The sequence below is a fragment of the Bacteroides sp. HF-4919 genome, from assembly GCF_018860125.1.
In genome coordinates this window covers 57,672-173,014 of the sequence record NZ_JAHKNF010000003.1, presented here as the reverse complement: position 1 = coordinate 173,014, position 115,343 = coordinate 57,672, and the positions used below count along the sequence as shown (strand labels likewise).

95 protein-coding genes and 1 riboswitch (2 of these 96 cut by a window edge) are annotated in these 115,343 nt (G+C 45.0%); of the genes, 48 read left to right on the top strand and 47 right to left on the bottom strand.

Features of this window, described 5'->3' with window-relative positions:
• From galE to KO473_RS06760, 10 genes are all read right to left on the bottom strand, one after another.
• On the bottom strand, nt 1–21 hold the start of the coding sequence (gene galE, locus KO473_RS06805) for a UDP-glucose 4-epimerase GalE (RefSeq protein WP_005778195.1). Its footprint begins 1,014 nt before the window's first position; only the first 21 of its 1,035 coding nucleotides appear in the window; the start codon lies at nt 19–21; its stop codon lies off the left edge, out of view.
• 203 nt (nt 22–224) lie between these two features.
• The gene (gene rsxA, locus KO473_RS06800) at nt 225–797 is read right to left on the bottom strand and encodes an electron transport complex subunit RsxA (RefSeq protein WP_005778198.1); all 573 of its coding nucleotides are present in this window, start codon (nt 795–797) and stop codon (nt 225–227) included.
• Between the two features lie 11 nt (nt 798–808).
• On the bottom strand, nt 809–1,396 hold the full coding sequence (rsxE, locus tag KO473_RS06795) for an RnfABCDGE type electron transport complex subunit E (RefSeq protein ID WP_005778200.1): 588 nt from the start codon (nt 1,394–1,396) through the stop codon (nt 809–811).
• 17 nt (nt 1,397–1,413) lie between these two features.
• Entirely contained in the window at nt 1,414–2,088 is a 675-nt protein-coding gene (locus KO473_RS06790; RefSeq protein ID WP_005806529.1) for an RnfABCDGE type electron transport complex subunit G, read from the bottom strand.
• Complete coding sequence (locus KO473_RS06785; protein WP_005778205.1) at nt 2,085–3,077, bottom strand: RnfABCDGE type electron transport complex subunit D; 993 nt, start codon at nt 3,075–3,077, stop codon at nt 2,085–2,087. The genes KO473_RS06790 and KO473_RS06785 overlap by 4 nt, the downstream gene beginning before the upstream one ends.
• Before the next feature lie 5 nt (nt 3,078–3,082).
• Nucleotides 3,083–4,420, bottom strand: coding sequence for an electron transport complex subunit RsxC (rsxC, locus tag KO473_RS06780; protein WP_005806533.1), 1,338 nt, complete (start codon nt 4,418–4,420; stop codon nt 3,083–3,085).
• Nucleotides 4,421–4,456: 36 nt separating this feature from the next.
• On the bottom strand, nt 4,457–5,329 hold the full coding sequence (locus KO473_RS06775; protein ID WP_005778209.1) for a Fe-S cluster domain-containing protein: 873 nt from the start codon (nt 5,327–5,329) through the stop codon (nt 4,457–4,459).
• 5 nt (nt 5,330–5,334) lie between these two features.
• Entirely contained in the window at nt 5,335–5,754 is a 420-nt protein-coding gene (locus tag KO473_RS06770) for a SoxR reducing system RseC family protein (RefSeq protein ID WP_005778211.1), read from the bottom strand.
• Between the two features lie 252 nt (nt 5,755–6,006).
• Nucleotides 6,007–6,411, bottom strand: coding sequence for a hypothetical protein (locus KO473_RS06765; protein ID WP_005778212.1), 405 nt, complete (start codon nt 6,409–6,411; stop codon nt 6,007–6,009).
• A gap of 120 nt (nt 6,412–6,531) precedes the next feature.
• Nucleotides 6,532–7,962: a DUF3078 domain-containing protein gene (locus tag KO473_RS06760; RefSeq protein WP_122130449.1), complete on the bottom strand. Its 1,431-nt coding sequence runs from the start codon at nt 7,960–7,962 to the stop codon at nt 6,532–6,534.
• 382 nt (nt 7,963–8,344) lie between these two features.
• Here KO473_RS06760 and KO473_RS06755 point away from each other — a divergent pair, with 382 nt between their 5' ends.
• The 4 genes from KO473_RS06755 (at nt 8,345) to KO473_RS06740 (ending at nt 15,429) form a co-directional block, all read left to right on the top strand.
• Nucleotides 8,345–9,946: a CTP synthase gene (locus tag KO473_RS06755; protein ID WP_005806541.1), complete on the top strand. Its 1,602-nt coding sequence runs from the start codon at nt 8,345–8,347 to the stop codon at nt 9,944–9,946.
• 47 nt (nt 9,947–9,993) lie between these two features.
• Nucleotides 9,994–11,850: a membrane protein insertase YidC gene (gene yidC, locus KO473_RS06750; protein ID WP_005806542.1), complete on the top strand. Its 1,857-nt coding sequence runs from the start codon at nt 9,994–9,996 to the stop codon at nt 11,848–11,850.
• A gap of 88 nt (nt 11,851–11,938) precedes the next feature.
• On the top strand, nt 11,939–13,270 hold the full coding sequence (locus KO473_RS06745; protein ID WP_005820523.1) for an MATE family efflux transporter: 1,332 nt from the start codon (nt 11,939–11,941) through the stop codon (nt 13,268–13,270).
• Nucleotides 13,271–13,320: 50 nt separating this feature from the next.
• Nucleotides 13,321–15,429, top strand: coding sequence for a S9 family peptidase (locus KO473_RS06740; protein ID WP_122130448.1), 2,109 nt, complete (start codon nt 13,321–13,323; stop codon nt 15,427–15,429).
• Nucleotides 15,430–15,521: 92 nt separating this feature from the next.
• Here KO473_RS06740 and KO473_RS06735 read toward each other — a convergent pair whose 3' ends face one another.
• The 5 genes from KO473_RS06735 to KO473_RS06715 form a co-directional block, all read right to left on the bottom strand.
• On the bottom strand, nt 15,522–16,517 hold the full coding sequence (locus tag KO473_RS06735; RefSeq protein ID WP_122130447.1) for an MBL fold metallo-hydrolase: 996 nt from the start codon (nt 16,515–16,517) through the stop codon (nt 15,522–15,524).
• A gap of 243 nt (nt 16,518–16,760) precedes the next feature.
• Complete coding sequence (locus KO473_RS06730) at nt 16,761–17,285, bottom strand: flavodoxin (RefSeq protein ID WP_250716539.1); 525 nt, start codon at nt 17,283–17,285, stop codon at nt 16,761–16,763.
• 221 nt (nt 17,286–17,506) lie between these two features.
• Nucleotides 17,507–18,076 (bottom strand): sugar O-acetyltransferase, encoded by a 570-nt coding sequence (locus KO473_RS06725; protein ID WP_005820529.1) that lies wholly within the window; start codon nt 18,074–18,076, stop codon nt 17,507–17,509.
• A gap of 244 nt (nt 18,077–18,320) precedes the next feature.
• A complete protein-coding gene (locus tag KO473_RS06720) occupies nt 18,321–19,400 on the bottom strand; it encodes a PspC domain-containing protein (protein WP_005820531.1) in 1,080 nt (359 codons plus the stop codon).
• Between the two features lie 12 nt (nt 19,401–19,412).
• On the bottom strand, nt 19,413–19,748 hold the full coding sequence (locus tag KO473_RS06715; protein ID WP_005820533.1) for a PadR family transcriptional regulator: 336 nt from the start codon (nt 19,746–19,748) through the stop codon (nt 19,413–19,415).
• 161 nt (nt 19,749–19,909) lie between these two features.
• Between KO473_RS06715 and KO473_RS06710 the strand changes: the two genes are divergently transcribed.
• On the top strand, nt 19,910–20,407 hold the full coding sequence (locus tag KO473_RS06710) for a GNAT family N-acetyltransferase (protein WP_005778232.1): 498 nt from the start codon (nt 19,910–19,912) through the stop codon (nt 20,405–20,407).
• 108 nt (nt 20,408–20,515) lie between these two features.
• Here KO473_RS06710 and KO473_RS06705 read toward each other — a convergent pair whose 3' ends face one another.
• The 3 genes from KO473_RS06705 to uvrA form a co-directional block, all read right to left on the bottom strand.
• On the bottom strand, nt 20,516–22,174 hold the full coding sequence (locus KO473_RS06705; RefSeq protein WP_005778234.1) for a peptide MFS transporter: 1,659 nt from the start codon (nt 22,172–22,174) through the stop codon (nt 20,516–20,518).
• A gap of 61 nt (nt 22,175–22,235) precedes the next feature.
• Nucleotides 22,236–22,715: a Cys-tRNA(Pro) deacylase gene (gene ybaK, locus KO473_RS06700; RefSeq protein WP_005778236.1), complete on the bottom strand. Its 480-nt coding sequence runs from the start codon at nt 22,713–22,715 to the stop codon at nt 22,236–22,238.
• 160 nt (nt 22,716–22,875) lie between these two features.
• On the bottom strand, nt 22,876–25,704 hold the full coding sequence (gene uvrA / locus KO473_RS06695; protein WP_005820535.1) for an excinuclease ABC subunit UvrA: 2,829 nt from the start codon (nt 25,702–25,704) through the stop codon (nt 22,876–22,878).
• Between the two features lie 176 nt (nt 25,705–25,880).
• On the opposite strand from uvrA, the gene KO473_RS06690 reads away from it, so the two are divergent.
• Entirely contained in the window at nt 25,881–27,650 is a 1,770-nt protein-coding gene (locus KO473_RS06690; RefSeq protein WP_005820538.1) for a LysM peptidoglycan-binding domain-containing protein, read from the top strand.
• On the top strand, nt 27,647–28,354 hold the full coding sequence (locus KO473_RS06685) for a porin family protein (RefSeq protein ID WP_005778242.1): 708 nt from the start codon (nt 27,647–27,649) through the stop codon (nt 28,352–28,354). The genes KO473_RS06690 and KO473_RS06685 overlap by 4 nt, the downstream gene beginning before the upstream one ends.
• Before the next feature lie 75 nt (nt 28,355–28,429).
• On the opposite strand, the gene KO473_RS06680 is transcribed toward KO473_RS06685, so the two are convergent.
• From KO473_RS06680 to KO473_RS06660, 5 genes are all read right to left on the bottom strand, one after another.
• Complete coding sequence (locus KO473_RS06680; RefSeq protein WP_005778244.1) at nt 28,430–28,879, bottom strand: DUF4293 domain-containing protein; 450 nt, start codon at nt 28,877–28,879, stop codon at nt 28,430–28,432.
• Between the two features lie 109 nt (nt 28,880–28,988).
• Entirely contained in the window at nt 28,989–29,324 is a 336-nt protein-coding gene (locus KO473_RS06675; RefSeq protein ID WP_005778246.1) for a DNA-directed RNA polymerase subunit omega, read from the bottom strand.
• A 15-nt stretch (nt 29,325–29,339) separates the two neighbouring features.
• Nucleotides 29,340–30,143 carry an outer membrane protein assembly factor BamD gene (locus KO473_RS06670; RefSeq protein WP_005778248.1) on the bottom strand — a complete coding sequence of 268 codons (804 nt, stop codon included), beginning with the start codon at nt 30,141–30,143 and terminating at the stop codon, nt 29,340–29,342.
• Between the two features lie 186 nt (nt 30,144–30,329).
• Nucleotides 30,330–30,755 (bottom strand): hypothetical protein, encoded by a 426-nt coding sequence (locus tag KO473_RS06665; protein WP_005778250.1) that lies wholly within the window; start codon nt 30,753–30,755, stop codon nt 30,330–30,332.
• A gap of 26 nt (nt 30,756–30,781) precedes the next feature.
• Nucleotides 30,782–32,080, bottom strand: a complete 1,299-nt coding sequence (locus KO473_RS06660) for a phenylacetate--CoA ligase family protein (protein WP_005778252.1) — start codon at nt 32,078–32,080, stop codon at nt 30,782–30,784.
• Between the two features lie 115 nt (nt 32,081–32,195).
• Here KO473_RS06660 and uvrB point away from each other — a divergent pair, with 115 nt between their 5' ends.
• The 7 genes from uvrB to KO473_RS06625 all read left to right on the top strand — a co-directional run bounded on the left by uvrB (nt 32,196) and on the right by KO473_RS06625 (nt 38,475).
• Nucleotides 32,196–34,229, top strand: a complete 2,034-nt coding sequence (gene uvrB, locus KO473_RS06655) for an excinuclease ABC subunit UvrB (RefSeq protein ID WP_005778254.1) — start codon at nt 32,196–32,198, stop codon at nt 34,227–34,229.
• Between the two features lie 294 nt (nt 34,230–34,523).
• The gene (locus KO473_RS06650) at nt 34,524–35,162 is read left to right on the top strand and encodes a vancomycin high temperature exclusion protein (RefSeq protein WP_005820542.1); all 639 of its coding nucleotides are present in this window, start codon (nt 34,524–34,526) and stop codon (nt 35,160–35,162) included.
• Between the two features lie 42 nt (nt 35,163–35,204).
• Nucleotides 35,205–35,981: a transglutaminase-like domain-containing protein gene (locus KO473_RS06645; RefSeq protein WP_032537417.1), complete on the top strand. Its 777-nt coding sequence runs from the start codon at nt 35,205–35,207 to the stop codon at nt 35,979–35,981.
• Nucleotides 35,982–36,142: 161 nt separating this feature from the next.
• Entirely contained in the window at nt 36,143–36,520 is a 378-nt protein-coding gene (locus KO473_RS06640) for a GxxExxY protein (RefSeq protein WP_005820548.1), read from the top strand.
• Nucleotides 36,521–36,584: 64 nt separating this feature from the next.
• A complete protein-coding gene (locus KO473_RS06635; protein WP_005820550.1) occupies nt 36,585–37,049 on the top strand; it encodes a hypothetical protein in 465 nt (154 codons plus the stop codon).
• Between the two features lie 244 nt (nt 37,050–37,293).
• On the top strand, nt 37,294–37,722 hold the full coding sequence (locus tag KO473_RS06630) for an Hsp20/alpha crystallin family protein (RefSeq protein WP_005778266.1): 429 nt from the start codon (nt 37,294–37,296) through the stop codon (nt 37,720–37,722).
• A 297-nt stretch (nt 37,723–38,019) separates the two neighbouring features.
• The gene (locus KO473_RS06625) at nt 38,020–38,475 is read left to right on the top strand and encodes a DUF6078 family protein (protein WP_122130445.1); all 456 of its coding nucleotides are present in this window, start codon (nt 38,020–38,022) and stop codon (nt 38,473–38,475) included.
• 207 nt (nt 38,476–38,682) lie between these two features.
• Here KO473_RS06625 and KO473_RS06620 read toward each other — a convergent pair whose 3' ends face one another.
• The 7 genes from KO473_RS06620 to KO473_RS06590 form a co-directional block, all read right to left on the bottom strand.
• Nucleotides 38,683–41,754 (bottom strand): response regulator, encoded by a 3,072-nt coding sequence (locus tag KO473_RS06620; protein WP_216035093.1) that lies wholly within the window; start codon nt 41,752–41,754, stop codon nt 38,683–38,685.
• A 132-nt stretch (nt 41,755–41,886) separates the two neighbouring features.
• Nucleotides 41,887–43,005, bottom strand: coding sequence for an ABC transporter permease (locus KO473_RS06615; RefSeq protein ID WP_005778274.1), 1,119 nt, complete (start codon nt 43,003–43,005; stop codon nt 41,887–41,889).
• Nucleotides 43,002–44,102 carry an ABC transporter permease gene (locus tag KO473_RS06610; protein ID WP_122130443.1) on the bottom strand — a complete coding sequence of 367 codons (1,101 nt, stop codon included), beginning with the start codon at nt 44,100–44,102 and terminating at the stop codon, nt 43,002–43,004. The genes KO473_RS06615 and KO473_RS06610 overlap by 4 nt, the downstream gene beginning before the upstream one ends.
• Before the next feature lie 3 nt (nt 44,103–44,105).
• Nucleotides 44,106–45,566, bottom strand: a complete 1,461-nt coding sequence (locus KO473_RS06605) for an ATP-binding cassette domain-containing protein (protein WP_122130442.1) — start codon at nt 45,564–45,566, stop codon at nt 44,106–44,108.
• Between the two features lie 13 nt (nt 45,567–45,579).
• On the bottom strand, nt 45,580–46,476 hold the full coding sequence (locus KO473_RS06600; RefSeq protein ID WP_005778279.1) for an HlyD family secretion protein: 897 nt from the start codon (nt 46,474–46,476) through the stop codon (nt 45,580–45,582).
• A 13-nt stretch (nt 46,477–46,489) separates the two neighbouring features.
• A complete protein-coding gene (locus tag KO473_RS06595; protein ID WP_005820558.1) occupies nt 46,490–47,746 on the bottom strand; it encodes a TolC family protein in 1,257 nt (418 codons plus the stop codon).
• Nucleotides 47,747–48,063: 317 nt separating this feature from the next.
• Nucleotides 48,064–49,224: a 6-bladed beta-propeller gene (locus KO473_RS06590; protein ID WP_005820561.1), complete on the bottom strand. Its 1,161-nt coding sequence runs from the start codon at nt 49,222–49,224 to the stop codon at nt 48,064–48,066.
• A gap of 308 nt (nt 49,225–49,532) precedes the next feature.
• Between KO473_RS06590 and KO473_RS06585 the strand changes: the two genes are divergently transcribed.
• The gene (locus KO473_RS06585; protein WP_005820563.1) at nt 49,533–50,420 is read left to right on the top strand and encodes an AraC family transcriptional regulator; all 888 of its coding nucleotides are present in this window, start codon (nt 49,533–49,535) and stop codon (nt 50,418–50,420) included.
• A 561-nt stretch (nt 50,421–50,981) separates the two neighbouring features.
• On the opposite strand, the gene KO473_RS06580 is transcribed toward KO473_RS06585, so the two are convergent.
• The 4 genes from KO473_RS06580 to KO473_RS06565 all read right to left on the bottom strand — a co-directional run bounded on the left by KO473_RS06580 (nt 50,982) and on the right by KO473_RS06565 (nt 57,857).
• On the bottom strand, nt 50,982–51,278 hold the full coding sequence (locus KO473_RS06580; RefSeq protein WP_005778289.1) for a thioredoxin family protein: 297 nt from the start codon (nt 51,276–51,278) through the stop codon (nt 50,982–50,984).
• A gap of 104 nt (nt 51,279–51,382) precedes the next feature.
• The gene (gene carB, locus KO473_RS06575) at nt 51,383–54,613 is read right to left on the bottom strand and encodes a carbamoyl-phosphate synthase (glutamine-hydrolyzing) large subunit (RefSeq protein WP_005778290.1); all 3,231 of its coding nucleotides are present in this window, start codon (nt 54,611–54,613) and stop codon (nt 51,383–51,385) included.
• Nucleotides 54,614–54,765: 152 nt separating this feature from the next.
• Nucleotides 54,766–55,842 carry a glutamine-hydrolyzing carbamoyl-phosphate synthase small subunit gene (carA, locus tag KO473_RS06570; protein ID WP_032530061.1) on the bottom strand — a complete coding sequence of 359 codons (1,077 nt, stop codon included), beginning with the start codon at nt 55,840–55,842 and terminating at the stop codon, nt 54,766–54,768.
• A gap of 131 nt (nt 55,843–55,973) precedes the next feature.
• Nucleotides 55,974–57,857 (bottom strand): amidophosphoribosyltransferase, encoded by a 1,884-nt coding sequence (locus KO473_RS06565; RefSeq protein ID WP_005778294.1) that lies wholly within the window; start codon nt 57,855–57,857, stop codon nt 55,974–55,976.
• A 753-nt stretch (nt 57,858–58,610) separates the two neighbouring features.
• Between KO473_RS06565 and gltB the strand changes: the two genes are divergently transcribed.
• The 10 genes from gltB to KO473_RS06515 all read left to right on the top strand — a co-directional run bounded on the left by gltB (nt 58,611) and on the right by KO473_RS06515 (nt 75,136).
• The gene (gene gltB / locus KO473_RS06560; protein WP_122130441.1) at nt 58,611–63,155 is read left to right on the top strand and encodes a glutamate synthase large subunit; all 4,545 of its coding nucleotides are present in this window, start codon (nt 58,611–58,613) and stop codon (nt 63,153–63,155) included.
• Nucleotides 63,156–63,220: 65 nt separating this feature from the next.
• Complete coding sequence (locus KO473_RS06555; protein ID WP_005778302.1) at nt 63,221–64,582, top strand: glutamate synthase subunit beta; 1,362 nt, start codon at nt 63,221–63,223, stop codon at nt 64,580–64,582.
• Nucleotides 64,583–64,636: 54 nt separating this feature from the next.
• Nucleotides 64,637–66,307, top strand: coding sequence for an asparagine synthase B (gene asnB, locus KO473_RS06550; RefSeq protein WP_065739725.1), 1,671 nt, complete (start codon nt 64,637–64,639; stop codon nt 66,305–66,307).
• Nucleotides 66,308–66,556: 249 nt separating this feature from the next.
• Nucleotides 66,557–67,318: a glycerophosphodiester phosphodiesterase family protein gene (locus KO473_RS06545; protein ID WP_065739726.1), complete on the top strand. Its 762-nt coding sequence runs from the start codon at nt 66,557–66,559 to the stop codon at nt 67,316–67,318.
• Nucleotides 67,319–67,579: 261 nt separating this feature from the next.
• On the top strand, nt 67,580–68,134 hold the full coding sequence (locus KO473_RS06540) for a DUF4251 domain-containing protein (protein ID WP_005820573.1): 555 nt from the start codon (nt 67,580–67,582) through the stop codon (nt 68,132–68,134).
• A gap of 236 nt (nt 68,135–68,370) precedes the next feature.
• The gene (locus KO473_RS06535; protein WP_005778311.1) at nt 68,371–69,408 is read left to right on the top strand and encodes a sensor histidine kinase; all 1,038 of its coding nucleotides are present in this window, start codon (nt 68,371–68,373) and stop codon (nt 69,406–69,408) included.
• Nucleotides 69,401–70,180: a LytTR family DNA-binding domain-containing protein gene (locus tag KO473_RS06530; RefSeq protein ID WP_022012618.1), complete on the top strand. Its 780-nt coding sequence runs from the start codon at nt 69,401–69,403 to the stop codon at nt 70,178–70,180. The genes KO473_RS06535 and KO473_RS06530 overlap by 8 nt, the downstream gene beginning before the upstream one ends.
• A gap of 461 nt (nt 70,181–70,641) precedes the next feature.
• Nucleotides 70,642–71,451, top strand: coding sequence for a diaminopimelate epimerase (dapF, locus tag KO473_RS06525; protein WP_005820577.1), 810 nt, complete (start codon nt 70,642–70,644; stop codon nt 71,449–71,451).
• A gap of 87 nt (nt 71,452–71,538) precedes the next feature.
• Nucleotides 71,539–72,771, top strand: a complete 1,233-nt coding sequence (locus tag KO473_RS06520; protein WP_005778316.1) for an LL-diaminopimelate aminotransferase — start codon at nt 71,539–71,541, stop codon at nt 72,769–72,771.
• A gap of 175 nt (nt 72,772–72,946) precedes the next feature.
• A complete protein-coding gene (locus KO473_RS06515) occupies nt 72,947–75,136 on the top strand; it encodes a glutamine synthetase III (RefSeq protein ID WP_005778318.1) in 2,190 nt (729 codons plus the stop codon).
• 216 nt (nt 75,137–75,352) lie between these two features.
• Here the strand turns inward: KO473_RS06515 and KO473_RS06510 are convergent, their stop codons facing one another.
• Nucleotides 75,353–75,919: an HdeD family acid-resistance protein gene (locus tag KO473_RS06510; protein ID WP_005778321.1), complete on the bottom strand. Its 567-nt coding sequence runs from the start codon at nt 75,917–75,919 to the stop codon at nt 75,353–75,355.
• A 170-nt stretch (nt 75,920–76,089) separates the two neighbouring features.
• Between KO473_RS06510 and KO473_RS06505 the strand changes: the two genes are divergently transcribed.
• Both KO473_RS06505 and KO473_RS06500 read left to right on the top strand, forming a co-directional pair.
• Complete coding sequence (locus KO473_RS06505) at nt 76,090–78,156, top strand: RNA degradosome polyphosphate kinase (protein WP_122130440.1); 2,067 nt, start codon at nt 76,090–76,092, stop codon at nt 78,154–78,156.
• Nucleotides 78,153–79,067, top strand: a complete 915-nt coding sequence (locus tag KO473_RS06500) for a Ppx/GppA family phosphatase (protein ID WP_005806613.1) — start codon at nt 78,153–78,155, stop codon at nt 79,065–79,067. The genes KO473_RS06505 and KO473_RS06500 overlap by 4 nt, the downstream gene beginning before the upstream one ends.
• A gap of 154 nt (nt 79,068–79,221) precedes the next feature.
• On the opposite strand, the gene KO473_RS06495 is transcribed toward KO473_RS06500, so the two are convergent.
• Nucleotides 79,222–80,367: an iron-containing alcohol dehydrogenase gene (locus tag KO473_RS06495; protein WP_005778327.1), complete on the bottom strand. Its 1,146-nt coding sequence runs from the start codon at nt 80,365–80,367 to the stop codon at nt 79,222–79,224.
• Nucleotides 80,368–80,499: 132 nt separating this feature from the next.
• A complete protein-coding gene (locus KO473_RS06490) occupies nt 80,500–80,793 on the bottom strand; it encodes a hypothetical protein (RefSeq protein ID WP_165015058.1) in 294 nt (97 codons plus the stop codon).
• 819 nt (nt 80,794–81,612) lie between these two features.
• Between KO473_RS06490 and trpB the strand changes: the two genes are divergently transcribed.
• From trpB to KO473_RS06425, 13 genes are all read left to right on the top strand, one after another.
• The gene (trpB, locus tag KO473_RS06485; RefSeq protein WP_005778331.1) at nt 81,613–82,785 is read left to right on the top strand and encodes a tryptophan synthase subunit beta; all 1,173 of its coding nucleotides are present in this window, start codon (nt 81,613–81,615) and stop codon (nt 82,783–82,785) included.
• Nucleotides 82,786–82,915: 130 nt separating this feature from the next.
• On the top strand, nt 82,916–84,322 hold the full coding sequence (locus tag KO473_RS06480; protein WP_005778333.1) for an anthranilate synthase component I family protein: 1,407 nt from the start codon (nt 82,916–82,918) through the stop codon (nt 84,320–84,322).
• Nucleotides 84,323–84,499: 177 nt separating this feature from the next.
• Entirely contained in the window at nt 84,500–85,102 is a 603-nt protein-coding gene (locus tag KO473_RS06475) for an aminodeoxychorismate/anthranilate synthase component II (RefSeq protein WP_122130439.1), read from the top strand.
• A 5-nt stretch (nt 85,103–85,107) separates the two neighbouring features.
• Nucleotides 85,108–86,103: an anthranilate phosphoribosyltransferase gene (gene trpD / locus KO473_RS06470; protein ID WP_005778337.1), complete on the top strand. Its 996-nt coding sequence runs from the start codon at nt 85,108–85,110 to the stop codon at nt 86,101–86,103.
• A 24-nt stretch (nt 86,104–86,127) separates the two neighbouring features.
• Nucleotides 86,128–86,949, top strand: a complete 822-nt coding sequence (trpC, locus tag KO473_RS06465; protein WP_022012613.1) for an indole-3-glycerol phosphate synthase TrpC — start codon at nt 86,128–86,130, stop codon at nt 86,947–86,949.
• A gap of 126 nt (nt 86,950–87,075) precedes the next feature.
• A complete protein-coding gene (locus KO473_RS06460) occupies nt 87,076–87,696 on the top strand; it encodes a phosphoribosylanthranilate isomerase (protein ID WP_032540493.1) in 621 nt (206 codons plus the stop codon).
• 51 nt (nt 87,697–87,747) lie between these two features.
• On the top strand, nt 87,748–88,518 hold the full coding sequence (gene trpA / locus KO473_RS06455; RefSeq protein ID WP_122130438.1) for a tryptophan synthase subunit alpha: 771 nt from the start codon (nt 87,748–87,750) through the stop codon (nt 88,516–88,518).
• Nucleotides 88,519–88,707: 189 nt separating this feature from the next.
• Complete coding sequence (locus tag KO473_RS06450) at nt 88,708–89,754, top strand: asparaginase (RefSeq protein WP_005778344.1); 1,047 nt, start codon at nt 88,708–88,710, stop codon at nt 89,752–89,754.
• A gap of 166 nt (nt 89,755–89,920) precedes the next feature.
• A complete protein-coding gene (locus KO473_RS06445; protein WP_122130437.1) occupies nt 89,921–92,353 on the top strand; it encodes an LruC domain-containing protein in 2,433 nt (810 codons plus the stop codon).
• Nucleotides 92,354–92,658: 305 nt separating this feature from the next.
• Nucleotides 92,659–93,024 (top strand): PleD family two-component system response regulator, encoded by a 366-nt coding sequence (locus tag KO473_RS06440; RefSeq protein ID WP_032530046.1) that lies wholly within the window; start codon nt 92,659–92,661, stop codon nt 93,022–93,024.
• Nucleotides 93,025–94,188, top strand: coding sequence for a sugar transferase (locus KO473_RS06435; protein WP_005778348.1), 1,164 nt, complete (start codon nt 93,025–93,027; stop codon nt 94,186–94,188). It abuts the gene before it with no gap.
• A 16-nt stretch (nt 94,189–94,204) separates the two neighbouring features.
• A complete protein-coding gene (locus KO473_RS06430) occupies nt 94,205–95,098 on the top strand; it encodes a hypothetical protein (protein WP_032530045.1) in 894 nt (297 codons plus the stop codon).
• Between the two features lie 16 nt (nt 95,099–95,114).
• Entirely contained in the window at nt 95,115–95,723 is a 609-nt protein-coding gene (locus tag KO473_RS06425) for a DapH/DapD/GlmU-related protein (RefSeq protein ID WP_044300258.1), read from the top strand.
• 578 nt (nt 95,724–96,301) lie between these two features.
• Here the strand turns inward: KO473_RS06425 and KO473_RS06420 are convergent.
• Both KO473_RS06420 and KO473_RS06415 read right to left on the bottom strand, forming a co-directional pair.
• Nucleotides 96,302–96,910 carry a response regulator transcription factor gene (locus KO473_RS06420; protein ID WP_005806654.1) on the bottom strand — a complete coding sequence of 203 codons (609 nt, stop codon included), beginning with the start codon at nt 96,908–96,910 and terminating at the stop codon, nt 96,302–96,304.
• Nucleotides 96,900–97,604, bottom strand: a complete 705-nt coding sequence (locus tag KO473_RS06415) for a hemerythrin domain-containing protein (RefSeq protein WP_005778355.1) — start codon at nt 97,602–97,604, stop codon at nt 96,900–96,902. The genes KO473_RS06420 and KO473_RS06415 overlap by 11 nt, the downstream gene beginning before the upstream one ends.
• Nucleotides 97,605–97,811: 207 nt before the next feature.
• On the opposite strand from KO473_RS06415, the gene KO473_RS06410 reads away from it, so the two are divergent.
• The 6 genes from KO473_RS06410 to trxA all read left to right on the top strand — a co-directional run bounded on the left by KO473_RS06410 (nt 97,812) and on the right by trxA (nt 102,075).
• Nucleotides 97,812–98,987, top strand: a complete 1,176-nt coding sequence (locus tag KO473_RS06410) for a phosphoribosylaminoimidazolecarboxamide formyltransferase (RefSeq protein ID WP_032537055.1) — start codon at nt 97,812–97,814, stop codon at nt 98,985–98,987.
• A gap of 127 nt (nt 98,988–99,114) precedes the next feature.
• Entirely contained in the window at nt 99,115–99,624 is a 510-nt protein-coding gene (gene fldA, locus KO473_RS06405) for a flavodoxin FldA (RefSeq protein WP_022012605.1), read from the top strand.
• Between the two features lie 21 nt (nt 99,625–99,645).
• The gene (locus tag KO473_RS06400; RefSeq protein WP_005778362.1) at nt 99,646–100,008 is read left to right on the top strand and encodes a DUF2023 family protein; all 363 of its coding nucleotides are present in this window, start codon (nt 99,646–99,648) and stop codon (nt 100,006–100,008) included.
• Between the two features lie 297 nt (nt 100,009–100,305).
• Nucleotides 100,306–100,521, top strand: a complete 216-nt coding sequence (locus KO473_RS06395) for a DUF6132 family protein (protein ID WP_005778363.1) — start codon at nt 100,306–100,308, stop codon at nt 100,519–100,521.
• Between the two features lie 12 nt (nt 100,522–100,533).
• Nucleotides 100,534–101,568 (top strand): TQO small subunit DoxD, encoded by a 1,035-nt coding sequence (locus tag KO473_RS06390; protein WP_005806662.1) that lies wholly within the window; start codon nt 100,534–100,536, stop codon nt 101,566–101,568.
• A gap of 21 nt (nt 101,569–101,589) precedes the next feature.
• Nucleotides 101,590–102,075 carry a thioredoxin gene (trxA, locus tag KO473_RS06385; RefSeq protein ID WP_122130436.1) on the top strand — a complete coding sequence of 162 codons (486 nt, stop codon included), beginning with the start codon at nt 101,590–101,592 and terminating at the stop codon, nt 102,073–102,075.
• A gap of 53 nt (nt 102,076–102,128) precedes the next feature.
• On the opposite strand, the gene KO473_RS06380 is transcribed toward trxA, so the two are convergent.
• The 4 genes from KO473_RS06380 to KO473_RS06365 all read right to left on the bottom strand — a co-directional run bounded on the left by KO473_RS06380 (nt 102,129) and on the right by KO473_RS06365 (nt 107,511).
• Nucleotides 102,129–103,238, bottom strand: coding sequence for a cytochrome-c peroxidase (locus tag KO473_RS06380; RefSeq protein WP_032541471.1), 1,110 nt, complete (start codon nt 103,236–103,238; stop codon nt 102,129–102,131).
• Between the two features lie 159 nt (nt 103,239–103,397).
• Nucleotides 103,398–104,375 carry a methionine synthase gene (locus KO473_RS06375; RefSeq protein WP_005778371.1) on the bottom strand — a complete coding sequence of 326 codons (978 nt, stop codon included), beginning with the start codon at nt 104,373–104,375 and terminating at the stop codon, nt 103,398–103,400.
• Nucleotides 104,376–104,438: 63 nt separating this feature from the next.
• A riboswitch (cobalamin riboswitch) is annotated at nt 104,439–104,647 on the bottom strand.
• A 169-nt stretch (nt 104,648–104,816) separates the two neighbouring features.
• Entirely contained in the window at nt 104,817–107,120 is a 2,304-nt protein-coding gene (locus KO473_RS06370) for a TonB-dependent receptor (protein WP_005778375.1), read from the bottom strand.
• 70 nt (nt 107,121–107,190) lie between these two features.
• The gene (locus KO473_RS06365) at nt 107,191–107,511 is read right to left on the bottom strand and encodes a hypothetical protein (protein WP_005820610.1); all 321 of its coding nucleotides are present in this window, start codon (nt 107,509–107,511) and stop codon (nt 107,191–107,193) included.
• Nucleotides 107,512–107,732: 221 nt separating this feature from the next.
• Here KO473_RS06365 and KO473_RS06360 point away from each other — a divergent pair, with 221 nt between their 5' ends.
• A complete protein-coding gene (locus tag KO473_RS06360) occupies nt 107,733–109,535 on the top strand; it encodes an ABC transporter ATP-binding protein (protein WP_122130435.1) in 1,803 nt (600 codons plus the stop codon).
• Nucleotides 109,536–109,566: 31 nt separating this feature from the next.
• A complete protein-coding gene (locus KO473_RS06355; protein WP_005806679.1) occupies nt 109,567–111,297 on the top strand; it encodes an ABC transporter ATP-binding protein in 1,731 nt (576 codons plus the stop codon).
• A gap of 90 nt (nt 111,298–111,387) precedes the next feature.
• Here the strand turns inward: KO473_RS06355 and KO473_RS06350 are convergent, their stop codons facing one another.
• The 4 genes from KO473_RS06350 to KO473_RS06335 all read right to left on the bottom strand — a co-directional run.
• Entirely contained in the window at nt 111,388–112,575 is a 1,188-nt protein-coding gene (locus KO473_RS06350; protein WP_122130434.1) for a DUF418 domain-containing protein, read from the bottom strand.
• 108 nt (nt 112,576–112,683) lie between these two features.
• Nucleotides 112,684–114,213: a DHA2 family efflux MFS transporter permease subunit gene (locus KO473_RS06345; RefSeq protein WP_005778382.1), complete on the bottom strand. Its 1,530-nt coding sequence runs from the start codon at nt 114,211–114,213 to the stop codon at nt 112,684–112,686.
• Entirely contained in the window at nt 114,210–114,890 is a 681-nt protein-coding gene (locus KO473_RS06340; RefSeq protein WP_005820619.1) for an HlyD family secretion protein, read from the bottom strand. The genes KO473_RS06345 and KO473_RS06340 overlap by 4 nt, the downstream gene beginning before the upstream one ends.
• A 280-nt stretch (nt 114,891–115,170) precedes the next feature.
• Nucleotides 115,171–115,343 carry the 3' portion of an aspartate:alanine exchanger family transporter gene (locus KO473_RS06335; protein WP_005778385.1) on the bottom strand. The gene runs 1,426 nt beyond the window's last position, so 173 of the gene's 1,599 nt are visible here — the last part of the coding sequence; its start codon lies off the right edge, out of view; the stop codon is at nt 115,171–115,173.

The following is a 115,343-nucleotide window of genomic DNA, read 5'->3' as shown; positions in this document are numbered from 1 at the left end:
TACTAAAATTCTTTCTTTCATAACGTGTATAATGGTTAGTTTTTTCGGTTTTCTTGTAAAGTGTTTGCAAATGTAACAAAATAAATTTAGATAAATGCACAAAAAACGAATATTATTTCATGATGGAAATGTGCATTAAGACAAAATAACAGAAAAAGCGACGGAAGAACTACCTCAACGATAGCCTGTCCGCCGCTCATCCTTCAGTTGTTTGTCGTCAGGATTTATACCACTCCGGAGAATCCCATAAATGCCATAGCCAGCAATCCGGCTGTAATTAAAGCAATCGGAGTTCCTTTCATACCCTCGGGAATTTTCACAAGGCTCATTTGCTCACGGAGTCCGGCAAAAAGCACCAAGGCCAAGCCAAAACCGATAGCAGTAGAGAATGCATAGACAACTCCCGTCAATAAATCATAATCTTTCTGGATAACAAGAATAGCCACACCCAAAATACAACAGTTTGTCGTAATTAAGGGAAGGAATACGCCCAGTGCCTGATAAAGTGCAGGGGAAACCTTTTTTAGAATAATTTCCACCATCTGGACCAGTGCCGCAATGACCAATATAAACGTAATAGTCTGCAAGTACTGCAATCCGAAAGCATCGAGCACAAACTTCTGGATCAGGAACGTTACGATTGTGGCAATGGTAAGCACAAAAGCCACCGCTGCACTCATACCCAACGCTGTATCCACTTTCTTGGAAACACCCAGAAACGGACAGATTCCCAGAAATTGCGACAACACAATGTTATTAACAAAGATTGCCGAGATAAATATCAATATATATTCCATAATCGTTTATTTTAATTTGCTTTCTTAAGGCTGTTAATCAGCGCAATCAGATATCCTAATGCAATAAACGCACCCGGAGCAAGAACAAAGACAAGCATACCATATTCTTCAGGGATGATTGACAAGTTGAATATCTTACCTGTACCCAGAAACTCGCGGACAGCTCCCAACAATGTAAGAGCAATCGTAAAGCCCAGTCCCATACCAATTCCGTCGAACATGGACGAAAGAGCATTATTCTTAGCTGCAAATGCTTCTGCACGTCCCAACACAATACAATTCACAACAATCAACGGAATAAAAAGCCCTAATGTAGCATACAATCCAGGGACATAAGCCTGCATCACCATCTGAAGCAAAGTCACAAAAGACGCGATTACCACAATGAATGACGGAATGCGTACCATGTCCGGAATCAAGTTCTTTATCAACGAGATCACCACATTAGAGCAAATCAAAACAAACATAGTGGCAAGTCCCATACCCATACCGTTAATGGCCGAAGAAGTCGTACCCAATGTAGGACACATACCAAGCAGGAGCACAAATGTCGGATTCTCTTTAACAATCCCATTCATCAATACTTTAAAGTTATTCATATCTTTATACTCCTTTCTTATTTAATAACTACTGAATCGACAATCGCAGTTTCGGACTCCTGTACCGGAGCGGCTTTCTGAGAAGCACCGGTTGTCCCGTTAGTATCGCCATTGCCTTTATAAGCACCATACGCAGCGTTCACGGCATTCAAGAAAGCGCGTGAAGTGATTGTAGAAGCGGTAATAGCATCTACCTGTCCCCCATCCTTACTTACCGTTAACGGTTGCTCACCCGGATTCATTCCTTTAATACTACCTTTATTGCCTTCCTTAAACCAATCGGCCGCTTTTGAACCAAGCCCGGGAGTCTCGGCATGTGACAACAATGAATAGTTATAGATTTTGCCTTCGGCATCAAAACCAACCAGTACTTTCAGTTCTCCGCCAAATCCCATCGATTTAGCTTCAACCGCCGTCCCGACCCATTGATCTCCGTTTTTAGCCGGATAAATAATAAAGTCAACAATCTTCTTACCGTCTTTCTCACTAAACATAGTATCACACTCTGCAACCGGATTATTCGTGAATTCGGGTAAGACTTCTTTTAAAGCCTCATTCAGTGTTTTTGCATTTGCTTCTGCAATAGGCCCTTTGGTCAACTCATTCACATAAGCCAGCAGAGCTACCGAAATAGCTGTTACTCCCGTGAGTACCAGCAACATATTTTTCAATGATGATTCTAACTTTTTCATTTCTTCTTCGCTACCTCCCCAAAGCGTTTTGGTTTACAATATGTATTGATTAGCGGAGTGAATGCATTCATAATCAGAATAGCAAATGACATACCTTCCGGATATGCACCGAATAAACGGATAACAACTGTCAGCAAACCGATGCAAACACCATAAATCAGCATACCTTTTTTACTCATCGGAGAAGTCACATAATCAGTCGCCATAAAAATGGCACCCAGCATCAGACCTCCCGAAAGCAACTGGATTACCGGAGAAGCATAAGCTTCCGGATTGGCCAGGTACATAATGCCTGAGAATACAAATACAGTGGCCAGAATAGATACCGGAATATGCCATGTAATGATTCTCTTCCATAACATATAGAGGAGGCCAAAAATCAAAGCTGCTGCACTCACCTCGCCCAAACATCCGCCATTATTGCCAATGAACAAATTCCAGGCATCAGGAAGTTGGCTAAAAGCTGAGGCATCACCATGAACGGCTTGTTTCATCAAGGCTAACGGAGTAGCAGCGGTAGTAGCATCAGTATAGGCAGTCAACTGACCAACCACCGGCCACGAAGTCATTTGCACAGGGAATGATAACAACAGAAACACACGTCCTGCCAATGCCGGGTTAAACGGATTATTTCCCAATCCGCCAAATGACATCTTACCGACACCAATAGCGAATAAAGCACCTAAAATAATGATCCAAATAGGCAGATTCGACGGAAGATTGAATGCCAGCAACACCCCCGTGATGATAGCAGACCCATCACAAATAGTAGTGGTTTCTTTCTTCAGCAAGAACTTACCGATTGCCCATTCAAAAAACAGACAGGCTATCACAGAAGTCGCTGTGACAATCAACGCACCCAGTCCGAAATATACGAGCGAAACGATGAAGGCAGGAATCAGTGCGATCAACACACCGTACATGTTTTTCTGTACACTGTCTCCACCATGAACGTGAGGTGATAATGATACGATTAATTTATTTTCCATACTTATTATTTTTTAGCTTGACGTGCACGAATCATGGCACCAACTTTTCCTTTACCCAAACGACAATAGTCGAGTAACGGACGATTGGCAGGACAAGTGAATTGGCAAGAACCGCACTCGATACAATCCATGATTCTTTCTGATTCCATTCTTTCAAATTCTGTGTTCTCGGCCAAAGCGGAAAGCAGATACGGTTCCAGTCCCATCGGACAGGCACTTACACACTTCGCACAACGGATGCAATTTTGTATTTCTCCGCGTTTAGCCTCTTTCCGGTTCATAATCAAAATTCCGGAACTTCCCTTAGCAGTAGGAACATCGGTATTAACCAATGCTTTACCCATCATCGGGCCGCCTCCAATTACCTTTCCGGTGTCTTCGGGCAAACCGCCACAGGCATCAATCAGTTGTTGCATCGGAGTTCCGATACGTGCCAGGAAGTTGGAAGGTTTAGCAACCGATTTACCGGTCACCGTAATCACACGTTCAAACAAAGGCTTATTTTTCTGCACAGCCTGGTATACTGCAAATGCTGTACCTACATTCTGAACAACCGCTCCTGTAGAGATGGGTAGTGCACCACTCGCAACCTGACGTTTGGTTATAGCATCGATCAGCTGCTTCTCACCTCCTTGCGGATATTTCACCTTCAAAGGTACAACCTCGATACCGGCATAACTGGATGCAACTTTTGTCATCAACTCAATAGCATCGGGTTTATTGTTTTCAATACCGATAAATGCCTTATTTACCTTTACGGCTTTCATCAGAATGGAAACTCCTACCATTACCTCTTCGGCATGCTCCAACATCAACTGATGGTCGGCGGTTAAATAAGGCTCACACTCTACAGCGTTTATAATAACACATTCTGCTTTAAATGAAGGAGGCGGACAGAGTTTAACCTGAGTGGGAAAACAAGCTCCTCCCAAACCAACAATACCGGCATCGGCTATCTTCTTCACAATCTCTTCCGAAGTCAATTCGCACTCTTTCACCAGTTCAGGGCTGCGATCGATAGATTCTTCCCATTCGTCCCCGTCTACATCTATAAAAATAGCAGGTTTGGCATAACCACTCGCATCGACGATCGAATCAACCTTAGCGACTTTGCCACTGACAGAAGAGTGAATGGCAGCCGAAACAAAGCCATTGGCTTCGGCTATTTTAGTGCCCACCTTCACCACATCACCTTTTGCCACAATAGGCTTAGCAGGTGCACCGATATGCTGTCCCAAAAGTATCACAGCTTTTGCCGGAACTTCCGCCGTAATAATGGGTTGATGTGCTGACAGTTTATTTTCGTGTGGATGAACACCACCAATTGAAAATGTCTTCAACATACAATTCTGTATTTTATCTGTTTATTACTCGTTTTCTTAAGCTTCAGCTGTTTTAGCAGCTTCGGCAACAGGTGCTTCCTCTTTGGGTTTGCGCGGAGGGAAATTCAACTCGATGATAGTGTTCTGGGGACAAACTTCAACACACTTACGACAAGACTTACATTTGTTGTAGTCAATGTAAGCAAGATTGTTCTCAAGTGTGATTGCTTCAAACGGACAAGTCTTGACACACTTACCACAACCGATGCAACTTACCGTACAAGCTTTACGCGCAACAGCCCCCTTGTCTTTATTGACACAAGATACATATACGCGGCGGGATTTTTTGCCCTTAGCACGAAGTTCGATTATCGCTTTCGGACAAGCTTTGACGCAAGCGCCACAGGCTGTACACTTTTCTTCATCCACTTCAGGAAGTCCTGTTTCGGGATTCATGTGAATAGCATCAAACTGGCAAGCAGCCACACAATCGCCACATCCCAGACACCCATAGCTACAGCCGGTTTCTCCACCATAAAGCGAAGCGGCAATAGCACAACTCTTTGCACCGTCATACATATTTGTACGCGGACGGTTCGTGCAGGTTCCGTTACATCTAACCACTGCCACCATCGGTTCTGCAGTTCCGGCGTCCAGCCCGAGGATCGAAGCAACCTGCGACATCACAGGTTGTCCGCCTACCGGACAAAACTTACCTTCCAGCGAACCGGCTTTGACGCAAGCATCAGCAAATCCGCTGCAACCCGGATAACCACATCCACCGCAGTTAGCCTGAGGCAACACTTCGGATACCTGGGCAATTCGTGGGTCTTCGTACACGGCAAATTTCTTGGAAGCAACATACAATATCGCAGCCAGTACAAGCGCAATAGCTCCCAAAGAAATCACTGCAATCAGAATCAAATTCATAATTTTTAGTTATTTATTGGTTTTATAGTAAAAGAAAATTTTTGTTTCAACCGAGTTCTGTTCAGCCATATTATATAATAATAAGGAACAAGCACCGCTAAAGCAGCAAGCGCTCCATATAGTTCACTATGAAGAACTGTCTTGAAAACGAAAAGGCCGAGAATTAAAAGAAAGAGAGGAATAACAAAGGCCAGAAATACAGCCTGCATACCCATGGAAGTAGCACCAATAATTGTCACCTCGTCACCTACCTTCCATACAGATGAAGTGTCGGTAATCTCAATTACCTTCTCTTTGCTATCTGCCGAAGAGCAATGTCCCTTGACACTGCAAGTTGAGCAGGCCGATGTTTGGATGATCCTCACAGAAACCTGAGAACCACTTATGTTTTCCACAATACCTTGATGAGTTATTATATTAGTCATTTTGCAAACTGCACATTACAAATTGCGGCAAATTTAAGCATAAGTTTGAGAACTACGAAGTATTTGAATGTTTTTTATAGCGCAATAAGAGTTCTTTTTGAAGTATTTTTTTACTCCATTAATCAGGAGTAGAAACAGAAAAAGCAGGCTTTTTGCCTGCTTTACTGCTAAATTGTTATCATCCTCCGATATTTTAAAATAAATTAGAAACAGAAACAGATTCTTTTATCACTTTCTGTTCATTTCCTTATTTTACATCTTCAAACATTCATTTATCTCAATCATCCGAATCAAATCTGTCCGTTGAATGGAAAAAGTGCTGCTTTCTTTCTGAACATACTTCAGTAAAGTGAGCCCGTCCTGGCGCAGTTTAGACTTTTGCAAAATATTAGACTCCATCTCATCCGAAATCTTCAGCAGGGTCATGGCAGCCAGTTCTATCTTTCCCATCCGGTTAGGATCTCCTTCATAATGGTCAATCAGTTCATCCGGATTCATACTCTGCAACTGCTCCTGAGGAAGTCCTAAAATCTGTCGTGTAAGACAGTCGTACTCTGTCCATTCATCCTTACGAAACTTCTTTTTATTCAAAATCATATTAACAATTAATGAAATGATTTCCTGAATCATTCGTATCAGATAATCTTGTTTAATCATAAGGCGCTTTCTTTAAGTATAACATTTTAATTACAGCGATGAAATTTGCACTACCGGAAACAACAGAGCCGACTGAAAACTCCAGCCGGCCCCATATTTATCTTTGTGTCAACTATTCCTTTACCATTTATAGTTCAGACCAAAACTGAGCAACTCTTTCAACTGGAAATAACTGCTACCGGTGGTCGGCTTTGCACTGTCATCAAAGCGTGCATGCACAAAAAGCTTAGTAGAAAGATAACGGTTCAATACAAAATTGAAAGTATTTTCCCACTCAATGCGTACCCATTTATAGTTAGTCAGATAGTTCAGACGGGAATCGACTACAATGGACGGAATAATGGTCCATGAAATGGTAGGTTGTACCTGTGCACCAAAGTCATTCTTTGAACATTTACCTTTATCCAGTCCGAACTTGGTTTCGTCCACATTTTTGTTACCAATATAACGAAGGTTATAGGTCAATGGAGACATGAATACGGAAAGGTTGAATTTTTTCTTTTTCAGCTTATAATCCATACCGACACTGACAATCACATCGGCAGGAGCAAGGAAAGCAGCAACCAGTTCTTCACTGTTAGCCTTATAACCTTTGGCAAACTGAGTCTTAAACTCACCGGTGATAGTATAGTACCAATTATGTGCAGCCTGGATACCTAATTTGGAATACAAGCGCAACTGGTCGGTATTGACCAGATACTTATGATATTCATCCGATGGAGAAGAGTTGAATCCTAATTTAGCCTCCAACAGATTCTCAAACTGCACTTTCTCACGGTCATTGTAATTGGCAAACAACTGTAAATTAGCCATTACAGCATTGTTACTCTCACCACCTTTATACCAGTTGTCCGATATATAGTTCTGAGTAATTTGAAGCGAACCGTTACCTCCCGTCACCCACCAGTTAGGTTTCGAAATTAACATTTCTGCTTCACCTACATTCTCTTCTACCTTATCTGCACGGAACAGGCTTTTCACTTCCGTCTTCGGAATTTCAATCTTTTTATTGCCATGATACAATTTACGGCTCATTATATGATCTTCGGTAGTAACAACCAAATTGGGATGGTTCAGGTATAAATCCATCAAAGCAGCATCTACCAGCCGGGCCGATCTCTTGATTTTGGTAAACTGCAAAGTGTCACACGGTGATAACTGCTCATTAAGAGAAGGTGCAGTAAAAGGCTCTTTAAATTTCCAGCGCATAGTAGAATATTCCGCAATAGGCGAATAATAATAAGTTAGCGGAACAAACAGGCGGTAATAATCCGGATCTGTTTTCACATAACGCATAGGTACTGAAGGATCATTGAGGTATTCCAACTCTCCTATATAATTATTATATAAGATGGACACTGTATCCATCTTGGGCTTCGGACCATCCAGATTCAGTTTCAGGAGAAGGTACTGCTGAAGCACCTCGGAAAGTGTATCAGCTTTCACTTCATTTTGCACTGTCTCGGAAACCGGTTTTATCGTCTTCTGCGCCATCACTGACGAAGAAAACAGGATTGCAAATGCTAATGTTGAGATGTGACTAGTCTTCATTTTTATAACAAATTTGAGGGCAAATTTACATTAAATAGTTTAGATTACATAAAATTCGCTCATTTTTAATAGGAATAACCGATCAAACGGATCGATGAAACAACCGATCTGTTTTACCGGAATTTGTATGGCATGCATGAGCTACGCAAATTTATCCTGTAGACAGGTTTATGCTACTTATGCCACCAGACGGATAAAGCCCCATTCATCCGTTAGAGGCATACAACTTTTTGTCGTCCAAACATTTCGGAACCCGGAATTGCATTTTTTAATAAATTTGTTTTGTAGAAAGCATCCGTTCTTCCCCATTTTTTTGTAATTTTGCGGTTTTTAAGATTCAAATCAAACGATTTAGAAACAAATTATTAAAACAGTTATAGCTGTGGGAGAAACAAAGTATATTTTCGTAACCGGTGGTGTTGCCTCTTCTTTAGGAAAAGGTATCATTTCATCTTCCATCGGTAAATTGCTGCAAGCAAGAGGTTATAAAGTAACTATCCAAAAGTTTGACCCGTATATCAACATTGACCCGGGAACATTGAACCCTTATGAACACGGAGAATGCTACGTGACTGTAGACGGCCATGAAGCCGACCTTGACTTAGGACACTACGAACGTTTCCTGGGCATCCAGACTACAAAGGCCAACAATATCACGACAGGCCGTATCTATAAGAGCGTCATTGATAAAGAACGCCGTGGAGACTATCTGGGAAAAACCATTCAAGTCATTCCCCACATCACGGATGAAATCAAGCGTAACGTCAAGTTGCTGGGCAACAAGTATAAGTTCGACTTTGTAATTACAGAAATCGGAGGCACGGTAGGTGACATCGAGTCCTTGCCTTATCTGGAAAGTATCCGTCAGTTGAAATGGGAGTTGGGACAGAATGCGTTGTGCGTGCATTTAACTTATGTACCTTTCCTGTCTGCCGCTCAAGAACTGAAAACCAAACCGACCCAACACTCTGTAAAAGAATTGCAGTCACTCGGAGTGCAACCGGATATTCTGGTGCTTCGTACCGAACATGACCTGAACGCCAACCTGCGTAAGAAAGTGGCATTGTTCTGTAATGTTGCCGAGAATGCGGTCGTTCAGTCAATCGATGCTTCAACTATATATGAAGTACCCCTGTTGATGCAGGAACAAGGCTTGGACGAAACCATACTTCAGAAGATGGGCTTACCTGTGGGCGAACGTCCGCCGTTGGGACCTTGGAAAGACTTCCTGAACCGTCGTGCCAATGCTACCGAAACGGTGACTATTGCAATGGTAGGTAAATACGTTGAACTGCAGGATGCGTATAAGTCTATCCTGGAATCACTGTCACAGGCTGCCACTTATAATGACCGTAAAGTTAAAATAGAATATGTATCATCCGAACACCTCACTCCGGACAATGTGGACGAACAGCTGGGACATGTAGACGGAGTAGTTATCTGTCCGGGATTCGGTTCACGTGGTATCGAAGGTAAGTTCGTAGCTGCCAAGTATACCCGCGAACACAACATTCCGACTTTTGGTATCTGCCTGGGTATGCAATGCATGGCCATCGAATTTGCCCGCAACGTACTGGGTTATGCCGATGCCAATTCTATTGAAATGGACGAAAAGACCAAACATAACGTTATCGACATCATGGAAGAGCAGAAGGCCATCACCAATATGGGAGGTACAATGCGTCTGGGTGCTTACGAATGCGTCTTGAAAAAAGACTCTAAAGTATACGAAGCTTATAAACAAGAACATATTCAGGAGCGTCATCGCCACCGTTACGAATTCAACAACGACTATCGCAAGCAATTCGAAGAGGCCGGCATGAAATGTGTAGGTATCAATCCGGAATCAGACCTGGTAGAGATTGTAGAGATCCCTACATTGAAATGGTACATCGGAACGCAGTTCCATCCGGAATACAGCAGTACGGTGCTACACCCGCATCCGTTGTTCGTATCGTTCATTAAGGCTGCAATCGATAAGTAAAATCACTATCGTATAGATTATTAATCATTAATCACTAAAACAAGAGAATGGATAAAAACACCATCACAGGCCTCGTTTTAATAGGTATATTACTGGTAGGATTCAGTTTTCTGAGCCGTCCCAGCGAGGAGCAAATAGCCGCCCAGAAGCGGTATTATGACTCTATAGCCGTGGTACAGCAGCAAGAAGAAGCACTGAAAGCCAAAACCGAAGCTGCACTGGCTAACGAAAAAGAGGAAACAGCCGCCGATTCGGCATCTCTCTTCTTCAATGCCACCCAAGGTAAAGAGGCGTTTACTACTATCCAGAACAATTTGGTAGAAATCACTCTGGATAACAAAGGCGGCCGCGTTTACTCTGCCCTGTTGAAAAACTACATGGGACAAGATAAGAAACCGGTTGTGTTGTTCAACGGCAGCGATGCTTCCATGAACTTCAACTTCTACAATAAGAAGGGTGCCCTCCAGACAAAAGACTTCTATTTCGAAGCAGTCAATAAAACAGACAGCAGTGTTACGATGCGTCTGGCCGCCGACAGTGCCAGCTATATCGACTTTATTTATACACTGAAACCGGATAATTATCTGATGAGCTTTGTGATTAAAGCAACAGGTATGGAAGGCAAATTGGCTGCTACTACAAACTATGTGGACATCTCGTGGTCACAACGTGCCCGCCAGATCGAGAAAGGATATACTTACGAGAACCGTTTGGCAGACCTCACCTACAAATATACAGGTGATGATGTGGACAACCTTTCGGCAAGTAAAGACGATGAAAAGTCAGTACCGGAGCGTCTGGACTGGATTGCTTTCAAAAACCAGTTCTTCTCTTCTGTATTCATTGCAGAACAGGATTTCGAAAAGACTACGGTCAAATCGAAAATGGAGAAACAGGGAAGTGGCTACATCAAAGACTACTCGGCTGAAATGAGTACGTTCTTCGATCCTACCGGTAAGCAACCGACCGACATGTATTTCTACTTCGGCCCGAACCACTATAAAACACTGACCGCATTGGACAAGGGACGTGAAGAGAAATGGGAACTCAACAACCTGGTATATCTGGGTTGGCCGTTGATTCGATGGATCAACAAATGGATCACCATCAACGTGTTCGACTGGTTGTCAGGTTGGGGATTAGGCATGGGTGTCGTACTGTTGCTATTGACAATTATGGTGAAAGTTGTGGTTTTTCCGGCAACCTGGAAGACTTATATGTCATCGGCCAAGATGCGTGTACTGAAACCAAAAATTGACGAGATCAATAAGAAATATCCCAAGCAGGAAGATGCGATGAAGAAACAGCAAGAGGTAATGGGACTATACAGTCAATACGGTGTAAGCCCGATGGGCGGCTGTTTGCCGATGCTTGTTCAATTCCCTATCCTGATGGCATTGTTCATGTTTGTGCCGAGCGCTATCGAACTCCGCCAGCAGAGTTTCCTTTGGGCGGACGACTTATCGACCTACGACGCATTCATCACTTTCCCGTTCCATATTCCGTTCTTGGGTAATCACCTCAGCTTGTTCTGCCTGCTGATGACCATTACCAATATCCTGAACACGAAGTACACGATGCAGCAGCAGGATACAGGTGCCCAGCCGCAAATGGCAGCAATGAAGTGGATGATGTATCTGATGCCGATTATGTTCCTCTTCGTTTTGAACGACTATCCTTCGGGATTGAACTATTACTACTTCATTTCGACTTTGATCAGTGTGGTAACCATGATCATACTGCGCCGGACAACTGACGAAGACAAGTTGCTCGCCGATCTGGAAGCAAAGAAAAAAGATCCGAAGCAAATGAAGAAGACCGGATTTGCCGCACGTCTGGAAGCCATGCAGAAACAGCAGGAACAGATGGCAAAAGAACGGGCTAATAAGCAGAATAAGCGATAAGAAATAAAAATTAGCTTAAAGACCGAAGAGCCGGGCAAGCAGTATATGTTTGTCCGGCTTTTTTCCCCTTTATAGAATATATAAAAACATGACTACCAAATACACATACAAAGAGATATGGCTCATAGCCTACCCTATCCTGATCAGCCTGATCATGGAACAATTAATAGGTATGACAGACACTGCCTTCCTGGGACGGGTAGGCGAAATCGAACTGGGAGCCTCGGCCATCGCAGGCGTATATTATCTGGCCATTTTCATGATGGCGTTCGGATTCAGCATCGGAGCACAAATCCTGATAGCCCGGCGAAACGGCGAGCAACAATACCGCACCATCGGACCGATATTCTATCAGGGGGTCTATTTTTTGCTGGCATTGGCAATAGTGGCATTTACCCTTTCTTTATGCTTCTCTCCTCATTTGCTGAAACTGGTTATCAGTTCGCAGCACATTTATGACGCGTCCATCAGCTATATCAACTGGAGAGTTTTTGGTTTCTTTTTCTCTTTCGTCGGCGTGATGTTCCGGGCATTTTTTGTAGGTACCACACAGACCAAGACCTTGACATTGAATTCAATCGTAATGGTATTGTCCAACATAGTATTCAACTATATCCTGATATTCGGTAAGTTCGGCTTCCCCGCATTAGGTATTGCCGGAGCTGCTATCGGGTCGTCACTGGCCGAAATGGTATCGGTCATCTTCTTCATCGTCTATACCTGGAAGCGGATAGACTGTAAGAAGTATGCACTGAACCAGCTTCCCAGTTTCCAACCGGAAACATTAAAACGAATATTAAACGTATCTTTTTGGACTATGATCCAAAATTTCTTCTCACTATCCACCTGGTTCATGTTCTTCCTTTTTGTGGAACATCTGGGCGAACGCGCACTGGCCATTACGAACATTATCCGCAACGTATCGGGTATTCCGTTTATGGTTGCGATGGCATTTGCCACCACATGCGGTTCACTGGTGAGCAACCTGATAGGCGCAGGAGAGATTAAAAGCGTACCCGGAACTATCCGGCAGCATGTACGCATCGGCTATGTTTTTGTATTACCTCTGGTACTGTTCTTCGCCCTCTTCCCCGATCTGGTGTTAAGTATCTATACAGATATACCGGATCTGAAAGAGGCTTCCATCCCCTCGTTATGGGTATTATGTTCCGCCTATCTGATATTGGTCCCGGCCAATGTTTATTTCCAGGCGGTATCCGGAACGGGCAATACACGTACGGCACTGGGATTAGAACTCTGCGTGCTGGCTGTCTATCTGGCTTATATCACGTATGTCATCCTCTATCTGAGAGTAGACGTAGCCTTCTGCTGGACTACAGAGCATTTATACGGAATCTGTATCCTGACTCTGTCGTACATCTATATAAAGAAAGGAAACTGGCAAAAAAAGCAGATTTGACCTGATTTTTGCTTATCTTCGCAACTCAAATAATCAATTATTAAAAACTTATGAGACAAGTAAACCTATTTATTATGTCGGCAACAATGATGTTAGCATCCTGTGGCGGAACCAAGGATGCAGGCAAAACGGACCAGGCGCTGATCGGAAAATCCGATATCAAAATCGAGGGGAAGCGGATGACTCCCGAAGCACTCTGGGCAATGGGACGTATCGGCGGACTCTCCGTATCGCCCGATGGAAAACAGATAGCCTATACAGTGGCTTACTACAGTGTACCCGAAAACAAAAGCAACCGGGAAGTTTTTGTGATGAACACAGACGGAACCGACAACCGGCAAATCACTCACACTCCTTTTCAGGAAAATGAAGTGACTTGGGCAACGGACGGAAGCAAACTGCTTTTCCTGAGCAACGACAACGGCAGCAGCCAACTGTACGAAATGAACCCCGACGGTAGCGGACGCAAACAGATTTCCAATTATGACGGAAATATCGAAGGATATTCCATCTCGCCGGACGGCAAGAAGATACTGTTCATCGCCCAAGTAAAGACTGTTAAAAGCACGGCTGACAAATATCCTGACCTGGACAAAGCAACCGGCATCATCATCACCGACCTGATGTACAAACATTGGGATGAATGGGTGACAACTGCCCCCCACCCCTTTATCGCCGATTTCGATGGCAAGTCGGTAACCAACATCGTAGACGTGCTGGAAGGTGAGCCTTACGAAAGTCCGATGAAACCATGGGGAGGTATCGAACAACTCGCATGGAACACTACCTCGGATAAAGTGGCTTATACCTGTCGAAAGAAAACGGGACTGGCTTATGCCATTTCTACCAACTCGGATATCTATGTATACGACCTCAATACCAAGAAAACAATAAATATCACCGAAGGTATGATGGGTTATGATACTAATCCGCAATATTCTCCGGATGGAAAGAGCATCGCCTGGCAAAGTATGGAGCGTGATGGTTACGAAGCAGACCAGAACCGTCTCTTCATCATGAATCTGGAAACCGGAGAAAAACGTTTTGCCAGCAAAGCGTTCGATTCGAATGTAGATGCATTCGTATGGAGCCAGGATGCCAAGACGATCTATTTCACCGGTGTATGGCATGGTGAAACTCAAATCTACTCACTCGATCTGACCAATGATTCTGTACGTCCTGTCACTTCGGGTATGTACGACTACGAAGGCGTTGCCCTCTTCGGTGATAAACTGATTGCCAAACGTCACTCTATGAGCATGGGAGATGAAATTTATGCCGTTTCCCTGGATGGGCAGACGACACAACTGACTCAAGAGAACAAGCAGATCTACGATCAGATAGAGATGGGCAAAGTTGAAGGACGCTGGATGAAAACGACAGATGGTAAAGAAATGCTGACATGGGTCATCTATCCGCCCCAGTTCGATCCGAATAAGAAATATCCGACACTGCTCTTCTGCGAAGGCGGTCCACAGAGCCCGGTAAGCCAATTCTGGAGTTATCGCTGGAACATGCAGATTATGGCTGCCAACGGCTATATCGTTGTAGCACCGAACCGCCGCGGACTTCCTGGTTTCGGAGTGGAATGGAACGAAGCTATCAGCGGAGATTACGGTGGCCAATGCATGAAGGATTATTTCACGGCAATCGACGAAATGGCAAAAGAACCTTTCGTTGACAAAGACCACCTGGGCTGTGTGGGTGCCAGCTTCGGAGGATTCTCCGTCTACTGGCTGGCAGGACATCACGACAAACGTTTCAAAGCCTTCATTGCCCACGATGGTATCTTCAACATGGAGATGCAATACCTGGAGACAGAAGAGAAATGGTTTGCCAATTGGGATATGGGAGGCGCATACTGGGAAAAGCAGAATCCGGTTGCCCAGCGCACTTTTGCGAACTCTCCGCACTTGTTCGTCGAAAAATGGGATACCCCGATTCTTTGCATCCACGGTGAGAAGGATTACCGTATCCTTGCCAATCAGGCCATGGCTGCGTTCGACGCTGCCGTAATGCGTGGCGTACCAGCTGAACTGCTTATTTATCCGGACGAGAACCACTGGGTATTGAAACCGCAAAACGGTGTGTTGTGGCAACGCACTTTCTTCGAATGGCTGGACAAATGGTTGAAACCAAACACTACAGATTCCAAATAAAGGCTCTGTTCTGCTAAAATAAAGGCTCTGTTCCGACGGAACAGAGCCTTTATTTTAGCAGAACAGAGTGTCCGTTTACTCCTTCGGAAAGCTTACATCCGCTTCAACTTGACAATCTCTCCAAGTACCGGAATATACACGTCTATCCTACGTTTCTTTGCTTCGGCAGTAAAAACCTGCGGAGGGTCATGCAGAGGTTCGTCCGACAAGTCGAACGTACCATAATGCATCGGGATGGTAAGAGCTGCTTTCATATCGGTGGACGCTGTCAGTGCATCGTAAGGTGAAATGTGATTGGGCTGCATAAACCAACGCGGCTTATAAGCACCGATACCCACCAAAGCATAATCGGGTGTCCCGAATAGCTCGGGTATCTCACGGAAATGCCTGGAATATCCGGTATCGCCACTGTAATAGATGGAGATGCCGTCACCCTGTACCATAAACGCTCCCCACAGCCTTCGTCCTCCGTCACGCACCGAACGCTTGCTCCAATGCTGGGCAGGAAGAAAAGTAATCTTCAACCTGTCATCTTCTATCTGTTGGTACCATCCGGCCTCCGTTACCTCAAGCTCCGGAAACCAACTCTTTATCAATTCACCGGTACCCAACCCACAGAAAAGTTTCATCCGGGGATTGTTCTTCACCAGCCGGGCTACACTTTGCTTATCCAAATGGTCGAAATGGTCGTGACTGATAAGCAAGTAATCTATATCGGTAAAAATATCGGGGTTTGCCGGAAAATCACTCTGACGTTTGACAAAAGGGATATCTCCAAAAACAGGATCGAACATGACACGTTTTCCTGCCAATTGAAGGAAGAAGGAGTTATGTCCCAGCCATATCAGCGAATTACCGACCACCCCTTCCAATGAACGCAGATAACTCATCCGGGGATTCCACTTCACACTCTTCTTCTCTTTCCGCTGCGGATTGGAAGAAAGGCGCCATTTCAAGACACTTCCCATCCCGGGACGAAAACGATGCTGGCGATTGACAAACTTTCCTCTCACCACAGGATTACCCCGCCAATGCGGGTTTACCGTTGCCAGTCTTTCATTTCTTCTGAAACATATATGCTCGCCCATACACTTATATACTTTTTTCGTTGTGTAACAAACAAAAATAACAAAAGATTTGTGTATAGTCGCAGAATAAGACATTTTTTTTATGTAAAAAGATCACCCTCACGTCAAACAGGATTGTAACGTGAGGGGTAATCTTCGCAAGCGTCATCCGTATGCAGTATGGCGAGTACGACCAGCATCGCTCTCTACAAGCCAATGCTACCGATAAATAAATACGTTATCATTGTTTTTGGTTCCAGACAGTCAGTACCCTAACTTATCGACCCACTCACGAATGGATTTTTCATTGGCACGATTAAGTAATCTTCCCTCTTTCCATTTCAAATTGTGATAGTCTTTTTTCAATGCTGTCACACTACCTGTAATACTGCTTCCTCCCGAAGTGGCAAAAGGTATGATGATCTTATTTTTAAGATCATGACTTTCAATGAAAGTGTTCACAACCCGAGGTGCAAGATTCCACCAGATGGGATAGCCGATAAAGATCACTTCATAATCGGCTATGTTTTCTTTTTTATTCTTAAGGACCGGACATGATTTCAGATCGTTCATCTCCACCGAGCTGCGCGATTGTTTGTTATGCCAGTCAAGATCGGCATTCGTATAAGGTTTTGCAGGAGTGATGGCATACAGTTCACCACCCGTAACCCGAGCCAGTTTCTTTGCAGCTTCCGCCGTAGTACCGGTTGCCGAAAAGTAGGCAACTAAAATTCGTTTACCATTGTGCCCCTGCTTTATGGGATCTTGTGCCGCTGCGTGTAAATTCATAAATAAGATTGCTAAAAGCGTTAGTAAAACAGATTTTGTTCTCATATTATTCAATATTTTAATAAGTTATTTTATTACTTTTCTCATACGTTTACGATTGCTGCAATGCAAGCCGTCGATCGTTGCCTGCCACCATCCTTTGCCAAAGCTCAAACCATACAGGAGTACTGTCAAATATACGGCAGTTATACCCGGAATTTAGCAACTCTCCATCTTCAGCTCTATTCGGGGGCTATCGATTTGATGAATTTCGCCGGAACTCCTCCAACAATGACATTCGGCGGCACATCTTTTGTGACCACCGCTCCCGCCGCAATAACGGCATTGTCACCAATCATCACACCCGGAAGAATTGTGGCATTTGCCCCTACCCAGACATTTTTTCCTAAAACAATCGGAGCAGGATACGTTGTTCCGCGGTCTTCAGGAGCAAGCCCGTGATTAAGAGTGGCAAACACTACATTATGTCCGATTTGGCAACTGTCGCCAATGGTTATGCCACCGTGATCCTGAAAGTGGCAACAGGCATTTATGAATACATCATCACCTATCACTATATTCTTCCCAAAATCAGTATAGAACGGAGGAAATACGCGAAGTGTAGGCGGAACCGGACTTCCAAAAAGCTCGGATAATAAATTTCGCACTTCGGCCGGCGTATGGTAAGAAGCATTCAGCCTGAATGTAAAACGCCTTGCCTCGTTACTCATATCATCCATAAAACAGTGGATTTCTTCTGTGTTGAGAGGCTTACATGACTTTACATACTCTTTAAAACTTTCGATAGTCATATTATTGTCGTTATAATTTTACTCATACATCTTTGGCTACATCCTATGTCGCGATACCAATCCGATAGCCGATATATTTAATTGCAAAATTACCGGAATAAAAAAGAGCGGTTGTATATGATTTACGGATATTCATACCCGAATCCCCGATTTTGAAATAAAACGCATATTATCTACAAAAAAAATACCTTCCGGACACACAACGGAAGGTATTTCTACACATGTCAATCTATTCATGGACAGGTCATCCGACCAAAAGGAAAGGATAAGGCCATCCCAAATAAGACAGGTTAATAACAAAGATTACGGCTGCCAGCACCCACAGTATCAATAAAGACCATTTCAGTCCGGACGCCATAGCCGGCCAATCAAATATCTGTCGGAGAATAGCATAAATGATCCCCACCAAAGGTATGCCCACCAATGCTACTCCTGCAATACTTCCTACAATGGTCATCATCGGCGAAGTGGAGATCAGCGGTGACCAATCGACTGCTGGCAGCATATGATAGAGAGCAGCTCCACCACCAATGGCTACTGCAATGGCAGCAATCACCAGAGCAACAAAAACAATGGCAAGCACAAAAAGCACCGGACTGCATATAATGGCGAGCACCACCAGACAGGCTTTCAGAAAGAAACCCGCTATCGATACCAACGCATCGCCCACCTTCTGCAGAAAACTGCGGGGCTTACCTGAATTTACATAATTGTTCACCCCGTTGGCTACCCTTTCAAACCCATCAGTCACCGTCTTACCGATATTCTCTATGGTGATATCCTCACCGCGCATACTCAACTTCTCGGCTGCCGTACGGGCCTCGGGAATAATCAGCCAACAGATGATGTATATAGGAATCAACACTCCATATCCACAGATCAGCACAACGAACATAATCAGTCGCAACAGCGTTACATCCCAGTTCAGATATGCAGCCAGCCCGCTAATCACCCCTCCCAATATTTTATCATCCGGATTACGGTAAAAACGGCGATGAATGGTTGTGCCGGATTGTGCCCCTGTATGTCCGGCTGTCTTTTGAGGTTCGTCTTCCTCACTCTCCTCACCAAAATCTTCGGGTTTTCCCATCCGGGCAATCACTTCTTCTACGTCGGCAATCGTAATCACTTGCGATCCGGCAGCCAACTTCTCGGCAAATAGTTCGGAGATGCGATTCTCTATATCGTTCACAATCTCCTCTGCTCCTTCTTGTTTGCGAAAGTGAAGTTTTAGGTTGCACAAATAATTATCGAGCAACCGGTAGGCATCCTCGTCGATATGAAAAACGGTTCCACCTAAATTTACGGTTAATGTTTTTTTCATCTTTATTTCTTTTTAAATGGATTCTCTATTAGCAATATGATTCACAGTTTCGTTCAGCTCCCTCCACGAAAGTTCCAGTTCGCCAAGGAACAACTCACCTTTCTCTGTCAGCTTATAATACTTCCGTGGCGGTCCCTGTGTAGATTCCACCCATTCGTAACTAAGTAAATCATCGTTTTTCAATCGGGTCAACAATGGATACAATGTGCCCTCCACCACAATCAGCTTTGCCTCTTTCAACTTCTGGATGATATCCGAAGCGTAAGCCGGCTCTTTATGCAACAGCAGCATGATGCAATATTCCAGCATGCCTTTTCGCATTTGCGACTTTACATTATCTACATTCATAAGCTTTACCTTTTTGATGCGACAAATATATGCATAACTTTAGTACTATGCAATGCAAAGTACTTTAAATTCATACTAATTAACTTATTAAGATACCTCCACCTTATTATAAAAGCAAATTATCACTATATTTGCGACATAAACCGAAAAATACAACAAACATGTTTACTATCCGAAAAGCCACTTCAGATGATTGCATACTGATTAACAAACTGGCGAAACAGGTATTTCCGACTACTTACAAAGAAATACTTTCGCCCGATCAACTTGACTACATGATGGAATGGATGTACGCGCCCCTGAATATCCGCAAACAAATGGAAAAAGAAGGACACGTATACTTCATCGCTTACCAGGAAGATGAACCTTGCGGCTATGTATCAGTACAGCCTCAAGGAGATGATGTGTTTCATCTCCAGAAAATATATGTCCTTCCCTCTTTTCAGGGAGCACACCTGGGAAGCAAACTATTTGACCACGCAGTACAATACATCAAAGAGATTCATCCGTCTCCCTGTCTGATGGAATTAAATGTCAACCGGAATAACAAGGCATTGCACTTTTATGAACATAAAGGGATGAAAAAACTACGTGAAGGTGATTTTCACATCGGAAACGGATATTATATGAATGACTATATCATGGGATTGGAACTCTGATGCGCATGTAAAGAAAATGCCAATATAAGAAACGCCCCGTTACATATATTGTTATCGTAATAACAAATAATGTAACGGGGCGTTTGGTGTATAGATACAACCCGAAGGTTATGCTACTTTTTCAAGTTTCTTCATGATAGAGAAGATGAACAGAGCGGCCAGCAGACAGCATACGATAAGTACACTCCATACCATCCACAACTGCATGCCACCCCACAGATAACCAATGATGGCAACGAGGTAATTACCAATGGCAGTTGCGGCAAACCATCCACCCATCATCATACCTTTGTATTTGGGAGGAGCTACTTTCGAAACAAACGAAATACCCATCGGAGAGAGGAACAACTCGGCGAAAGTAAGCACCAGATAAGTAGAGATCAACCAGTTTGGAGAAACCAGTGCGTCTTTCTCAATGCCACTGGCTGCCAGAGCATCTGGAGTAGGCAACCCGATAGACCCAATGGCCATTATCAAGAAACCGCATACGGCAATCATCATACCGATACCGATTTTACGCGGAGCAGAAGGTTCTTTCCCTTTTCTGGCAAGATATCCAAACACCGCCAGTGAAACCGGAGTCAAGGCAATCACGAAGAACGGATTGAATTGCTGGAAGATCTGAGGCAGAATATTAACAGTAGGATCCATAGAGCTATAGCTCCATCCCAGACAGAGAAGTGCGGCAGCAACTACTATACCGGCAATCATTTTTGATTTGCCGGTCTTTCCCTGGAACAGTGAAAAAAGTCCGTAAATAACAATCAACAAGAAGGTAAGGTTCACGATATTGAAGCCCAAACGGTCGAGTCCGGTCACCTCTTGTGCGGTATAATCACGTGCAAAGAATGTCAGTGTCAGTCCGTTCTGGTGGAAAGCCATCCAGAAGAAAATAACTACGGCAAATACAAGCAACAAAGCCACGATGCGCTGTTTGGTTTGTTCCGGAGTCAACTTCTCCTCAACTACGTTAGCCGGTTTAGCTTGTTTAGAGTTGTAGTCGGCATGTTTAAATGTAGAGCGGAAAGCGACGTAAATCAACATCGAAATAATCAATGATACACATGCCACACCAAATCCATAGTTATATGCTTCAGAAAGCTTATCGATATAAGTAGTACAGAATGTGGCAATGTCGCCGGTAAAGTTCTGTGCAGCCTGCAATGATTCCAAAGTAGCCTGGTTAGCAGGAGTGATTGTACCGTCAAGATATTGATGTGCCAATGAAGGAATCTGAGGAACATACGAAAGCCCTGCCTTGCCCAACATATAGTTGGTTACCTTTGTAGCAGCTGTCGGAGCGTACATCGCACCGATATTGATAGCCATATAGAATATACTGAACGCCGTGTCACGTTTGGAGCTATATTCGGGGGCATCATACAAATTACCCACCATTACCTGCAAATTACCTTTAAAAAGTCCGGTACCGCAAGCAATCAGAGCCAGTGCACCAAACATCATTACTTTGCCGGAATCGTTGGAAGTCGGGATGGCAAGCAGTGCGTAGCCGATAAACATGACTACAATACCCATTGTCACCATTTTGCCATAACCAAACTTATCGGCAAGAATACCACCAAAGAACGGAATAAAATAAACAGCAGCCAAAAAGCATCCGAAAATGGTAGAAGTTTCAGCAGCAGTGTAACCAAACTTTGCTTGTAGAAACAAAGTAAAAATCGCAAGCATGGTATAGTAACCGAATCGCTCGCCTGTGTTGGCAAGTGCCAGAGCATACAAACCCTTAGGTTGTCCTTCAAACATAAAATTAGAATATTAGATTATTAAATAGATATTTTCTGCAAATATATACTTTTTACTGAAATTAAACAGTATATAATACACAAACTTCCGCCCGAACCTCGTTTATTAGCTCTTTAGGATCAATTTTTATCTGTAATCCGCGTTGCCCCGCACTTACATAAATATACGGAAACTCCAGACAGGTTTCATGGATATAGGTGGGAAAATGTTTTTTCATTCCGACAGGCGAACAGGCACCGCGGATATATCCGGTGACGGAAAGAAGCTCTTTCATAGGAATCATATCACAACTCTTATTACCGGACACCTTTGCGGCAAGCTTCAGATTTACCTCTTTGTCTCCGGGAATCACGCAAACGAAGTATCCCGTTTTATCGCCATGAAGCACAAGAGTTTTAAAAACCTGATCAATATTCTCTCCCAAACTGGCCGCTACATGCACAGCACTCAAATCATTTTCGTCTACCTCGTAAGGGATAAGTTCATAGGAAATTTTGGCCTTATCCAACAGACGGGCAGCATTGGTCTTATTGATTTTCATAGATATATGTATATTGGAGCAGCCATAGAAAAAAGCTGCTATTAGTAAGTTAATAACGTAACTCTACAAAGTTAACTTCGTAGTTGCAGGAAGTTAACTTTGTACAAATACGATATTAACTCTTTATTATTTAACAAGTTAATATCGTATATATAAATTATCAATCGATTCTCAGTTCTTCGCGAAGAAACTTCGGGGTATATCCTTTTGTACTCTTCGCAACCTCTTCCGGTGTCCCGAAACTGAGAAGTTCCCCTCCCCCTTTACCGCCTTCGGGGCCCATGTCGATAATGTAATCCGCCATCTTTATCACATCCAGATTATGCTCAATGACGATCACAGTATTACCTTTATCCACCAATTTATTTAATACTCCCATCAGCACACGGATATCTTCAAAATGCAGACCGGTAGTCGGTTCATCAAGAATATACAAAGTCTTTCCCGTATCTCGTTTCGAAAGCTCCGTTGCCAATTTTACGCGCTGGCTTTCACCTCCCGAAAGGGTGGTTGATGATTGCCCTAATTTAATGTATCCCAATCCAACATCCTGGATAGTCTTAATTTTGTTCAGAATCTGAGGAACATTTTCAAAGAACTCTACCGCACGGTTAATGGTCATATCGAGCACATCGGCAATGGATTTTCCCTTGAAACGCACTTCCAGAGTTTCGCGATTATAACGTTTGCCATGACAAACTTCACATGGAACATATACATCGGGCAGGAAATTCATTTCGATTGTCTTGTAGCCATTCCCGGAACATGCCTCACAACGTCCGCCGGAGACATTAAAAGAAAAACGACCGGGTTTATAACCACGAATCTTAGCTTCCGGCAATCCGACAAAAAGACTGCGGATATCTGAAAAGACACCGGTATAAGTGGCAGGATTGGAACGCGGAGTACGCCCCAACGGAGACTGGTCCACATTGACAACCTTATCTATGTTCTCCAATCCTTCAATAGAATCGTATTCCAAAGGATCCTGCAAAGAACGATAGAACTTCTGCGAAAGTATCGGTTGCAAAGTTTCATTTATCAACGTAGACTTACCACTACCGGATACTCCCGTAACACAAATCAGTTTGCCTAACGGAAATTCGACATCTACATTCTTCAGATTATTCCCTTTAGCGCCACGCAACCATAAAGATTTTCCATTACCGGGACGCCGTTTGGAAGGCACTTCGATGGCAGTTTGTCCGTTGAGATACTGTGAAGTAAGTGTACTGGTCCTCAACATCTTTTGTGGAGTTCCGGCAAAAACAACTTCTCCCCCCAGTCGTCCGGCTTTAGGCCCCATGTCAATCACATAGTCGGCAGCCAGCATCATATCTTTATCATGCTCTACCACGATCACAGAGTTACCCATATCACGCAATTCTTTCAAGGAGTTGATTAACCTCAGGTTATCACGTTGGTGCAGCCCGATGCTCGGCTCGTCAAGAATATAAAGCACATTGACCAGTTGAGAACCAATTTGTGTGGCCAGACGGATACGCTGACTCTCCCCACCCGACAGACTGACGGAACTACGGTTTAAAGACAGATAATCCAATCCTACATCCAACAGGAATTTTAAGCGGGTACGTATCTCCTTCAAAATCTCTGCGGCAATCATTTTCTGCTTATCCGTCAGGAATTCGTCCACTTTCATCAACCAGTCATACAACTCATTGATGTCCATATTTGAAAGTTCATTGATGTTTTTATCATGGATACGGAAGTGGAGTGCTTCCTTATTCAGTTTCGCTCCCTTACATTCAGGGCAAACTGTGGTTTTGGCAAATTGTTCCGCCCATTTCTGTGCAGTGGCCGAAGCATCTTTCTCCTGCAACATCTGGATATACTTGACAACACCTTCATACGTCACAAAATAATCGGAAGAAGTACCTATCAAAGAGCTTTTTATCTTGATACGTTCGTCCGAGCCATACAGAATCTCGTCGATTGCATCATTTGGCAAATCTTTTACGGGAGTCTTCAATGACGCATCATATTTCTCCAGCAAAGCACCGATCTGCCAGAAAATCATTGCATTCTTATATTTACCTAAAGGAGCTATCGCCCCTTCATATATAGACAACTCTTTATCAGGAATCACCTTATCTACATCAATCTGACTGACTACCCCCAATCCCTTACAACGCGGACAAGCTCCCTGCGGAGAATTGAACGAAAAGTTGTGCGGAGCCGGTTCACGATACGACAGTCCCGTGACAGGGCACATCAGGCGTTTACTGTAGTGCCGGATACTCTCTGTCTGTGCATCGAGAATCATCAATAATCCGTCGCCCTGCCGCATAGCAGTAGCGACACTCTGTTTCAACCGCTTGTCATCCTTATCTTCCACGATAAGCTTATCCACAACGACTTCGATGTCGTGGTTTTTATAACGATCCAGTTTCAGTCCGTGAGTGATTTCGCGTACTTCTCCGTCTATACGGACATACAAATATCCCTTTTTGCGAATCTGCTCGAAGAGTTCTTTGTAATGTCCCTTACGTGAACGCACCAAAGGTGCCAGCATATAAATTTTCTTTCCTTTATAATCTTTCAGGATCAGTTCCAGTATCTGTTCCTCAGTGTATTTCACCATCTTTTCTCCCGAGAGATAAGAATAGGCTATTCCGGCACGGGCATAAAGCAGACGAAGATAATCGTAAATCTCCGTAGTAGTGCCGACCGTGGAACGGGGATTTTTATTCGTAGTCTTTTGTTCTATGGAAATAACCGGACTCAACCCTGTAATCTTATCTACATCCGGACGCTCCAGATTGCCCAGAAAGTTGCGGGCATAAGCCGAAAAGGTTTCAATATAGCGGCGCTGGCCCTCTGCAAATATTGTATCGAAAGCAAGAGATGATTTCCCGCTTCCACTCAGTCCGGTAATCACAGTCAGGCTGTCACGTGGTATTTCCGCATCAATGTCTTTCAGATTGTGTACGCGCGCACCGTACACATTTATATATTCTGTTTCCTGCATACTCTAACTTTTATTGAGTTGCAAAATTAATGTTTCCGCCCGAAATATAGTTTTAAAAAACACAATATTATTTTCTTAACTCAATATATTATGTGAATCTATGACATTATTCGTACCTTTGCCGTAATCAATTGAGAATTGAATAGTAAAAATTACAAATTAAGATTAATAAATTGATGAAATCAATCAAACGAATCTTCTTTCTCCTGTCTTTTATAAGTGTTTCCTATTTAAGCACATTGGCACAAGAGAACCAATCCTACTTCCTTCACACTATTGAAAAGGGGCAAAGCTTATATTCCATCTCAAGTATGTATGGAGTCAGCAAAGCAGATATTATTCGCCTGAACCCCGGTTGTGAGGACAAAATCTATGCAGGACAAGCCATCAAAATCCCACAGAACAAAACCGCCCAGAAAAGTGAAATGTTCCATACCATTCAACCGGGAGAAACCCTTTATCGGTTGACAACCACCTATAAAGTTTCTGCAAAAGCCATTTGTGACGCCAATCCGGGATTAAGTGCAGAGAACTTCCGTATCGGACAGGTTATCCGTATCCCTTCCGCTGCAGAAGCCATCGACTCTACAGTAGAAGCAGTAGTCACAACTCCCGAACAACCCATTATCCAACCGGCTGTAAAGCCCCGTTGCAGAGACATGCACAAAGTGAAACGCAGAGAGACTATTTTCAGCGTCAGCCGTGAATATGGCATTTCTGAACAGGAACTGATTGCAGCCAATCCGGAGTTGAAGAACGGTATGAAGAAGGGACAATTCCTTTGTATCCCCTATCCGTCAGAGAAATCGGCAGTCACTACTCCCCAGACAGACACCAATATCACACCGCCAAGCAACAGCGAATTGTTCCGTGAAAACAAAGAAACACCCAAAAGCATTTCTACCATCAAAGCGGCTCTCTTGTTACCCTTTGACGACAAAAGAATGGTAGAATATTATGAAGGCTTCCTGATGGCAGTTGACAGTCTGAAACGTACCGGCACTTCAATCGATCTATACGTCTACGATTGCAATAAAGAAAGTTCATCATTGAACAACATTCTGGCAAAAAGTGAGATGAAGAATATGAATGTCATTTTTGGTCCGGCACAGCAACAGCATATTAAACCGTTAGCAGCTTTCGCGAAGAAAAACGATATTCGCCTGGTTGTCCCTTTCTCTTCAAAAGAAGGCGAAGTATTCAGCAACCCGTTTATTTATCAAATCAATACTCCACAGTCTTATCTGTACTCCGAAGTCTACGAGCACTTCACACGTCAATTCCCGAATGCTAACGTGATTCTTTTGGAATCTTCGGTTGTGGATAAAGATAAAGTTGAATTTATCAAAGGCTTAAAACAGGAACTGGGAAGCAAAGGGATTCCGGTGAAAACATTAAAGGAAAACGCCCCGGTGGAAACGCTGAAAGCAGCTTTGCGTAACGACAAAGAGAACTTCTTCATCCCCACCTCCGGTAACGATTTGACGCTTTTGAAAATCATTCCCCAATTGACATTACTTGTAAGAGATAACCCGGAAGCGCGTATTCATCTATTCGGTTATCCTGAATGGCAAACTTATACAAAGGATCATCTGGAAAGTTTCTTTGAGCTGGACACCTATTTCTATTCGTCATTCTACACGAATAATCTGCTACCTGCTGCAATCAACTTCACTCATGCTTATCGCAAATGGTACAGCAAAGAGATGGAAGAACGGTACCCGAAATACGGTATGCTGGGTTTTGACACAGGATACTTCTTCCTCAAAGGACTGTCCAAATACGGTTCCGAACTGGAAAAAAATCTCCCTCTGATGGATTTAACTCCTATCCAAACCGGATTTAAATTCCAACGTGTCAATAACTGGGGGGGATTTGTAAACAAGAAAGTATTCTTTGTCCATTTCACAAAGAACTTTGAATTGATTAAACTTGACTTCGAATGAAAAAGAATCAACTGAAATCAATCCTACTGGGAACTGCTTTGCTGGCAGGAATTGTACTGCCAGCAAATGCCCAGATAGGCGAACAACGACATAATTTTGCCATCGGAATTAATGGAGGTGCAAATTACAGTACCGTTTCTTTCCAACCGACCATTAAGCAAAACGGATTATTAGGAATTACCGGAGGAGTAACAGCACGTTATATTTCCGAAAAATACTTCGCTATGATTTGTGGAGCACAATTGGAACTTAACTTCTCGCAACGGGGATGGGACGAAAAATTCGACCCCGAGCAAGGCTTTTCTTCAGAAGACTCTTATGTCCGTACCCTGAACTACCTTGAAGTACCTTTTCTTGCCCATTTGGCTTTTGGCAAAGACAGAGGAGCACAGTTCTTCATCAACCTGGGACCGCAAATAGGTTTCTTGTTAAGCGAAAACGAAAAAAGAGAAGGTAGTTGGAAAACAGCCAATCGGGCACCCAACGAACAATATGGAAAACGGATAGAAAATAAATTCGACTATGGAATTGCAGGTGGCGGCGGAATCGAAGTCAGGACTAAGGCCGGAAATTTTCTTTTAGAAGGAAGATATTATTTTGGACTGGCCGATTTTTATAACAGCACCAAAAAAGACTATTTTGCACGTTCGGCCAATAGTACCATTACAGCAAAAATCACTTATTTATTTGACATAAAGAAGTAAAAGCGTATAAATGAATTCACCACAAAGGATATGGTGTCCATAGAGACATCCTGTATCCTTTGTGGTGAATCTTTTTTATCGGAGACGGTCGGCAGCCTTTACCATCACTTCATCCCGTCCTATCGCACGAATAGCCAAATAGTTGAGAATAATCGAAATCAACGGCAGGCACAACGCCCATGAAATCTGAAAAGCAGCATTCAGATCTTTCTTCAGGACAAACATAAAAGCAAGAAAGGTAAGATAATAACCAATCAACAAAATGCTATTGAATATCGACATGCGAATCTGCAACATACGGTTCTTGAAAAGAAAGATTGTGGCAAATGCGATGATTGCACTAAGCAACAATATACCAAATACTCCCCAAGTAGAATAAAACATTCCGTTCTGTTCCACCCCCAATGGTTTGAAAGTATACATGGCAGCATCAGCACCTATAAAACTGCCGACAGGCAGACACATACTTGTTATCAGTAATGCAGTAACAAGCAAAAGATAAATCGTTTGAATTCGTTGAATCATAGTTTTTAAAGTTGTGTTTAATCCGGAATAAAAAAGTCAAGCAATAAGAGATAGAAGAATAGACTCCTACTTACTACTTGACTGTTAACTCTTCAACCGGCGAAGAAAATTACTGTAATTTTTCTTTTTCCTTTGCCGGGTTTCTATAATAGATCTTTCCTTCTACATACTCTTGCGCAGCAATCAAATCGGGTTTCGGCAATTTCTCGTAGTAACGTGAAATTTCGATCTGCTCTCTATTTTCAAATACCTCCTCCAAATTATCGTTGTAGGAAGCAAACTCCGCAAGTTTCTTGGAAAGGTCGTTCTTTATTTCCACACTGATCTGATTGGCACGCTTACCAATGATAGCTACTGTTTCATAAACATTACCGGTATCGGCACATAAGTCCATCATATCACGGGTAATGGTATTCGTCGGAGCATTTGTTTTCTTGTAATCCATAAATCTATTTATAATTTAGTCTTTAATTACTTTTTGAGAATCTTTGAATATCTTTTCGGCTTCCTTCAGATATTTACTTTCCGGAAATTCATTCTTGAAAGCATAATATTCGTCTACCGTTTCACGGTAACGATCCATCTTCTTGTCTTCCACACTATTCACCGCCATTTCATACTTGGCCCGGAGAATCAATATAGACAGTTCTTCACGATAATCAGTATAAGGATAGTCCTTTAAAGCATTCTGGGCAGTGATCACACAAGACATGAAGTTATTGCCCAGATAATTACCAAGATTATAATATAATCTGGCAGACAGAAGTTCTTTCAAAACCAACTTGTCCTGCAAAGCAAAAATCATATTTTGTGCCTCCTGTTTTCTACTGCTCTGGGGATAATATTCCAGAAACATCTGCAACTGCTGGATAGCCTGATAAGTACTTGATTGATCCAAACGGGGTTCAGGAGTATCCAAATACAGAGCTTTACCGGCATGGAAGCGGGCCAACTCTGAGAACTGACCGCGCGGATATGTATTGAAGTAAGTGATAAATGACTGGGCCGCAGTAGAATAATCTTTCTGATTATAATAACTCATAGCCAGCATGTATAATGATTCTTCTGCTTTATCCGTACCTTTCAGGATAGTTATCAACTCGTTCAGCAATGTAGCCGATCGATTATACTGACCTTTAGCGAAGTAGTTCTTAGCGGCCTCATACTTGTATTCGTAATCGGTGCTTTTTAGCAACTTATTGTACTCTCCACACGAGGATAAAACAGTAGCTGCAAGCAGCGTTATAATGATGTTCTTCTTCATTCTGTATTTAAATAATGCGCAAAGTTAAAGATTCGCGCTGAATAAACCAATTAATCAATGTTTTTTAAGATAAAAAAGAATGGAAGAATAGAGTTTAGTTACGAATAGTGAACAAGCGATGATGGATGGCTAATTTATAAACAATGCAACAGTCATTCACTAACCACCCATCACTACTCACAGGTTTTACAGTTTATACAGGTCGCTTGCCGCCAGCAAGTCAACTTTCTTCTCTGTTAACACTCGGATACAATTTTCCATATCGTTGGGACGGATAATCACATTTGCAGAATTATTATTGGCAAATGAATACATATATTCAATGAAAACCCCTTCATTGGAAAGATATTGTAATACTTTAGCCAACGCACCGGGCACGTTAGGGCAGTTAATACCTACCACCTCCGTCACATTGACTGCGAAATGGTTATCTTTTAAAGCTTTGTAAGCCTTATCCGGATCGGATACAATTCCGCGGAGAATACCAAAATCGGCGTTCTCAGCAATGCAAAGAGCCGAAAGATTAATACCTTCCTTTGCCAATACTTCAGTCACCTCTGTCAGTCGGCCTGATTTATTTTCCAAAAAAATGGAAAGTTGTTTTGCTACCATAATAAATGACTTTATATTTATATTCGTTATAGTTTTCTATTATCAATCACACGCTTCGCTTTACCCACACTACGCTCGATGCTGCGAGGTTCCACCAACTTCACATCTACTCCCAAACCTAACACACTCTGCAAACGTGCTGTCAGCTTTTTCTTTAAAGCCAGCATCTTATTTATTTCATCCGAATAATAGTCCGGACGAACTTCAACTTTCAGTTCCATAGTATCCGTATTATTCTTACGGTCGATAGTCAGCAGGTAATGCGGCTCAAACTCTACCATTTCCAAAATAACAGATTCAATCTGTGTGGGGAATACATTGACTCCACGGATAATAAGCATATCATCGCTGCGTCCCAGAATACGATCCATACGTACCAAAGTACGTCCACAAGAGCATTTTTCATAATGCAATGCGGTCAGATCTTTCGTCCTGTAACGCAATAGAGGCATACCCTCTTTAGTCAGATGGGTGAAAACCAATTCACCGGTCTGCCCGGGCTCTACAGGCTGTAATGTATGCGGATCTATTATTTCAGGGAAGAAATGATCTTCATTCAAGTGGGTACCGTTTTGACACTCACATTCATATCCGACGCCGGGACCTGCAATTTCACTTAATCCATATATATCATAAGCCTTAATCCCTAATTTTGCCTCGATGTCTTTACGCATGCTTTCTGTCCAGGGTTCCGCACCGAAGGCGCCTGCTTTCAGCTTAAACTCTTCACGCGGGAAACCGGAATCATTAATCGCATCAGCCAGATAAAGGGCATAAGACGGTGTACAACATAGGACGGTTGATCCGAAATCATGCATCAAAGTAATCTGTTTCTCCGTATTACCACTCGACATGGGAATAACTGAAGCCCCGATATTTTCGGCACCGGCATGTGCTCCCAGCCCACCTGTAAACAGACCGTAGCCATATGACACCTGAAATATATCCGAACGGCTTGCCCCATAGGCCGTAAAGGCACGGGACAAACACTCTGCCCAGGACGATAAGTCTTTACGGGTATACCCTACTACAGTCGGTTTGCCGGTAGTACCCGATGATGCATGGATACGTACAATCTGACTCATAGGCACGGCACACAGTCCGAATGGATAATTGTCGCGTAAATCTAATTTAGTGGTAAATGGTAGTTTGGAGATGTCTTCTATTCCGTTGATATCATCAGGAGTGATACCTAATTCTTGCATTTTCCTACGATAGAACGGCGTATTGTGATAAACGTATTCTACTATTTTCTTTAGTCTAATGCTCTGGATTTTACGCAAATTATCGCGTTCCATGCATTCGATGCTCTCATTCCAAATCATGTCTTTCGTTGTATTTTGTTAGTTATGTTGTGCAAAGTAAAGGATTTATTTTAAAAATCTATTTGTTTATCTCAACTATTTTGCCGAATATTGTCTTCTGAAAGAAAAAAGAAACATGAATTTTGAATTAACATCCGCATACAAGCCAACCGGAGATCAGCCGGAAGCAATCGCACAACTGACTGAAGGAGTTCTTGAAGGTATACCGGCACAAACGTTACTGGGTGTAACCGGTTCCGGAAAGACATTCACCATTGCCAATGTTATTGCCAATATCAATAAACCTACGTTGATTCTGAGCCATAACAAAACGCTGGCAGCTCAGCTATATGGTGAATTTAAAGGATTTTTCCCCAATAACGCTGTCGAATATTACGTCTCTTATTATGATTATTACCAGCCGGAAGCCTACCTTCCGAGTTCGGATACATATATAGAAAAGGACCTCGCTATCAATGATGAAATTGACAAGCTCAGATTGGCTGCAACTTCAGCTCTCCTTTCCGGAAGAAAAGATGTGGTGGTGGTATCTTCCGTATCTTGCATCTATGGTATGGGAAATCCATCGGATTTTTATGATAATGTTATTGAAATAGAGAGAGGGCGAACCATCAACCGCAATGTGTTTCTCCGACGATTGGTAGATAGTCTGTATATGCGTAACGACATCGAACTCAATCGTGGAAATTTCCGGGTAAAAGGAGACACGGTAGACATTTATCTGGCCTACTCGGACAATTTACTTCGGGTTACCTTTTGGGGGGATGAAATTGACGGCATCGAAGAAGTAGATCCGGTTTCCGGAGTAACCATCGCACCTTTTGAGGCTTATAAAATATATCCCGCCAACCTGTTTATGACTACCAAAGAAGCAACCTTACGCGCCATCCATGAAATAGAGGATGATCTCACCAAACAGGTTGCCTATTTCGAATCTATCGGCAAAGAATATGAAGCGAAACGCCTTTATGAGCGAGTAACATATGATATGGAAATGATACGGGAACTGGGTCATTGTTCCGGCATCGAAAACTATTCACGATACTTTGACGGTCGTGCAGCAGGTACACGCCCTTACTGTCTGTTGGATTTTTTTCCGGATGATTTCTTGATTGTAATAGATGAAAGTCACGTAAGTGTTCCGCAAATACGTGCTATGTACGGAGGAGACCGGGCCCGCAAAATTAACTTGGTGGAATATGGCTTCCGACTGCCTGCCGCAATGGACAATCGCCCGTTAAAGTTCGAAGAATTCGAATCAATGGCTAAACAGGTTATCTATGTAAGTGCTACCCCCGCCGATTACGAACTGGTGCAATCAGAAGGCATCGTCGTTGAGCAAGTGATCCGCCCTACCGGTCTATTGGATCCTATTATCGAAGTACGCCCCAGTCTAAACCAAATAGACGATTTGATGGAAGAGATCCAACTCCGTATCGAACGGGAAGAGCGCGTACTCGTAACTACTCTGACTAAACGTATGGCTGAAGAATTAACGGAATATCTATTAAATAATAATGTACGTTGTAACTATATCCACAGCGATGTGGATACCTTAGAGCGCGTCAAGATCATGGATGATCTTCGCCAAGGTGTATATGACGTATTGATCGGGGTAAATTTATTACGTGAAGGACTTGATCTTCCGGAAGTATCACTGGTGGCCATCCTCGACGCAGATAAAGAAGGTTTTCTCCGTTCACACCGCTCATTAACCCAAACGGCCGGACGAGCTGCCCGAAACGTAAACGGAATGGTAATTATGTATGCCGACAAGATCACGGACAGCATGCGACTGACCATTGACGAAACTAACCGCCGCCGCGAAAAACAACTCGCATACAATGAAGAGCATGGAATCACTCCACAGCAGATTAAGAAAGCACGCAACCTGGCTGTATTCGGCAATGGTAACGAAATGGAGGAAACGCAAAAAGCAACCCGTGCATACGTGGAACCCTCTTCACCCAATATTGCCGCAGACCCGGTCGTACAGTATATGAGTAAAGCTCAGCTGGAGAAAAGTATGGAACGCACCCGTAAACTGATGCAAGAAGCAGCTAAGAAGCTGGAATTCATTGAAGCTGCCCAATACAGGGACGAATTGCTCAAGATGGAAGACTTAATGAAAGAGAAGTGGCCAGGATAAAAAGCACCTTGGTTTTGATAGAATAACAAGTAGTTAGAATATATCGGAGAAACCATCTTTTTCTTAATTATCCTAACAAATTCAATTAAGAAATAAAATAAATGTTATAAAATCAGGCGTTTCTAATAAAACGCTTGCCAATACTTGAAAAAGCTGTATCTTTGCAATGTGTTTTTCATAGTATTAGATTTAAGGTTAACAAAGGTTGGAGCAAGGCGTTGCTCCTTTTTTTATGCTTTCAAGTCAACTTTCAACCCAAATCCCTATCTTTGCAAAGAACTCTGAATATAAAAAATGAAAAAGATTATCTTTATAGGAGCACCTTTATTGCTGACAGTTCTTGTAATTACCATCTATGTATGTAATCGGACTATTCAGAAAAACAGTGAAGCATATCTTTATTCAACAGTATCCGATATTCCCTATAATAAAGTAGGTCTGTTATTGGGCACCTCGCCCAAATTGAAAAACGGGAAAAACAATCTGTATTTCGACTATCGGATTAAAGCTGCCACAGAATTATACAATGCAGGAAAAATCAAATATATATTGGTGAGCGGTGACAATCGGAGAAATGATTATAATGAACCCGAAGAAATGAAGCAGGCATTAATTGCCACAGGTATTCCCGAACAGCAAATCATATTAGACTATGCCGGTCTGAGAACATTGGACTCTGTTATAAGAGCGCATTTAATTTTTGGTCTGGAGCGTTTCACTCTGATTTCACAAGAATTTCACAATGAACGGGCTATTTTTCTGGCTCAGCAAAACCATCTTCAGGTTATTGGATATAATGCTCAGGACGTGAGTGCATATGCCGGCTTTAAAACCAACCTTCGAGAATTACTGGCAAGAGTAAAAGTCTTTATAGATATCATTACCGATAAAGCTCCCAAACATCTTGGGGAAAAGGTAGAGATACCGGAATAATAATTTTAATATTTCTCTAATAACTCAGTTATCATGAAAAACATGCAAAAGTTGCTATTTCTTTTTTTATTGTCGCTGATGCCATTTTCTTTCCTGTGTCATGCTCAGACGACTTATCGAATGGTGACAAGAAATTACTCTCCGGTCACAGATTCTTATCCACAAGAGGTTTCTGATTTTAAAAAGGCAGACAGTGTCTACCATTTCACCGTAAAAGTATCCAAAGCTTATGACGATACCTTAAAAAGAAAAGTAGCAGAAAAGGCCCTTTATATCCCCAATGACATCTATGACGAAGAGGTTGCTCCTTATCTGAACCCAACCAAACTTATCGACTATTCTTCTCCTGCTATCGAACTCATAACAGACTCTTTATTCAAAGGTGAAGACAGTACAATGATAATTATTAAAAAAGGCTTAGAGTTTGTATCCCATTATATAAGTTTTGACGATTCTTTAGCCATGGCTATTTCAAAAGGTGATTGTAAAACATTGGATGTAAATCATATTCTCCAAAGAAAGAAAGGTACTTGTAGCGAATACACCAATTTGTTCACGGCACTTATGAGAAAGAAAGGAATTCCTTGCCGTTTTGTTGCCGGCTTTATTTTTATACCTGAACAAAAATTCTATGGATGTCATGCCTGGGCCGAATGTTACCTTAAACAATACGGATGGATGGCAGTAGACCCGCAATCTGGAAAAAGCTGGCTACCGACAACTATAATCCGACTCTTTGCCGGAAAAGATTATGCAGACTGCGGACTGAACTCTTTCATGGATTTAGTACCTAAATCTATAGAAATAGTAAAAGAATAAATACATATCAAAAATATAGAAAGGTGAATAACATTCAGATAATTATGGAACAACAACTTCAACTCAACGACCATAACAAACAAGAATATCCCCCTATGCATACGAAAGAGACATATTATTTTGTTTTTTAGACAAAAGAACATAAGAACAAAAGAAGGAATATGGAAATAGAAAGTTTGATAAAAACTATTATTCAGTGTGCATATAATGTAAGAACACATCTTGCTGCGGGTTTTCTTGAAAGTGTTTATCAGAAAGCATTGATGATTGAATTAAAGGAAAAAGGTATTCATGCAGATACAGAAATGCCTATAAATGTATATTACAAAGATGAAATTGTGGGAGAATTTAGAGCGGACATAATTGTAAAAGGAGAAATAATCATTGAGCTTAAAGCTGTACAGCATCTTCTTCCCATACACGAAACCCAATTAGTAAATTACTTAACCGCTACCAATACAGACCACGGCTTATTAATAAACTTTGGCGGTGAACGCATTGAAATAAAAAGAAAATTCAGAGAATATAAACATTTATAATCACCCATAAGAAAAAATATGTTCTTTTGTTCTTATGTCTAAAAACAATAAAAATTTGTCTATTATGGAAATAAACCAAGCAGCCCCCAAGTTTCAGGATGTGTCAATTGCACCTATGCATACAGCAGAGCATTTGCTCAATGCTACTATGGTAAAAACATTCGGATGTCCACGTTCACGTAATGCACATATCGAAAAGAAAAAGAGCAAATGTGATTACGAACTTCCGGTTTGCCCAACCGAGGAGCAGATTCATGCCATTGAAGAAAAAGTAAACGAAGCCATCAATCGCCATTTACCTGTAACCTGTGAGTTCATGACACACGAAAAAGCCAAAAGCATTGTAGACCTGAGTAAGCTTCCGGAAAATGCAAGCGAAATGTTGCGTATTGTTAGAATAGGAGATTACGATGCCTGCGCCTGCATCGGGCAACACGTAGAAAACACATCGGAAATAGGCATCTTTAAAATTATCAGTTACGACTATGCCGACGGAAAATTACGCCTTAGATTCAAACTGATAAAATAGGCATGTAATGATATCGAACGACCAAGGGATTTTTAACAAATATCTTATCAAAGTATAAATAGGAGAACAATTTGACAGCAAGATAGCAAGTTTGACATTACATCTCTGACATTTAGTCAAACAAAGAAAGAATATGGCACTGGCACAGGTTTTGTATCTTCTTTAGTGAACAACGGTTCAAAAGAAAGAGCCGGAGTTCAAAAATTAACCTGAATGTTTAACTAAAAAGATAGGAGACTAAATTATGATGCCTGTTAGAAGATCTCAGAATTGGTTACCAAGTATCTTTAATGATTTCTTTGATAACGAATGGATGGTAAAAGCAAATGCTACTGCACCTGCTATCAACGTAATTGAAACTGAAAAAGCCTACAAAGTAGAGCTGGCTGCACCGGGAATGACCAAGGAAGATTTCAACGTGCGTATTGACGAAGAAAACAACCTGGTAATTTCAATGGAAAAGAAAACTGAAAACAAAGAAGAGAAAAAAGACGGTCGTTATCTGCGCCGTGAGTTTTCGTACTCAAAATTCCAGCAGACAATGATTCTGCCTGAAAATGTAGACAAAGATCACATTTCCGCACAAGTAGAAAATGGAGTTTTGAATATTGAATTGCCCAAATTAAGTGAAGAAGAAGTGAAGAAACCGGACAGAACCATTGAAGTTAAATAAGCTCATTGAATAAGGAAAGGTCCCCTAACACAAAGAGGACTAAGGGCTACACCGGAATTATTCTCCCTAAGGAGATGAAGTTCCGGTGTATTTTTTTATAAAGTGCAACACAATTAGCCCACGCCAAGATGGAATAAAACAAACATTATATCATTATTCCTTCAATAACATCAAGTCTGTCATCCATCTTTTTTTGAATATTCAACCGGCACTTCATCAATTAGATTGCTTTAATTAGGAAATTTGGTAATATATGTTGTACCTTTGTAAAACTATTATTAACCTATTATATATACAATGGAAAAAGAAACGTTCGACTACTCAATGGTTCCCAATAATTTTAGTTTATGTACAGAACAAGATTGTCCAAATGCCGATACTTGCCTGCGTCGCATTGCGTACGATCATGTTCCGGCAAGTATAACTTTTCTGTCTATACTGAATCCGAAAGCAAATAAAGAAGCGACAAGAAAAAGATGTCAACATTACTGTTCAAACGAAAAAGTACGTTATGCTAAAGGATTTGTACGCACTACGAGAATCCTGACGGTAAATGCAGCGAGTACATTCCGCTACAAGCTAATTGCCACTTGGGGAATCAGACGATATTACCAGAAGCGAAAAGGGGAAACTTTACTCTCTCCCGCCGAACAACTACAAGTCATCTCACTTGCCCAAAAGCTGGGCGTTCATCAAGAAGAATACTTTGATAATTATATAGAAGAGTACAAATGGCATAATGAAACTGATTAAAGGATCACTTCATATTACCGGATCTACCTTTTAACAATAGGGCCTAACTCCTCCGGCCCCAAAGGAATATTCCGTTTACATACCGGGGTAAAAGGATTTACGCACGGAGGTAAAAGACGTTACATACCGAGGTAAATGGTTTTACATAGCAATGTAAAACCATGGTAAATATAACATTTTGATAATCAGCGATTATTTAGTAAACCATCATAAAGCAATATCCGGAGAATAGCAGTATTTACGTAATACAGACATCAGTCTTGCCTTATCTACCGGCTTGGCAAGATAATCATTGCAACCGGCTTCTAATGCAGCTGCCTTATCGGAGTCGAAAGCATGTGCCGTAAGCGCTACAATGGGTAATTCCTTATTGAACTTACGAATCTCGACTGTTGCCGTCAGTCCGTCCATTACAGGCATTTTCATATCCATCAGCAAAAGATCAATCCTGTAGTTCTTCGCCATCTCTACAGCTTGCTGTCCATTCATGGCATGAAGCAAATTATAATGCTTACACAGCATGACCGATAATAACAGATAATTACTTGAGATATCTTCTGCTATCAGAATCGTCTTTCTATCCAAAGCCGCATTCAGATTCCGGCCATATGTCATATTCTCTTCATCTATGCTTGGCCCGATATGCCTTTCGGGCTCCCGCCCGGTTTTCACTTCCGGATTGCAAGGAATAATGGCCCAGAACAGAGAGCCTTCATGGTATTTAGATTCAAAACCGACACTTCCTCCCATCGATTCGGTAATTGCCTTACAGATAGAAAGGCCGAGCCCTGTGCCTTGAGCAAACTCATCGAGTTTCTCGAACCGATGGAAAACTTTATTCTTTTTCTCCTCCGGTATGCCGATACCTGTGTCTTTTACATACAGACGGATTCCTGTATCCATTACTTCATACCCCATTTCTATAGATCCTTTCGGAGTATATTTAATGGCATTTGTGACATAATTAGTCATCACTTGTGCCACACGGTTTCTGTCAAGTTTCACCAGACATACATCATAAGGATTAATCGTCACCAACCGGACTTCCGGATTAACTATTCGTTGCTTCATAGAAGATGCCATGCCATTAAAATATTCGGCCAGATCAAAATCTTCATATTTTAGTTCCACCGAACCGGACTCCAATTTCGACAGGTCCAGGATATCATTAATAAGTTTCAGCAACAGTTCGTTATTGGTATTGATAATCTGCATATACTCTTCTCTATCAGCCTGCTCCTCCGAGTTCATCAGTAAATCAGAGAAGCCGACAATCGCATTTAGCGGTGTACGGATTTCATGACTCATATTGGCAAGAAAAGCTGACTTAAGTTTATCCGATTGTTCGGCCAGCAGCTTCGCCTGCCTCAGTTCTTCGATCATTCTCTCTCTGTCAGTAATATCATCCACACGAATCACGATGCCATCTATCTCTTCACCTTCACCAAATACGGGAGTAGCCAATACCTCTACAATCCGGTTGTTTTCCGAATGAAACTTTATCTTTTCCATCTGCCTTGATGCCAATACTTTGCCTAACACACAATTTTCACAGGGAGAAGTCCGGTTATGGGCACTCTTATAACAGCACTCTCTCCGCTTATATGCCTCAAAGGAAAGGCTGGACGAACAGACCGATACATTTTCCCATTGCACAACATAATCTTTAGTGATATAAGCCAATCCGGAATTAGTATTATTCAGTACCAATTCATTCTGCCGGATCAGCCTCTTCAGTTTCTCCTTATTCTTCAGCAAAGTCAATTCTGTCTGTTTATAAGATTCAATGCTGATCGTCATGCCGGAGACATACTGATAAGGAGTATCATTAAGAATAGAGGTCTCAAGCACTCCACGGGTTTGCCACCATTCGTAATTCCCGTTTCCCCGCAAGTCTGCACGATATTCTATGTCCCATTCACCACTATCCTGCTTCAGCACTGCATCCATTGTACCGATGAACTGCCTCCGGTCGTCAGGATGCACACATTCTGCAAACTTTTCAAAAGTATTGATGTCCAAAGCATTCCGCCCTATCTTATCAAATCCCTCACCAAAACTGACTCTTTGCTTCGACGGCTCGTAAAACCAAGTATAAGCATTCATCACCTCCATGGATATGGAAAGAACCTTGGCACGGCGTTCAAGGTCATTCTGCAATTTCTGATCCCAACGAATATTGAGCAACAGACGCTTGCTACCATCATAAATGATATTCTTGCGTACAATGGTATCATAGCTGCGACCATCCTTCAAAATAATTCTTTCTACCCCAAAATAAGGCTTGCCGGTAGTAAAAACTTCCAAATCTGTTTTTTGCATGCGCTCCGCCTGTTCACGATCCAGAATGTCACTTACTGTTTCACCTTCATAGGTGCCAAACATCCGCATACTTTCTTCATTACAGAAAACATAACGAAAATCATCTTCCACATCTTTTATGTGTATAGGCAACGGTATGCTATTCAAAATGTTCTCTTGCAATAACTTCCGTCTTTGTAACTCTGTGTTGTTTTTGCGAAACCCTACGTACTTGACAACTTTTCCATCGACTCCCCTCTCATACGGAGAACAATTCAATTTACAATATTGCCACTCTGATGTATCGGACAGTCTAATCCGGATATCCATTTCATACAGACAATCACAGCCATTAAGCATATCAAGCAAAATGGGTTCCGCTTCTTTCCAATCCTCCGGATGAATATGTTTTTTATAATCTTCAATAGTGAGGGGCTGGGTAGAATCGCAGTTATTAAGTGGTTCATTCTCCGCATAGAACAAATGAGTGCGAACATCAAATTCCCATAAAACCACATCGGCGGCCTGCATGGCCAATGCGGTTTTTTGCTTGCTTTGACGTAATATCTCTTCGGTACGTACCGTTTCGGTCACATCCTGTGCTATAAAAAGGAACTTATCGATCTCCTTATTCTCATCATCCCGGACTACCGATACGGTAATTTCAAAATAACGTATCCCTGATAAAGTTGTCGGATAATAAAATTTGGCTAATTCAAAATCATACTTGACTGTAAAACGAATATTCTCTCCCGCACGCAAGCGGCTCTTCATTTCATCGGGAACATTCGGGTTTTCAAAAATGTTGATACCCAACATATCTTGTTTATCCTTCACCCCCATCATTTTCAGTCCTACACTGTTTATCTCTATCAGGCGGCCTTCACAATCATACAATTCCATCCCTACGGGAAGATTTTCATATATAGTTTGCTGAAGTCTATGGGTTTGAGAAGGGCTTGATGTTTGTTTGCTCATTACGTAATATCTTAGTATATCTGTTTCTTTCTACAAAAATACACATAAGTTGCAAGCAAACACAGGTTTATCCTAAATTTTCCAGTCTGTTAACCACTTTTCGAATGCTTTTTGAAGCTCTCCACTGCCTAATTAGCCACTCTTCCGATAGCTCTTCACCGCCCAAATATTGAAAAACAGCGCAAAGGCCAGCAAAGCTCCCAGCTGCGGCAATAAATCGATAAACCCGCTCCCCTTGAGATATACCATACGCATCACCTGCATAAAATATTTCAGTGGATTGAGCATAGTGATCCATTGTGCCCACTCGGGCATACTGCGGACAGGAGTAAATAGTCCGCTCATTAAGATTAGAATCAGCATACAGAACCACATGACAAACATGGCTTGTTGCATGGTAGCCGAATGATTGGAAATAACCAATCCAAGACCGGATACAGCCAAAACAAAGATGATGGCAAAAAAATAGATCACCAGAAAATGGCCTGCAGGAAAAATTCCGTAAAGTGCCCATGCCAGAATAAAACAAAGTGTCAGAACCACAAAGCCTATCAACCAATAAGGAATCAGTTTGGCAAGGATAAAAGTGAACTTTCCGACAGGAGTCACATTGATCTGCTCAATCGTACCGGCCTCCTTCTCCCCTACTATATTCAACGCAGGCAAGAAGCCGCAAAGCATGGTAAGCAGCATCACCATCAGGGCCGGAATCATAAACAGTTTATAATCCAGATTAGGGTTGAAAAGATTCTGAGTAAGAATATCAATCCGGGGCAGATTCCCGTTGGCAGCAGCCGGAATGTTTCCACTCTCCGCCTGCAATTCCGTACCATAATCGTTGATGATGGCAGACAGATATGAACTGCCCAAACCACCCTTGGTCCCATTTACGGCATTGGCGGCCACAAGTACGTGGGCAGCCTCGCCATTCACCCAGTCCTTCTCGAAATCTCCGGGAATTTGAAGCAGCACATCGGCTGTCCCCGCTTCAATCGCTTCCAACCCTTCTTTATAGGAGTCCGGTAAAGCAGTGGTCCGGAAGTAAGTTGAAGCCGTTATCTTATCGACCAGCCTGCGTGAAAGAGCCGAATGATCATTATCTATAATATTCATCCGGATATTTTTTATTTCAAGATTAGCAGCCCAGGGCATAAGAAGCATAATCATGCAAGGGAAGATAAAAATCAACCTCGGCAGGAAAGAGTTGCGGAGCAACTGCTTGAATTCTTTCTCTATAAGATATTTAATCATAACCTGTTTTTGAATTTCTTGAAGCTAATTGTTATCAACACGACTGCCATAAGAGCCAGAATACTGACCTCAGACAGCACAAAAGAAATATCTACTCCCTCAATCATCAATTTACGTACGGCCTGAATATACCAGCGGGCGGGCAGAATATCGGAAATCAATTGCAATACCAGAGGCATGCTCTCTATCGGAAATATCATGCCGGAAAGCAACATTGTAGGCATCATCAAGATCAACCCCGAAGCGAGCATGGCGGCCACTTGCGTCCGTGTCACCGTGGAAATAAGCAATCCCAACGCCAACGACACAAAGATAAAAAGCAATGATACCATTATCAACCAGAACAGGCTGCCTGCCACGGGTACATCAAGTACATAAACTGAAAGCAGCAGAATCGTCGTAAGATTGACAAACGACAGCACAAAATAAGGAACGGCCTTAGCCAGAATAACGAACAAAGGTTTCACCGGAGAAACCAGCAATATCTCCATCGTACCTGTCTCCTTCTCGCGGACAATGGATATGGAAGTCATCATGGCACAGATCAGCATCAGGATAAGTCCCATCACACCGGGCACAAAATTGTAGGCACTCTTCATCTGTGGATTATAGAGCAGTTTCACATCGGGCACAACAGAAGATACGGACATTCCGGGAGGAAGCATTTCCTGTCGGACGGAAGCTATGACATTAGTGGCGTAACCGGCTTGTGTGGTAGCCATATTCGGATCGGTTGCATCGGAAACCAGTTGCACACGGGCATCGCCTGTATACAGATGATTGGCAAATTGTTCGCTGAATACAAGTGCCATGTCGATTTCATTTTCCTGAAACGCCCTTTCCATCTCCTGTGGAGAATGCAACAGGCACTTCACGGAAAAGTATTCGCTGGCATCCAAACGGTCGATGATCTTGCGGGTAACCATGTCATTCGAAGGGTCGAGTACACCCACACGTACATTTTTCACTTCGGTAGTAATGGCAAAACCAAAGAGAATGATCTGAACAACAGGCATCCCTAACAGAATCAACATAGTCCGTCGGTCGCAGAAAATGTGGAAGAACTCCTTTTTTACAAATGCTATAAACTGTTTCATAGGTTAATCGGCTTTACGCACTGCCTTACGGGCCAGTTGCTGGAATACATCGTCCATGGTATCGGCATGAAAACGTGCCTTTAGTCCGCGAGGGGTGTCAAGTGCCTCGATACGTCCGTCTACCATGATAGACACACGGTTACAATACTCGGCCTCGTCCATGTAATGGGTGGTTACAAAGACCGTTATCCCCCGATCTGCCGCTTGATAAATCAATTCCCAGAATTGCCGGCGGGTAGCAGGATCGACTCCTCCCGTAGGTTCATCAAGAGACACAATCCGCGGATCATGGAAAATCGAAACTGAAAAGGCCAGCTTTTGTTTCCAGCCTAAAGGAAGGCTCTTCACAAGTGTGTCACGCTCGTCGCTGAACCCCAGACGATCGAGAAGAGCATCTGTCTTTTCGGCTATCTCGCGGTCCTGCATTCCATAAATGCCGGCAAAAAGACGAATGTTTTCCCATACTTTAAGATCTTCGTATAGAGAGAACTTCTGGCTCATGTATCCAATATTCTTCTTCACTTCTTCAGGGTGGACGGCAACATCAAAGCCGGCTACCCGTGCTATGCCGGAGGTAGGTTTGCTCAATCCGCAAAGCATACGCATCGCAGTGGTTTTTCCCGCACCGTTCGCCCCGAGAAATCCAAAGATCTCTCCCCGGTTCACCTGAAAGGAGATATGGTCGACAGCCGTGAAATGCCCAAAACATTTGGTAAGCCGGTCTACCTCAATGGCAAAATCATTTTCGGCATGTACTTCCGCACGTTCCAGACCGGGTGGACAAAGAATGTGACTGAACTGTTTCAGGATGCGTTCCGGCACATCGATCCCCTGTATCTCTCCTTCGTTGATAAAAGCGATACGGTCGCATTGCCGGGCTTCATCCATAATCGGAGTAGAAACGAGAATAGTGATTCCCTGCTCCTTGAGATGCCTCAACATTTCCCAGAACTCCTTGCGTGAAACCGGATCCACACCGGTAGTCGGCTCGTCCAGGAACAGAATGCCGGGTTTGTGAATCAACGCACAACTTAAGGCCAGCTTTTGTTTCATACCTCCCGACAAAGCCCCCGCTCTACGTTTACGAAAAGGTTCTATCTGCTGGTAGATATCTTTCACCAAATTATAGTTTTCGCGGATAGTCGTATGAAATACAGTAGCAAAAAAGTCGAGGTTCTCTTCCACCGTCAGGTCCTGATAAAGCGAAAAACGTCCGGGCATGTATCCCACCCGTTGCCGGATTTGTTTGTAATCCTTCACAACATCGAGCCCGTTCACCGTAGCCGTCCCACTGTCGGCAAGCAACAGTGTAGTCAGGATGCGGAAGAGTGTACTCTTACCGGCTCCATCCGGTCCGATGATGCCGAACAACTCACCGGAATTCACGGAAAAGGAAACCTTCTTCAAGGCTTCTACTTCACCGTAACATTTAGTCACGTCACTGACAGATACAGCTGGTTTCATCATCAGGCATCATTTAAAACTTCACTCCACCATACATACCTATTTTGAGCAGTCCGTCGTTCTCCACGGTTATCTTGACGGCATACACCAGGTTGGCACGCTCTTCTTTCGTCAGAATCGTTTTAGGAGTAAATTCAGAACGATCTGAAATCCAGCTTACGACTCCCGGATACTCTTTACGTTCGTTTCCTCCATAGTCGGAGAAAACTGTCACCCGGTTACCGATTTTAACCTGCGAGAGCTGTTCGGATGTGATATAAGCGCGAAGATACATATGATCGACATCTGCCACCTTGAAGAGTGGCTTGCCCACGGCAGCCAGTTCTCCTGCTTCGGCATATTTCGCCAATACAGTACCGCTGATAGGCGAAACAATATGGCACTTTGCCAACTGGTCTTCCACCTGTGCCACCTGAATGGCTACTGAAGAACCTTGTTCCGTAAGACTGTTCGTACTGTTTTGTAAAGACGACATCTGTGCCGCAAGCTGACGCTCGAGCAAAGCGACCTGCGCATCCCAATCATCCAGTTGCTTCTGATTAGCGGCTCCGGCTTTCAAAAGGTTTTCTACACGTTTCTTCTCCCGTTGGGCGGTAGCGATTTGCTGGCGGGTAGCGGCAATCTGCTTGTTGACATCCGGACGTTGGCTTTCAACCGACTTCATACTGGCTTGCAATTGCAGTTTCTTCAGGTAAAGTTGCACGGTATCGATCAATCCCACTTCTTCACCGGATGCCAACCGCGTACCTTCTTCAACATCAAAGCACAGAAGCCTTCCCGAAGCCTCGGCCGAAACCAGAACTTCAGTCGCTTCGAAAGTTCCCGTAGCATCATAGTCGGTAGTTCTGCCTCCGCAAGCGGAAAGTAAAGACAGTAAGAATAGACATCCTATAAGTTTATTTGATTTCATAACTGCTATTATATTAGTTATTCGTAGTATATTTCAATTGATAAATATTCATCAGGAGCTGGACTTCATGCAAAGCCTTGGTCTGTCGAGCCAGATTCTCGGAAGTCATATCCCGGAGCATATCGGTAACGGTCATGGTGCCATTAGCCACCTTCGCCTCCGAAGCTTTACGGATATTAGTCCGCAAACGGATAATTTCATCATCATCCACCATCTGACGGCGCACGCTCTCCACGGCACTCTCCTGCTGTGTAGCCTGAATGCGGGTGTTAAACAGAAACACATCCCGGTTACTGTCCAACTGTCGACGACTGGTATCTATCACCCGCCTATCGTTACGCAACGTATACAGGCTGCCGAAGTTCCACGACAAACGGACTCCTGCCACATAATAAGGGGTGAACTCATTTTTCAGCATATTCAGTCCCGGATTGCCATACGCCCCCTGTACGAAGAGCCCGAGACGAGGCATCAGTCCGGTTTTCAAAGCTTCTTCCTGTACTTGTAAGCGTCCGTTCTGTGCATCGAACCATAGCAATTCCGGACGATTATTCGCCATCACCTGTATGTCCGACTCGGCGACCGGCTTCTGTAAAGACGCACTGGCAGGTACTTCTTCGCCTGTCAGCAGCGAAAGCATTGACAGATAGGCCTGGCGTGAAGTCGTTAACTCTATCCGCTTTTGCCGGGTGTTCAATTGCTCCACACTGACGGCATCGAGATCGGCCTGACTGGCAATGCCATTTTCAATGTACGAAGAAATCTGCCTGTGGGTACGTTCCAGTTCTTCCAGGAAGAGCTGATTCTGGCTCAATTGTTCGTCCAGTAACAGAATCCCGAAATATACCTGATTCACCCGCTCGGTAAGTGCATACATATCCACATTCAGCTTTTCCCGGTCTACGTCCGACATCGCCTTTACCTGCTCTTTCCTTGAACGGATTTCACCACCGTCCCAAATGTTCTGTTTCAGTTCCAGCATCACCTGATATTGATCCTTGGACAAGCCCTTGATATCTACCCCGGGAATCTGCACGGGCAGCTCTGTTACCTCACTCTGCCAGGTAGCTTTGCCCGAAAGGGTGAACTGAGGCAGATTAGCTTTCGACGCATTTGCCAGATTATATTCTTTAGTCTTCTCTATCAACCCATACTGCCTCACCAACAGATAGTTTTCCCGGGTTTTCCGTTGGCACTCTTCAAGGGTGATCTGCCCATATATCAGCAGGGCAAACAGAGAAAAAGACAAAGAAAAAATAAATCGTTTCATATTCTATTCCTAATTAATTCTTCTTTCCTGCAAAGATAGAGAATAAGAACACGCAACCAGGTTCCAATTGTTTGCAATAATGTTCTATTAGTTCGATTCTTTAGAATAAATCATATGAATCAAATGCCGACTGTGGATTTATTCAGGATTTAAGATACGCTATCCTTTTATTGAAGCCATTTATAAATCCATACCTTATTAGAGTCCGCGAAAAGCGATGACCGAAAAAACAAACCCCGGAAAATGACTCTCCCGGGGTTCCATATTTAGAAATACTTCTTTCTAAATCAACATTGCCATATCTCCATATGGATTCTTTATTCTTTCACCTTTCCGATAAACAGAACATTATTATCATTCTCATTCAAAGTAGCTGCCAGTTCCTTAAGTTTCTTTTCATCCGGACCGGAGCATTTGCCGGAAGCAAGATGTTTTTCTATCTTTTCAATCAACTGGCCCGGTTCCATACTTTGGATAAAGTACCCGCGATAGAAACTGTGACCCGGAGCCGAAATAGGAAGATTACCGTAAAAGTCATTAACAAGGCGGAAATAAGAAGAAGCATTCTTCTTAGTGTCTACCAAGACATCTCCACCTCCTGTTCCCTTTTTCCCCCAATAGGTGACTATGAAATGATGAGGTAGTCTGTAATATAAATGTATCGGTTTCTCATTCATATTCGGGAAGGTCATGGTGAATCTTGGTAACAACTTATTGTTAGTGGAATCATAAGTAAAAAGAGTATCTATACTGGTATGGAAGAAATCGAAATCGTTGCAATTTCTGTACGAGAAAATTTCTCCGTCGAAATTCATCACCTTTGTTGCGGCTGTCGCAGGGATTTGCTTCAGTATATTTCCGTCCGTATCCATTTGGAAAGCAAGAGGCTCTCCCTCATTGAAAGGCATGTGTATAATAGATAAACTTCCATCTTCATTCACCCATATTTTCGGTTTATTGACTTGTATGGGAAGCTGGATATCCTTAATCCATTGCCCGTTTATATCATACATCATGATTCTCTTCCCCACAAAAGGCGTGAAGAATATATGACCATTCTTTTCATCAATGCATTCATCGTAAAGGGTGGTGTCATATTCACCGGGACCGCTTCCTACGGAACCGACATTATATAGGAATTTACCATTCCTGTCAAACAGCTTAAACACACCCCGATCCCCTTGGCGGATACCGATGTAATTGTCGGTAGCATTAATAAACCAGGCTTTGAAGTATGCCTCTTCGGAGGTCTCAAAAGGAACAATGCAACAATCTTCGACAAACTCGCTGAGTGGCACTTCTATGGTGTCTTTTACGAGTGATAAGTCACATATAGTCAGTTTGCTTCCGGCAGTTTCGACAGTAGTGATGCTCCCATCGTCTGTTTTCATTTCTTTGGATTTCTGGCCGGAGGTGTTGCAAGCGGATACACATCCCAGCAACAAAGCGGAGGATAAAAGTAAATAAGTGGTTTTCATGCAGAATTGTATTTAAGTTATTCGTCATCAACAAATATACGAATACTTCGTAATTACAAACTGTCCGTATAAACATATTTGCTCCGGATTAAACTATATTAACTTTTTCAGGACAAGCTTCACCCCACTGCCCATACCCCTATTATATTATCCTCCATGCCCATCAGCCTCATCAGTATGTTAAGGTCCGGACCGGGATACACGCACACTATCTCATTGTGTTTTGGATAAAATATGCTATTCTTTTACTTGGCTCGCTTATAAATCGCATATTTTATCTAAGTTTGCCGTGTGATAACAACTGATTTATGGAAAAGAACAAACCTCTGGAACTGGCACTCGACCTGCTGAAGCACAGCAACATGGTATGCAACAACGAATATCGCTTCGTCACCCCGGATTTTGGCATTGTCATCAGCTTCGCCAATATGGAAAGCCACCTGTTCCGTTTGGGACAACCCTACCGGCTGAAGGAAGGAAGAATTATCCGCGGACTACGTGGAAAGGCACGGATCATTATCAACCTGATTGAATATACCGTCTATCCACAAACCATTGTCACTTTCATCCCCGGCTCCATTGTCGAACTTTTAGAGTTCACACCCGATTACGATTTTCAGATGATCGCAGTGGACAAAGACTTCCTGCCGCTCCTACGACGTGACCAGCTCTTTGAATCACACGTACGGCAGAACCTCGTCACCCGGGTGACAGATACCGAATGGAAGTTGTCGGATGCTTATTTCACTCTGATTTGGGAAACTGTTCAGGAAAAAACCTTCCGCCGGGAGGTAGTACAACATCTGCTTGCAGCTCTACTGCATAATATAAAGTATATACGGACGGAAGAAGCCAATGACGCTTCTCACAGGTTTTCACATCAGGAAGAGATATTCTGGCGATTCATCACACTGGTGAACGAATCCAGCAAAAACGAACGTACCGTAGGATTCTATGCCGACAAGCTATGCCTGACTCCCCGTTACCTGAACACACTGATCCGGCAGGTCAGTCACCAGACAGTGATGGAGTGGATCAATCAGTCTGTTATTCTCGAAGCAAAAGTGTTACTGAAACACAGTGACCTGCTTGTATACCAGATTTCGGATGAACTGCATTTCCCGAATCCCTCCTTCTTCTGCAAGTTCTTTAAACGAATGACGGGCATGACACCACAGGAGTATCAAAAAAGATAAATTCACTTTGATAGCATATTTTAGATTTAGCTATCAGCTTGCTATCGCTTTCGCCTGTTTACTGACTCACACTTTCACCGAAACAGACGCAATAAAAGATAAAGCTTCATACAAAACGCATATAAAGCGCAAAACGATGCAGAAATAGACCAAGATATTCAATAAACATACGTTTCTTCTAAGGAAGAAAGACGGCGTTCCTTTAAAAGAAAGACGGCATTGGTTTAAAACCAAAGCTCCGTTTCATTAAAACCAACGTTACATCAGGTATAAAGAGAGTGTAAAGTGTCCCGTATCCTCTATTTTTCCACTTTTCAGTGCAGGCCAAACTAATTTTTTCGGAATATCAATCAGCTTACAAAAGCACGGCATAGAGCAAACCTACGATAAGGAACAGACCTAAACACCTGCCATAACGTAACCTTATAAACACATAAGGATAACTAATTGAAAAACGGAAACGGGCATACAAACACCCATTTCGTATCCAATAAACAAACTACCCGATATAGCGCATGCTACACCGGGTAGAAAATACAAAATGACATGATTGGCACTTTGCTATTTGAACTCTTCCAACACCAGTTTAAGTTCATCGATGGTCAGTTCTCCCACTTGCCTCCACAATTCGTGTCCACGCTGCAGAAGGATGAAAGCCGGAGCCGTCTCGATATTGAATGAATCCGCGACTGCCTTATCTCCCACTATATTCACTTTAACCACCTCGGAGACTTGTTTCTCGTAAGTCCGTACTACAGGTTCCAGCCATTCATAATGGGGAGACCAGTCTGCATAAAATTCTACCAACACCAGACGATTCGTTCCGGATGCGGCATCCAATTGCTCTGCTATACTCATTGTTACACGCTTTATTGATTTATATGTACTTTCAACAACAGTCAACAGAAAAAGTTCCGGATTTCAGGATTGTTAAGCAAAAGAGGAGAAGAAGACGGAACTTCTTATTTATATTCTTCCCATGACTTGATTGCTATATCGTCAATATCCATCGTACAGAACGCATTGATAAACGCACTCGCCAATCGGGCATTGGTAATCAGCGGGATGTTGAGGTCGATGGCGGCACGACGGATTTTGTAACCGTTATCCAGCTCACCGGCAGTCAGATTCTTGGGAATATTGACTACCATGTCGATCTCTTTCTTGTGCAACATCTCGAGCGCCTGGGGATGTCCTTCCTCACTGGGCCAGTAGACGCGGGTGTTCTCTACGCCATTCTCGGTAAGAAATTTGCTGGAACCTCCCGTTGCGAAGATATTATATCCCTTCTTCTGTAACATACGGGCCGCTTCGAGCATATCCACTTTCTGTTTCGGCGTTCCGGTAGAGAGCAGGATGTTCTTCTTCGGAATGCGATAGCCCACGGAAAGCATTGCTTTTAGTACGGCACAGGAAGTATCGCTGCCGATACAACCTACCTCACCGGTCGATGCCATGTCGACACCCAGCACAGGATCAGCTTTCTGAAGACGATTGAAAGAGAACTGACTGGCCTTGATACCGACATAATCGAGTTCAAAAAGGTTCTTGTTCGGCTTCTCAACAGGCAGACCGAGCATGACTTTCGTAGCAAGTTCGATAAAGTTGATCTTCAGCACTTTGCTGACAAAGGGGAACGAACGGCTGGCACGGAGATTACACTCGATCACTTTGATGTCGTTGTCTTTAGCCAGATACTGGATGTTGAACGGACCGGAGATATTGAGTGCCTTGGCTATTTCACGACTGATACGCTTAATGCGACGCACCGTCTCCACATACAACTTCTGCGGCGGGAACTGGATGGTGGCATCACCGGAGTGTACGCCGGCAAATTCGATGTGTTCGGAAATGGCATACGCAACGATCTCCCCGTTTTGTGCTACGGCATCCATCTCCACCTCTTTGGCATGTTCAATGAACTGGCTGACCACAACCGGGTGCTTCTTCGAAACATTGGCTGCCAGTTGCAGGAAGCGTTCCAGTTCTTCCTGATTGGAGCAAACATTCATGGCCGCCCCACTAAGCACATACGACGGACGCACGAGCACAGGGAAACCGACCTTGTCTACGAAGGAGTTGATATCTTCGAGCGAAGTAAGCGCACGCCATTCCGGCTGATCCACGCCGATGCGGTCAAGCATGGCGGAGAATTTATCACGGTCCTCGGCATTATCGATACTCTTGGCGGAAGTACCGAGAATATGAATATTCTGGGCATCGAGGCGCAGAGCAAGATTGTTCGGTATCTGCCCTCCGGTGGAGACGATGACACCATGCGGATTCTCCAGTTCAAGAATATCCATCACACGTTCGAAAGTCAATTCGTCAAAGTAGAGGCGATCGCACATATCGTAATCGGTCGATACGGTTTCGGGATTATAATTGATCATCACCGAACGCCAGCCTTCCTTACGGATGGTATTGAGTGCCTGCACCCCGCACCAGTCAAACTCTACCGAAGAACCGATGCGATAAGCACCCGAACCAAGCACCACAATGGAACGGTGGTCGCCCAGGTAGGTTACATCGTTGGCTGTGCCGCTGTAGGTCAAATAAAGGTAATTGGTCTGTGCCGGATACTCGGCAGCAAGCGTATCGATCTGCTTCACCACGGGAACGATGCCCAGGCTCTTGCGGTAATTGCGGACATAAAGGCTCCCGTCTTCCATATCACCTTCGTAACCGATGGCACGTGCTATCTGGAAGTCAGAGAATCCCTGTCGCTTGGCTTGCTTAAGCAGGTCGGCAGGCAAGTCGGCTATCTGCTTGTGATTATTCCCCCACTGATGAAGCTCCTCCGAAGTATTCATGATGTTCATCAGCTTTTGCAGGAACCATTTGTCAATCTTGGTCAGGTCGTGCACCTGGTCGATGGTATATCCCGCACGGAAGGCCTTCGATATGACGAAGATACGTTTGTCGGTCGGTTCATGCAGCGCTTTGTCGATGTCGGAGATGACGAGTTCTTTGTTTTCCACAAAACCGTGCATACCCTGTCCTATCATACGAAGTCCTTTCTGAATCGCTTCTTCAAAGGTACGCCCGATGGCCATCACCTCACCGACAGACTTCATAGAAGAACCGAGTTCTTTATCCACTCCGTGGAACTTACCGAGATCCCAACGGGGGATTTTGCAGACTACGTAGTCCAGCGCCGGTTCAAAGAACGCACTGGTAGTCTTCGTCACGGAGTTTTTCAAATCGAACAGCCCGTACCCGAGTCCGAGTTTGGCAGCCACGAAAGCAAGCGGATAACCGGTAGCCTTCGACGCCAAAGCAGACGAACGGCTCAGACGGGCATTCACCTCGATCACCCGGTAATCTTCCGATTCGGGATCGAAAGCATACTGCACGTTACATTCGCCCACGATACCGATGTGGCGGATGATGCGGATGGCAAGCTCACGCAATTTATGATATTCTTTATTGGTCAAGGTTTGCGAAGGAGCAATCACAATGGATTCTCCGGTATGGATGCCCAGTGGGTCGAAATTCTCCATGTTGCAGACCGTGATACAGTTGTCAAAGCGGTCGCGCACTACTTCGTATTCCACCTCTTTCCATCCCCGCAAGCTCTTCTCAACCAGCACCTGCGGAGAAAAAGCGAACGCTTTCTCAACAAGTACGTCCAGTTCTGCTTCGTTGTCACAGAAGCCGGAACCTAATCCACCCAATGCGTAAGCCGCACGGACAATGACCGGATAACCTAATTCCCGGGCTGCACGACGAGCATCTTCGGCGTTCTCAACAGCTTCGCTCTTGATGGTTTTCACGTCAATCTCGTTCAGCTTCTCCACGAAAAGCTCACGGTCTTCGGTATCGATAATGGCTTGTACGGGAGTTCCCAATACACGTACTCCGTATTTTTCGAGAATGCCTTCGCGGTAAAGGGCCACGCCGCAGTTCAGTGCCGTCTGTCCGCCAAAGGCAAGCATGATACCCTCAGGACGTTCCTTCTGAATCACCTTCTCGACGAAATAAGGAGTTACGGGAAGGAAATAAATCTGATCTGCCACACCTTCTGATGTCTGTACGGTGGCAATATTGGGGTTGATCAGGATGGTTTCGATTCCTTCTTCTTTCAAGGCTTTGAGCGCTTGGGAACCGGAGTAGTCGAACTCACCGGCTTCACCGATTTTCAAGGCTCCGGAACCAAGGAGCAGTACTTTCTTTATATTGTTTTCTTTCATTATTAGTTTGTTTTTGAGGTTAATCCACCACAGAGGACACAGAGAACACAGAGTTTTAATCTCTTGTTTATTAGGATATTTAAGAGAAATATATTCTCTGTGTCCTCTGTGGTGAATCGTATTCGTTTCTGATCATTTATGCAGAATATACTTCAGAGCAGTTTCACGAACTCGTCGAAAAGGAATTCCGTATCGGTCGGTCCGCTTGCCGCTTCCGGATGGAACTGTGCGGAGAACCACGGGTTTGTTTTATGGCGGATTCCTTCGTTGGAGCCATCATTCATATTGATGAACAACGGTTCCCAATCGGTGCCGAGTGTGTTGTTATCTACCGCGTAACCATGATTTTGTGAAGTGATGAAACAACGTTCAGTGCCTGCCATCCGTACCGGCTGATTATGACTGCGATGACCGTATTTCAGTTTGTATATTTTGGCTCCTCCGGCTTTGCTCAGCAACTGGTTACCCATGCAGATACCAAAAATAGGAAGTTTCGAGTTCTGCATAGCACGGCGGATGTTCTGCACCGCAGCATCACATGTATCCGGGTCACCCGGTCCGTTGGAGATGAAGAGTCCGTCGAATTCCAGATGATTGAAATCATAATCCCAAGGCACGCGAATCACTTCCACATCCCGGCGAAGCAAGCAGCGGATAATGTTCGTCTTTACACCGCAATCCACCAGTACGACTTTTTTCTTACCCGCGCCTTCATTGTAACGGATCACCTCTTTACAGGAAACCTTGTCTACGTAGTTCACCCCGCTGTAAACAGCTTCCGGAGCATTTTCCGGTTCATCGTCAAACACAATCCGTCCCATCATCACTCCGTGTTCACGCAGCACTTTGGTCAGCTCACGGGTATCGATGCCCGTAATGCCCGGCACCTGCTCCCGTTTCAGCCAGTCCGCCAGACTTTCCACTGCGTTCCAATGGCTGTATTCCTGTGAGTAATCGCTCACGATGATGGCTTCGGCATGGATGCGTTCGCTCTCCATGAATGTAGCCAGCCCGTTGGGTTCCATACTGAAAGGAGGCACACCATAGTTGCCTACCAGCGGATAAGTCAGTGTCATCAGCTGCCCTGCATACGAAGGGTCGGTCAGACTCTCCGGATAACCGGTCATGGCGGTATTAAACACGACTTCACCTGCCACAGGCTTTTCGTAGCCAAACGACTTGCCGTGGAAACGGCTCCCGTCGTCAAGGATCAAAGTTACATTCTTCATTCTTATCTTCGTTTTAATCCACCACAAAGGATACAAAGCTCGCAGAGGCTTCATCTTTTATTTTAAAGTACATCTAAAATAAACCGGTCCACTGTGTACGCTGCATCCTCTGTAGTAAAATCCTGATTTTCTTAAAATTGATATACCTGTTCAATATAATTAATAAATGCTTCGTTCAGCAGTTTCACTCCCCCCGGCGTTGGATAATTACCGCTGAAATACCAGTCTCCCGTATGGTTGGGACATGCCTCGTGCAATCCTTCAAGGGGTTGGTAAACAATCTGTACCTTGGCCTTCGTACCCTTCGGCGTCAGCAGTTCCACCATTTTAGCAGAGATTTCCTCGTCGGTGAAAGGAGCATAAATCTCCTTCACGTAGTTTACCATCTGTTCCTTCGGCAATCCTACCTGATCTTTCGATTTCCGGTAAGCTGCCGCGATCACGTCTTTCATATCCCGGTCCTTCAATAGTTCGATTGCCGCCTTGAAAGCGATGAACTCAGACATTTTCGCCATATCGATGCCGTAATAGTCCGGATAGCGAACTTGCGGGGAGGAAGAAACGATAACTATCTTTTTCGGTCCCAAACGGTCGAGGATACCGATAATGCTTTGCTTCAATGTGGTGCCACGGACGATGCTGTCATCAATAATCACCAGATTGTCGATACCTGCCCGGAGACTGCCGTATGTTATGTCATACACGTGTGCCGCCAGATCGTTCCGACTATTACCTTCGGCAATGAAAGTACGTAGTTTGATGTCCTTGATCGCTACCTTTTCCGAACGGATACGGCGAGACAGAATCACTTCCAGTTCATCGTGGTCCGGATTATGTCCCAGATTGGCAATCTGTCGTACCTTTTCTTCATTCAAGTAATCGTCCAGCCCTTGAAGCATACCGTAAAATGCCACCTCCGCCGTATTCGGTATGAACGAGAATACGGTATGGTCGAGATCATTATCAATTGCCTTCAGGATGTTCGGCACCAGCTTTTCACCCAGTTGTTTTCTCTCCTTATAGATGTCCGCGTCACTACCCCGTGAGAAGTAAATCCGCTCAAACGAACAGGCTTTCTTCTCCCGCGCTTTGTTAATCTGTGCCGTACGCAGTTTTCCCTCTTTGCTGATAAGAAGTGCCTGCCCCGGTTGCAATTCCTTTATTTCTCCTATCGGAACATTGAGTGCAGTCTGAATCACCGGACGTTCACTGGCAAGCACCGCAATTTCTTCATCCTGATACCAGAATGCCGGGCGGATCCCCCACGGGTCGCGCAACGCAAAGCTCTCTCCGCTTCCGGTCAGTCCGCACATCACATATCCTCCATCCCATTCCTTGCTCGATGTACGCAACACGTTGGCAAGATCCATATGATCCTCAATATAATGCGTCACGCCCATACCGGTCAGTCCTTCGGCCTCGGCCTGATTGAACAGTCGTTCCACTTCCCGGTCGAGTCTGTGCCCCACCTGTTCGAGCATGATATAAGTATCGGCATACTTACGCGGATGTTGTCCGATGGCAGTGATACGGGCAAACACTTCGTCCACATTTGTCATGTTGAAGTTACCGCAAAGGGCAAGGTTCTTCGCCCGCCAGTTGTTCCTTCTGAGAAACGGATGGACATAAGATATGCCGGATTTTCCGGTGGTCGAATAACGCAGATGTCCCATGTATACTTCCCCCGCAAAGGGCAGTGTACGCTTGGCAAACCCGGCATTGTGCAATTGCTCCCCGGTCAGATCCTTGAAGTTGGCCTGCACCGTTTCAAAAATTTCAGTGATGGCACCGGAACCCAACGCCCGTTCACGGAACATATACTCTTCACCCGGATTTGCTTCCAGTTTCACACATGCCAGTCCGGCACCTTCCTGCCCACGGTTATGCTGTTTTTCCATCAGCAGGTAGAGCTTATTGAGCCCATACATCCATGTCCCGTACTTCTTTTCGTAATACTCCAGCGGTTTAAGCAAACGAATCATGGCAACGCCACATTCATGTTTCAGTTGTTCCATCTATTTTCGATTTAACTATATTACAATCGGTTATTGAACTCACACCATAATCACACTCTTTTCCTCCTATCCCGGTCGGTCTGTCGTGCCTTCCCGACCCATAACGATACATCACGGGCAAAGGTACACTAATTATCAACGGTTTAAAGCACTTTAATGTTTCCGGACTTCCGATACATAGATTATCGGTCTTACAAAACCGGTAACTCTGCAGGAAACATGAAACGAAATGAACGGGGATCTCTGTACAAGTACTGTTACAGGAAGTATAACTTTGGGATAGAAATTCTTGGAGGATAACGGTGGAAATTTCAAGATTGCCGTTAGCAATAAAAACAGATGCTTCGCCTTTCGGCTGATACATATCAATATAGCCTACCATTCCACACATATTATCCTTTTTTGTTTTCGCGTGCAAAGATACATAATCTAAATAACATAAAGATTAGTTTTCCTATAAATATTTGACATAAACGTACAAAAAAGTTGTTTTAATATCAAAACGTTAATTTATCTATTATTTCAGTCTCAAAAAGAAAGAGATTACAATCGTTTAATGATATAATGGAAGCAAGTTACAGTTTGAAACAAAAAGTAGTTAATTTACTTACGATCTGAAATATTAAAAAACTAAAAAGAGAATTAGTGTCACACAAAGGCGTGCCACACATATCATAATGAAATTAAATCCCTATTTTTGCCAAACATTTTGATACAACAAACAGGTATTATCGTATAATAAAGCTAAACAGAATGAAGGAACAAGAACTTTTTAACAACGAAACAAAAGAGTTGCCCTGTCAACGACTGCCCGAACAGTTGGGGCTCTATCATGCAATGAACGAACATGATGCCTGCGGAGTGGGTATGTTGGTGAACATTGACGGGGGAAAATCGCACGACATTGTGGAGTCCGCACTAAAAGTACTGGAAAACATGCGTCACCGTGGTGCCGAAGGAGCGGATAACAAAACAGGAGACGGTGCAGGTATCATGCTCCAGATTCCTCATGAATTTATCTTGTTGCAAGGCATACCTGTCCCCGAAAAAGGGAAGTACGGAACAGGTTTGATTTTCCTCCCCAAAAACGAAGAAGACCGGGCAACCATTCTGAGTATTATTATCGAGGAGATTGAAAAAGAAGGATTAACACTGATGCACCTGCGCAATGTACCTACTTGCCCGGACATATTGGGTGAATCGGCACGAACAGCCGAACCGGACATCAAACAGATATTCATCACCGGATTTACGGAAACGGAGACAGCCGACCGCAAACTCTATGTGATAAGAAAAAGGATTGAAAACCGGATACGCAAATCATCTGTCCCGGCAAAAGACGACTTTTACATTGTGTCGCTGTCTACCAAAAGCATCATATATAAAGGTATGTTGTCATCCTTACAGTTGCGTAGTTATTTCCCCGATCTGACAAACAACTATTTCACCAGCGGACTTGCATTGGTACACTCACGTTTCAGCACCAACACATTTCCCACATGGGGACTGGCGCAACCCTTCCGTCTACTGGCACACAACGGTGAAATAAATACCATTCGCGGTAACCGGGGATGGATGGAAGCAAGGGAAAGCGTACTCTCCTCACCTACCTTGGGGGATATCAGGGAGCTCCGCCCCATCATCCAGCCGGGTGGAAGTGACAGCGCCTCTTTAGATAACGTACTCGAGTTCCTGGTAATGTCCGGCCTCAGCTTGCCACATGCCATGGCTATGCTGGTACCGGAATCATTCAACGAAAAGAATCCGATCAGCGAAGACCTGAAAGCATTCTACGAATATCACTCCATCCTGATGGAACCATGGGACGGACCGGCTGCCCTGCTGTTCAGCGACGGTCGCTATGCGGGAGGTATGCTCGACCGTAACGGACTACGCCCCGCCCGCTATCTGATTACTCACAACAACATGATGGTAGTGGCCTCCGAAGTCGGCGTAATGGACTTCGAACCCGGAGATATCAAAGAGAAAGGACGCCTGCAACCGGGCAAGATATTGCTGGTAGACACCGAAAAAGGTGAGATCTACTACGACGGTGAACTGAAAAAACAGTTGGCGGAGGCCAAGCCTTACCGTACCTGGCTCGCCAACAACCGGATTGAACTGAATGAACTGAAAAGTGGACGTAAAGTATCACACAGTGTAGAGAACTACGGCCGCATGCTACGTACCTTCGGCTATTCAAAAGAAGACATCGAAAAGATCATTACCCCGATGGCGACCGGAGGGGCCGAACCGATCAATTCGATGGGCAACGACACCCCCCTGGCCGTACTCTCGGATAAACCACAACTCTTGTACAATTACTTCCGGCAACAATTTGCACAGGTGACAAACCCTCCCATCGATCCCATCCGCGAGGAATTGGTGATGTCGCTGACGGAATATATCGGTGCTGTGGGCATGAACATTCTCACCCCCAGCGAGAGTCATTGCAAAATGGTGCGCCTCAACCACCCTGTACTGAACAATGCCCAACTGGATATCTTATGCAATATCCGGTATAAAGGATTCAAAACGGTAAAGCTGCCCATGTTGTTTGAGGCTGATAAAGGAAAAGCCGGACTTCAAGAGGCACTGACCGCCCTGTGCAAGCAGGCAGAAGCCTCCGTCGTAGAGGGAGTCAACTACATCGTACTGACCGACAGAGAGGTCGATGCCACACATGCTGCCATTCCATCCTTACTGGCTGTCAGTGCAGTGCATCATTATCTGATCTCAGTGGGCAAACGTGTCCAGACTGCTCTGGTAGTAGAAAGCGGCGAGATACGCGAAGTGATGCATGCAGCCCTGCTACTTGGCTTCGGAGCCAGCGCATTGAACCCCTACATGGCCTTTGCCATTCTCGACAAGCTCGTTACCGGTAAAGATATCCAACTCGATTATGCCACAGCAGAAAAGAACTACATCAAAGCCATCTGCAAAGGGCTCTTCAAAATCATGAGTAAAATGGGGATCAGTACCATCCGTTCATACCGGGGAGCAAAAATATTCGAAGCTATAGGATTAAGCGAAGAACTGAGCAAGGCTTGTTTCGGCGGCCTGCCCTCTACCATCGGCGGCATCCGGCTTGAAGAGATAGCCAAAGATGCCATCGCTTTCCACAATGAAGGATTCGCAGCGGAAAACAGTGATGACATTCTACCCAACAAAGGCTTATACTCTTTCCGAAAAGACGGGGAAAAACATGCCTGGAATCCGGAAACGATCAGTGCCCTGCAACTGGCAACCCGCCTGGGCAGCTACAAGAAATTCAAAGAGTTTACACAAATGGCAGATGAAAAAGAAATGCCCATCTTTCTGCGCGATTTCCTGGGATTCAAACGGTCGCCTATCTCTATCGACAAGGTAGAGCCCGTTGAAAACATCATGAAACGTTTTGTTACCGGTGCCATGAGTTACGGTTCGATCAGCCGGGAAGCACACGAGACAATGGCCATCGCCATGAATGCCATTCACGGACGGAGCAATACCGGTGAAGGAGGTGAAGATGCCAAGCGATTCACCCCGCGTCCGGACGGAACAAACCTGAGAAGTGCCATCAAACAGGTAGCTTCGGGACGTTTTGGCGTGACTGCCGAATATCTGGTAAATGCGGATGAAATACAGATCAAGATTGCACAAGGCGCCAAGCCGGGCGAAGGCGGACAGTTGCCCGGCTATAAGGTGGACGAAGTGATAGCCCGTACCCGTCACTCCATACCGGGCATCTCGCTGATTTCCCCTCCTCCTCACCATGATATTTATTCAATCGAAGATCTGGCACAACTTATCTTCGACTTGAAAAACGTAAATCCCCGGGCGAGAATCAGTGTCAAACTGGTAGCCGAAAGCGGAGTCGGCACCATTGCCGCAGGTGTAGCCAAGGCCAAAGCCGACCTGATCGTCATCTCCGGTGCCGAAGGCGGAACAGGAGCTTCACCCGCCTCTTCCATCCGTTACGCCGGCATCCCACCCGAATTAGGATTGAGTGAAACCCAGCAAACCCTGGTGCTGAACGGACTGAGAGGTCAAGTCATGCTCCAGGTGGACGGACAGCTGAAAACCGGACGGGACATCATCCTGATGGCAATGTTGGGGGCCGAAGAGTTTGGATTTGCCACCTCTGCCCTGATTGTTCTGGGATGTGTCATGATGCGCAAGTGTCATCAGAATACTTGCCCGGTAGGCGTGGCCACACAAAATGAAGAATTACGTAGACGCTTCCACGGACGCAGCGAATACCTGGTGAACTTCTTCACTTTCCTGGCACAGGAGGTACGCGAGTATCTTGCGGAAATAGGTGTCGAAAAGCTGGACGACATTATCGGACGGACGGACCTGATCGAACGCAAACCCCAAGATATACTCCCCAAGCACAGCCTGATTGACTTCAGCAGGTTGCTGGCACGGGTTGACAACCGGGCTGCCATTCTGCATACCACCAATCAGGACCACGGTATCTCGGCGGTGAAAGATGTGGAAATAATCCATGCCGCCCGCGAAGCCATCGAACGCCAACGGGAAGTCTCTCTGGAATATACCATTGCCAACACTGACCGCGCGTGCGGTGCCATGCTCTCAGGTGCCATCGCTACCCGGTATGGAGAAAAAGGTCTGCCGGAACATACGCTGAACGTCAAATTCAAAGGTTCCGCCGGACAGTCATTCGGTGCCTTCCTTGTACCGGGAGTCAACTTCAAGCTGGAGGGCGAAGCCAACGACTATTTGGGAAAAGGATTGAGTGGCGGACGTATCGCCGTACTTCCACCGGTACGGAGCAATTTCGAAGCGGAAGAAAACACCATTGCCGGAAACACCCTGCTATACGGAGCCACCAGTGGTGAAGTATACATCAATGGACGTGCGGGCGAACGTTTTGCGGTGAGAAACTCCGGAGCCGTCGCTGTTGTCGAAGGTGTGGGTGACCATTGTTGCGAATACATGACCGGCGGACGGGTGGTCGTGTTGGGACAGACCGGACGCAACTTTGCAGCCGGCATGTCGGGCGGCGTAGCCTATGTATGGAACAAAGAAGGAAACTTCGACTATTTCTGCAACATGGAGATGGTGGAACTTTCACTGATCGAAGAAGCCGGCTATCGCAAAGAACTTCATGAACTGATCCGCCAACATTATCTCTATACAGGCTCAAAACTGGCACGCACCATGCTCGACAATTGGAATCACTGCGTGGACGAATTCATCCAGGTGGTACCGATCGAATATAAAAAGGTGTTGCAGGAAGAACAGATGCGGAAACTGCAACAGAAAATAGCAGATATGCAGAGAGACTATTAAATAAGCCGCCGAACCTGTATATCAGATACCAATCTCAATCGTAAACTATAAAATCGTAAATAAAAATGGGAGATCCAAAAGCATTCTTAAATATTCCCCGTCACGAGGCCGGATACCGCCCCGTACACGAGCGCATCACTGATTTCAGTGAGGTGGAACAGACCCTCAACACAAGTGACCGCAAACTTCAGGCTTCACGCTGCATGGATTGCGGTGTCCCCTTCTGCCATTGGGCTTGTCCGTTGGGCAACAAGCAACCCGAATGGCAAGACGCACTCTACAAGGGAAAATGGCGTGAGGCCTACCAGATATTGTCTGCCACGTGCGACTTCCCGGAGTTTACCGGACGCATCTGCCCGGCACTCTGTGAGAAGTCGTGCGTACTGAAGCTATCGTGTGACGCCCCTGTCACCATCCGTGAAAATGAAGCAGCCATCGTGGAAGCAGCTTTCCGAGAAGGTTATATCATGCCGGCAATTCCCAAACGAAATGGAAAACGGGTAGCCGTCATCGGTTCCGGCCCTGCCGGACTGACGGTTGCCAACCGCTTGAACCGCTCGGGGTATGCCGTCACCGTTTTCGATAAAGCAGCAGCTCCGGGTGGATTACTTCGCTACGGAATCCCCAATTTCAAACTGAATAAAGTCATTATCGACCGCCGGATGAAGCTCCTGGAAGCGGAAGGCATTGAATTCAGAATGGGAACCGAGATCGACACGCATAAACTCACTCCGGAGAGTCGCACTTCCGATTTCGATGCCTATTGCATCTGCACCGGAGCGGAAACACCCCGGGATCTGCCCATTCCGGGACGCGAGTTGAAAGGAATCCATTTCGCTCTTGAGCTGTTGAGCGGACAAAACCGAATCATTGAAGGAGAAACTTTTTCCAAAGACGGGCAAGTAAATGCGAAAGGCCGAAAAGTGCTGGTCATCGGTGGCGGAGACACAGGCTCCGATTGTATCGGCACGAGCGTTCGTCAAGGGGCGGCCTGCGTGACACAAATCGAAATCATGCCCAAGCCCCCTATTGCCCATAATCCTGCCACTCCGTGGCCACAATGGCCGGCTGTACTGAAAACCACCTCCAGTCACGAAGAAGGCTGTATCCGTCGCTGGAGCCTGACTTCCAACCGGTTCCTCGGAAAGAACGGTAAAGTCACCGGAGTGGAAGTGGAAGAAGTGGAATGGTTACCGGACCCCGTCAACGAACGCTCTGTTATGAAGCCGACCGGAAAAAAGGAAATAATCGAAGCAGATATGGTTTTATTAGCGATGGGATTCCTCAAACCCGAACAGCCAGTATTTGCCGAAAACGTATTCATCGCCGGAGACGCGGCAACAGGCGCAAGCCTTGTGGTGCGTGCCATGGCAAGCGGACGTGCAGCAGCGACAGAGATAGAAAAATATTTAAACGCCAAGCGGTGAACAGCACGTAGTTTATTCATCATCAGACATTAACCCTTTAAAACAATTACGATTATGTGTGGAATAGCAGGAATTTTTTCCATAAAAATTCAGAGCAGAGAACTCAGAAGCAAAGCCTTACAGATGGCACGGAAAATTCGGCATCGGGGACCCGACTGGAGTGGAATTTATTGTGGTGGAAGTGCCATCCTGGCACACGAGCGCCTTTCTATCGTCGACCCTCAAAGCGGAGGACAGCCCCTTTACTCGCCCGACCGGAAACTGGTACTGGCCGTCAATGGCGAAATTTACAATCACCGTGACATCCGTGCCCGGTATGCCGACCGTTACGAGTTCCAGACTGGAAGTGACTGTGAAGTGATCCTTGCACTTTACCGCGACAAAGGCATCCATTTCCTCGAAGAGCTCAACGGCATCTTCGCATTTGCCCTTTATGATGAAGAGAAAGATGAATACCTGATCGCCCGTGACCCCATCGGAGTAATACCTTTATATATAGGAAAAGATTCCGAAGGACACATCTACTTTGGCAGCGAGCTCAAGGCACTCGAAGGATTCTGCGACGAGTACGAGCCCTTCCTTCCCGGACACTACTATCACAGTAAAGAAGGAAAAATGAAACGCTGGTATACCCGCGACTGGATGGATTATGAAAAAGTGGCGAAAGAAAACGGCACCTCTCCCTGCCGGCAGATTCATGACGCTCTTGAAGAAGCAGTACACCGCCAGCTGATGTCCGACGTACCTTACGGAGTACTTCTTTCGGGCGGACTGGACAGCTCTGTTATCTCTGCCATTGCCAAGAAGTATGCCGCCAAACGTATTGAAACGGACGGTGCAAGCGATGCCTGGTGGCCGCAGCTCCACTCCTTTGCTGTCGGGCTGAAGGGTGCACCGGACTTAGTCAAGGCACGTGAAGTAGCCGAATACATCGGTACTGTTCATCACGAAATAAACTACACCCTTCAGGAAGGGCTCGATGCAATCCGGGATGTCATTTATTTCATCGAGACATACGATGTCACTACCGTCCGGGCTTCCACACCGATGTATCTATTGGCACGTGTCATCAAGTCAATGGGTATCAAAATGGTACTAAGCGGTGAAGGAGCCGACGAAATCTTCGGCGGTTACCTCTACTTCCACAAAGCACCGGATGCCCGTACCTTTCACGAAGAGACTGTACGCAAACTGTCTAAACTGCATCTATACGATTGTCTTCGCGCCAATAAGAGCCTGGCAGCGTGGGGAGTGGAAGGACGTGTCCCTTTCCTCGACAAAGAGTTTCTCGATGTGGCAATGCGGCTTGATCCCAAAGTAAAAATGGCTCCGGGAAAAGTCATCGAAAAGAAAGTCCTGCGTGAAGCCTTTGCGGGTATGCTCCCCTCCGGCATCGCTTGGCGCCAAAAGGAGCAGTTCAGTGACGGTGTAGGATATAGTTGGATAGATACGTTGAAAGAGATCACCGCAACGGCTGTCAGTGACGACCAGATGGCACACGCTGCAGAACGTTTTCCCATCCATCCCCCAATGAATAAGGAAGAGTATTACTACCGCAGTATCTTCGAAGAGCACTTCCCCAGTGAAAGCGCTGCCCGCAGTGTGCCCAGCATTCCCAGTGTAGCCTGTTCGACAGCCGAGGCACTAACATGGGACACCGCATTCAAGAACCTGAACGATCCCAGCGGACGTGCCGTAAAAGGGATACACGTAGAAGCATATTAAAAGGGGGTAACTCTAATAGGCAAAGGGTGTAGCCATCGGACGCTCAGGGTGTAGCCCCGACAAACGGATGGCTACACCCTATCCACAGAAGCGTTGCTCCTACCCATACTCCCATTTTCGGTACACAGGAATGTATTGTAAAGAGATTTAAAAGAAATTTATAGCTTTGTTTAACGCAGATTAGCATCCTTATCCTGCTCATTTGCGTTACTTTTTATATCTTTGAAGACAAACCAAAAACTGAAATATATGAAAATAAAAAAACTTCTGCTTGCCTCTGCCTTACTTTTCTCGGCATATAATGTCTCTGCACAAACCCAGGTTATTGCCCATCGCGGATTCTGGAAAACCGAGGGTTCTGCGCAAAACAGTATCGCCGCCTTGCTAAAAGCCGACTCCATCGGATGCTATGGTTCGGAGTTTGATGTATGGCTGGCAGCCGATGACCAGTTAGTGGTCAACCATGATCCCACATTTAAAGGGAAAAGGATGGAAAACTCACCTTCCACCGCACTGACAGCCATCAAACTGGATAACGGGGAGAGCCTGCCTACCCTTGCCAAATACTTGAAAGCGGCACAACCGCTACACACCCGGTTGATTCTTGAGCTGAAAGCACACACCACTCCCCAACGCGAAACAAAAGCCATCGAAAAAATCGTTGCACTGGTCAAAGATATGGGACTGGAAAACCGGATGGAATACATCACCTTCTCCCTGCATGCCACGAAAGAATTCATCCGCCTGGCTCCGGCAGGAACCCCGGTTTATTATCTGGACGGTAATTTGTCACCCAAAGAGCTGAAAGAATTAGGATGTGCCGGGCCGGACTATCATTACACAGTATTCCGCAAACATCCCGAATGGATCCGGGAATGCCATGATTTGGGCATGAAAGTGAATGCCTGGACTGTGAACAAGACGGATGACATGAAATGGCTGATCGATCGTAAAGTAGATTTCATCACCACCAATGAACCGGTACAACTGCAAAATCTGTTGAAAAAATAAATCTCCGTATCCAATCATTTTTTTAATTCTCCCTTGAGTGAGTACACGCCCACTCAAGGGAGTTTTTTCAATCCCGACTTCGTGTCTCATAGCTACAAAAACCATTCCGTATCTATTTAAAATGTTACTTTTACGATTCAGCATACCATATTTACAATTTAGCAACTACCGTTTACAATTCAGAAAATAAACTTGAAAAAAATAAAGCAAACGTTCTATCTTTGAGCAAAAGAAAATATATAACTTAAAAAAATTAGAATCATGAAAAAGTTATCAGTATTACCGGTGTTGCTGTTATTCGTTTGTCTGGGAAATGTACAGGCACAAACAGCAAAAGAAATGACACGTAAACAAAAGAAAGCTGAACAGGAATTACTGGATCAAGCATTATTTGATGAAGCCAAACAGGCAATTACCATGAAAAATTTCATTTTAGAGGCCGACCATGTGATATTTAAGCACGGTACATCGGCCTTCGTTTCTTCGAATACAAATTTTGTAGCAGTAAAAGATGACAAGGCCGTGGTTCAGGTAGCTTTCAACATACCCGTTAGCGGTCCTAACGGTTTGGGTGGTATCACCGTCGAAGGTAGTACCTCCAACTACAAACAGACTACCGACAAAAAAGGAAATATATTCGTATCAATGAGCGTAATGGGAACCGGAATATCCGCACAAGTAAACATTCGCTTGGACAAGGGAAGTAATAATGCGTCGGTAGATATAAGTCCGAACTTCAATTCAAATCGTTTCACACTGACCGGAAGTTTACTTCCTTTGACTAAAGCTAACGTCTTCAAAGGTACATCACTTTAAGGTAAAAAGATTGTTTTCAGGCCATAATCAAGTATTAAAGTAATAATTACATTATCCATAAAAGTGAATTACCGGACGGAATTACGGAATAAGAGAATAACGCCAGTTTCCGCATAGGCATTTGTTTATACTATTTTCCGAGAAACAAGAGGTTGCCCAGAACCATTGTGATATTTTGTGTCTCCTCTTGTTTTTTTTACTAAATTTGTAATATACACATAAAATCTACAATCAATATGCGACAAAAATACAATCATTTGTTCAATGGCTTGCTATTCTCAGGGTTAGCATCTTTTTCATATCTGTTTCTCGTGCTGTACTCCGACTTGGCTCCGAAGCATTTGGAAGTATTGATTTCTTTTAAGTCGTTCATATTGATACTTGCCGCTTTTAATCTGGTTGGTTTCGGAGTATTGATGATTCACAACTGGCAGAAGCGCAGTTTCCAGTTCCTGGTCAAACGCAAAGATCGATTAATTATTGACTGCATCCTTACTGCGATCATACTGTTTTTGATGAATTATCTGGTCTGGTCAATAGTAAAAGCCATATTTGAGGTTCCCGAACCTTTTATCCTAAAAGGCCGAGGATTAAGAATAATAGCCCTGGTCTGGTTAGTAGAAATGGTGATAACCAATCTAACTTTGACTATCAACTTCTACAGGCAATTGGTTCTTTTGCACGAAAAGGCAGAGCAATTTGAAGAAGCTTCCATAAAAGCCCAATACGTAGCCTTACAGAATCAACTGAATCCGCATTTTCTTTTCAACAGCCTCAATACGCTTATCTCCGAAATAGAATATTCTCCCCGAAACGCCGTTCTATTCACCCAGCGCTTGTCCGACGTATACCGGTATATATTACAAAGCCAGCAACAGCGCTTGGTTACTTTAAAATCGGAATTGTCTTTCATTGATTCCTACATCTTTCTTCATAAAGTTCGTTTAGGAGATTGTATCCGAATCGATAACAAGGTAGAGTTACACAATTACGATTTGAAGTTACCTTCGTTGGCCCTACAGTTATTAGTAGAAAACGTCATTAAACACAACATTATTAATATGGATTATCCGATGAAGATACTGATTGATTACGAACAACAAAGTGGTATGTTGGCGGTAACCAATGAAATTAGAGTAAAGCCCAATGTAGCTACTACGGGAATGGGGCTAAAGAATCTTTCAATCCGCTATCGCCTGATATGCGATAAGAATATCCTCATAGAAAGTAATACTAATTATTTCACCGTTAAAGTTCCCCTATTAAATGAATAAAATTACAGCTGTTATTATTGAAGACGAAATTCCGGCGGCCCGCCGATTGAATAAGATCATAAATGAAATACGTCCCGAATGGCAAGTCACGATATTGCCCGGCAGTGTAGAAAAAAGTGTAGAATGGTTTAATAAGAATCCACATCCGGATATTGTTTTTCTTGACATACAACTGACAGACGGCATTTCATTCACATTTATCGAACAAGCACGTCCGGAGAGCACTATCATCTTTACCACTGCATACGATGAATATGCTATTAGGGCTTTTGCCGTCAATAGCATTGACTATTTACTTAAACCGATAGACAGTGTCCGGCTGGAAGAAGCTATTGCCAAGTTCGAACATCTTACCACCAAATATCTGGTACAGGAGCAAAAGACAACCGATCTAATAGACATTTTACAAAACATAGCCAATCCGTGCAAAAAGTATCGCACCCGTTTTCTTATATCAGGCGAAGATAAACTTTTTACCCTGCAAGTTGAAGATATCGCCTATTTCTATTCTGAAAACAAAATAACTTTTGCCGTTACCAAGCAAAACAGGGAACATATTATCGATCTCTCTCTGGACAGGCTGATGGAACAACTCAATCCGGATATCTTTTTCCGAAGTAGCCGGCAGACAGTGATCAGTATTAACGCTATTGAGCGGATTGAATCGTATTTTCTGGGAAAAGCCATTTTACATGTAAAACCTCCTTTTAAAGATAAGATAATCGTCAGCCGTGATAAAATACCTCAGTTGAAACTTTGGTTAAACTACTAAAAGCATTACATATCTTAGACATTTGAAATTGTTTTATCTCCTCCATCATTGATACAGAGATTTAACTGTATCCAACTTCGGACTCAAATACATATTCTGATACAGTCCGGTTAGCCGCACACAAAAAGAAAGCATTTAAGAAGAAAGAGGTTTCATTCTGTCAGGATGGAGCCTCTTTCCTCTTTTATAAAGATGCCCAATTGATCTAAATCAATTCATCCATCCTATCCCAAAATCCTAAAAGAGACACAGAACAAAATCGCTTCATTACAGTTTATTAAAAATACGCAGCATTCTTATTTCAATTCAGAAGTAAAAACAGGCAGAAATATCAAAAAGTGAAAGATTTCTTAAAATAAATAGATATAAGACATGCTTTTAATAGAAATACAAAACAAAAAGTCATATCTTTGCATAGTAATAAAACAAAAGGATACACCAATCGATTAATACAGATCAAAATGACAAGAACGATTCAATTCGCCAAAATGCATGGGGCAGGAAACGATTACATCTATGTAAATACCCTCAGGTTTCCTATCCGCAATCCCGGTAAAACAGCCATCGAATGGAGTGCCTGCCATACGGGGATCGGCAGTGACGGGCTCGTTTTGATCGGTCATTCGGACAAAGCAGATTTCAGCATGCGCATATTCAATGCCGACGGTTCGGAAGCAATGATGTGCGGTAACGCAAGCCGGTGCATCGGCAAGTATCTTTATGAATACGGACTGACCTCAAAAAACATCATCACCTTGGAAACCCTCTCGGGTATCAAAGTGCTGAAACTGCACCTTGAAGCCCAAACGGTAAAAGCCGTAACGGTTGATATGGGTGTACCACTGGAAACCGGAACAATAGATTTCGACAACAAATTTCCATTCGTCTCCACGCAAGTATCGATGGGGAATCCGCACCTCGTCACCTTCGTGGACGATATCCGAAGTATAGACCTTCCGGAGATCGGCCCGAAGCTGGAAAAACATCCGCTTTTCCCCGACCGTACGAACGTGGAGTTTGCACAGATAACAGGAGAAAACAAGATCCGTATGCGGGTGTGGGAAAGGGGATCGGGCATTACACAGGCCTGCGGGACAGGCGCCTGTGCAACAGCCGTAGCGGCCCATCTCACCGGACGGACGGGACGAACCGTAGATATCGTGATGGACGGAGGCACACTGACCATAAAATGGGACGAAGCAACAAACCATGTATACATGACCGGACCGGCAGTTAAAGTATTCGACGGAACAATAGAACTAAGAGAATAGTTAATGGATTTCAGGTATCAGTCCATTTGATAAGGTATAAAGATTTAGTTTTCAGGAATAACATTTCAAACTTAAAACAAGAACAATATGGCATTAGTAAACGAACATTTTTTGAAATTACCGGGAAGCTACTTGTTCTCGGACATAGCGAAGAAGGTCAATACTTTTAAAATAACACACCCGAAGCAGGACATCATCCGGCTGGGGATCGGCGATGTGACCCGTCCCCTTCCGAATGCCTGCATCGAGGCCATGCACAAGGCAGTCGAAGAGATGACGTCTACCGAAACCTTTCGCGGATACGGTCCCGAACAAGGATACGATTTCCTGATTGAGGCCATTATCAAAAACGACTATGCTCCACGGGGTATCCATCTTTCGCCTACGGAAGTATTTATCAACGACGGCGCCAAAAGTGATACGGGTAATATCGGAGACATTCTCCGTCACGATAACAGTGTAGGTGTCACAGATCCCATTTATCCGGTTTACATCGACAGCAACGTGATGTGCGGACGTGCCGGAGTGCTGGATACCGAAAGTGGCAAATGGAGCAACGTCACTTATATGCCTTGTACCGCCGAGAATCATTTCATCCCGGCCATTCCGGAGAAACGCATTGACATCGTCTACCTCTGTTATCCCAATAATCCCACCGGTACAACGCTGACAAAAGCTGAACTGAAGAAATGGGTAGATTACGCACTGGCCAATGATACCCTGATCCTGTTTGACGCAGCTTACGAGGCCTACATTCGGGAACCGGATATCCCCCACTCCATCTACGAAATCAAAGGAGCCAAGAAATGTGCCATCGAGTTTCGCAGTTTCTCGAAAACAGCAGGTTTCACCGGAATACGCTGCGGATATACCGTTGTGCCGAAAGAGCTGACGGCAGCCACACTCGAGGGAGAACGCATCCCTCTGAACCGGATGTGGAACCGCCGCCAATGCACCAAGTTCAACGGAACGTCTTACATTACCCAACGTGCCGCAGAGGCGGTTTATAGCCCCGAGGGGAAAGAACAGATACAGGAAACGATCAATTATTATATGACAAACGCCCGCATCATGAAAGAAGGACTGGAATCCACCGGACTGAAAGTATACGGAGGAGTAAACGCACCTTATTTGTGGGTAAAGACTCCCAATGGAACCAGTTCGTGGCGTTTCTTCGACCAGATGTTGTACGAAGCCAATGTAGTGGGAACTCCGGGAGTCGGTTTCGGCCCCAGCGGAGAAGGTTACATCCGCCTGACGGCATTCGGCGAACGAAACGATTGCATCGAGGCAATGCGGCGCATCAAGAACTGGCTGTAAAGCTTTCATGTGATACGGGTAACATGAATACAAAGCAGAGATGAATACGGTTTCACCACAGATTGACGCGGATTAAAGAATTATTCCGTTGATGATTAAGATTTAAAAATCTGTGGAAATCCGTGTAATCTGTGGTGAATCAAAACCCAAACAGTTTATAAATAATTCAATCATTATGTCAAAACTCAGATTCAGAGTCGTAGAAACGGCCTTTAAGAAAAAAGCCGTAGAAGTGGCAACTCCCACCGAACGCCCGTCGGAATACTTCGGGATGTACGTTTTCAACAAGGAAAAGATGTTTAAGTACCTGCCAAGCCATGTGTTCAGCAAACTGACCGATGTGATTGACAACGGCGCACCACTGGATCGCAGTATCGCCGACGAGGTTGCAGCCGGTATGAAGAAATGGGCCATCGAGATGGGGGCCACACACTATACCCATTGGTTTGCTCCACTGACCGAAGGCACTGCCGAAAAGCACGACGCTTTTGTAGAACATGATGGAAAAGGGGGGATGATGGAAGAATTCACCGGAAAACTGCTGGTTCAGCAGGAACCGGATGCCTCGTCTTTCCCGAACGGAGGTATCCGCAACACTTTCGAAGCTCGTGGTTACAGTGCATGGGACCCCTCCTCACCCGCTTTCATTGTAGACGATACGCTGTGCATACCGACTATCTTCATCGCCTATACAGGTGAATCGCTCGATTACAAAGCACCGTTACTGAAAGCGCTGAGGGCAGTAGACAAAGCTGCTGTAGCCGTTTGCCGTTACTTCAATCCGGATGTAAAAAAAGTATATGCCTACCTGGGATGGGAACAAGAGTACTTCCTGGTAGACGAAGGCTTATACGCCGCCCGTCCGGACCTGCTGCTGACCGGACGTACCCTGATGGGGCATGACAGCGCCAAGAACCAACAGCTCGAAGACCATTACTTTGGTGCCATCCCCACCCGCGTAGCCGCTTTCATGAAAGATCTGGAAGTGGAAGCATTGAAACTGGGCATCCCCGTAAAAACGCGCCACAACGAAGTAGCGCCCAATCAGTTTGAGCTGGCCCCTATCTTCGAAGAGTGCAACCTGGCCAATGACCACAACCTGCTGATCATGTCCCTGATGCGCAAAGTTAGCCGCCGCCACGGCTTCCGTGTACTGCTCCACGAAAAACCGTTCAAAGGTGTCAACGGATCGGGCAAACACAACAACTGGTCGCTGGGCACGGACACCGGCATCCTGCTGATGGCTCCGGGCAAGACTCCGGAAGATAACCTGCGTTTCGTAACATTCGTCGTCAATACACTGATGGCTGTTTATCACCATAACGGACTTCTGAAAGCATCCATCTCCAGTGCCACCAATGCACACCGGCTGGGAGCCAACGAAGCGCCTCCCGCCATCATCTCCTCTTTCCTGGGCAAGCAGCTTTCACAAGTGTTGGAACACATTGAAGAAAGTACGAAAGATGACCTGATCAGCCTGAGCGGCAAACAGGGCATGAAGCTGGACATCCCACAGATACCCGAATTGCTGATTGACAATACGGACCGGAACCGTACTTCACCTTTCGCATTCACCGGAAACCGTTTCGAATTCCGTGCCGTAGGGTCCGAAGCCAACTGTGCCAGCGCAATGATAGCCCTGAACGCGGCTGTCGCTGACCAGTTGAAACGGTTTAAGAAAGATGTAGACAAGCAGATTGAGAAGGGAGAGCCCAAGATTTCAGCCATTCTCGACGTGATCCGGAAATATATCAAGGAATGCAAAGCCATTCATTTCGACGGCAACGGATACAGCGACGAATGGAAAAAAGAAGCCGCCCGTCGCGGTCTGGATTGTGAAACAAGCGTTCCTGTCATTTTCGACAACTATCTGCGCCCCGAAACGATAGCCATGTTCGAAGCTGTGGGCGTGATGAACCGGAAAGAACTGAAGGCCCGCAACGAAGTGAAATGGGAAACTTATACCAAGAAAATCCAGATTGAAGCCCGCGTATTGGGTGATCTGGCCATGAACCATATCATCCCTGTTGCTACACAGTACCAGACAGACCTGATAGATAATGTATATAAAATGAAATCCCTCTTTCCGGAAGAGAAAGCAGCCCGACTTTCTGCCAAGAACCTGGAACTGATTGAAGAGATTGCCGACCGTACCGCTTTCATCAAGGAACATGTAGACGCAATGATCGAAGCCCGCAAAGTGGCAAATAAGATAGAAAGTGAACGCGAAAAAGCCATTGCTTACCACGACACCATCGTGCCGGCTCTGGAAGAGATTCGTTACCACATCGACAAACTGGAACTGATTGTCGACAACCAGATGTGGACACTGCCTAAATACAGAGAGTTGTTATTTATAAGATAAACAGTCTTAAGAGAGTGTGTTGAAACTCACCACAGAGGACGCAAAGTAACATAGAGTAAATTTTAAACCATTGATTATCAATGTTGATAATCTGTGAGAATCGGTGTAATCTGTGGTGAAAAGTTTTTGGCACATCCCCTTTCAGAAACCTATTTCTTTTGTTGGTTGTTTTAAGTTTGCAGGGGGAGGATTGCCGTGAGGCAACCCTCTCTTCTTTTATTCAATGATCTCCGCGTCCTCTATCTCTCCTTTCACCGGAGTTTTAGGACGGCGACGGGCAAACTTGAACCAGTTGATCAGTTCGGAAATGGCATAAACCAAGCTGCTGATACCGATAATCATGAAAGCCGTGTTGCGTGCTCCGGTAGGATTGAACAGGGCTACGACACCCGCTATCAGGATCAGGGCCGGTATCACATAAAAGCCGCCCGGCACAGGCATCCAGCGACGTGCCATCGAAAGGGATGCAATCTGTTGTACGCCTCCCATAATCAGGATAAAGCCCAGCAGGAACATCAGTACATCGGCAAAGAAGCCCGGCATCGTAACCAGCCAGAGTCCGAAGAGCAGACTTCCAACCCCCTCGATAGGGAAACGGCGGGACACACCCGGTTCGGGTTTGGTACCGAAATAACCAATCAGCACAATAAATCCCGGAATCAGGAACAATATGCCAATGGTTATGACAATATAATTAATTGCCGCGTCCGGCCAGAGCACCAACACCAGGCCGATGACAAGCGCACAAATAGTGCGGATAAGAGAATAATTCATTGATTTCATATCTTACATTTTTTTAACGGGGTATCCCGCATACTTTCTGCGAATATACGTGTTTCTGTCTACATATAAAAAGAACAAATGATTTTTGTAATAAGTTCATAGCAAGAATGTAATATCTATTACATCGCAGAAGCATACTTTTGCAAAAAAATAAGTAAACTCTTATCCGAATGAAATCAGACGAAGCGAGACGTAAAAAGCTTTATGTAGAACGGGACATCAGTTGGATGTACTTTAATCAACGCATTTTGCTTGAAGCTGCCCGCCCGGAAGTTCCCTTACTGGAGCAACTTACTTTCCTGGGCATTTACTCAAACAACTTAGACGAGTTTTTCCGTGTTCGTGTGGCTACATTGAACCGTATTGTGGAGTATGGCGACAAAAATATCCGCGAAGAACGTGATACGGCCGCACGCACACTGAAGCAGATCGGCAAGCTGCACAATCAGTACTACCGGCAATTTGAAGAAACGTTCGCTTCGATCATGGAAAAGTTGAAACAAGAAAACATCCATGTCATCAAAGACACCGAACTCACACCGGAACAAGAGCTCTTCATCACTTCACTCTACCGGAACCGGTTGAACGGTTCTACCAACCCGCTCTTTCTCAATAAAACCTCCCGCCAACCGGACGACCAGACCGACGAAGACATCTACCTGGCCATCCGCCTGCAACGCAAAGACGGCGAGGGAAAAGTGAAAGTAAGAGATTATGCCGTCATCGAACTTCCCACCAACGAGTTCGGACGTTTCATCCGTCTGCCGGATTCGGACGGTAAAACGTATCTGATGTTCCTGGATGACGTCATCCGCTACTGCCTGCCGATGATCTTCATAGGTATGAACTATACGGATTATGAAGCCTATACCTTCAAATTCACCAAAGATGCCGAAATGGAGATAGACAGCGACTTGCGTACGGGTGTACTTCAAAAGATATCAAAAGGGGTGAAAAGCCGGAAGCGTGGTGAACCGATCCGTTTCGTCTATGACCAACAGATGCCGAAAGACCTGCTGCGAAAGCTGACCGACCGCCTCAACGTAGACAAAAACGACACCCGTGTAGCCGGCGGACGTTATCATAACTTCAAAGACCTGATGAAGTTCCCCGACTGCGGGCGCACTGACCTGAAATACCCTGCCTGGCCTCCCGTCTTCAAGCAGGAGCTGAACGGTGAGGAAAGTATCCTGAAACTGATCCGGAAGCAAGACCGCTCGCTGCATTACCCCTATCAATCGTTCGACACGGTGATACGCGTACTGCGTGAAGCGGCCATCAGCAAAGAGGTGAGAAACATCAAGATGACCCTCTATCGCCTGGCCAAAGATTCGAAGGTAGTGAAAGCCTTGATCTGTGCGGCACAAAACGGGAAAAAGGTGACCGTCATCATCGAGTTGCTTGCCCGCTTCGACGAAGCCTCCAACATCAATTGGAGCAAACGTATGCAGGATGCCGGAATCAAAGTGATCTTCGGAGTGGAAGGACTGAAGATTCACTCCAAACTGATACATATCGGAACACGGTTCGGTGACCTGGCTTGTATCAGCACCGGAAACTTTCACGAAGGAAACGCACGGATGTACACCGATTTCACTATCATGACCGCACACCGGTCCATCGTACGCGAGGTCAACTCGGTATTCGATTTTATCGAGAAGCCGTATCTTCCCGCCAACTTCAAAGAACTGCTCGTGTCACCCAACGATATGCGCAAACGGCTGATAGCACTGATCAACAAGGAAATCAAAAACAAGCAGCAAGGAAAAGAGGCCTACATCCTTGCCAAAGTGAACCACATCACCGACCGGACGCTGGTACAGAAACTCTACGAGGCTTCGACAGCCGGCGTACAGATAGACCTGGTGGTCCGGGGCAACTGTTCACTGGTGACCGGTGTGCCCCGAATCAGCGACAACATCCGGATCAACGGTATCATTGACCGTTACCTGGAACATCCGCGCATCTTTATCTTTGCCAACGGAGGAGAAGAGAAATATTATATAGGATCGGCGGATTGGATGCCCCGTAACCTGGACAACCGCATCGAAGTGCTCACACCCGTATACGATAAAGCGATACAGGATGAACTGAAAAAAGTGGTCTGCTACGGACTCCGCGATACGGCCAAAGGACGCATCGTAGACGGCAGTGGCGAAAACAAGACATGGGAGGAAAGCGGTGTCCCTTTCCGCTCTCAGGAAGAATTATACAAATACTATAAAGAATCAGAATGAAGAAAGTAAACTATGCCGCCATCGACATTGGTTCCAATGCCGTGCGGTTATTGATAAAGAGTGTAAACGAGGAAGGATCGCCCGAAGGATTATTGAGCAAAGTTCAGCTGATACGTATCCCCCTCAGGTTAGGTGAAGACGCTTTTACCACCGGAGAAATATCAGAAGAAAAAGCCGGGAAACTGATCCGGCTGATGAAAGCCTACAAGCAACTGATGAAGATATTCGAAGTGTCAGATTACCGCGCCTGTGCCACCTCGGCCATGCGTGATGCCCGCAACGGGAAAGCAATCACACGCAGAATAGAAAAGAAAACCGGTATCCGCGTCGAAATCATCGACGGGCAGGAAGAGGCGCATATCGTATACGATAACCACATCGAACAGCTTTTTGCTTCGGGACAGAACTACTTGTACGTTGACGTCGGTGGTGGTAGCACGGAAATCAACCTGATCTGCGACGCAGAACTCAAAAGCTCACGTTCCTATAATATCGGTACCGTGCGTATGCTCAGCGGCATGGTAAAGAACGAAGAAAAAGAACAGATGCGCTCCGACCTTCAGGCACTGGCTGCCGAATATTCCTCCATCCAGATCATCGGATCGGGAGGCAATATCAATAAACTTTTCCGCCTGGCGGACAAAAAGGACAAAAAACAATCTTTCCTTCCCGTCGAGTCGTTACAGGAAATCTGCGAAACCCTGAAGCCCCTCTCTAAAGAAGAACGGATCAAACAGTTCAAACTGAAGCCTGACCGGGCAGATGTAATTGTCCCGGCAGCGGAAATCTTTCTGGAAGTGGCAAAACAGGTGAACGCAACCGGTATCACAGTCCCGACCATCGGGCTATCAGACGGTATCATCGACAGCCTTTATACCAAAAACATGCGGACGGAAAACGATGAACGATGAACGGAGACTCACCACAGAGGACACAGAGTACACAGAGAAAAGATTATAGAGATGGATCATCCGTACTTAGCATATCTGTGCATTCCGAGTAATCTGTGGTGAAAAAACATAAAAGAACTCTGTGCCCTCTGTGTACTCTGTGGTGAATACAAGACTAAAGTGCGCTCTTCAGGATTTCCTTCGCAACAGCTCCGGTCACATTTTCGTTCTCGCCATATTTCACACCCCGTTCATTGAAACGGCGTTCTATTTCATCAATCGTCTCCATGCCGATGCCCTCTTCACTCAGGCGGGTAGTCAGCCCTAATGAACGGAAAAACTCCTCTGTACGGCGGATCGTTTCATCGATACGTTCGTCACGGGTCCCGGAAGTAATGCCGAGTACCCTCTCGCCATATTGCAGAATCTTATCACCTTTCACCTTGCGAAGCACACGCAGAGTAGCGGGGAATACGATGACCAGTGTATGTCCGTGTGTCAGTCCATGAAGTGCGGTCAGTTCGTGCCCGATCATGTGCGTAGCCCAGTCCTGAGATACTCCCATAGCGATAAAGCCGTTCAGTGCCATCGTTGCCGACAGCATAAAATCGGCCATCAGCTGATAATCGTGCTGATTCTCACGGATCTTCGGAGCTATCTCCATCAAGGTTTGCAGGATACCTTCCGCCCAGCGGTCCATCACCCTACTCTGTCCCGGGGTTGTCATGTATTGCTCCATCACATGTACAAACGTATCAGCAATACCGCAGGCCACCTGATGGGGCGGCAGTGTAAACGTCACTTCCGGATCGAGAATGGAGAACAAGGGATAATTGGAATAGAAAGGATATTTCTCTTTGGTTTCATGACGCGAAATCACGGCTCCGCTGTTCATTTCCGATCCCGTGGCAGGCAGAGTGAGGACAGTAGCAAGAGGAACGGTATTTGTCACCGGACGTCCGGCAAGCACCAGATCCCACGCATCCCCATCGTACAACAGTCCGGCAGAAATCAGCTTCGTGCCATCGATGACCGATCCGCCTCCCACAGCCAGCAGATAGTCCACCTTCTCCTCTTTTCCAAGGGCAATGGCTTTACGTAAAGTCTCAATGGAAGGATTAGGCTCAATGCCCCAGAACTCTACAGTGAAATGATTCTTCAGGGCTTCTTTCACTTGGTCGTATACACCGTTTTTTTTCACGCTACCGCCACCGAAGGTAATCATCACCCGCTTCTCTGCCGGTATCTCTTTACTCAACCGGGCAATCATCCCGTGTCCCATGATCAGCTTCACGGGATTCTGAAAAATAAAATTATCCATAGGTTATCAGTTTATATCATCATTTATACGATATTCAATCAGATACAAAAATAATCGCTTCTTTCCGGAAAACAAAAAGATTTGCAGGGGAATCATGCGGAAAAAAAGACTTAAGTGTCTTTCAGGAAAGACTTAAGTGTTTCCGGCAAAAGACTTAAACGTTTTCGGAAAACGTCTAAGCGTTTCGCTGAAAAGACTTAAGTGTTTAGGACGAAAAATACAAGTCTTTAGTTTACAGGTAGCCAAGCGTTGATATCCTCGGCTACAAAAAGCCAGTAAAGCAGCAACAGGATGAATATGACAACGGCAATCGCAATTAAAACTTTTCTTTGTTTCATAATGTTTGGTTTCTGTTTTTAAATAATTTATATCTGAAGAAACAATATAAATAACAAAATGTTTAAAAAGGACTTCTATTTCGAGCATTCACAAATTATTTATTACACTCAATGTATATATAATATACATCGGTTAGGTCCAAAGGCTCAAGGTTCATTCTATGGGATTCATCCTCTGGAAAACACAAAGAATCCCCTGCATATAACATTAAAAATCAAATAATTACATACAAACATCTCTAATAATAGTGGACACAAAAACAGATAATGCGCAACTCTAAAAACAGACATAAATAATACACATATACAATACAATATATTTTACATCAATTCCAAAATGCGCTAAAGAGCAAAAGATTTTTAGAAAGTACTTTTTAACAACAAACACAACATCTTCCCACAAGGTATGATACTCATAGAGTGAACCTTGAGCCATTGAACCCTAATTTAAAGTTAAGCAAATTCATAATCTTCTGATAATAAAAAAGTTAATATTAAAAAAAACAGAAACAAAGCAATACAGGTTCAGCAGAATCAGGAACCACTCCCTGCGAGCATCCGACAATTAAAAATATGTACAGCAAGTATTTGAGAAATCATAAATAGATTCCCGCCAAAACAAAAAATAAAAAGGAGGGAAATAAAAAAAGAAAGATTTTATTTGTTATTCCAAACAAAGTATCTATATTTGCCCCCGTTAAATAACAATTAGCAATGATGAAAATGCAAGTAAATACATATTGGTGGTGGCGCCCGTTACAACTCCGACAGTCGTAAGGGAGCAGCGCTCGTATGTATATACCTCATTAAAGATATAACAGAAATTCAGAAAGAGCCCTGTCGCAACCTGCGACGGGGCTCTTTCTTTTTTGACCGAAAATACAAATAACGAATAAAAAATAGGATTATGAAAAGTTTCTTAGTTGATCAGGATGGCTATTACGGAGAATTCGGAGGTGCTTATGTGCCGGAAATACTCCACAAATGCGTAGAAGAGTTGAAAAACACGTATCTCAAAGTGATCGAAAGCGAGGATTTTAAAAAGGAATTCGACCAATTGCTGCGGGATTATGTAGGACGTCCTTCTCCCCTCTACCCGGCTCACCGCCTTTCGGAAAAGTATGGTTGCAGGATGTATCTGAAACGGGAAGACCTGAACCATACAGGAGCCCACAAGATAAACAACACCATCGGACAAATTCTGCTGGCACGCCGCATGGGCAAAAAGCGGATCATCGCCGAGACCGGTGCCGGACAGCACGGAGTGGCAACGGCCACCGTTTGCGCCCTGATGGACATGGAGTGCATCGTGTATATGGGAAAAACGGATGTAGAACGCCAGCATATCAATGTAGAGAAGATGAAGATGCTGGGAGCCACAGTCATCCCGGTAACATCGGGTAACATGACACTGAAAGATGCTACGAACGAAGCCATCCGCGACTGGTGCTGCCATCCTTCGGATACGTATTACATCATCGGTTCCACCGTAGGACCACACCCGTATCCGGATATGGTGGCACGCTTGCAGTCGGTCATCAGCGAAGAGATAAAAAAGCAACTTCAGGAAAAAGAGGGACGTGACTATCCGGACTACCTGATTGCCTGTGTGGGCGGAGGAAGCAACGCTGCCGGAACCATCTACCACTACATCGATGACGAACGGGTTCAGATCGTCTTGGCCGAAGCCGGTGGCAAGGGGATAGAAACCGGAATGACGGCAGCTACCATTCAATTGGGTAAAATGGGAATCATCCATGGTGCACGCACGTTCGTGATCCAAAACGAAGACGGGCAGATTGAAGAGCCTTACTCTATCTCCGCCGGACTGGACTATCCCGGTATCGGACCGATGCATGCCAATCTCGCCGACAAAAAACGGGCATTGGTGTTGGCCGTCAACGACGATGAAGCCATCCGTGCCGCTTACGAACTGACCCGGCTGGAAGGAATCATTCCCGCACTGGAATCGGCACATGCACTGGGAGCCTTGGATAAAATGACCTTCAAACCGGAAGATGTAGTCGTGCTGACCGTATCGGGACGGGGAGATAAAGATATAGAAACTTATTTGGGATAAATCATTTCACCACAGATTACACGGATTAACACAGATTTTTTAATCTAATTACCCACAAAACAGATCGTCAATCTGCGAAAATCTGTGTAATCTGTGGTGAATTCAAAATCAAATTAAAAAGAAAAAAATTATGAATACCTTTCATTATACCACCCATAGCAAGCAGGTCTTGGGCGACCTGCACACTCCGGTAAGCATCTACCTCAAAGTGCGCGATATGTATCCGCAATCGGCATTAATGGAAAGCTCGGATTATCATGCCGGAGAAAATTCCCTCTCGTTCATCGCACTCTGCCCATTGGCAAGCATCGGCATAAACAGTGGAATAGTGACCACTACGTATCCCGACAACAGCCGCCGGGAAGAACCACTCAACAAGACGTTCCACGTAGAGAATGCGTTCAACCGCTTCATCAACCAGTTCCATGTAGTGGGAGCCGATAAGAAATTCTGCGGACTGTATGGCTATACCACTTTCAACGCAGTGAAGTACTTTGAGCACATCCCCGTGAAAGAAAGCCACGACGAGCAAAACGACGCTCCGGACCTGCTATACATATTATATAAGTACATCATCGTCTTCAATCACTTCAAGAACGAGCTGACTCTGGTGGAAATGCTGGCGGAAGGAGAAGAAAGCAGTCTGTCACAACTGGAATCGGCCATAGAGAACCGCAACTATGCCTCGTATAACTTCTCAGTGACCGGTCCCGTCACCAGTACCATCACCGACGAAGAGCACAAAGCGAATGTACGCAAAGGTATCGCCCACTGCCTCCGGGGAGATGTCTTCCAGATTGTACTGTCCAGACGGTTCATCCAGCCTTATGCCGGTGACGACTTCAAGGTATACCGCGCGCTACGCAGCATCAACCCCTCCCCTTACCTGTTCTATTTTGACTTCGGCGGATACCGCATCTTCGGTTCGTCACCGGAAACACACTGCAAAGTGGAAGACGGACAAGCCTATATCGATCCGATTGCCGGAACCACACGGCGTACGGGAGACACCATAAAGGACAAAGAACTGACGGAAGCACTTCTGGCCGACCCGAAAGAGAACGCAGAGCATGTGATGCTGGTAGATCTGGCACGCAACGACCTCAGCCGCAATTGCCACGACGTGCGGGTGCTGTTTTACAAAGAGCCGCAATATTACAGCCATGTCATCCATTTGGTAAGCCGCGTCAGCGGAGCACTGAACAAAGGGGCGAATCCGCTCAAGACTTTCATCGACACTTTCCCGGCCGGGACGTTGAGCGGCGCACCGAAAGTACGTGCCATGCAGCTTATCAGTGAGATAGAGCCGCACAACCGCGGAGCTTACGGAGGCTGCATCGGTTTCATCGGACTGGACGGGGAACTGAACCAGGCCATTACGATCCGTACTTTTGTAAGCCGCAACAATGAATTGTGGTTCCAGGCCGGAGGAGGCATCGTGGCACGCAGTCAGGACGAATACGAACTGCAAGAGGTCAACAACAAACTGGGAGCACTGAAGAAAGCAATAGATCTGGCCGTAAAACTAAAAAACTAAAAGGCATTCACCACAGAGGACACAGAGATTAATTAGCTGCGCTCCATCTGTTTTCAGATAAAAGAACCTAAGAACCCATAAAGAATTATCTGTTCTTTTGTTCTTATGTCTAAAAAAAACTCTGTGCAGCCTGTGTCCTCTGTGGTGAACCCAAACTCTAAAACAAATAAAAAAACAATGAATAACAAGATAGATCCCCTTAACAGACGGGAAGAAGCGATTCTGCTCCTGGACAACTATGACTCTTTCACTTACAACCTGCTGCACGTGGTAAAAGAGTTGGGAGCCACTAACATTGAAGTGTTCCGCAACGACGAAATTTCACTGGAAGAAGTGGAACGTTTTGATAAAATCATCCTTTCGCCGGGACCGGGCATACCGGAAGAAGCCGGACTGCTGCTACCCATTATCCGGAAATATGCACCGACCAAAAGCATCTTAGGAGTTTGCCTGGGACATCAGGCCATCGGTGAAGCCTTCGGGGCAGCACTCGAAAACCTGACAGAAGTATACCATGGCATACAGACTCCGGTCAACATCCTGAAGGAAGATGTTCTTTTTAAAGGTTTGGGACACGAAATACCCGTAGGCCGCTATCATTCGTGGGTAGTAAGCCGCGAGGACTTCCCCGAATGCCTCGAGATCACCGCCGAAAGCCGTGAAGAACAAATCATGGCATTGCGGCACCGCACGTACAATGTACATGGCATCCAGTTCCATCCCGAATCGGTGCTGACTCCGCAAGGAAAAGAAATCATTAAAAACTTCTTAAACCAATAAACCCCATGAAACAGATTCTATATAAATTATTCGAACATCAATACCTGGGACGGGACGAAGCCCGTACCATATTGCAGAACATTGCACAAGGCAAATACAACGACGCACAAGTGGCCTCACTGATAACCGTCTTCTTGATGCGCAACATATCGGTAGAGGAACTTTGCGGATTCCGTGATGCGTTGCTCGAAATGCGCGTACCGGTGGATCTGAGTGAATTTGCGCCTATCGATATCGTAGGAACCGGAGGTGACGGCAAAAATACATTCAACATCTCTACCGCAGCCTGTTTCACTGTGGCAGGAGCCGGATTTCCGGTAGTAAAACATGGCAATTACGGTGCCACTTCCGTCAGCGGAGCCAGCAACGTAATGGAACAGCATGGAGTAAAATTCACCGGCGATGCAGACCGGCTCCGCCGTTCTATGGAAAAGTGCAACATCGCCTATCTGCATGCCCCTTTGTTCAACCCTGCCCTGAAAGCAGTGGCACCGATACGGAAAGCGTTGGCCGTACGTACCTTTTTCAATATGCTCGGTCCGTTGGTAAACCCTGTCATACCGCAATATCAGTTACTTGGAGTCTACAACCTCCCGTTGCTCCGTCTGTACACATATACCTATCAGGAGAGCGCCACCCGCTTTGCCGTTGTACATAGTCTGGACGGGTATGATGAAATCTCCCTGACCGACGAATTTAAAGTGGCTACCTGCGGCAACGAAAAAATCTATACTCCGGAAAGTCTCGGCTTCAACCGTTACGGAGAAGCCGACCTCGACGGCGGAAATACCCCGGAGGACGCAGCAAAAATATTTGATGCTGTTATGGAAGGAACGGCTACGGAAGCACAAAAGAACGTAGTGGTTGTCAATGCTGCCTTCGCCATCCAGGTGATCTGTCCGGATAAACCGATAGAAGAATGCATCGCCCTCGCCCGTGAATCACTGGACAGCGGCAAGGCAAAAGAGACCTTAAAGAAATTTGTTGAACTAAACAGATAGGAAAACTATCGCCCACCCAAAAGCATGAAAGATATATTATCCGAAATCATCGCCAACAAGCGTTTCGAAATAGACTTGCAGAAACAGGCCATCCCATCGGAACAGCTTCAGGAGAAACTATCTGACGAAATACAGCCCGGATACTCCATGAAGCAGGCACTAACTTCCTCGTCTACCGGTATTATTGCAGAATTCAAACGCCGCTCTCCATCCAAAGGATGGATTTATGAAGACGCACGCCCCGAACAGGTAGTGCCGGAATATGCAGCCTCAGGTGCTTCGGCGCTTTCTATCCTCACAGACGAAAAGTTCTTCGGAGGAAGCCTGAAGGATATCCGTACGGCACGCCCGCTGGTAAATATTCCGATTCTGCGCAAAGATTTCATAATCGACGAATATCAACTGTATCAGGCCAAAATAGTCGGAGCCGATGCCGTACTGCTGATTGCTGCCGCACTGGATACAGAGAAGTGCCATGCCCTTGCTGAAAAAGCTCATGAACTGGGATTGGAAGTCTTGCTGGAAATCCATACCGCCGAAGAGTTACCATTTATAAATAAGGAGATCGATATGGTGGGGATCAATAACCGAAATCTCGGCACTTTCTTTACGGATGTGGAGAACTCGTTCCGATTGGCCGGACAACTGCCCCGGAACACAGTATTGGTGTCGGAAAGCGGCATATCCGACCCGCAAACCGTGAAGCGCTTGCGTAATGCCGGATTCAGAGGATTCCTGATCGGAGAAACGTTTATGAAAACCGGGCAACCGGGCAAGAAACTGGAAGAATTTATAAACGAATCGAACCCAGTAACCCATTCCCATGACAAATTCACCACAGAGTAGCACAGAGGACACAGAGTTTTAATTTTCAAGTCCACAGAAATATCTTAAATTTTCCCTCTGTGTCCTCTGTGTCCTCTGTGTCCTCCGTGGTGAATCGAAATCAAAACCATTCAATTAAGAACAAGAATGATAAACGACAAACTGATAAAAGTCTGCGGAATGCGCGAAGCCGACAATATCCGCGATGTAGAACAACTAAAGGTCGACATGATAGGCTTTATCTTCTACCCGAAGTCTCCCCGCTGCCTATGCGAGCTTCCGGCTTACATGCCGGATGCGGCAAAGCGTGTGGGTGTCTTTGTCAACGAAGACAAAAAAGAAATCGAGATACTTGCCGACCGTTTCAGTCTGGATTATATCCAGCTGCATGGCAATGAATCACCGGAATACTGTCATTCACTCCGGTCAACCGGGTTAAGGCTGATCAAAGCGTTTTCCATCGCCCGGAGAAAGGATTTTGAGAACACCGAAGCATACGAAAAATCTTGTGACTATTTCCTGTTTGACACCAAATGTGAACAACATGGCGGCTCGGGCAATCAATTCGACTGGACGATGCTGAACAGTTACAAAGGGAAAAAGCCTTTCTTACTTAGCGGCGGAATCAATCCATACAGTGCTCCGACCCTGAAAGAATTGCGTCATCCCCAATTGGCGGGTTTTGACCTGAACAGTCGTTTCGAAACCAAACCGGGACTGAAAGAGGTAGAAAGACTCAAGTTCTTTTTAGAGCAACTGGGGAAATAAAACTCCACCGACCCTGAATATAAAAAAGTAATGAATTAAAAATAAAAGTGTATGAACAGAATAAACCAACTTTTCAGTAGCAATCCCAAGGATTTGCTATCCATCTATTTTTGTGCCGGCACTCCTACACTGGAGGGAACAGCCGAAGTGATCCGTGCCCTCGAGAAACATGGAGTAAACATGATCGAAATCGGTATCCCTTTCAGTGATCCGATGGCAGACGGCATTGTAATCCAGAATGCAGCCACACAAGCCCTACGCAACGGGATGTCGCTCAAACTTCTGTTTGAACAGCTGCATAATATCCGCCGGGATGTAAAAATCCCATTGATATTAATGGGATACCTCAACCCGATTATGCAGTTCGGCTTCGATAACTTCTGCCGGCAGTGTGCCGAATGTGGAATCGACGGTGTCATCATTCCCGACCTTCCCTTCAAAGACTATCAAGAGCACTTCCGCAACATTGCGGAGCAATATGACATGAAAGTGATTATGCTTATCACTCCCGAAACGAGTGAAGAGCGTGTACACGAGATTGACGAACATACGGACGGTTTTATCTATATGGTTTCGTCGGCTGCCACCACAGGGGCACAACAGGACTTTGACGAACAAAAACGTGCGTACTTTAAAAAGATTGAAAAGATGAATCTGCGCAATCCACGCATGGTAGGTTTCGGCATCAGCAACCGGACCACTTTCCGTGCTGCCTGCGATAATGCCTCGGGAGCCATTATCGGCAGCCGTTTTGTTACTCTGCTCAATGAAGAAAAGGATCCTGAAAAGGCCATTCTCCGATTAATTGACGGAATAAAATAAGAACCAAACTCACCACAGAGGACACAGAGCAACACAGAGACGATTTTAAGTCGTTGTTTGTTAGTAAAGAGCTCTGTGCTACTCCGTGGTGAAAAGAGTCTCGACACAGTCTCTTTTATCATTTATAGTTTATAGTTTATAGTTCTTTTTTGTATCTTTGTCGGCGAAACAGCAAAAAAAGATACAGATATGAAAGCAGATTACCCCTCCGTATTACTCATTTATACTGGTGGAACTATCGGAATGATAGAAAACCCGGAAACCGGTGCTCTGGAAAATTTTAATTTCGACCATCTACTAAAGCACGTACCCGAACTGAAAAGATTCAATTACCGCATCTCTTCCTATCAGTTTGATCCCCCTATTGACTCTTCGGACATGGAACCGGCATTTTGGGCCAAACTGGTTAAGATTATAAACTATAACTATGACTCTTTTGATGGGTTTGTCATCCTCCACGGCACCGATACAATGGCGTATACAGCTTCTGCCCTCAGCTTCATGCTCGAGAACCTGAGTAAACCTGTCATCCTGACCGGCTCTCAACTCCCGATCGGTACACTACGCACAGACGGCAAAGAAAACCTGATTACAGCTATTGAAATTGCAGCAGCCAAAAACCCGGATGGCACCGCAATCGTTCCCGAGGTCTGCATCTTTTTTGAAAACCATCTGATGCGTGGCAACCGCACGACTAAAATCAATGCTGAAAACTTCAACGCTTTCCGCTCGTTCAACTATCCCCCATTGGCACGAGTAGGCATCCATATTAAATATGAACCTAACCTGATCCGCAAACCGGATCTGACCAAGCCTCTGAAACCTCACTATCTGTTCGATACGAACGTAGTCATTCTGACACTCTTCCCCGGGATTCAGGAAGGGATCGTATCTGCACTGCTCCATGTGCCGGAACTAAAGGCAGTAGTATTAAAAACATTCGGTTCAGGCAATGCACCCCAGAAAGAGTGGTTTATCAGGGAACTGAAAGACGCTACGGACCGGGGCATCATTATCGTCAATATCACTCAATGTGCCTCCGGTGCCGTCGAAATGGAACGCTATGGCACCGGTATCCAGCTGCTTCAGGCAGGAGTCATCAGCGGATACGACAGCACACCGGAATGTGCGGTCACCAAATTAATGTTCCTCTTAGGGCATGGACTCGACAATAAAGAGATCAGGTATAAAATGAATTCTTGCCTGATCGGCGAAATAACCAAAAGGACCGAATAAACACTCCATGCACCAGGCCTCTTTGGCATCTTCGTTATCACCGGATCGTATTATTCCTAAAAAATATTAATGACGTTATAATAAGTTATATTTCAAACAATACAGGCCGATTAATAGTTGTACATTTGTGTCAAATATTTGCAAATGCTGAACAAAACAAACAAATATGAAAACAACAATTAACAAACTATTTTTTGCATCGTCAATGATCCTATCGACGGCGTGCATTACAGCTTGCGTTGATGATAACAAAGATCTCTATGACCCCTCTTATCAAACTCCCAATCCCATGGAGGATATCAGTGCTCCGGCGGGATTCGACTGGTCGTCTACAAATTCCATAAAATTTAGCGTGGAAGTCGATGATGAGTTTGACGGACAGTATTATTATACCGTAGAAATATTAGATAAGAATCCGCTTGAAGCAACAGCAGAGGATCCCTACAATACTTTAGCCAAAGGAGTTGCCAAGAAAGGAGAAGCTTATCAGACCGAAGTAGTGTCTTCCAAGGATATAAAGTATCTTTATGTCCGTCAGACTGACCCACGTGGCAGGGACCAGATAAAACAAGTGGAAATCAGCGAATCAACTTCCCATGTTCAATGCTCTTTTGCAGGTACGTCTGCCATCAAAACGAGAGCTTTGGTAGCCACCAGAGGAAATAACGGAGGAATTGACATTCCTAAAAGAGCAGAACAAAGCTATGACACCAATGGAGCTATCCCGATAACAAGTTCTTCCCAAGTTTTGGAAGGAGGGAAAGCCTATATTGTAACCGGAAAATTCCAAGGAAAATTTAAAGATACCTCTCTCAGCAACTCCAACAGAGCGACTGTCTATATACAAGGAAACTGGGAACCGGCACAAACTACTACTCAAGACTTCCTGGATATTATTGTTCTGAAGGGTGGAACGATTAAGGGAACGGGAACATACCTGAAACTACAGAATGCAAGTAATTTAACAATCCAATCCGGAGCCACGATTGAGATAACTAAATTGGAAGGTAATACGCACAGTACGATCTGTAATTTCGGTGAAATAAAAGTGGGTAATCTACTATTAAATTCTTTTGATCTCCTCTATAATGGGAATAAAGTAGATGTTAAACACAATATAGATGCCTCTCAGGGAGGAAGTATTCATAATTTCGGAGAATTAGATGTAGAAGAAGAAATAAAATTGAATACTTCTTCAATTGTATACAATGCTGCCGGAAGTGAGTTGGAAGCGGAGAAATATACAGCAGCCGGAAGTAAGAACGTGAACTTCGGAGAAATGGAATTCGATACATATGATAGCGGTGAAGCGGGAGGTTCCCTATATAATAACTGCATGCTCTTTGTAGAACATATGAAAGCAGGAGGCATTATTTATCTGGATCATGGAGTCATAGCAGAAGAAAAAGAAGATGACAAGAAAAAGGATTATTTTGAAGAAGCTGATGATATATACTTTTATGACAATGCCAAACTGACGTTGGCCAATGGTTCAATGATAAAAGCAGAAAAAATAACCATTAACTCCGGTTTTTCAGCTATAGGCGAAGGAGATGAAGCTTCTCTATTGAAAGTGACCGATAAATTACAGATCGATAACTGCTCAAATAAGTTTAGTGGTAAACTTTATATCAGCGGTAAAATCAATTGTTCCCATAATGACATGTATCAAGCGGGAAGTGAGGTGATCTTTTCAAGCGAGCCCGATATCATCATAACCGGCTGCAATGGAAAAACGGAACTGCCGGATCCTGCTCCGGAACCTTCTGATCCTAACTTCCCGATTATTGTGGATGACAACCATAATTATACATACCTGTTCGAAGACCAGTGGCCTCTGTATGGAGACTACGACATGAATGATATCGTTCTGGAAATAAAACACAGAAAGACAAGTATAGACAAATGGAATAAGATCACAGAACTCGACCTGACGATTGAGTTAACTGCTGTCGGTGCCCAGAAAGCAATTGCAGCAGCCATCATGTTCGACGAAATTCCGGCATCTGCCATCACGCAGCCTGTTACTTACGCAAACAACTATCGTCCGATATCATTCGACCTTACTGATAAGAATATAGAGAAAGGCCAGGACTATGCGGTAGTTCCCCTGTTTGACAATGCACATGCACTGATGGAGCGCCCGGCAGGTTCGTTCGTCAATACAGTTTCCGGTAGTGACAATAACCAAAAGGACTCCAAGATCATCAACTTTACACTCAGATTCGACCAGGCGTCGGCACCAAGCAGTGATGCACTCAATATAAACAAACTGAATCTCTTCATCATCACTGACAGAGGCAGCAAACGAAAAGAGATCCACGTAGCCGGATATCAGCCAACCAAACTGGCAAATACTGAACTGTTCGGAGGCAACAATGATGCATCTTCCGTAAACGGAAAGAAATATTATATCAGCAAAGATAATCTGGCATGGGGCATCATAGTTCCCACCCAATTTAAATGGCCGTTAGAATATACAAAGATTCAAAATGCATATAAACAGTTTGCCGGATGGGTAACCAGCGGTGGAGTGAATAACACAAAGTGGTGGAACGATTTTGATAATACCAAAGTGTTCCAGACCAATAAAAATTAGAACAGACTATTGAACAGAAGGCTGTGTCAAAACTCACCACAGGAGGACACAGAGTAACACAGAGGCAATTTTAAATTGTTGATTATTAGCAAAAAGACTCTGTGCTACTCTGTGTTACTCCGTGGTGAAAATAGTTTCGACCCAGCCTCTTTTCGTGTCTAAAAGAGAGTCTTCAGATAAAAACACTTCTTTTAGAGAACATTGTTACAGAAATATTATATATATTTGCAGTACTGAGTAAATATACTCTATCTTACACTTAAACAAACAACAAAGCAAACATCATAACGATACTTAATCACATTATGAGAAAGAAGATATTACTTGTTGACGATAAAGAAACGATTGGTAAAGTAGCGTCAATCTATTTAGGCAAAGATTACGATTGCCAGTATGTACAAAATCCGATAAAAGCAATTGAATGGTTATATGAAGGTAATTTACCGGACCTGATAATATCAGACATACGAATGCCGGAGATGAGAGGAGATGAATTCCTGCATTACCTGAAGCACAATGAATTGTTCAAAGACATCCCCGTCATTATGCTCTCCAGTGAAGAAAGTACAACCGAAAGAATCAGATTATTGGAAGAAGGAGCCGAAGACTATATCCTGAAACCTTTCAACCCCATGGAGCTAAAAATCCGTGTCAGAAAAATCATAGACTAAATGCCACATCTCATTTATATCGGGAGACATACTGCTACTATCGAACATTTCTCTAAGATAGCTGAAGGTGCGTTTTATGCCATTCAAAACAGCAAGAAAGCGAGCGAATTTATCGATAAGATTCGTGAAAAGTATGATATAGCGATCCTTTTCGAAGAACGGGATCTATCAAAAGATATTCCTGAGATCCAGTATCTGAGAAAAAAATTCCCGGGTGTATACATCGTCCTTGTCACTGAAGGAATCAATAAAGAAGACAGGCCCGTCTATCTGAAAGCCGGTATCAATAATTCAATGTCGTTTGATTCTACCTCCGAAGCATTTAAAAACATGTCGGAGTTTATGATGCGACGGAAACAGCAAAAAATTAACGATATCAACGAAAAAGGATCGAATTTACAGGCTTTCAGACTGCCTTTATGGAAAAGATTATTTGATATAACTTTCTCGTCGATAGCCATACTCTGCTTATCTCCGATACTGTTAATCACAGCGTTAGCCATCCGGATGGAGAGTAAGGGTGCCGTAGTGTATAAATCCAAACGGGTAGGAAGCAACTACAAAATATTCGATTTCCTGAAATTCCGTTCCATGTATACCGATGCGGACAAACATCTGAGAGACTTCAACCAGCTTAACCAATATCAGGCCGAGGAGGAGGAACAGAACCCGGCGGAAGAAGAACTGCTGATCAGCGATGATATGGAGCTGAATGAGGAAGAAATCATGCTTATTTCAGATGATTTCGTCATATCCGAACAAAGCTATACAAATAAAAAGTCCGTAGAAAAGAAAAATGCGTTCGTTAAACTGGAGAATGATCCCCGCATCACCAAAGTGGGACGCATCATCCGTAAGTACAGCATCGACGAACTGCCGCAACTTATCAATATCCTGAAAGGAGATATGTCCATCGTGGGCAACCGCCCTCTCCCGCTTTACGAAGCCGAACTGCTGACAAGCGATGAATATATCGACCGCTTCATGGGGCCGGCCGGGCTAACGGGACTTTGGCAGGTAGAAAAACGCGGAAGCAGTGGGAAAATGTCCGCTGATGAACGTAAGCAACTGGATATAAAATATGCCAAAACGTTCTCCTTCCAACTGGATATGAAAATTATCCTGAGAACTTTCACGGCGTTTATACAAAAAGAGAACGTATAACCGTACATATGAAACTATGGATACTTTTATTCAAATAACAGATTTTATTCTGTTTCTGTGCTTCAGCCTGTTTACCATCTATCTGGGAATACCGGCAGTGGCAGCTTCTTTAAAGAATGCCACGCGATACCCGAAGACAGGAAAGAAACATAGATTTGCCATTCTGTTCCCTACGGATACTCCTTTCTCTTTTTCGCCCGACTATCCGGAAGAGCTGTATAAAGTATTCACTTACGAAGACCTGACAGAAACCGTAGGTACGCTGGATGAAAAGGATTTTGATGCCGTAATCATCCTCGGAAAAACAACTTGGATTGAACCTGCGTTTCTGAATGAAATAAATAAAGCATTCGATGGAGGAGCCAGAGCTATCCAACTTCATCCTATCACAGAAAACCGTTCTACCCGGAAGCAATACTTTCAGGCATTGAACGAAGAAATCAATCATTCTTTCTTCCGGAAAGGAGCCATCCGCCTGGGAGTATCATCGGCCTTATGCGGTACGGATATGGTGTTAGATCTGGCATGGCTGAAGAAGAACCAAAAGAGCCGTAAGAGTAATCTGGAAAGAAGATTAGTCCGGCAGGGCATCTTCGTCGAATATCTGGAAACGGTAAAAGTCTACAGCAATGACATACGTATCCCACAATATAAAGTAAGATTCTCCAAGGCTCTCTCAGCACTTCCGGAAGCAATGCTCACGGCACACTGGGATTATTGCAACAAGATTTTCAGATGGGTTCTGCCTTCCTGGAGAACAGGCTTAACCGCCATTTTTTTCATCGCAATACTGTTGCTTTGCTACAACTGGACTCTGTCTTTAAAGTGGTGGGCCTTACTTTACGTCCTGATATTCATCGTATGTCTGGCTATCCCGGATTATCTGGTAGGACAGAAAACCAAGAAATAACCAACTCTCCCCGACTATGGCACTGAAAGAGACAATCAAACAGAACCCTGCACTTAAACAAGCCGTACACCGATTCATCATGCATCCGGTGAAAACACGTCCCAACTGGTGGATACGCATATTCTCTTTTCTCTACCTGAAGCGGGGAAAAGGTTCCGTGATATACCGAAGCGTACGCCTCGACCTCCCTCCGTTCAACCTTTTCTCTCTTGGAAAATACTCGGTAGTAGAAGATTTTTCGTGTCTGAACAATGCGGTGGGTGACCTGATTATCGGTGATTATACCCGGATCGGACTGGGAAACACAATTATCGGCCCTGCAACCATCGGTCACCATGTAAATCTGGCACAGAACGTAACGGTGACCGGTCTTAACCATAACTATCAGGATGCAGACAAACGTATAGATGAACAAGGAGTGAGCACTCGGCCCGTCACGATTGAAGATGACGTGTGGATAGGCGCCAATGCAGTCATCTTGCCCGGCGTGACACTGGGAAAGCACTCGGTGGTAGCCGCAGGAAGTGTTGTCAGCCGTTCTGTCCCCCCCTACTCCGTATGTGCAGGCAGTCCGGCCAAAGTGATCAAGCAGTTCAATCCGCAAAGCAAAATCTGGGAAAAATAAGCCCGAATGGGCGAAAGTAACTACATATAGTGAGATATCTTACGTAATATACCCTAAAAAGGGGATTGTGGCAACTGCGAAAACACGCTATCTTTGCAGTATCAGAATTTAATTAATTAGTCATAATTTTATTACGTAGCCACATTTGAGTAAAAGGAACAATCCCGCCGAAGTGATTTCGTCGGGATTTTGTTATTTATATGGTTACCGGACAGATCAACCGGATATGAAACAGTGAAGAGAAAACAGTAAAATCCGGGCATAAAAAAACGAGTAAATTCTTCAGTAGAATTACCCGCCCCACATCAGAAAAGCCATAAAGGCTTTTCTTTAATACCTCAAAATTCCTAAAAACACAATCTTCTTTTTACCTAAAAAACTCTCAATACCTATTATTCTTTTACCTTTAAAAATCTTTACCTAATTGAAAATCACTTGAAACTTTTAATACCTTAAATCTTTATCTAATACCTAATATTCTATTTTACCTTAAAAAGCAATTTCCCAACTGCACTGCAAAGATACGGCTTTTTTCTAACCCGACAAGCGGTTTTATGTTTTATAACATTCTTTTAGAGCTATAAATCCTTTACGTCACTTAGCTCAACCAGCTTATTTACAATAGCATAGATGGTCAGACCGGCCGCACTGTGTATTTGCAGCTTCTTGCTGATATTTCTGCGATGTGTGATCACCGTATGGATAGAAAGAAAGAGTTTTTCGGCAATTTCCTTATTGGTCATTCCCTTCACCACACAAATCACGATCTCTTTCTCACGTTGACTCAGAGCCTCCTGGCTATCCTCCTCTTCTTCGGGTTCTATATTCTGCAAGAGATTGATTTTATTGGCCAACGCCTCCAAGTCATCGAAAATAGAAATGGACGCATCATACTTACTAAGCAGCGAAGCATCGATAAACGAACTGACCAATGCCACTACCCTGATTCCCTTGCCGGCAGTCTCTTCACGGAAACGCGCCACATCGAAAAAGTCGCCAAATGTGGGGTTGACCACCAATATATCGGGGAACTGTGTACGCAGGCAATCGTTGAGTGCCTCTACCGACAGCAGTTCTACCGGTTGAATTTTCAGATTGGGTAAACGTTTCAAAGCCAGCGTCAGGCCACTGCGAATAATCACCGACGTCTCGGCTACAGCTATACGGATTGATTCGTTATTTTTCATTTTCTCGCATCCTCCTTTCCAGTTTCAGAATGGCAGGAACAAACAAATAGTCTTCTACTTTACAGTGTGATTCAAGCCCTTCCTCACAAGCATAAATATCAAACAAGGCTGCATTCAGCACATTGGTATTTGCCTTGGCCGGACAATATTTAATAATAATGTTTTTCAGCTCCGTAAGCCGCTCTCCTACCTGCTCGTGATGTTTTGAGAAAGTGCTGATCTGATAATTCTTAGGCGCATTGCCATGAATCAGCGTATCCACATACTTAAACACTGTTTTTTCTTCATACTCCATATGTTTGCGTACCTCCCGCATATATCCGTCGAAGAACTTCAGAATAAGGAATGAAACATCGTCCTGCGAACAGTCAATGGCTTCAATCAACTTCCTCCGGATGGCCGGCAGACAGTAATCGAGAAAATAGATATGCGCTTGTCTCAGATAATCGACCAAAGCCGGTATGGAAATATCGTCGGCACTGCCGTCCATACGTGAGAACCCTTCAGCCATGAAATTCACAACAACCAAAAATGTATGGCAATCTACATTGTTCATCTCACAGACCTCTTTCACTGTCTTGTCACCAAACCCTAATGAAAGCCCAAAGCGGCTCATAACTTGTAAAAGAGAATAATTATCACCGATAAGGTCGATCATTTTATCGGTTGGTTTATATTTTTGTAGTTTATCCATCAACACCTTAATTATATTACGGGTGCAAAGAAACACAATATTTAGATGGTACGCAATCACTATAAATAGGTATTTTCACGATAAATAAACTAAAAAAACACAAGAAATGACGAAACAGGACGGCATGTAAACAACAAAATCATGGATTATCCTTCATCGTTCACCACTATTTTTTACCTTTGCATCAATCAACTAAAACATAACAATATGACAAACGAACTGGAGCTGAAATATGGTTGTAACCCCAACCAAAAACCCGCGCGTATCTTTATTAAGGAAGGCGAACTGCCCATCGAGGTCCTGAACGGCAGACCCGGATATATCAATCTGCTGGACGCCTTGAACAGTTGGCAGTTAGTGAAAGAACTGAAAGAAGCAACCGGACTTCCGGCTGCCGCTTCATTCAAGCACGTAAGTCCGGCAGGTGCCGCGATAGCAGTGGAAATGAGCGAAACATTGAAGAAGATTTATTTCGTAGACGACATGGAACTTTCTCCGATGGCAACTGCGTACGCCCGTGCCCGGGGTGCCGACCGGATGTCATCTTACGGAGATTTCATCGCCCTTTCTGATGTTTGCGATGAACCGACAGCCCGCATCATCAACCGTGAAGTGTCGGACGGAGTCATTGCTCCCGGCTACACTCCGGAGGCACTCGAGATTCTGAGAAACAAACGGAAAGGTACTTATAATGTAATCAGGATAGATCCGGCATACCGTCCGGCCCCCATCGAACATAAAGACGTATTCGGCATTACATTTGAGCAGGGACGCAATGAACTGAAGATTGACGAAAGCCTGCTAAAAGAAATGCCTACCCGGAACCGGAACATTCCGGCTGATGCCAAACGTGACTTGATTATCGCCCTGATCACTTTGAAGTATACACAGTCCAACTCCGTATGCTATGCCAAAGACGGGCAAGCCATCGGCATTGGTGCAGGACAGCAATCACGCATCCATTGTACCCGCCTGGCCGGAAACAAAGCCGACATCTGGTATTTGCGCCAACATCCGAAAGTGATGAATCTGCCTTGGAAAGAAAAGATACGCCGTGCCGACCGTGACAACACGATCGACGTATATATCTCGGACGACTATATGGATGTGCTGGCCGACGGCGTATGGGAACAGTTCTTCACCCGGAAACCGGAAGTGCTGACCCGTGAAGAAAAGCGTGCATGGCTCGATACGCAATCGGGCGTAGCTTTAGGCTCGGATGCCTTCTTTCCTTTTGGAGACAACATTGAACGTGCGCACAAAAGCGGCGTGAGCTACATTGCCCAGCCCGGTGGATCAGTTCGTGACGACCATGTGATAGATACCTGTGACAAATACGACATAGCGATGGCCTTTACGGGCATCCGGCTATTCCATCATTAATAACAATCGCCCCCTTTACTCCCCATTTATAGTGATAACTACCCTGTTATTTCCACTATAAATGGGGATTTTCTGTTTCTTCCGAACCTCTTATCTTTGCCACATCATTTAAAAACAAGATCAGAAAATGAATAAAATTGGAGTATTTTACGGTTCCACAACGGGGACTACCGAAGATGTAGCCCGCCGGATTGCAGAAAAACTGAACGTTCCTAAAGGTGACATCCACGATGCCTCAAAACTGAACGACGAGTTAGTGAAAGAGTATGATGTATTAGTGCTGGGCACCTCTACATGGGGAGCAGGCGAACTTCAGGATGATTGGTATGATGGCATTAAAGTGCTGAAGAAGGCCGACCTGTCTCACAAATTTGTAGCGCTCTTCGGTTGCGGCGACTCAGATTCATACGGCGATACCTTCTGCGACGGCATCGGTATCCTGTACGAAGAGCTGAAAGACACCCATTGCACCTTCTGCGGAGCAACCGACCCGTCCGACTACACATTCGACTCTTCTGTCGCAGTAGTCAACGGCAAATTCGTGGGACTTCCTTTGGATGAAGTTAACGAAGACAACAAGACCGACAAGCGTATTGCCCAATGGACTGAATCTTTAAAAAAAGAATGTATCAACTAATTTAAAATTCCGACGAACGTTATGGCTATCGAACGAAAGGTTCCGGGTGAAATACGAATTTTCCTGAACCATGTATACGAATTCAAGAAAGGGATACGCAACATGGTGCTCTACACCATGAATAAGGAGCACGAAGCGTTTGCCATACAACGTCTGGAAAAACAGAATATCAGTTACCTGATACAAGAAGTAAACACCAATAAGATAAATCTGTTCTTTGGTAAGGCCGAATGTATGGAAGCCATACGGCATATCATTATTCGGCCTTTGAACCATCTCACTCCGGAAGAAGATTTCATATTAGGCGCCATGCTCGGATACGATATCTGCCAACAATGTAAACGATATTGCAGTAAAAAAGAAAATATAAAGATTGCCGGATAAGTTTCAGATTGTTTTCAGTACAAGGACACGGTTCATCCGGCAGAAGGATACAGCCACGCCGGAATGAACCAACAGGATGACACAGAGTTTCGCAGAGGGAAAATAACAGCCAGCCCTGCGGAACTCTGTGTCACATTGTAGCGAGCCCACTTGCCCCCCCATACAACCCCACAGTCGCCTGATAAACCGTGCCGGTTTCGCCTACCTCTATTTCATAAAGAATGTTATCCCCGTAGTACTTTCCGCAGGAAATTTGTTTTATAAGAAAACAATTAATTAAAAATACCCGAAAACAAGATGATTAAAGCATTCTTCAAAAAGAACCTGCTCACATTTGTCGGACTGGCAATAGGAGCTGTAGGAGGATTCCTGTATTGGAAATACGTAGGCTGCACCGGCGGCACTTGTCCCATTACCTCCTCGCCGGTCAACAGCACCCTTTGGGGAGCTGTGATGGGCGGATTACTTCTGAACCTGTTTAAGACAGGCAGTACCCCGAAAAGAACCGACTAATCCCCACATCTTATGGCAACCGCAAACGAACAAGAACAATCAAGAGCCTACTTACTTGCAGGCATGTTTACGCTTTCACTGCGCCTCGTAGTGGGATGGACTTACTTTTCAGCCTTCTGGCGACGCCTTGTACTCGAAAATAAACTGATACCGGACAGTGCCGGATACATCGGAGAAAAGTTCAACCATTTCCTTCCGAACTCGATAGGTATCCGTCCGGTAATCGAATATCTGGTATCCACCCCCGATATGTTGTGGTGGGCAATGGTGATCTTCACCCTTGTCGAAGGGGTAGTCGGGTTACTCTATATGTTAGGGTTCTTCACCCGCCTGATGAGTATCGGTGTATTCAGTCTGGCCACCGGTATCCTCTTAGGATCCGGATGGTTGGGAACAACCTGCCTGGACGAATGGCAGATCGGTATTTTGGGAGTAGCTGCCGGATTCACTATCTTCCTTTCCGGTGGTGGAAGATACTCGGTCGATTATCTGACAGAGCGAAAATTCGCCTTACGGAAGAAAGCAGGCTGGCTGGTATGGCTGACCTCCGGAGAATTACCTTTAAAGACCAAACGCTTTGCCAATATCAGTGTGGCAGGTGCCATCGTCATCTTCGTACTGACCCTGTACACCAACCAAGAGTTTCACAACGGTGTCTGGGGACCACTGCACAATAAGTCCGTTAAACCGAAGATTGAAATATCCGACGCACAAATAGAGAACAACTCTTTGTCATTCAGTGTTTATCGTGTTGAAGGTGCCGATGTATACGGCTCTTTCCTGATCGGTATCAGCCTGAAAGACGCCAACGGACACGTTGTGTTAGAAAAGAAAGGAGAAGAACTGGCTGACTTCCCAATCGGAAATATCGATAACAAATACATTGCCCGGGTAGCTCCGGGTAAGCATAGCCTGGTGATTCCGCTCGGAAGCAAAGCAACCCTTACAGTCAATGATCCGGCTATGGGAACTTTGCCCAAAGGAAAATACGAATTGGTACTGACCGATATCAGTGGCATCACCTGGAAAAAAGAGATCGTCCATTAATAACCATTAAAAAGCAGAAAAATGAAAAAGAGCATTCTTATCCCCTTCCTATTTATAGGATTGCTGGCCTTTGCATCTTGCAAAGGGACATCCGAGAACAAGACAACTGCCGGCGCAGATACGGTACAAACGGAAAAACCGCAACCGGGAACCATCCACCTGACTCGTGCAGAGTTTCTAAAGAAGGTAGCCGACTATGAAAACCATTCGAAGGAATGGAAATACCTGGGTGACAAACCGGCTATCGTAGACTTTTATGCCGACTGGTGCGGTCCCTGCAAAATGGTCGCTCCGATCCTTGAAGAATTATCCAAAGAGTATGCCGGAAAGATTTATATCTATAAAGTAGATGTAGACAAAGAACCGGAACTGGCAAAGGCTTTCGGCATACAGAGTATTCCCGCCCTCTGGTTTGTACCGATGAAGGGAGAGCCCCAAGTAAGCATGGGGGCTTTATCCAAAGAGCAACTAAAAGGGTATATCGATAAAGTTCTATTGAAACCATAAACGATGATGCGGCCTCACCCGGCAAACCGGTACTGAGGCCGTTTTTTGGGAATTTATCGTTTTTCTGATCTATGAACTTTCATGTAGCCATCGGTCAACGTTTTCATAAAGGCCACGATGTCAGCTTCTTCTTCCTGTGTCAGTCCGAGATTTCCCAATTCATCCTTGTTCACGGTAGCAGGATACTCGGCAGGTGGAAAATCATCACTCACGTCCCGCACATTATAGAAATGCACAATCTCCTCAAGTGTCTTAAAATAACCGTTATGTCCATATGGAGCCGTGAGTTCCACATTGCGCAACGTAGGCACACGATACTTGCCATTCTCACTTTCAGCATTGACAATAGCCCCCAACCCCAAATCCACCGAATCGGCAGTTAGCAGGAAATATTCTGCCGGCACCTTATAATGCGGATGATCCGGCAACTTCGGTATACCCAGATTATCATAAGTATGATCGGTAAACAACGTGCGGTGTGCCCGCTTGTCACGATCCAGGACATGGCATTCGGCACATTGCCCTTTCTCCTTGAAAAGCTCCTTTCCACGCGCTTCCTGTGCGGTCAGCTGATAATTTCCTTTTTTATAGGCATCGTACTTGGATGTAAAAGGATTGATTTCTTTGGATGACTGATAAGCCGCCAGTGCGTCCGTAACGTAAGCAAACAGCGAATCGGCATTACCCGTTTCGCCATATATCCGTATCAAACGGTCATAATACGGAGTACGTCTCACCTTTTCGGCCACCATTTGTTTGTCCTTATTCCCCATTTCCACCGGATTCAGCAAAGGAACACCCGCCTGATCCCGCAAAGAAGGAGAACGGCCGTCCCAAAACAGACCTCCCACATAGCTTTCATCTTCATCATCATAATGTAACTCAGGCACAAAAGCGGCATAACATACCGACATGGAATTGCGCTGAGAAAAGAGTCCCTGCACTGCGCCTTCGGATATGGCACGCGACTGTTCATCGGCAAATCCCCGGGAGACGGCATGGCAAGTGGCGCACGACTGTCCGGATGGTTCAGAGAGCGAAGTATCATGGAAGAGGAGTTTACCCAACGCTTCTTTCTCGCTTCCGCCTTTGTGAGGCGGATGTCCGCACGAGATGCAGACAGAACCCATCAGTGCGGCTAATAGTAGTTTATGTGTCATCATAGTTGTAAAAACAGGGATATAGTTGTTTCAGGGTTCAAAGATACATCATTTTCTGAAAAAGGTATAAAAAAGCCCGGTCGAAATCACATCGCCCGGGCCCCTCTAAACAGGCTCTTACGAATCTGTTCCACGAAAATATACTATAGTTATAAAGAAGTTCTATTCCTCTTCGGGCCAAAGTTCTCCCGCAACCATTTCAGCCATTCTCAGCGTATGCCATTGCTTCTCCTCAGCCTCTTCATAAGATTCCGAAGGTAGTACCTCAGCATTGGGAATGCAGAGTGAGAAGCGGTGCGAGGGAATATAACGTACAATCTGGTCGATCTTAGCCCTTAGTTCTTCCAACTCTTCCTCTACGGGATAATGGGAAAGGACGAAACCAAAAACCGATTGCTTTTCCCGTATGAACCACAGCAAACGGTTTTTGCCACAACATTCCGAATCATAGTCGAGGAAAAAAGCATTGATGCCCTGTAGTGAGAAAAGCATTTCGGTAGGCGAGTGAAAAGCGATGTAAAGGTCGGCAGGCAGATTTTCCAAAGCCATGTTGTTGACACGAATAGCATTATCTGTCACCGTGCGCGTTGCGTCATCGAGTTGCAGATAACGGCAACCCGATTTATACAATTCCATAATCAGCTTCTGATACACCTGTGCAATATCCACCAGCAATGTCTCGAGTTCGGGATAAATCAGATCAAGTTGCGTCCGGTTTGCGTCCTTCATCAATTCGGCCAGCAGGCGCGAAGGCGCCGGAAGCACCTGCTTAGCTATTACATCTCCGCCGGTTACCCCGGTAAGAAAAACAAAATCATCGAGCACCGGATGACGATGCACATCGATCCTGCCGGTCAGTTCGACAGAAGTCTTTCTGTCATCCCGGAATCGGATGCCATCCAATCCGCACATAAAGTCGAGCGGCCACGCATCACTGCGGAAACGGCCGTCGGTGACCACCTTCAGCCCTTCTGCCTTCAGTCTGTCTACCAGATTCCGTATTTCGGCATCTTCGACAGCACGCAAAGTAAGCAGGCTGATTTGTTCGTTTCGATATTGCTCACGGGCTTCTCTCAATGCAGGAGGCAGAAGAAAAGTACCGGCAACGTCTACTTTGAACGGAGGAACTACTTTTTCCATACGCTCTACGTTTTTAATATTGATTGTTACTATTGTGCTTTGCTCCTAACCCACGAGGAACCAAGACTTATCAGCGAGAGTGGCAGGTCTTCTGACTTAGCTTCCATTCCGAACGCCTTCCCGGCTTACACGAGCCAGTGGCAAAAGAGTATCCGATCGGAATGTTTGTATTAAAGCCTCACAGCAGCGGGACTGTCCGGGAGTCACACCCGGTTCCCTTTTAATCGCCAGAAGCAGGAAAGCTTTGGCGAACCAATCTGCCGACAAATATAAAAACAATAAATCAGATATTTGTGTTCAGAGAGATACTTTTTTCAATCGGAGCCTCTGCCGAAGTAAAACAGAGGCTCTGTCCGGACAGAACAAAGGCTCCGTCCGACCGGGACAGAGCCTTCGTTTCAACCAAGCAGAGGCTCGGTTTCCAGACTAATTGCAACGGGCTTAATAGCTGATCTTTACTCCGGCAAAATAGCTTCGCGGAGCAGCCGGCCCATAGATATATCCGGAGTCACGTTCCACTCCCTGATCAAAGTCGTTCTGATAAGCGTTGAACACATTTTGTACACCGGCGCTCAACTGGAGGTCTATCGTCTTATAAAGTTTGAAATCATAGGCCAACTTAACTCCCATATCGAAGAAATCGCGCGTATTGACCGCTATGTCATTCTTGATATAACCTGCCATATGCTGCACCAGCATCGAACCGGTATAGGTTCCCGACAAGGAAACGGAGAGCGGTTTGACAGGGGTATAGGTTGCCGTGAAATATCCATAGGTATTCGGAGTACGGAAAATCTTCTTCTGAGCCGGTGCCGTTTCACTCCATTTTTCGGGTTCGTCATAACGGCTTTGCTGCAAGGTGACTCCCGCCTGCAACTGGAACAAAGAGAGGTAAGCCATTTTTCCTTCCATCGACAGTCCCAGCACTTTCGCTCCCGAACCATTGCGACGTTCTTTAATCAGAATCCCGTCCCGCACTCCGATGTTCTCGAGAACAAACACATCCGACAGCTTGGTATAGAAACCTTCTACCAGGAAGTTCACCTGAAAAGCACCGAAGCGGTGATACATATCCGCCGAAGCACTGAAACTCTGCGACTTCTCTTCTTTGAGATTCTTGGCGCGCTCAATCATAGACACCGTTCCGCCCACATTCTCAATATGCAGGTCTTCATCAAAAGCCTGGGGGGCACGGAATCCGGAAGAATAGCTCAGACGGAGGTTGACGTCCTGTGTAGGATTGAAACGCAAATTGGCACGGGGACTGAAGATGACATGGTTGATCAGATTATGCTTGTCCAGACGTCCGCCCAGCAAGATACTCCACTTTTCATTTTTCCATTCGTTCTGGAAGAAAGCGCTACCGATATTCACCGTCTGCCTGGTATAGCGATTGTATCCCCACATATCATCCTTCAGATTGTCCCGGTTATATTCCAGCCCGGCAGTCAGATCGGCAGGCATAAAGAGGCATTTATCGAAACTGTACACATACTGGGAACCGCCGATAAAGGTCAGGTCCGTCGTCTTTCCATAGGCATTCAGGTCCTTTTTACTACCGTAATAGCTGTCGCGGTCCGTATGCTGTGCCGATGTATACAGTGTCAGGCGGTGCTTTTCGTTCGGAGCAAAATAGTCGAACTTCAATCCCCCACCATTGATGGAATGTTGAATCTGCTCGGCAATATCGGCTTCGTGAGGCGGACGGTTCAGCATGTTGCCGCCACGGCGGAACTCCTGCAAGTGATGATACTCAAACGTTAGTTTGGAGTATGTACTTGTTTTCAGGAACGAACGGAAACCTACTGTCTGGTTTTTGAGTTTAGGCATTTCGGAATAACCGTCCCCGTCGTGATCATACGCATCGCGATGTCGGTTCTGACCGAACACATAGAGTCCTGCCCGGTGATCGTCGGTCACCAGCGAAGCATTCAGCGAGGTATTATTGTCGAAAGACGAGCTGCCGCCAATAGAAGTAATGGTGTGTGCCAACTGCCCCGAATTGCGTAACGGCTCTTTAGTGATGATATTGATGGTTCCGGCAATGGCAGACGAACCAAACAGCGCAGAACCTCCACCACGCATCACCTCTACCCGCTCAATCATGTTGGCAGGAATCTGCTCCAAACCATAAACACCGGAAAGGGCACTGAAGATGGGACGCGAATCGATAAGAATCTGCGTATAGGGGCCGTCCAGACCATTGATGCGCACCTGCTGGAACCCGCAGTTCTGGCAATTCGTCTCCACACGCACACCGGGCTGAAAGTTCAGTCCTTGCGAGAGTGTAGGCGAGTTCGTATTCTCGAACATCTTCATATCCACCACATTGACCAGCGTAGGTGCCAGCCTCCGTTTGGTCACACTTCGATTGGCAGACACCACCACTCCGTCGAGGGCTACGGCATCCTCTTCCAGCTCGAAGTTTTCTTCAAGCGTCTTCCCCTTTTTAAGCGTGACGTTGCGGCTGATGGTTTTATAACCAACCGAACTGGCTTCGAGGACGAAATCCCCTTCGGGAAGGTTTTTAAGGAAATAGTGTCCGGTGGCATCCGTCACGGTGCCAATCGTGGTTCCTTTCAGAGCAATCGTTATATAAGAGAGGTGTTCACCCGTTTTTTTATCGAGTACATGTCCGATGATATTCGCATCGGAAGCTTTCAGTTCCGGGTGTTCCGGTTGGTCGGCCATAGCCGGCAACAAGGCACAGCACAGGCTAACGAGGAAAAATATGTATTTCTTCATTTTCGTTTCTGGATAGTAAAATTACTAAATAAGTTTCTCTAAATAAAGCAGTAAGAGTGAGAGAGATGCTTTATACGGCTGAAGGCGGCGCTCTCAACGATACCACGCCTGTAACAGACGAATGGTATCCTGCCCTCTCCGGACGCCACGAAAGCGTATAGAGCAGACAAGCAATAAACTGAAGGGATAGAAAGAAGAGACCGGCTCCGGTAGTCACCACATGGTTCAGCAAATGAATCAATTGAAATTCGACTGTGGTGTGACTATGGGGAGAATCTTTCTTAAACGGGTGCGAATGGACAATGGTCACCCCGTTCACTACATGTGAGTGGGTGAAGAGCGTGATACCTGCCATGTACGATATAAAGAGTACAGGCAAAAACCATCGCATTATGTTCTGACAGCATTGTTTCATCCGTTTAGTTTTGTGGCAAAGATAAGAAGTATTCCCTTACGGAACAATCCCTATTTATGGGGATAATAAGTGTAACACCGCTTCAAGGTAGATTGTTCACACATTTTCATCATTATTAGGTATTTCAGATTCAGAAAATGGTCACCACCTTTGTGAAACACATTTAACGTCATCTCTAAATTTAATTGATATAGGACATGAAAAAGAAAAAAGGACTGCCCCGCCTGTTTGAGATAGCGGGCGAGAAGAAAGGCCTGCTGATACTGGCAGGTGTATTATCGGCACTCAGTGCCTGTTGCATGCTGATTCCTTACCTGGCAGTCTACCAGGTACTGAATAATTTACTGGAAAATGCGGGCGAGATAAACAACGTCGACAAAGAGTATCTGACCGATTGGGGCTGGATAGCTTTTGCCGGACTCATCGGCGGATTGCTACTTCTGTACGGCGCACTGATGTCCTCACACATGGCCGCTTTCCGTATCCTCTACGGACTGCGGGTCAGGTTGTCCGAACATATCGGAAGACTGCCTCTCGGCTATCTGAACAACAGTTCTACCGGAGCGATCAAAAAAGCGCTTGAACAGAATGTAGAGAAGATCGAATTGTTTATCGCGCACACCATCCCCGACCTGGTGAATGCGGCCGCCACGGTAGCAGTGATGTTCGTCCTCTTTTTCAGCCTCAACGGATGGATGGCAGCAGCCTGCCTGCTGGCCATTGTCATCAGCATACTCGTTCAATTCTCACTGATGTTCGGCCGGAAGTCAAAAGATTTTTTCCGCCAATACTTTGACGCATCGGAACAGATGAGTGCCTCTGCCGTGCAATACGTACGAGGCATGCCGGTCGTAAAGATATTCGGGCAGACAGTCGCGTCTTTCCGTCAGTTCAGCCAATCTATTTATGCATTCAAAAAATACGCACTGCACGTATGCGACACCTACCAACCGGGTATGGTGTGGTTCACCGTACTGCTCAACTCCATCGTGACGTTCATCCTCCCGGTGGGCTTACTGCTGTTGAGCCGCGAACCGGGCAATGTGGTACTGGCCGGAGTGTATCTGTTCTTCATTATATTAGGGCCGGGTGTAGCCGCCCCGTTTCACAAGCTCACTTTTCTCGCATCGAACACTCGGGAGATTGACGAAGGAGTCAGCCGCCTGGATGCCATCTTTGAAGAAAAACCAGTGCCGGAACCCGTCATACCGCAATCACCCCATAAGCACGATATCCGCTTTGAGCATGTCAGTTTCTCGTACGAAAACACCAAGGAAACCACACGTACAGAAGCATTGAAAGACATCAGTTTCACCGCACATGCCGGCGAAATAACCGCACTTGTAGGTCCTTCCGGTTCCGGTAAATCGACCATCGCCAACCTGATCCCCCGCTTCTGGGATGTCACACAAGGAGCCATTAAAATAGGCGGAATCAATATCCGGGAGATTGCGACCGGGCAACTGATGGACCGGGTCTCGTTCGTATTCCAGGATTCATTTCTCTTCTTCGACACTCTCTACGAAAACATACGCGTGGGCAAACCCGACGCTACGGAAGAGGAAGTGCATGCGGCAGCTCGTGCGGCACAGTGTGACGAATTTATCGGACGGCTGCCCCAAGGTTACCAAACGCTGATAGGAGAAGGCGGTGTATATCTTTCCGGAGGAGAAGAACAGAGAGTGTCTGTCGCCCGTGCCATCCTGAAGAACTCTCCCATCCTGGTACTGGATGAAGCCACCGCCTTTGCCGACCCCGAAAACGAATACAAAATGCAACTGGCTCTGCAGGAACTGATCAAAGATAAAACGGTGATTATCATCGCCCACCGCCTGTCGTCCATCATCTCTGCCAATCAAATCATCGTCCTGAAAGAAGGAGAGATCGTACAGAAAGGCGTACACGCCGAACTGAGCCGGAAGGAAGGAGTATATAAAAAGATGTGGGATGCCTACACCGACGCCTTCCAATGGACTCTGAAAACCGAATGCCCATCCTGACTGATGTATCTTCCAAAATATAAATAAATCAATGAATGCAATTAAAAATATCACCATCGGCCACACGGAACGCCTGCGTAAACCTGTCGGCTACACTGTACTCGCTAATTTAGTGAACATTATTCCGTTTATGCTGTCTATCGAAGTGGTCAATATTCTTTTTCGCGCTTTTGACGGCAGCGGGCAGGGACCGGACATGCAACGGTTGTGGATCATCTTCGGTATCCTTGTCGCCTATATGTTCGTCATGGCTATGGCCGAAAGACAGGCATACAGATATAACTTCCGCGGAGCCTACGAAATGAGTGCCCAAGGAAGGATCGAACTCGCAGAGCATTTGCGTAAACTTCCCCTTGGCAGCCTGTTCCGTCATGATCCGGGCGACCTGGCAAGCATGATGATCAGCGACTTTACCCTTGCCGAGACAGGCATATCCCACCATCTGCCTCAATTGATGGGGGCTCTTGTGATGCCTCTCCTCGCCTTCTTCTCTCTGCTATGGATTGACTGGCGCATGTCTGTAGCCATGTTCATTGCCCTCCCTCTGGCCGTACTGGTTTTGCTGGGCAGCAACCGGTTGCAGATGCGTCTCGGTAAAAAGCATATCCGGGCAAAAATCAATGCCGGCAGCCGCCTTGAAGAATACTTGCAGGGAATACGCATCATCAAAGCCTACAACCTGTTAGGAGGAAAATTCGAACGTCTGCGCCATGCCTTCGCAGAATTACGTCGTGCCAGCATGCGTCAGGAAGCGTTAATGGGTCCCTTTGTGCTATTGTCCATCACGCTTATCCGGGCAGGACTGACACTGATGATCCTCTGCGGTGCCTATCTGCTGATAGGCGGCGAACTTTCCCTGCTGACTTTCGTCATGTTTCTGATCGTCGGTTCGCGTGTGTTCGATCCATTGACTTCGGCACTGACCAACTTTGCGGAATTCCGCTACTTCTCTATCGCAGGCGGACGTATCCTGAGCCTGATGCGCGAACCGGAAATGCAAGGGAACAAACAGAGTCCCCAAAGTGGTGACATCCGTTTTGAGCACGTCACCTTCGGCTACGGAGAAACGGAAGTGCTGCATGACATTTCCATCACTTTGAAACAAGGATGTCTTACTGCGCTGGTCGGCCCTTCCGGCAGCGGAAAGAGCACGCTGCTCAAACTATGCGCCCGCTTCTACGACCCGCAACAGGGAAAAGTTACCTTCAACAACACCGACATGTCGGAGATAGAACCGGAAGCCCTCATGAAGCAGATCTCCATGGTTTTCCAGAATGTTTATCTGTTTCAAGATACCATAAAGAACAACATCCGCTTCGGAAAAGCAGACGCTACGGATGAAGAAATCGAAGATGCCGCCCGGAAAGCCTGCTGCCACGAATTCATCATGAAACTCCCCAATGGGTACGACACGATGGTGGGCGAAGGAGGTTGTACGCTTTCGGGAGGAGAAAAACAACGCGTCTCCATCGCACGTGCCATCTTGAAAGAAGCTCCCGTTGTATTGCTGGATGAAGCAACGGCCTCCCTCGATCCGGAGAATGAAGTAGATGTACAGAAAGCAATCAACACGCTGATTGCCGGACGGACGGTGATTGTCATCGCACACCGCCTGAAGACCATCAAGAACGCGGATAAGATTATCGTGCTTGAAAACGGATGCGTCACGGAACAAGGTACACACCGAGAACTGATCGGACGGGAAGGACTCTATTACAAGCTATGGTCCATACAAGAGAAAACAATGGGCTGGCAAGTATAACGGTGTCATATACAGAAGCGGGGCTGCCTTCATCCAGATGAAAGCAGCCCCGCTTTGTGTACGAACGCCCGATGGATTCACTCCACCCGTTTATTCCGAACGAAGCCAGGTCAGTTTGTGCCAAAGGCTTTCCAACGGTCCCTGCTTATGTCCTTTCAACCACCATTTGCAGAAGCGAACCTGCAAGAGGAAGAACAGAAAACCGATCAGCAAACTGACGGCATACCCGCAATAAGGCGCCAGATAGAGCGCAAACGGGAAATAGATAATGGCTCCGGCAATGGACTGGGAGATGTAGTTCGTCAGACTCATCTTACCGTAAAAGCGCAAGTCGGCAGTCAGCTTCTTGAACTTTTCCGTTTGGTATAACAATACGAACGAAGCAACCAGCACTACTGTGAAAGCAAACTTTTGCCACATATCCATCACCACACCCACCGTCTGGCGTATCATGTCCGGCTGGCCGGCATCCGTCAATTGTACTTTCAACTGATAGAGAGGACCGAATAACACAGCACACCAGATCAGTGCTTTTACCCAGAAACGGGTCGTGCTCTCCGAGGTGACAAATAATTGTTTCCGTCCGATCAGCATTCCCAGCAAAAACAGTCCGGCCGTTTGCAGGAAACGCCCTGCACCTATCGCCCAAAACAGGCTCGCCTTCTGCCCCAAGGTCACATTCCCCCAGATGAACTTCCAGAAATCTCCCTCTTTGGTATAGTCCGCCACTTCAGCATACATCTGCCCTACTCCTAAATCGGGTAAGGAATGGGACGGATTGACAAGGTTCATCACGTAGTGGTACCACTCCACGGGCTGCAACAGCAGGAAGACAGCCAGGATAAATACTGCCCGGTCACTCCATTTGCGGACAATAAACAGAAAGATACCGACCACACAAAACAGCAGCAGGACATCTCCCGCCGGAAAGAACGCTGCATTCAAGGTGGCAAAACCACCCAGCAGGAGCAGACGCCAGAGAAAACGGTAACCGAAATCTTTCCCTTTCTTTTGTTGATTGGCATATTGTATGTAGAACGTTAATCCGAAGAGCAGAGCGAAGATGGCATAGGCTTTTCCTGCGAACAGGGAAAACGTGACACTGAACACTCCTTCGTTGAGAATATTGAGCCACTCCGGCTGGGAAGCAGCATCGGGATACACAGGAAAGATAAAATGTTCAAGGTTGTGAACCAGCAGGATCGCCATTACGGCAAAGCCGCGCAAGGCATCTACAACCTCGATACGGGGAGTTTTTGAAGCAATTGTTTGTCGCATGTTTTTTGTTGTTTTTAAGATACGGTTATTGAATAAGTGGCAAAAGTAATAAAATGAAGTGATAAATCATTCACTTCATACCTATATGTAAGTACGAAACTACATACATTATCTTTTTTTCGTCCTGAGAAACAGTACCGGAACAACGCACAGCAACGTGACAATAAAGGCAATGAAGAAATCGTCGTTGATGGCACTGATATATCCCTCCAGATCGATACGCTTCAGTACCAGCATTTCTGCCACTTCCTTGGCGGTATCGGGTGTGTTGCCTCCCGTATGTTCTATGAAGCGGCTTAAAGAGTGAATAGTCTGGCGGTATACGTCTCCTGTATAGTTCAGGGCTTCGCTGTATCGCTGTGTATGAAAAGCCGTACGCTGCGTCAGCAGATGGCTGAAGATGGCCACCCCAAAACTTCCTCCCATCTGCCGGACAATATTGGTGATACTGGAGGCTTGTGCCATATCGCTGTTACGGATATTCACCAACGACAGAGTCAGCAACGGAGTGAAAAGTAAGCCCATACCCAACCCACGCAAATAGAGACTCAGCATAATATACCACTTTTCGGTCAGGAAAGAGAGGTAATAGTTCATATAGAAACTGACGGCCATCAACAGAATGCCCGACACAATAAAGACTTTGGGATTGATGCGCTGCATCAGTTTACCCGATAAAGGCGAAGCGACTCCCTGGATAATGCCCACAGGCATAAAAAACATACCGGCCTGCAAAGCAGAGTACCCCAGATTGTCCTGCAAATAAAGAGGAATGAGGAACGTACTGCCGAACATACCGATACCAAAGACAAACAGGATCAGGTTGGATAACGCAAAGTCCTTGTCAACAAACAGGCGCAGATTGATAAGCGGTGTCCTGACAGTGAACTCAAAGTAGAGAAACAAAATAAAGGTGACCACCGCAATCCACATAGCTCCGAGCACTACGGGGCTGTTCCATCCCATGGAGTTGGTGGACGAATTGACTTCGGAAAGCCCATACATAAAGACAGGCAGGAAAATGGCAGAAGTGATGAAACCGGGAATATCGAAGGGAACTTTGGTTCCTTTCACATGTTCCTTCTGTACAATGGCAGTTACGATCAAAGCGAGAATCCCTATCGGGATATTGACGTAAAAGATATAGTTCCAGTCCATGTAATCAACCAGGTATCCACCAATGGTAGGACCAAAAGAGACCGAAGCGGCGGAAGCGATAGACCAGAATCCCAATGCCGTCCCCCGTTGTTCGGGCGGAAATACATCGCTCACAATAGCCATACCGACGGGAAGGAGCATGCCACATCCAAAACCTTCGATCACCCGCCAGAAAATAAGTTCTTCGATAGTGGACGAACTTCCACACATGAAGGAGCCGGCTGTAAAGACAAGCAAGGATAAGAAATAGATCTTTTTATAACCGAAGCGTTCGGACAGCCATCCGGCGGCAGGCAGAATACTTGCCATCGAAAGCATGTATCCCGTCAGTACCCATTCGGCCACATTGATGTCCGCACCGAGCGTACCCATTATCACAGGCAGTCCGGTGTTGACAACAGTAGAGTCGAGCACCGCCATAAAGGTGCCTATCATAATGTTGCCCAGTACGATCCACTTATAAGAAGAACCTTCTTTCATTCTTTGATAATCTTCACGTTAGCAGACATCCCCGAAAGCAGGCGGAGATTTGCTTTCAATTTCTCTTTCCCTTCCACCCGGTCGATTGAGATTCTCAATGGAATCCTTTGGGCTACCTTCGTATAATTGCCGGAAGCATTATCGGGAGGAATCAGGGAAAACTCGGATGCAGCGTTGGCACCGATGTAGAAAATCTTTCCATAAAACGTCAGTCCGGGATAGGCGTCGAGGGTGAAAAGGGCCGATTGTCCCATACGGATCTCGTTAAATTTAGTCTCCTGCAAATAGACAGCCACCCAGAGTTCTTTACCTTCGTTCAGAGTGAAGATGTTTTCGCCCGGCTGCAACAAATCGCCGGGAACCACCCACTGTTTGGCTATCAGGCCATCTACCGGCGAAACGATCCGGTAATTCTCAGTCGCCGTACTGTCCAGCATGGCCAGTAACTCACCTCTCTTCACGCTGTCTCCTTCGTGTTTGAAGACCGCAGACAGCGGAGCCATCACACGGGCGGAAACGTTGACACGGCCGCCATCGAGATTTGCGTCTATCGTAGAGACGTATTTCCGATAGTTCCACCACCATACAATGGCAACGACAAAAGCGATGATAAGCAATATCACCAGCCAGATAAACTTTTTCTTATCAGAAGTATTCGATGTATTTGCAGCGTCCATAATTCTTGGGATTAGAGTTACAAGGATGGAAACAAAATCTGCAAGAAAAGGTTTGGAAAGGGAAGAAAAAGGAATCGGATTCCACTGAAAAACTCACCACAGAAGGCGCAGAATAACACAGAGTGATTTTTAAGTCATGGAGGTGCGTCGAAAGTCTTTTCACCACGGAGTAGCACAGAGTATTTACTATAGTAATCAACAACTTAGAATTATCTCTGTGTCACTCTGTGTCCTCTGTGGTAAAATTTGACATGCCCCCGGAACTCTCCGGTGGAATAACTTAGTATACTACCGTTGCTATCACCTGTATAAACAGGATCAGGAATACCATTGCAATCGGGTATACCGTTGCATAAGCTACACTCGGGATATTGCTGTCTACCATGGAATCGGCAGCGGCAAGCCCCGGTGTACTGGTCATGCCACCGGTTATGGTACCCAGCAAATCGAGCA

Coding starts and splice junctions, on each gene's coding strand:
- KO473_RS06610 (WP_122130443.1), bottom strand. CDS start 44,102: ATGAAACAGTTTATAGCATTTGTAAAAAAGGAGTTCTTCCACATTTTC.
- KO473_RS06735 (WP_122130447.1), bottom strand. CDS start 16,517: ATGGGCGAGCATATATGTTTCAGAAGAAATGAAAGACTGGCAACGGTA.
- KO473_RS06600 (WP_005778279.1), bottom strand. CDS start 46,476: ATGAAATCAAATAAACTTATAGGATGTCTATTCTTACTGTCTTTACTT.
- KO473_RS06390 (WP_005806662.1), top strand. CDS start 100,534: ATGGCAACCGCAAACGAACAAGAACAATCAAGAGCCTACTTACTTGCA.
- KO473_RS06665 (WP_005778250.1), bottom strand. CDS start 30,755: ATGGTAGCAAAACAACTTTCCATTTTTTTGGAAAATAAATCAGGCCGA.
- KO473_RS06435 (WP_005778348.1), top strand. CDS start 93,025: ATGCCACATCTCATTTATATCGGGAGACATACTGCTACTATCGAACAT.
- KO473_RS06380 (WP_032541471.1), bottom strand. CDS start 103,238: ATGATGACACATAAACTACTATTAGCCGCACTGATGGGTTCTGTCTGC.
- KO473_RS06790 (WP_005806529.1), bottom strand. CDS start 2,088: ATGAAAAAGTTAGAATCATCATTGAAAAATATGTTGCTGGTACTCACG.
- uvrB (WP_005778254.1), top strand. CDS start 32,196: ATGAATTTTGAATTAACATCCGCATACAAGCCAACCGGAGATCAGCCG.
- KO473_RS06710 (WP_005778232.1), top strand. CDS start 19,910: ATGTTTACTATCCGAAAAGCCACTTCAGATGATTGCATACTGATTAAC.
- fldA (WP_022012605.1), top strand. CDS start 99,115: ATGAATAAAATTGGAGTATTTTACGGTTCCACAACGGGGACTACCGAA.
- carB (WP_005778290.1), bottom strand. CDS start 54,613: ATGAAAGAAAACAATATAAAGAAAGTACTGCTCCTTGGTTCCGGAGCC.
- KO473_RS06445 (WP_122130437.1), top strand. CDS start 89,921: ATGAAAACAACAATTAACAAACTATTTTTTGCATCGTCAATGATCCTA.
- KO473_RS06605 (WP_122130442.1), bottom strand. CDS start 45,566: ATGAAACCAGCTGTATCTGTCAGTGACGTGACTAAATGTTACGGTGAA.
- KO473_RS06595 (WP_005820558.1), bottom strand. CDS start 47,746: ATGAAACGATTTATTTTTTCTTTGTCTTTTTCTCTGTTTGCCCTGCTG.
- trpB (WP_005778331.1), top strand. CDS start 81,613: ATGAAAAGTTTCTTAGTTGATCAGGATGGCTATTACGGAGAATTCGGA.
- KO473_RS06640 (WP_005820548.1), top strand. CDS start 36,143: ATGGAAATAGAAAGTTTGATAAAAACTATTATTCAGTGTGCATATAAT.
- KO473_RS06645 (WP_032537417.1), top strand. CDS start 35,205: ATGCAAAAGTTGCTATTTCTTTTTTTATTGTCGCTGATGCCATTTTCT.
- KO473_RS06340 (WP_005820619.1), bottom strand. CDS start 114,890: ATGGACGCTGCAAATACATCGAATACTTCTGATAAGAAAAAGTTTATC.
- KO473_RS06660 (WP_005778252.1), bottom strand. CDS start 32,080: ATGATTTGGAATGAGAGCATCGAATGCATGGAACGCGATAATTTGCGT.
- KO473_RS06420 (WP_005806654.1), bottom strand. CDS start 96,910: ATGAAAAATAACGAATCAATCCGTATAGCTGTAGCCGAGACGTCGGTG.
- KO473_RS06565 (WP_005778294.1), bottom strand. CDS start 57,857: ATGGAACAACTGAAACATGAATGTGGCGTTGCCATGATTCGTTTGCTT.
- KO473_RS06460 (WP_032540493.1), top strand. CDS start 87,076: ATGATAAACGACAAACTGATAAAAGTCTGCGGAATGCGCGAAGCCGAC.
- KO473_RS06515 (WP_005778318.1), top strand. CDS start 72,947: ATGTCAAAACTCAGATTCAGAGTCGTAGAAACGGCCTTTAAGAAAAAA.
- carA (WP_032530061.1), bottom strand. CDS start 55,842: ATGAAGAATGTAACTTTGATCCTTGACGACGGGAGCCGTTTCCACGGC.
- KO473_RS06785 (WP_005778205.1), bottom strand. CDS start 3,077: ATGGAAAATAAATTAATCGTATCATTATCACCTCACGTTCATGGTGGA.
- KO473_RS06650 (WP_005820542.1), top strand. CDS start 34,524: ATGAAAAAGATTATCTTTATAGGAGCACCTTTATTGCTGACAGTTCTT.
- KO473_RS06365 (WP_005820610.1), bottom strand. CDS start 107,511: ATGCGATGGTTTTTGCCTGTACTCTTTATATCGTACATGGCAGGTATC.
- KO473_RS06375 (WP_005778371.1), bottom strand. CDS start 104,375: ATGGAAAAAGTAGTTCCTCCGTTCAAAGTAGACGTTGCCGGTACTTTT.
- KO473_RS06360 (WP_122130435.1), top strand. CDS start 107,733: ATGAAAAAGAAAAAAGGACTGCCCCGCCTGTTTGAGATAGCGGGCGAG.
- KO473_RS06440 (WP_032530046.1), top strand. CDS start 92,659: ATGAGAAAGAAGATATTACTTGTTGACGATAAAGAAACGATTGGTAAA.
- KO473_RS06590 (WP_005820561.1), bottom strand. CDS start 49,224: ATGAAAACCACTTATTTACTTTTATCCTCCGCTTTGTTGCTGGGATGT.
- KO473_RS06410 (WP_032537055.1), top strand. CDS start 97,812: ATGACAAACGAACTGGAGCTGAAATATGGTTGTAACCCCAACCAAAAA.
- rsxC (WP_005806533.1), bottom strand. CDS start 4,420: ATGTTGAAGACATTTTCAATTGGTGGTGTTCATCCACACGAAAATAAA.
- KO473_RS06495 (WP_005778327.1), bottom strand. CDS start 80,367: ATGGATAATTTTATTTTTCAGAATCCCGTGAAGCTGATCATGGGACAC.
- KO473_RS06395 (WP_005778363.1), top strand. CDS start 100,306: ATGATTAAAGCATTCTTCAAAAAGAACCTGCTCACATTTGTCGGACTG.
- KO473_RS06355 (WP_005806679.1), top strand. CDS start 109,567: ATGAATGCAATTAAAAATATCACCATCGGCCACACGGAACGCCTGCGT.
- KO473_RS06400 (WP_005778362.1), top strand. CDS start 99,646: ATGGCTATCGAACGAAAGGTTCCGGGTGAAATACGAATTTTCCTGAAC.
- KO473_RS06760 (WP_122130449.1), bottom strand. CDS start 7,962: ATGAAGACTAGTCACATCTCAACATTAGCATTTGCAATCCTGTTTTCT.
- KO473_RS06775 (WP_005778209.1), bottom strand. CDS start 5,329: ATGAATTTGATTCTGATTGCAGTGATTTCTTTGGGAGCTATTGCGCTT.
- KO473_RS06690 (WP_005820538.1), top strand. CDS start 25,881: ATGAAATCAATCAAACGAATCTTCTTTCTCCTGTCTTTTATAAGTGTT.
- rsxA (WP_005778198.1), bottom strand. CDS start 797: ATGGAATATATATTGATATTTATCTCGGCAATCTTTGTTAATAACATT.
- KO473_RS06535 (WP_005778311.1), top strand. CDS start 68,371: ATGCGACAAAAATACAATCATTTGTTCAATGGCTTGCTATTCTCAGGG.
- uvrA (WP_005820535.1), bottom strand. CDS start 25,704: ATGCAGGAAACAGAATATATAAATGTGTACGGTGCGCGCGTACACAAT.
- KO473_RS06425 (WP_044300258.1), top strand. CDS start 95,115: ATGGCACTGAAAGAGACAATCAAACAGAACCCTGCACTTAAACAAGCC.
- KO473_RS06540 (WP_005820573.1), top strand. CDS start 67,580: ATGAAAAAGTTATCAGTATTACCGGTGTTGCTGTTATTCGTTTGTCTG.
- KO473_RS06580 (WP_005778289.1), bottom strand. CDS start 51,278: ATGAGTATAGCAGAGCAATTGGATGCCGCATCCGGAACGAATCGTCTG.
- KO473_RS06450 (WP_005778344.1), top strand. CDS start 88,708: ATGAAAGCAGATTACCCCTCCGTATTACTCATTTATACTGGTGGAACT.
- KO473_RS06520 (WP_005778316.1), top strand. CDS start 71,539: ATGGCATTAGTAAACGAACATTTTTTGAAATTACCGGGAAGCTACTTG.
- KO473_RS06685 (WP_005778242.1), top strand. CDS start 27,647: ATGAAAAAGAATCAACTGAAATCAATCCTACTGGGAACTGCTTTGCTG.
- rsxE (WP_005778200.1), bottom strand. CDS start 1,396: ATGAATAACTTTAAAGTATTGATGAATGGGATTGTTAAAGAGAATCCG.
- KO473_RS06345 (WP_005778382.1), bottom strand. CDS start 114,213: ATGAAAGAAGGTTCTTCTTATAAGTGGATCGTACTGGGCAACATTATG.
- gltB (WP_122130441.1), top strand. CDS start 58,611: ATGAAGGAACAAGAACTTTTTAACAACGAAACAAAAGAGTTGCCCTGT.
- KO473_RS06530 (WP_022012618.1), top strand. CDS start 69,401: ATGAATAAAATTACAGCTGTTATTATTGAAGACGAAATTCCGGCGGCC.
- dapF (WP_005820577.1), top strand. CDS start 70,642: ATGACAAGAACGATTCAATTCGCCAAAATGCATGGGGCAGGAAACGAT.
- KO473_RS06350 (WP_122130434.1), bottom strand. CDS start 112,575: ATGCGACAAACAATTGCTTCAAAAACTCCCCGTATCGAGGTTGTAGAT.
- KO473_RS06615 (WP_005778274.1), bottom strand. CDS start 43,005: ATGATTAAATATCTTATAGAGAAAGAATTCAAGCAGTTGCTCCGCAAC.
- KO473_RS06500 (WP_005806613.1), top strand. CDS start 78,153: ATGAAGAAAGTAAACTATGCCGCCATCGACATTGGTTCCAATGCCGTG.
- KO473_RS06675 (WP_005778246.1), bottom strand. CDS start 29,324: ATGGATTACAAGAAAACAAATGCTCCGACGAATACCATTACCCGTGAT.
- KO473_RS06725 (WP_005820529.1), bottom strand. CDS start 18,076: ATGACTATCGAAAGTTTTAAAGAGTATGTAAAGTCATGTAAGCCTCTC.
- KO473_RS06475 (WP_122130439.1), top strand. CDS start 84,500: ATGAATAACAAGATAGATCCCCTTAACAGACGGGAAGAAGCGATTCTG.
- trxA (WP_122130436.1), top strand. CDS start 101,590: ATGAAAAAGAGCATTCTTATCCCCTTCCTATTTATAGGATTGCTGGCC.
- trpD (WP_005778337.1), top strand. CDS start 85,108: ATGAAACAGATTCTATATAAATTATTCGAACATCAATACCTGGGACGG.
- trpC (WP_022012613.1), top strand. CDS start 86,128: ATGAAAGATATATTATCCGAAATCATCGCCAACAAGCGTTTCGAAATA.
- KO473_RS06490 (WP_165015058.1), bottom strand. CDS start 80,793: ATGCTCGAAATAGAAGTCCTTTTTAAACATTTTGTTATTTATATTGTT.
- KO473_RS06765 (WP_005778212.1), bottom strand. CDS start 6,411: ATGATTAAACAAGATTATCTGATACGAATGATTCAGGAAATCATTTCA.
- KO473_RS06715 (WP_005820533.1), bottom strand. CDS start 19,748: ATGAATGTAGATAATGTAAAGTCGCAAATGCGAAAAGGCATGCTGGAA.
- KO473_RS06705 (WP_005778234.1), bottom strand. CDS start 22,174: ATGTTTGAAGGACAACCTAAGGGTTTGTATGCTCTGGCACTTGCCAAC.
- KO473_RS06625 (WP_122130445.1), top strand. CDS start 38,020: ATGGAAAAAGAAACGTTCGACTACTCAATGGTTCCCAATAATTTTAGT.
- KO473_RS06510 (WP_005778321.1), bottom strand. CDS start 75,919: ATGAAATCAATGAATTATTCTCTTATCCGCACTATTTGTGCGCTTGTC.
- KO473_RS06585 (WP_005820563.1), top strand. CDS start 49,533: ATGGAAAAGAACAAACCTCTGGAACTGGCACTCGACCTGCTGAAGCAC.
- KO473_RS06730 (WP_250716539.1), bottom strand. CDS start 17,285: ATGAATTTACACGCAGCGGCACAAGATCCCATAAAGCAGGGGCACAAT.
- KO473_RS06545 (WP_065739726.1), top strand. CDS start 66,557: ATGAAAATAAAAAAACTTCTGCTTGCCTCTGCCTTACTTTTCTCGGCA.
- KO473_RS06635 (WP_005820550.1), top strand. CDS start 36,585: ATGGAAATAAACCAAGCAGCCCCCAAGTTTCAGGATGTGTCAATTGCA.
- KO473_RS06680 (WP_005778244.1), bottom strand. CDS start 28,879: ATGATTCAACGAATTCAAACGATTTATCTTTTGCTTGTTACTGCATTA.
- KO473_RS06415 (WP_005778355.1), bottom strand. CDS start 97,604: ATGGATAAACTACAAAAATATAAACCAACCGATAAAATGATCGACCTT.
- asnB (WP_065739725.1), top strand. CDS start 64,637: ATGTGTGGAATAGCAGGAATTTTTTCCATAAAAATTCAGAGCAGAGAA.
- trpA (WP_122130438.1), top strand. CDS start 87,748: ATGAACAGAATAAACCAACTTTTCAGTAGCAATCCCAAGGATTTGCTA.
- KO473_RS06370 (WP_005778375.1), bottom strand. CDS start 107,120: ATGAAGAAATACATATTTTTCCTCGTTAGCCTGTGCTGTGCCTTGTTG.
- KO473_RS06480 (WP_005778333.1), top strand. CDS start 82,916: ATGAATACCTTTCATTATACCACCCATAGCAAGCAGGTCTTGGGCGAC.
- KO473_RS06770 (WP_005778211.1), bottom strand. CDS start 5,754: ATGACTAATATAATAACTCATCAAGGTATTGTGGAAAACATAAGTGGT.
- KO473_RS06555 (WP_005778302.1), top strand. CDS start 63,221: ATGGGAGATCCAAAAGCATTCTTAAATATTCCCCGTCACGAGGCCGGA.
- KO473_RS06430 (WP_032530045.1), top strand. CDS start 94,205: ATGGATACTTTTATTCAAATAACAGATTTTATTCTGTTTCTGTGCTTC.
- ybaK (WP_005778236.1), bottom strand. CDS start 22,715: ATGAAAATCAATAAGACCAATGCTGCCCGTCTGTTGGATAAGGCCAAA.
- yidC (WP_005806542.1), top strand. CDS start 9,994: ATGGATAAAAACACCATCACAGGCCTCGTTTTAATAGGTATATTACTG.
- KO473_RS06620 (WP_216035093.1), bottom strand. CDS start 41,754: ATGAGCAAACAAACATCAAGCCCTTCTCAAACCCATAGACTTCAGCAA.
- KO473_RS06670 (WP_005778248.1), bottom strand. CDS start 30,143: ATGAAGAAGAACATCATTATAACGCTGCTTGCAGCTACTGTTTTATCC.
- KO473_RS06745 (WP_005820523.1), top strand. CDS start 11,939: ATGACTACCAAATACACATACAAAGAGATATGGCTCATAGCCTACCCT.
- KO473_RS06720 (WP_005820531.1), bottom strand. CDS start 19,400: ATGAAAAAAACATTAACCGTAAATTTAGGTGGAACCGTTTTTCATATC.
- KO473_RS06740 (WP_122130448.1), top strand. CDS start 13,321: ATGAGACAAGTAAACCTATTTATTATGTCGGCAACAATGATGTTAGCA.
- KO473_RS06505 (WP_122130440.1), top strand. CDS start 76,090: ATGAAATCAGACGAAGCGAGACGTAAAAAGCTTTATGTAGAACGGGAC.
- KO473_RS06630 (WP_005778266.1), top strand. CDS start 37,294: ATGATGCCTGTTAGAAGATCTCAGAATTGGTTACCAAGTATCTTTAAT.